Below are 115,047 nucleotides of genomic sequence, written 5' to 3' on the forward strand. Positions count from 1 at the left end.
AGCCACCGTACTTCCGAAGCGAAATTCAAGAGCCGGAATCCGAAGCCTATTTTCAAGAATCAAGTTTGATCTTGAGAGCCTGGAACAACTGGAAGATATCCTGATTCAAGCCGACTTTGGAGTTGACTCCGCAGAATCGATTGTTTTGGAAGTGAAAAAGATTGCTAAGTCCCAAGGCGCTCAGTCTGAGGCAGAGCTAAAAACGATTCTTGCTGGAGTGATTCGCGAGAAGTTAGCTACTGGGAACAGGGAGCTGAATCTAACCAGCGGGAAACTTCCTTATGTAATTTTGGTTGTTGGAGTAAACGGAGTGGGTAAGACCACCACGATTGGAAAACTTGCCACGTGGCTAACCCAAGGAAACTGGAAAGTCGTCCTTGGTGCGGCAGATACATTTCGTGCCGCAGCGGTTGATCAACTCGCAACCTGGGCAGATCGTGCGGGTGTGAAACTTGTTGGACCAAGTTCCGAAGGTCAAGACCCTGCATCTGTAGCATTTGAGGCTGTTGAGTACGCAGTGCAATCTGAAGCAGATGTTGTGATTATTGATACCGCGGGGAGATTGCAGAACAAGACAGACTTGATGGACGAGCTTTCCAAAATCAGGAGGGTGATTGAAAAGCAAGCCGAGATTGCAGAAGTGCTTTTGGTTCTTGACGCCACAACCGGACAAAACGGTCTCGTTCAAGCAAGAGCCTTTGCCGAGGCAATTTCGGTGACTGGAATTGCGCTGACAAAGCTTGATGGCTCAGCGAAGGGCGGAATTGTCGTTGCCATTCAAAACGAACTCGCTATTCCAATCAAGTTAGTTGGGGTTGGCGAAGGGGTAGAGCACTTTGCCTTCTTTGACCCCGAAGAGTTCGCCAACGGTTTAGTGGCTTAGCCTAGAAATAGGAAGTGAGATAACAAGTGTTTGGAAATCTATCGGATCGCTTAGCCGAGACCTTCAAGGCTCTTCGCGGTAAGGGAAGACTAAGCGCTGCCGATATCGACGGAACCCTGAGGGAAATCCGCAAGGCGCTATTGGAAGCTGACGTTGCCCTAGAGGTAGTCAAGAACTTCATTAGTGCTATTCGTGAGCGAGCTATGGGAGATGAGGTCTCGGCTTCACTAAACCCTGCCCAGCAGGTAGTTCAGATCGTCAATGAAGAACTAATCCAAATTCTTGGCGGTGAAGCAAGAAAGCTTCGCTACGGCAAGGTTTCACCAACCGTGATCATGCTTGCCGGTTTACAGGGTTCTGGAAAGACAACGCTCGCAGGAAAACTGGCGAAGTGGCTAAAAAGCGAAGGGGAGAACCCCTTGCTGGTCGCTGCTGACTTGCAAAGACCCAACGCTGTTGACCAGCTAAAGGTTTTGGGCCAGAAGGTGTCTGTCGAGGTTTACTCACCCGAGGTTGGATCAGGTGTTGGAGATCCCGTAAAGGTTGCCAAGGACTCGATCGCTCACGCCAGATCCAAGGGCAACACGGTTGTGATTGTCGATACCGCGGGCCGCCTCGGCGTTGATCAAGAAATGATGAATCAGGCCAAAAAGATTCGTGATGCTATCAAGCCAGACGAAACTCTGTTTGTCATTGACGCAATGCTCGGTCAGGATGCAGTAAATGTTGCCAAAGCTTTCGAAGATGGCGTTGGGATATCTGCAGTTGTTTTGACCAAGCTTGATGGTGACGCCCGAGGTGGTGCGGCACTATCCGTAACCTCGGTTACTGGAAAGCCAATCATCTTCTCCTCAACAGGAGAGTCCCTTGATGCATTCGAGCCGTTCTATCCAGATCGAATGGCCTCCCGAATCCTGGATATGGGAGACATTCTCACCCTTATCGAACAAGCCCAGAAACAGTTCGACGAGCAATCCGCATTAGAGATGGCCGAGAAGCTTGCCAACGAGAATTTCACACTTGAAGACTTTTTGGAACAGATGCAGCAACTTCGAAAGATGGGCTCTTTGAAATCGATGCTTGCAATGATGCCAGGCGCAGGTCAGATGAGGCAACAGCTGGACAACATAGACGAAAAAGAAATTGATCGAACCGAAGCCATAATTCGATCCATGACCCCGGTTGAAAGGACCAACCCAAAGGTTCTAAATGGCTCAAGAAGAACTCGCATCGCGAGAGGTTCTGGAATGAGCGTCACGGACGTAAATTCACTCGTGAATAGATTCGAGCAGGCCGCCAAAATGATGAAGACCGTCGCCAAAGGTGGCACACCTCAGATCCCAGGCATGCCAGCTGGTATGGGAGGCGTGGTTCCGCGCAAGAAGGCCAAGGACTCCAAGAAAAAGTCCGGTTCTAAATCGGGTAATCCAGCTAAGCGTGCTGAACAAGAGCAAGCCAGGGCAAATGGCCAAGGCTCAGCCCCATCTGGTGCTGGATCAGCCTTTGGAATCAGCAACTAGCTATCTTTGGGCATTTCTGGCAGACTAGAGAAGTTGCCTAGGCACCTGACCCTCTAACCAGGAGCCAAAAAGGCAAAACCATAGAGCTTGACTACCGAGTGTGCCCCCACGCTCACGGTTGATTGTTCGCCCCAATTCAAATAACAGGAGCATTGTGGCTGTAAAAATCCGCCTAAAGCGTCTCGGAAAACTCCGTACGCCTCACTACCGCATCGTCGTTGCCGACTCTAGAAAAAAGCGCGACGGTCGTGTTATCGAAGAAATTGGTCGTTACATTCCGACCGAGAACCCATCTTTCATTGAAGTAGATTCTGAGCGAGCTCAGTATTGGCTTGGCGTTGGTGCACAACCAACCGAGCAGGTAGAGGTACTTCTTAAGCTCACCGGAGACTTCCAGAAGTCAAAGGGTGACAAGGATGCGAAGAACACCGTTCAGGTAAAAGCTGCGAAGCCAGTGTTTGAAAAAGACACGAAGAAGAAAGCTGTTCTAGTTCCTAAAGAAGAACTTGCTGCCAAGAAGGCAAAAGCCGAAGCTCCTGCTGAACAACCAGCTCCTGCTGCCGAAGCAACTGCCGAAGAGGCAGTTGTTGAAGCCGTGGTAGAGGCGCCAGCTGCTGAAGAAGTTGTAGAGACTCCTGCAGCGGAAGTTACCGAAGCTCCTGCCGAGGAAGCCGCAGCAGAAGCTCCAGCTGAAGAAGCAAAGCCAGAGGCCTAATCAATAATGTTGGCCGCTGCACTCGAGCACTTAGTTAAGGGCATTGTCGACAATCCTGACGATGCCTCAGTGACTGAACGCTCCAGCTCTAAAGGAGATCTCCTAGAGATTCACGTTCACCCAGATGATCTGGGCAGAGTAATCGGGCGCAACGGCAGAACAGCAAAAGCACTTCGCACTTTGGTCAACGCACTTGCAGATGGCAAGAAAATTCGCGTTGATGTGGTGGACGGTGACTTCTAGTAAGACCAAGCTACGAGTCGGAAGGCTCGTTAAAGCCCATGGTCTAAAAGGAGCTCTCAAGCTAGAGCTATATACCGACAGCCCAGATCAACGATTTCGTGCTGGCCAGGAACTAGAACTACAAGTTCCAGAAACCTCCGAATGGTTTGGAAAAACAGTGAAGGTAGCTGAGCTTCGGTTTTATAACCAGTCCCCAGTTTTGTTTCTCGAGGGCATTCAAGACCGCAGTCAAGCCGAGACCCTAGTCAAGGCAATCTTGCTAATCGAAACCGACCTTGAGCAGCTTCCGGAAGATCCTGAAGCTTGGTACGACCATCAGCTTGTTGGCCTGACAGCGCTAGTTGGGGAAGGGGTGGTTGGAAAAGTGATTCGAGTAGATCATCTACCAGCTCAAGATCTTTTGGCCATCGAAACTTCCAACGGTGAGGTGCTGGTGCCTTTTGTGAAGCAAATTGTTCCATCAGTTGACATACAAAGAGGCCAAATTGTTCTAACCCCTCCGGCCGGTCTTTTTGAGATCAATCTTCCAGGTGGTGACTCCGATGAGAATTGATGCCATCACTATTTTTCCCGACTTCTTTAGGGTGCTAGACATTTCATTGCTGGGTAAAGCTCAAGAACAGTCACTTATTCAGTTCAAGGCGCACGATCTAAGAGCGTTCACAGAGGATAAGCACCGAACAGTAGATGACACCCCATTTGGCGGCGGAGCCGGGATGCTCATGAAGCCAGAGCCTTGGGGCTTGGCGCTGGATTCGGTGCTTACCGAAAACAGCGTTGTGGTTTTTCCTTCACCAGCCGGGGTGCCGTTCAAGCAAGCTACCGCGAGGGAGCTTTCGGGTAAGGAGCATCTAGTTTTTGCCTGCGGTCGCTACGAAGGTATTGATCAAAGAGTTTTGGAATATGCCCAAAGCCGCGCAGAAGTCCGCGAAATTAGCCTGGGTGATTATGTACTTAACGGCGGCGAGGTTGCCGCGATTGCCATGATCGAGGCGATTGCAAGACTCATACCTGGAGTTATCGGCAATGCGCTTTCGTTGGATGAGGAATCACACAGCGAAGGGCTATTGGAATATCCGAGTTACACCAAGCCAGCTAGCTGGCGAGGTATGGATGTTCCTGAGGTGCTACTAAGTGGGAATCACGCCGAGATTGCTAAGTGGCGCAAGGAGCAAGCTATGGAAAAGACCCGAAGAATCAGGCCAGATCTAATCGATTAGTTACCAATTGCCTAGGGATCGAAACTGTGGCAATATGGAGGTTAGCCTCCAGTGATGGGCTCTGCCGCAGGGGAGATAGGGCGAAGCAAAAAACCAACATAACCGTTTTTGACCTGCGTGCTAAAAACAGGAAGCGACACAAAATGCACATCTTAGATTCAGTAGACAAAGCATTACTAAAAACTGATGTTCCAGACTTTCGGGTCGGTGACACCGTAAAGGTTCACGTAAACATCATTGAAGGTTCCAGGTCTCGTATTCAGGTTTTCCAGGGAATCGTAATTCGCCGTTCTGGTGAAGGTGTTCGCGAAACTTTTACTGTTAGAAAAGTTAGCTTCCAAGTTGGTGTTGAAAGAACTTTCCCAATCCACTCTCCAATCATCGACAAGATTGAGCTCGTTTCAAAGGGTGCTGTTCGCCGTGCGAAACTTTACTTCTTGCGTGATCTAAGAGGCAAGAAGGCAAAGATTCGCGAAAAGCGCGAAAACGTCTAAAGGCCTTAAGGGGACACGCTTAGCGTGAGTGAAGAGCTATCGCTTGGTAATCCAATGCGACCAAGGAAGAAAAAGCTCAGTCGAGGAAATAACCGACGTCGCAAAAGTAAGAATGTATTCGTTGCATTCTTTATCGACTTGGTCGTTGTTATCGGCGCTGCCTTAGTTCTTTCTCTGCTAATTAAGTCCTTCCTTATTCGTTCTTTCTTTATCCCCTCCGGATCCATGCTGGAAACCCTTCAGATTGATGACCGCATAATCGTGAATCAATTAACTCCGGCTTTGTACCCAATAGAGCGCGGTGACGTCGTAGTTTTCAAAGACCCAGGTGGCTGGCTAGGACCAGACGTATCTGAGCCAACTGACCCACTGGTTGTTTCGGTTGATTGGTTTCTTTCAGCTTTTGGCATCACTGCGCCAGATAGCAAGCAGCACTTAGTCAAAAGAGTCATTGGCGTAGCGGGGGACAAAGTTATCTGCTGTGATGCCGATGGAAAAATCACAATCAACGGTGTGCCAATAACTGAGCCATATATAAGCGCCGGACAGGCCCCATCGGCCATTGAGTTTGAAATTGAAGTGCCTCCTGGGTCGCTTTGGGTAATGGGAGATAACCGCGGAAACAGCGAGGACTCTCGCTATCACGGTGATCTTCCAAGCAAAGGCTTCGTCTCAACAGAGTGGGTCGTCGGCAGAGCTATGGTGATTAGCTGGCCATTTGAGAACTGGACCTGGTTGGATAACTACCCCGATGTCTTCAAAAACATTCCCAAGCCTTGATTCTGAGCGTCGAATCTTTGAACGAGGTAACCGCTTCGTAATTGGAATCGATGAAGTCGGAAGAGGAGCAATCGCAGGACCGGTAGCTGTCGGTGTGAGCCTGATCGACAAAACCAATCCTGCTTTGGAAGCTTGGCCGCAGAAGCTACAGGACTCGAAGCTAATGACTCCAAAATCTCGAAGCGAGATCGCTTCGCCTCTTATGGACTGGGTCAGTTCTTACGCGGTTGGATTTAGTACCAACAAAGAAATTGACGAACTTGGCATTTCGGAAGCTTTGCGGCTGGCAGCTGGGAGCGCTCTTGATGAGCTATTCAAGGATGCTAAAACCCGAAAGACCATCGCCGAAGATGGCGCAGTGATCTTGCTAGATGGATCACAGAATTGGCTAGGAAAAGTGTCTTACGGACTCGATGTTCAGGTTCAAGTGAAAGCAGACACCAACTGCGTGAGTGTTGCGGCTGCGGCGGTCTTGGCCAAAGTCACCCGAGACTCACTGATGCAGGAGCTAGATCTGCAAAACCCGGGATACGGGCTAGCTGGGCACAAGGGTTACGCCTCGGCTGCGCACATCGCTGCCTTGAGAGCCCTTGGTCCAACAGCTATCCACCGAGTGACTTGGCTGACTAGGATTCTGGCCTAGTGCTGGAATAGAATAAAGGCCAGATGGAAGAAAACGAATACGAAGACTACGACAGACAAGCTGAAGTCGCGCTTTACCGCGAATATCGGGATGTTGTTGGAACCTTCAAATATGTAATTGAGACTGAGCGTAGGTTTTACCTCGCCAATGATGTCGAACTCAAAAGAGTAGACACCCCAAATGATTTCTACTTCGAGCTGACCATGAGTGACGTCTGGGTTTGGGACATTTACCGAACCGACAGATTCATCAAGTCCGTAAGAGTTCTTACCTTCAAAGACGTCAACGTCGAAGAGCTATCAGGCAAAGCGTACGAACTACCTAAAGAACTGGCCGTCGGCGAGTAGTTTCTCCACAGCTCTAGTTTTTTCAAACATCCCAATCTAGCTTCTTGGAATAGTTCTTCCATGCCAATCCTCAGTGATCTAGAACTACACGAACTCACCCACAGCTTTCAACAAGGCACCTATTCAAGAAAGCGAGCCTTAGACCTAGTCGCGGCAGCTGCTATCAGCATCGTTACTGAGCCAGGCGATCGAATGGCAGGAGCGCTAGCTAAAGCGTTTGGAACTCAAGGATTACTTGCGCTTCTGATTGATGGCTTTGAGCCTGCGAGGGTTCTTGAAGCTGTGCATCAGGTAAGAGCGGCAGATTACTTGACAGAAATCTTTGGTGATTTACCAGGAACAATAAGTGACTCTAGGCAACGCTGGCTTCCAAGATTTTCTAAACAGGCGGTAGTGAATGTGTTTCAGAGATCAAAGCAGCTAGATCTTTCCTTGTTGCTGCCATGTGATGATGACTGGCCGATCGGATTGAATGATCTAGAAGAAGGCGCGCCTGCGCTCATTTTTGCCCAAGGAAATTACAAGTTGCTTGGCCGCCTAGCTAAGGCAGTATCAATTGTTGGCTCAAGAGCTTGCACCGAATACGGTGCAAAAGTTACAACAAAATTGGTTTCCGAACTTGCATTTCATAAGCGCCTGACCGTCTCCGGGGGAGCTACCGGAATAGATAGTCACGTTCATAGCCACAGTCTAAGAAACTCACTACCAACGGTTGCAGTTATGGCAGGAGGGCTAGATCGAAAGTACCCAAGTTCAAACTCAAAATTATTTCAAGCCATTGCCAGAAACGGCGTTTTGATTGCAGAGCTAGCTCCAGGGGTCGCGCCAACTCGTTGGCGCTTTCTACAACGAAACAGATTGATTGCTGCTCTCACTCCAACAACCGTTGTTGTTGAAGCTGGAATTCGATCCGGCTCGATACGTACAGCAAACAACGCTATCGAGCTAGATAGGGAACTGTTTGCAGTTCCAGGCCCACTGACTTCAGCTTCCTCGGCTGGAACAAACTCTCTAATTGCCGAAGGAAAAGCAAAAGCTTTGATTGACACAAAATTGATTACCTCCGAAGTTATCGAGCCAGCAAGATTTCAAGACGAGTCCGCATTGATGGTGCGAGCTCAAGATGCACTTCGAGACCTCAGGCAAGCAACCGGTGAGCAGATTGCCAAAGCTGCCGGGCTCACGCTGTTTGAGCTAAACCTGGCTCTAGAAGAACTGAAAGCTCGGAATCAACTGAGGGTGGTTCAAGATTCTTTAGGGTCGCTCCATTACGCTTTGAAATATGCCAACAGAGCTTGAATACCTTCGCGATCAGTTCAGCCTTGAACTAGAAAACGGCAAAGGCTTCTCTCCAAATACGGTCAAGGCCTACATCTCTGACGTAACGGATCTGTTCGAATTCATGGAGTCAAAGAAGCAATCAGAAATTCAGGACATCGATCTTGAGCTTGTTAGAGATTGGCTCTGGAGAGTTAGCGAAAAGGGTTTAGCGAAGACGACTCTGGCTCGAAAGAGTGCCGCGGTTAGGGCCTTCACTGCCTGGTTATTCAAGAATGAGAAACTTGAAATCGACCCCGGCCTCAAACTTAGATCACCCAAAGCTTCCAGGACGCTACCCAAGGTTCTATCCCGCGAGGCGATGTCTGGAATATTTGATGTCCTTGAGCCGCTTGCCAGCAAGGACAATCCAACCGGGATGAGTGATTTGTTGATGGTAGAAATTCTCTACGGTAGCGGAATTCGGGTCAGCGAGCTGGTTGGTCTAAACCTTGATGACATTGACTACGGCAGAAAGATTCTTCGAGTCACCGGTAAAGGTAACAAACAGCGGATGGTTCCCTACAGTGATCCTGCCGGTGACGCACTAGCCAAATGGATTCGTGAGGGAAGAAATCAGTTTGTCAATGAGACCAGCGGCAATGCGCTCTTGATCAGCTCAAGAGGAAAACGAATTGGCGTTAGACAGGTTTACGCGCTGGTAGCTGGTCTCTTGGCGGACACAGCGGTAGGCGCTGCCGGACCGCACGCTCTTAGGCACAGCGCGGCAACACATTTACTTGATGGCGGCGCAGATCTTCGAGCAGTTCAAGAGCTTCTTGGGCACTCTTCGCTAGCGACCACGCAGATTTACACTCATGTATCTGTCGATCGCTTGAAGCAGGGTTACCTAAAGGCTCACCCGCGGGCTTAGCTTGGCTCGATCCAGGGCAGTAGCTTTGATGGAGCAATCTCTCCCGTGAACCAAAGAGGTGAAAGGTATTCACCGTCTCTTCTCGTTGAAAAGTGAAGACAGAAAGTATCTGCGCAGTGCTGCAGATAGTCCTGGTCCGCTTCACAAACTTCTGCAACTAATTCCCCAGCTGCTACTTCTTGACCAATAACTAATGAACTACAAACTGGCTCATACGAGCTAACAAGATTTCCTTCGTGCGACAAACTAAGTACTGGTCTGTTGACCACCTTTCCTACAAAACTCACTGTGGCATCAGAGGGGGCAAAAACTCCTTGCCCCAATGTGACTTGGTAGTCGACGCCGCGATGACCTGATTCATAGGCTGTGTCCGCAGCTTTGTAGCTATTGACTAGCTGGGACCCTACAACCGGCGGGACCCACACTGGTTGGCTTCCAAGACTCGGGGAGGGCAGCAGCCAGGTCACGCTAATTGTCAAAAAGCCTGCAAGCTGCAGAACAGCAATCTTTTGGGGTTCAATCACCTTCCTAATGTGCTTGATTCGCGCGCGTATTGGCTCAGGTCGCAGCAATCTGGGGAAAACTCGGGCTGGCAGGGGACGTTTTTGGGCTGGTATGCTTGGGGTTAGCGGCATTCTCGCTAAAAATCTTTGATTTTGAGATGTCGACTTCGCGTGCCGACCAAGATGGTTCTCACTCAGTGGCCCTAACGGGCTTGTGAGAAAAATCCGGCACCAGGGGTAATTGGCAACCGCCAATAACCATTAACTGAGTGGGCGCGTAATCGCGCCGAAAGGAAGTTCGACTCATGTCAGTCGTAACCACCCGTCAGCTGCTAGACAGCGGCGTACACTTTGGGCACCAGACCAGACGCTGGAACCCGAAGATGAAAAGATACATTCTCACCGATCGTTCTGGAATCTATATCATCGATCTGCAGCAGTCGCTTGCAATGATCGACAAGGCCTACGAATTCGTAAAGAACACCGTTGCAAACGGTGGCTCAGTTCTTTTCGTGGGAACCAAAAAGCAGGCTCAGGAAGCAATCATGTCCGAGTCATTGCGCGTTGGCCAGTCATACATTAACCAGAGATGGTTGGGTGGACTACTAACTAACTTCCAGACCGTTGGCAAGAGACTTGCTCGCATGAAGGAACTAGAGACCATGGACTTCAATGACGCATCGAAGTCTGGACTAACCAAGAAAGAACTTCTAATTCTTCGCCGCGAGAAGGACAAGCTAGAAAAGTCCCTCGGTGGTATCAGAAACGTAACCAAGACTCCTTCAGCTATTTGGGTAGTTGACACCAACAAGGAGCACCTTGCAATCACAGAAGCTAGAAAGCTTGGAATTCCAGTTATTGGAATCCTTGACACTAACTGTGACCCAGACGATGTAACCTACGGAATTCCTGGAAACGATGACGCTATTCGTTCAATTCAGCTACTAACTCGCATCATTGCGGACGCAGTTGCTGAGGGACTAATTGCTCGTCACTCAAAGCCAGAAGCCGAAGCTGAGCCACTTGCTGAATGGGAGCGCGAGCTACTAGAGCAGGGCAACAAGGCAGAGGCGGCACCACAAGAAGAAGCGAAGGCTTAATCATGGCTAACTACACTGCTGCCGATGTAAAGGCGCTTCGCGAAAAATCCGGAGCCGGAATGATGGACTGCAAGGGCGCGTTAGACGAGGCCGATGGCAATCCAGAAAAGGCTTTTGAGCTTCTTCGCCTAAAGGGCCTGAAGGGTGTTACCAAGCGCGAAGGAAGAGCAACCAGCAACGGGTTAGTTGTTGCCAGGGTTTCTGGTGGAACCGGTTACTTGCTTGAGCTAGCTTGCGAAACTGACTTCGTGGCAAAAGCAGAGCGCTTTGTTGCCCTTGGCGAAAAGATTGCTGACGCAATCGTTGCAGCCGGAGCCAAAGATATTGAAACTGCTTTAGCTGCTCCACTAGATGGCAAGACTGTTGCCGAGGGAATCAACGACGAAGCTGCCATCTTGGGTGAAAAAGCGGAACTTCGCAGAGTCGCTGTGATTTCAGATGTGTCAGTCGACGCCTACCTGCACCGCACCTCAAAGGACCTTCCACCTCAGGTGGGAGTGCTAGTTGCGTTCGATGGAAATGCTGAAACGGCACACGATGTTGCAGTTCACATTGCAGCGTTTAGCCCATCAGTTCTTTCACGCGATCAGATTTCCGAAGAAACCGTTGCTACCGAAAGACGCATCGCTGATGAGACTGCCCGCAACGAAGGTAAGCCAGAAGCTGCACTTGCAAAGATTGTTGAAGGAAGAGTGAACGGCTTCTTCAAGGAAAACGTTTTGCTAGAGCAGGACTTTGCAAAAGACAACAAGCTAAGCGTCCAGAAGGTCCTAGACCAGTCTGGAACCAAGGTTTCTGCCTTTGTACGCTTCAGAGTTGGAGCCTAAGTAACTTGAAACGGATAAAGACTCGGCCCAATAGGGCTGAGTCTTTTTCTTTGCTCGCCTAGACTATAACTGAACCTTGGAGGATTGCCTTGCCACATAAAAAACGCAGAGTTTTACTAAAACTATCTGGAGAAGCATTCGGTGGCGGCACAGTTGGAGTAAACCCGGATGTGGTTGCCTCCCTTGCAAAAGAAATTGCAGAAGGTGCAAAAACTACTGAGGTTGCAATCGTGGTTGGAGGAGGAAACTTCTTCCGCGGTGCAGAGCTTTCCCAAAGAGGCATGGATAGATCCAGAGCCGACTATATGGGAATGCTTGGAACCGTGATGAATGCACTAGCGCTTCAAGACTTCTTGGAGCAGGCCGGGGTTGACGTTCGGGTGCAGTCAGCAATTAGCATGGCGCAAGTTACCGAGCCCTACATCCCACTAAGGGCGATGCGGCACCTTGAAAAAGGAAGAGTCGTAATCTTTGGTGCCGGTGCCGGTTTGCCTTACTTCTCAACCGACACCGTTGCTGCCCAGCGAGCACTGGAAATAAAGGCCGATGAGGTGCTGGTCGCCAAAAACGGTGTCGATGGCGTCTACTCCGCAGACCCAAAGAAAGATTCTGGCGCCAAGAAAATCGAAAACATCACCTATCAGGACGCACTAGTGCAGGGCCTGAAAGTAGTTGATGCAACCGCCTTTTCCCTCTGCATGGACAACAAGATGCCGATGAGGGTGTTTGGAATGCAGGGTAAGTCAAACGTGACCGATGCCATCAAGGGCAAGAAAATCGGCACTAGCGTAACTGCCTAGTTTTGAAAGAAAGATGAACAGAAAATGATTGATCAAATCCTGAAAACTAGCGCTGAAAAGATGGATAAAGCCCTCGAATCAGCGAAGGACGACTTTGCTACGGTGCGAACCGGAAGAGCCAACCCACAGCTGTTTCAGAAGATCATGGTCGACTATTACGGAACCATGACTCCGTTGGCTCAGCTTGCATCGCTTCAGAACCCTGAGGCCAGAACGATTGTGATAACCCCCTACGACAAGAGCGCCCTTGGAGCTATTGAAAAAGCCCTTCGCGACGTTCCAAACCTGGGCGCTAACCCAACTAACGATGGCAACCTGATAAGAGTTAGCCTTCCAGAGCTCACCGAAGAGCGCCGCAAAGAATTCGTGAAGCTCGTGAAGACCAAGGCTGAGGACCACAGGGTTTCGGTTCGAAACATCCGCCGCAAGGGCAACGATGATCTAGAGGCTCTAAAAAAAGATGGTCAGGCGGGCGATGACGACATCGCTAGAGCCGAGAAAGAACTGGACACTATCACCAAAGCACACGTCGATGCCATCGACGACGCACTAAAGCGTAAAGAAGCCGAACTGCTAGAGGTGTGAAGATTGACAAAAGTTAGTGAACCACAGGGGAGGTCACTTTCCAAATCTGTTGCAGTTGGTTTATTGCTAGCTGCAATATTCTTGTCTTCACTTTTGCTCTATAAAGAGTTATTCATAGTATTTCTGTCTATCTCTACCGCTATCGGCGCTTGGGAGCTTTCCACTGCACTGAGGGAAAAAAAGTGGTACGTACCTAGGGTCCCAGCTGTTGTTGGTTCGGTACTGATCATGCCAGCCACCTACTTTGGTGGCCCGGCAATTCAGTGGCTAGCAAGTATTGCCATTGTTGCCGCGTTGATTCTCTGGCGAACAGTGCACCTACTTTTTGAAAGACGTAAAGCTAACTTCCAAACTTTGAAGCGCACGGTCCGAGATTTTGGCGCGGCGGCTTTCCTGGTTATTTACCTTCCACTCACTCTGAGCTTTGGAATGCTCCTTCTTCGCCGCGATGATGGACAGTGGTGGGTCTTGGCCTTTGTCACAACGGTTGCCCTAATCGACTCCGCTGGATATCTATTTGGTCGAATTTTTGGCAAGAATAAGCTGGCTCCTGGAGTAAGCCCGAAGAAAACTTGGGAAGGTTTAGCAGCCTCGATAGTGATTGGCACGATATCTGCAGTTTCGTTTACCGTCTTTGTGCTGGGCGGGGCATGGTGGGTTGGAATAATCCTTGCAGCGGCACTTATCCTTGCTGCAGTATTTGGGGACCTGGCCGAGTCCTTGATTAAGCGTGACTTGGGAATTAAGGACATGTCCACCTGGCTGCCAGGACACGGGGGAATGATGGATCGATTAGATTCAATGCTTCCTTCCTCTCTCATGACTTACTTGGTGATGGTGGTGTTCTTTGGCTGAGTCAGCGAAGTTTGCGGTTGTCTCCGGTAGGGGTTATAGCCCTAAGCAAGTCGACGCACTCTTAGATCTTGCTAAGCAACAATACGAAAACCCAAATTTGGTTCTAGTAAGAGCATCGGATCTTCGTGGTTTGAGACTTGATTTAGTGCGCGGAGGTTACGCAACAAACCAGGTTGACGCCGCCTTGGATAATCTAGAAGATCATTTCATAGCGGCTGAAGTGGCGGCGTTTCGAGAGCGTTTTGGGGATCAAGAGTTAGCCAAGCGCCACTCAGAGCTTAGGGATGCTCTGATTCCAAGGCTCAACCGGGAAAAGACCAAGCGCTTCGCCAAAGTGTCAATTCTTGCAAGAGGGTATGACAAAAAGAAGGTGGATGAACTTTGTGATCAACTTCTTGCCCACTTTGACGGAGGTAGCAAGCTAAGAGTTTCCGATCTAAGAAGGGTTCAATTCCACTCCAAGCGTCTTGGATACTCCATGCCGCAAGTAGACAGCTTTTTAGACCGTGCCATTGAGGCAATTCAACTTGAAATCACTGAGTAGCACCAATCTAATTGTCGGTGTCTTAGGCACCGCCTTTATCCTCGCAAGCTTCTTTGGCTGCACAGATACTTCTGAGCCAGAGCGAAGTGTTCCTACACCTTCGGTAACGGAAACCTTGGAACCATCAGTTAGTGAATCCGCGACGCCAGAGCCAACCCCATCTGCAACCGCCTCTGAACCCACTACCAACGCCTCGTCACCTGCCTTGACTGCACTTGCGACCATTCCAATCAAGGGACGGGCGCCAAAGACTGGTTATGACCGGGACCTATTTGCCAGTGACTGGGACTACAGTTTTGGCTGCGATATGCGAAACAAGATCCTGAGACGAGATTTCATAGAGTTTCAGTTTCGTTCCGATTCGTCATGCGTTATCGCAACCGGGGTTTTACTAGATCCATACACTGGGCAAACAATTAACTTTGTTCGCGGCGTTGGAACCTCCAATGAGGTCCAGATTGACCACGTTGTCGCAGTTAGTGACGCATGGCAAAAAGGGGCTCAGCAGCTTTCAAGTGCTCAGCGCTATGCCTTCTATAACGACCCGCTCAATCTTTTGGCAGTTTCTGGTTCTGCTAACGCTCAAAAAAGTGATTCGGACGCCGCCAGCTGGCTGCCTTCAAATAAGGCTTATCGCTGTGCGTTTGTTGCCAGGCAGGTAGCGGTGAAAATCAGCTACAGCCTTTGGGTCACGCAAGCCGAATACGATGCCATCGATCGCGTGCTGAGGGAGTGCCCAGAACAGGCCCTACCCACTGGCTAAGCGGGTTAAAAGAGCGCTCTAGCCCCAATTCAACACTAAAGATAGACTTGAAGGTCGTTGGTGTAATTGGACGCTGGAAGGATCGCTATGGGAAAGTACGAAGCTGTGCGCGCACCCCTTGCCAAGCGACTCATTCTTTCTCTTGACGAACGGCTAGCCCAAAAGGGACTTACTCGTCCAAACCTTCCCAGGCTTACTAAAGCAAGATCATTTCCAGTGCTTGGATTCTTCTTTGTGCTGTCTTTCACTATGGTTTACACGTTTGACCCTTACGCCGGCAACTTAGCTAGCGCGTCAACAATGCAGGTTTTTGATCCAAACAAGCAGACAGCGGAAGCGTTTGGATTTGACGATGAGTACTCTGTCACATTCGAGCGCGGGGGCTTCACGTTGGTTTCTGGTAAAGAAGCGACGAGTTATTTTGTTTTGGCAGCACCAACTCCTGAACCAGGAACAGCAAAGGCCTACGCCTATAACTACATCAAGGCTTACGACTGGGGCCTAGACCAGTACTCCTGCCTGGTGAATTTATGGACCAGAGAATCTCAGTGGAGAACATTGGCAAAGAATCCAGAAAGTGGCGCTTACGGAATTCCGCAGTCCTGGCCGGCTTCGAAGATGGCAACCGAGGGCGCTGACTGGATGACCAACCACGAGACTCAGATTCGTTGGGGAGTAAAGTATATTGCCTCAAGGTACAACGGCCCTTGTGGAGCTTGGGCGCACTCGGAAGCTCATAACTGGTACTAATGAAAAGTCGACGTAACCGTGAGTCTAAGTGGGGGGCAGAGTTTCAGCCACTGGATCTGGATAGGGTTCGAATCGGAGTCAAGCGCACTGAAATCAAGCGCGGCGTTGAATACTCTGTTCAAACAACATCTGGCCAAAACGCCGAGCAAGACAAGAGCTGGGTTTGCCCACACTGCAACATCGAAATCTCAAAAGGTCAAAACCATACCGTTGCTTGGGATTCAATCAGAGGCGTGGAGACCAGAAGGCATTTTCACAATTCTTGCTGGAAGGCATTCCAGGGACCACTTCTGTGATTGAAATCACCTCATCTACTGAGCTTCCCTCCAAGCGCGAGGCAATCACGCTGTGTACCTCCGACAACCTAACTCTGATTGGCGAGTTGGCGCTACCTGTCGACACCGCACCTTCAGCAGTTTTGCTGACACTGCACCCTCTTCCGACCCACGGTGGCTTCATGGACTCACACATTCTGCGAAAGGCGGCAAACCGACTTCCGGCGCTAGCGAACCTAGCAGTTTTGAGATTCAATACGCGAGGTACGAAAAGCCCACATGGCACCAGCGAGGGCGTCTTTGGTGAGGGAATAACTGAGCAGCTAGACCTGGACGCAGCACTCAATTTTCTGTCATCGAGAAACTTAGGTCCGGTCTGGCTAGTTGGTTGGTCCTTTGGAACCGAGCTGGCAATCAAGTACGGTTTTGATAAAGACATCGCTGGGGCCATTTTGCTTTCCCCGCCACTGCACCGAGCCAAAGACTCCGACCTGGTCAAATGGATTGGCTCGAACAGAAAACTCGTTGCGATTATTCCCGAGCATGACGAGTATCTAGCCCCAAAAGAAGCAGTCGTCAGATTCTCTGTAGTTCCTGAAGCGGAAGTAATTGCAGTTGATGGAGCAAAGCATTTGTGGGTTGGCGAGTTAGCGACAAGGACAGTTTTGAACGAGATTGTCAAAATAGTAGCTCCCGGAAGCTACCCGCTACCAGAGCAGTTCTAGAGAGAGTTTTGACGAGGGATGAATATCTCTCGGACGATAAATATCACCGAAGCTGCAAAAGGAATAGCAACTAGGGCTCCTAGGATTCCAAGTAATGCTCCACCTGACAAGGCCGCGATAACAACTATCGGCGCCGGTACTGAGACAGCCACTTTCATAACCCTTGGGCTAACTACGTAGGCTTCGATTTGTAGGTATATCAAGAAATAGATTCCCAGAACAATAGCTGAAGTTGGATCTACGGCAGCCGCCACCATAACCACTAGCGCAGCTCCAGATACTGATCCAACTAGTGGAATGATTGCCAGCAAGAAAACGATGAAAGCCAGAACCAGTGCAAAAGGAAGGCCAACAATACTCATCGCTATAAAAGCCAGGGTCGCATTCAGTGCTGCAACCGAAACTTGGCCGATGACATATCTACCAACAGAAATTGAAACCTGCTGGGAGATCTTGGTGTAGCGCTCGCGCTTACTAGCTGGCACCAACTTAGTGAGCGATGCCTTGAGGCTTTCGAGGGAAGCTAGGAAAAACACCGTTAGCACCAAAATAATTAAGAATCCAAAAGCCCCATTGAACAAGCTGATTCCCACTTGGACAACGCCACCTACCAGGCTTGGCCAGTTAGCTGAGTCAGTAAGGAAACCCCCGGCATCAGCAAGAGCCGAACCCACAGCACCATCTAGCTGGTCATCAAGACTTACAACAAGGGGAAACTTGGTGATGTCTCGAAGAATGTCGGGAGCACTATCTAGGAATTTGGTGCTTTCGGAAATAAGCGTTGGTGCCAGCGACCAGATCAAGACAGCTAAAAAGCCAACTAATCCAACTATCACCGTTAGAACCGCTAAGGGCCTGGGAAACTTGAATTTTTCCAATTTTGAGACCAGCGGGTCAAGTCCAAGAGCTAGAAAGACCGCAGCAAATACGTAGGTAATTACATTGGCCAAGGTTGTTATAGCCCCACCAATTACTAAAGCGGTCAATACCCCGAGTCCACCAAATAGCCCGAGCTGAAAAGCACTGGCTATTTTCATGTTTTGGACTGTCATCTGTTTCTTATTTCAACGAATTCTTGGATGCCGCAATAACCTTCTCAAGCTGCTCGAGGTAAGAACCAACGGTTCTTCTCTCAACCTCAAGCTGCTGAAGCTTGGCGGTTGATTCATCAAGATCCTTCGCAACTTTTGCCTTAGCCTCGGCAATTAGATTCCTTGCTTCGGCCTCAGCGCTTGCGATGAGGGTCTCGGCTTTGAGCCTCGCCTCATCGGTAGTTTTCTTGTTTATTGAACGAGCCGCTGATTCAAGAGTTTCGGCCTCGAGCTGAGCCGCACTGGTTCTAGCGATTGCGTTTTGCAGCTGCAGCTTGGCATCATCGAGATACTTCTGAGTCTGGTGCACAGCCTCCTGGTGTCTTGCAAGATAATCCTTCTCAGCTTCTGCTCGTCGCCCGGTGAGCTCTAGCTCAAGATCGATGCGCGCTTGTTCGCTTATGATCAGGGCTGCTTTTTCCGCATCAATTTCTCGAACGGATTGCTTTTGCAACAGCAAACGTTTTTCGGTAATGTCTTTTTCGACTTCCGCTTTTAGTAATTCTGTTTGGCGCTTGGTGTCGGCTCGAAGCTTAGCTACCTCTGTTGCTATATCTCCACGGATCGCCGATGCTTCGCGACTAGCCTCTTCAACGAGCCGTTTGGCCTCGAGTTCGGCTTTGGCCAGTGCCTCATTGGCTTCTTCGCGGGCCAGGTTAATTGCCCTTTGTCCCTTGCGATCTGCCTCAGCAACTAAAGATTCGTAGTAACTGTCTGCCTCTGATTTTTTGGTCTCTACTTCTTCATTGATGCTTCCAAAGATTCGAATCTTTTCAGCTTCAGCATGGGCAATAAGCCTTGTGGCCTGATCCTCGGCAGAAGCCAAGATGATTGCGGCTTGGTTTCCAAGACCGGCATAGGTGGGGGAATTAGTCTCTTCGAGCTTGGAGCTGAGAGCTTCAATTTCTTGCTTGGCCTGCTTTATTTCCTCTACCAGCTGAGAGTTTTGGGAGGAAAGTCTAAGAATGTCCCTATTTAGGTCAAGAATCGCCTCATCAACCGCAGCCCTGGCGTAGCCGCGCAGGGCGCTAGGGAACAAAAGGTCTTCACCTGACATTTTCGTCCTCCAGCTGGGTTGGTTAGAATAGGGAGGGCTCATCGGCCCAAGTCAATAGTTTAGCTGGAATGGATAATCATGCGCTTTTTGATTGCGGCTACCCTGTTTGTTCTCTCCATTTCCTTCCTTTTGCTGGGCTTGGCTCAGCGGACAATCTGGGCACCGCCAGCAGTATTCGCAGTTAATCTAGTTGGCCAAGAATCTCAGCCATTTTTGATTATCCCCGCCGAGGCACTGGCCATGATGCCAGGAAACGCCACAATCAGCGCCACTGGCTCAAACCAGGTGTTTTTGGCAGTTGGTAAAGACGTGGATGTAGCTGCCTGGGTTGATACCACCAGCCACTCCGTCGCTGAAGGCTCAGCAGGTTCTCAATCCCTTAGGGTCGTCGCTAGCCCTGGAACTGACGATTTCATCAGCCCAGCGGGCTCGGATCTTTGGCTCAGCGAGTTTTCGGGAGAGTCAACCGGGGAAATCGTCGTCCCAGAGGGTCAAAATCTTTCTGTCCTGGTGGCCAGTGATGGTCTTGGCGCCGCTCCGGAAAGAGTTCGAGTTTCGTGGCCAACGGATAACTCAACCACCGTCTCTGACATCTTCTTAGGCGTTGGGCTGGGGTTACTAGTGATAGCAATCTTCTTTAACGTGTTGGCACTTGGCAAGATGATTCGAAACCGTGGGCCTCGAAGAAAAGTCCCTAAGGCACCTCAAGGTCCTAGGTACAAGCCAAAGAACAGAGGCTACGATCTTCCAAAACGCGGTAGAAGATCCGCCAGCAACAAAATTGCCATCGCCCCAATCTCAATTGGACTGGTGCTGGCACTGAGCGGATGCCAAATGGCTGAAGTTCCGCAGAACACGCCTACCCCTACTGAATCGTCTACAGCTTCGATTGTTGATCAAATTCAGCCAGCGCTGAACGAGCAACAGGTTGCAAGAATTTTGGCAGATATTCAAAGTGTGGTTGCTGAAGCAGATGCCTCTGGAGAAACTGCAGTGCTCGAAACTCGAGTTGATGGTCCAGCGCTATTGTTCCGAGAGGTAAATTACCTACTGCGTTCTAAATCTCCTGAGATTTTACCTTTGCCCCCAATTTCCACTTCGGTGGTTTCGATCACCATCATTTCCAAGACTGAGTACTGGCCAAGATCATTTATGGTGGTGACTCAAGACGGCGATGACCTGCCACAAACTTTAGTTATTGAGCAGCTCTCACCGAGAGATCCATACAAGCTGATCTATAACATGGCACTTCTTCCCGGAGTTGAGTTTCCAGATGTCGCAGCTGCTGCCGAAGGCGCAATTCCAGTTGACGTTGATTCCCAGTTCCTGAAAGTATCTCCCATCGTTCTCGCACCCACCTATGGTGACCTAATCGACAGCGGTCCTTCGAGCGAATTTTTCAGTCTTTTCGACTTATCGACAGACGAGTTCTATGAGCAAATATCGCAAACCCAGCAAGATCAAACTGACAGCTTAGAAAACGCGACTACACAGTTTTCTCACGCTCTTGGTGAGTTCAATGTTGTTTCGCTAACCACCTCGGATTCGGGGGCTATTGTGGCGCTGATGATGGTCGACACTTGGGAGATCAAACCCACAGATCGAAACTCCGCAGTTACCGTTTCGGGTGATGAGCTGCTTCTTCTAGGAATCGAGGGAAGCACAAGGGGAGTAAGCACTCGTTATGGAAACATGCTGCTTTTCTATGTACCACTTGCTAGCTCTGATCAAAAAGTTCGGCTTCTTGGTGCCACTCAGTCACTACTTAGCATCGAGGTTTTGTAGGTGACCATCGAATTCGGTAAGTCCACTGACAAAGCGCAGAACGTCCCAGCTCTTGTCATTCAAGTAGACGCCAACTCGATTAGGGACTACCTGGCAATTTCTGACAGCCTTCCAGTATTAGTCTTATTTGTTCAAGAAAATGACCCCGCGAGCCAATCCATTCTTAGCACTGTGAAGCTGCTCTCGGAAAAAACCGCAGGCAAGATCTTAACTTTGGTAGTAGACGCCATTAAGTCTCCCGAGTTAGCCCAAGCTTTCGATCTAAAGCAAATTCCGACTCTGCTAGGAATGCTTAAGGGACAGCCAGCACCTCTATTTGCTGGTGATCAACCAGCGGAGCAAGTGCAGCAAATCATCGACCGAGTTCTTGAAGTTGGAAAAGAAAACGGACTAACCGGAACCGTAAAAGTAGCAGAACCAGAGCCCGAGCTATCAATTACCCACCAGCAAGCATTTGCCGCCATTGAAGAAAACAATTACCCGTTGGCTAGATCTCTCTACGAAAAAGCCTTGGTTGAAAACCCCAATGATCAACTAGCTGAAGCAGGGCTAGCCCAGATCAAGCTCTTAATCCGCCTGGAAGGCAAAGACCTGCCAACCCTTGTTAGCTCCGTAGGCCAAGACACGGACTCAGTTTTGGACCGCGTGGACGCACTTGTTGCCACAGGAGCAGCTTCGGAAGGATTCGAGCAACTGCTTGTCTTATTTGAAAGTACCGCCAAGGATCAAAGAGAACCTATTCGCCTTAGATTTGTTGAGCTGTTCCTGGTTGTGGGAAATGAAGACCCTGCTGTTATCAAGGCCCGCAAAAATCTAAGCCTGCTTCTTTTCTGAGATTGACTATGCCGGTATATCTAGATCACGCAGCCACCTCGCCAATTCGCGCAAGCGTTCTCGAGCTCTATGTTTCCACCCTTTCCGAAATAGGTAACCCGGCATCGGTTCATAGCTTTGGGCAACACTCGAGACAGATTCTCGAGCAGGCCCGAGAAGACATAGCCCGGGCAATCAACTGTGATCGCAACGAGGTGATCTTCACATCTGGTGGAACCGAGAGCGACAACCTAGCAATCAAGGGCATTTTTTGGGACGTAAACTCCAAGGACCCAAGCAAGAACGTGATCATAAGTGCCGCAGCAGAACATCACGCGGTGCTGGATGCAATCAACTGGCTAGTTGACTCACAAAACGCGGAGCTTTATCTGATTCCAAGTGATGATCAGGGTGTTCTAGATATTGCGGCACTGGAGCGCTACCTGGAGCAAAACGCTTCCCGAGTAGCGCTTATGAGCGTGATGTGGGCCAACAATGAAATTGGTGTTATTCATCCAGTTATGGAATTAACAAAAATTGCGAAAAGTTATCAGATTCCAGTTCACTCTGATGCGATTGCAGCCCTTGGGCATATTCCGGTGGACTTTGCTGAATCTGGATTAGCTGCCATGACAATCACCGGTCACAAACTTGGTGGGCCGGTTGGTTCAGGAGCACTAATACTGAGACGGAATCAGAAACTAACTCCGGTGAACCACGGCGGTGGCCAGGAGCGAAACTTACGCTCTGGCACCCCTGACGCCTCTTCGGCTGCGGCGTTGGCGTTGACCATAACCGAAGCGGTTTCCGAACAAGAAGATTTAGCCCAAAACCACCAAATCATGAGCCAGCGAATAATTGCTGGGGTGAAACAAGTTGCCTCAAATGTGATTGTTTCTGCCGAGCATGCCCCAAGGCTTCCAAATAATGTCCACTTTAGATTCCCGGGCTGCCTGGGAGATAGCTTGTTGTTTCTGTTGGATAGCGACGGGGTTTCAATCTCTACCGGATCTGCCTGTACGGCTGGTGTCAGTGGCCCATCCCACGTAGTTTTGTCTTTGGGGGCTAGTAATGATGAGGCTATGGGAACACTACGAATTACCCTTGGTCACAGCACCAAAGATCAAGATATAGACGCATTTTTGGAGGCCTTCCCCAAGGCGTACGAGGGTGCGAAAAAAGCTGGACTAACCAGGAGATAGATGAAGGTACTTGCGGCAATGAGCGGCGGAGTTGACTCTGCCGTAGCTGCCGCACGCGCTGTTGAAGCCGGCCACGAAGTGGTCGGTGTGCACCTGGCACTTTCTAGGATGCCTGGAACTCTAAGAACCGGATCAAGAGGCTGCTGCACCGTAGAAGACTCCATGGATGCCCAACGCGCGGCTAACAAGATTGGCATCCCGTTTTATGTTTGGGATTTCTCCGAAAGATTCAAGCAAGAAGTCGTTGATGACTTCATTAGCGAATACCAAGCCGGTAGAACTCCGAATCCTTGCATGAGATGTAACGAGCGAATCAAGTTCGCAGCGCTTTTGGAAAAAGCGCTAGCGCTAGGTTTTGATGCGCTTTGCACCGGTCACTATGCATCCATAGAAACTGACTCCAAGGGAAATCTAGAACTGCATCGTTCTCTTGCGATGGCCAAGGATCAGTCTTACGTTCTTGGAGTTCTAAACAAGCAGCAGCTCCAACACTCACTATTTCCACTCGGCAAAGCAGCCAACAAAGAAGAGATCCGCGCCGAGGCAAAAGCACGTGAGCTATCGGTGGCACAAAAACCAGATAGCTACGACATCTGCTTTATTCCAGAAGGTGACACTAGGGATTGGCTCTCGGACAAGATTGAAAGAGCTGAGGGCGCAATTGTTGATCTCGAGGGAAACCAGCTGGCAACCCACGATGGAGCTATTGGCTTCACGGTTGGTCAGCGCAAGGGACTCAACATTGGTAAGCCTTCCGCAGATGGAAAGCCTCGGTATGTGCTTTCGATCAGACCCAAAGACAACGTGGTTGTTGTGGGTCCTGACGAGGCGCTACTTATTTCAGAGCTCAGTGGATCAAAGTACTCCTGGTGCGGCGAGGCACCTTCGAACACTTCCGATTGGTTCGATGCCGAGGTTCAAGTTAGAGCTCATGGACTTTCGCACCCATGCCGGGTCAAGGTATTGCAGGATCAAATGGTGATTGCCCTCTCGGAGCCAATCCGGGGAGTCTCACCTGGCCAAACGGCGGTTGTCTACCTGGGTTCAAGGGTCCTGGGTCAAGCAACAATTGATAAAACCATCTCCGCAGTGATGGAGCAGGTTTGAACTCAAAGGAACAAGCTCGAGCTAATGAGCTAGTTGATCTAATCAACAAGCACCGAGCCGCTTACTACCAATCCAACACATCGCTTATTTCTGATGCCGAGTATGACGCACTTATGCGTGAACTCGAAAAACTTGAAGCCAAGTATCCGCAGCTGATAACCGGGGATTCTCCAACGCAGAGCGTCGGAGGAGAAGCTAGCCAGACCTTCCAGCCATCAGTGCATCTTGAGAAGATGATGAGCCTAGATAACGTCTTTTCTATGGAAGAACTTGATACCTGGTTGGACAAAGCAGGCGGCGGACCGTTTCTTTGTGAGCTAAAGATCGATGGACTTGCAATTAACCTGCGCTACGAAAAAGGCAAGCTAGTTTCAGCTGCCACTAGAGGCGATGGAACAGTTGGCGAGGATGTCACCCGTAACGTTATGACCGTCAAGGGAATCCCACATCAGCTTTCCGGCAAAGCCATTCCAGAGGTTGTTGAAATTAGAGGCGAGGTCTTCTACGCCCTGGAGGATTTTGCCAAGCTCAACAAGTCTTTGATTGATCAGGGTAAGGCACCCTTTGCTAACCCCAGAAACTCAGCTTCTGGCTCGTTGCGTCAAAAAGATTCGAGCGTCACTGCTTCTAGGCCGCTTCAGATGATTGTGCATGGCGTCGGAGCGCTAAAGGACGACTCAGTGAAGGCCCAGTCGGATCTTTACCAGCAGCTCAAAACCTGGGGACTGCCAACATCTTCTCGTTACAAGGTCTACAAAACGACCAAAGAAGTAAAGCAGTACATTCAAGACTTCGAAGCCAAACGTCACACCCTTGAGCACGAGATTGACGGTGTTGTGATCAAAGTCGACGAGTTCTCGAAGCAGCAAAGCCTGGGCTTTACATCCAGAGCCCCCAGGTGGGCCATTGCCTATAAGTACCCGCCTGAGCAGGTCAACACGAAGTTATTGGACATCAAGGTCTCCATAGGAAGAACAGGGCGCGCCACCCCATACGCGGTTTTGGACCCAATTCGGGTGGCAGGCAGCGAGGTTGAGTTCGCAACCCTTCACAACCAAGAGGTAGTGGCAGCCAAAGGCATCCTGATAGGCGACACCGTCGTGCTTCGAAAAGCAGGAGACGTTATCCCTGAAATTTTGGGTCCGGTTGTGGCCCTTCGCGATGGCTCGGAGAAAAAGTTTGCCATGCCAAAAAAGTGTCCAGAGTGTCAAAGCTTGCTTGCCCCAGCCCAAGACGGTGACGTTGACCTTCGTTGCCCAAACACCAAGAGCTGTCCTGCCCAGCTTCGCGAAAGAATCGCTTACATCGGTTCCCGCTCAGCTTTGGATATCGAAGCGCTAGGTTTTGTTACCGCTGTTGCGCTCACCCAGCCAATTGAACCAAAAGACCCGCCGGTGAAATCTGAGGCTGACCTGTTTACCTTGACGCTAGAAAAACTACTGCCGATCAAATCCCGCGTGGTTGATGCTGACACCGGTGCTGCCAAGCTGGATGCCAAAGGAAAGGAAAAGGTAGTCGAGTACTTCCGAAAAGCAGACGGGTCGCCCGCTGCCGTTGCTACCAAACTCTTGGAAGAGCTCGAAAAAGCAAAGTCGCAACCTGCTTGGCGGGTGTTGGTTTCACTTTCCATCAGGCACGTTGGCCCGGTTGCTGCGAGGTCACTGATGAACACCTTTGGCTCAATAGAAAAAATCTTTGGCGCCAGCGAAGAACAACTTGCTGGAGTGGACGGAGTTGGTCAGGTGGTTGCCAAGACAATCAAAGAGTGGATTGCGGTTGATTGGCACAAAGAAATAGTTTCGGCTTGGAAGAAAGCTGGTGTGAATTTCACCCAGGAAATATCTGTTGGCGGATCCGGTGTGTTTTCTGGAATGAGCATCGTAGTTACTGGAACTCTTGAGTCGCTAACCCGTGATCAGGCAGAAGAGGCGATTATCTCCGCTGGGGGTAAGGCTGCTTCATCAGTTTCTAAAAACACAGCTTTTGTATTGGCTGGTGCTAGCGCTGGTTCAAAATTGGCCAAGGCAGAATCACTTGGTGTTGAGGTAATTAGTGAAGCAGAGTTTCTAAAGCGCCTAAAGGCGAATTAGTCTCTCTTGTTGTCCTCGTAGGATTCAACTTCGATTGGCTCATAGCTAGCTCTGGTGCCTTCGCTGTAGTCAACCGCTGGCTGATCTGCTCCGTCAGTAATCGAAGCTGAAGTACCCTCTAATTCGCTTTGAACTATGGTCTCATCGGCTGCCACCATAGACTCGGTGGACATCAAAGATTTCATGGTGTTTAGGAAGTCTTCGATTTCATTCGACTCAGACTCCCAGCGAGCTAGGCGCTCCTGGCCGTCAACAATTACAGCGTTAGCGTAAGCCTCAGACTTGCGAGCAAGTAGCTCGGCACGACGACGTGACTGGTTGATAAGGTTTCCAGCGTTTCGCTGTGCATCTTCGGTAACGTTGTTGGCCTGCAACTTAGCCTCGCGAAGAATTCTCTCAGCTTCTGCGTTCAGCTCAGCTGAAAGCCTGGACGCTTCGGCAACGGCCTTGTTTGCTTCCTCGGTTGCCTGCTGAGCCTGCTTTACAGCTGATTCATACATGCGAAGAGCTTCTTGCTCGCTCTCATCACGCTTGGTCTTTAGTTCTGCCTCTAGCTCAACGCGAAGCTGAGCGGTTCTCTGAGAAAGTTCAGTAGCAACTGCTCTTGCCTCTTCAGTTTCGCGGTGAACCTGCGCGCGCAGTTCAGCGGCAAATCTTTCACCCTCTGAGCGAATGGCTGCGGCTTCACGCTGGGCGTGAACAGTTTTTTCGGAAGCCTCTGAAGCCTGGGTCTTGGCAGCGGAAAGAACTTCAGCACTCTTTCTTTCAGCTTCTAGGCGGATTTCTTTAACTTTGCTTTCGGTTTCAGAAAGAAGTTTCTGCGCAGCAGCTTCTGCTTTGCGACCTAGTTGCTCGGCTTCGGCCTTAGCGGTTTCGCGAACACGAAGTGCATCTTGACCTGCATCGGTCATAAGCTTTCTGGCTTGCTCTTCGGCAACGCGAAGAGTCTGCTCGAACTGGGCACCAAGCTCTGCGTATCCGGTTCCGGAATCGCGCTTTAGGCGCTGCTTTAGGCTAGCGATCTCGCTTTTGAGAAACTCAACTTCGCTGGCAGCTTTGTAGTTGTACTCGCGTACGTGCTCAAGCTCTTCGCGCATGGACGCAAGAGTGGTGTCTACCTCATCTTTGTCGTAGCCTCTAAATGCGACCGTGAATTCTGAGTTTTCCAATTGGACTGCCTTTTCTTGTTGGATGGGTTTTGGGCCTAAGTCTCTACTTTAGCGCCCAAATCAACCCCAATATCAAGTAATTTCTATCTTGCTAGACTGGCCAACGGGTCCAAAAGCCAGGACTTAATCGTATTAATCAACCGAGAGCTTTCATGACTGAAATCACCCCCGAACTGGTCAGACACCTTGCTGGATTAGCCCGCATCGAGGTTACCGAAGCCGAGGTTGCCCAATTCGCCAGCCAGCTAGCCCTAATTGTCGACTCGGTTGCCACGGTCAAGGCGGTTGCCAGTCAGGACATCGTGGCCACCAGCCACCCAATTCCAATGTCCAACGTCTTCCGCGAGGATGTTGTAACCGCCTCGCTAACCCAAGAGCAGGCTCTGTCCGGAGCCGCTGACAGCGACTCCGGCCGGTTCAAAGTCTCTGCAATTTTGGATGAGGACTAAATGGAACTTCTGTCCAAATCCGCGAGCGAGCTTGCCAGCATGCTGGTCAAAAAAGAGATTTCCTCGGTTGAGCTCACTAAAGCCCAGCTAGACAATATCGACAAACTAAACCCAAAGATCAACAGCTACCTCACTGTTACCCACGAGCTTGCTCTTTCCCAGGCGAAGCAGGTAGACGACCAAAGAGCTAAGGGGGAGTCTCTTCCGGCGCTCGCGGGAGTTCCAATTGCCGTAAAGGACAACCTGGCAACTATCGGAATTGCAACAACTGCTGGATCAAAGATCTTGCAGGGCTGGGTGCCGCCATATGATGCCACCGTGGTTAAGAAGATTCTTGCAAACAAGATGCCGATACTTGGCAAAACTAACCTTGATGAATTCGCCATGGGTTCGTCAACTGAAAACTCCGCTTATGGACCTTCTCTAAACCCTTGGGATCTAACCAGAACCCCAGGTGGCTCTGGTGGTGGATCATCTTCAGCTGTTGCTTCCATGCAAGCTCCGCTTGCGATCGGTTCTGATACTGGTGGCTCAATTAGATTCCCTGCCGCAGTAACAGGAACAGTAGGAGTTAAGCCAACTTATGGAGCTGTGTCAAGATACGGATTGATCGCCCTTGGTTCCTCTCTAGACCAGGTTGGACCAGTAACTAGAAATGTTATGGATGCAGCGATGCTGCAAGATGCGATTGCCGGTCACGACCCGATGGACGCTACCTCCTTGCCTGAGAGTCTGGGTTCCATGGCCGAAGCGGCCAAGAACGATTCAGTCAAGGGCTTAAGAATCGGAATCATAAAAGAACTCACCGGTGAGGGTTTCCAACAAGGAGTTTCTGAAAAATTCAATGAGGCGCTAGAGGTGTTGGTCGCAGCTGGAGCTGAAATAGTCGAGGTCAGCTGCCCAAGCTTTCAATATGCAATCGCTGCTTACTACCTGATTCAACCAGCAGAGGCTTCTTCCAACCTCGCTCGCTTTGACTCGGTTCGATTTGGCCTAAGGGTTATGCCAGAAGGTGCTGCAACGGTTGAAAAGGTAATGTCTGCTACCCGTGAAGCCGGTTTTGGTCCAGAGGTAAAGCGTCGAATCATTCTCGGGACCTATGCACTTTCTTCTGGTTACTACGACGCTTACTATGGCAGTGCACAAAAGGTTAGAACATTAATCCAAGCTGACCTTGCTAAGGCATTTGAAAAAGCCGATGTGCTAGTTTCCCCAACCGCTCCAACCACTGCTTTCAAGCTGGGAGAAAAGCAAGAAGACCCACTTGCGATGTATCTAAACGACATCGCAACTATTCCTGCCAACCTGGCAGGAATTCCTGGCATGAGCCTTCCGGTAGGCCTTGCCAAAGAAGATAACTTGCCAGTCGGTGCTCAATTTTTAGCACCAGCTCGTGAGGACGCAAGGCTATACAAAGTCGGAGCAGTACTAGAAAAACTCCTTGAAGCCAAATGGTCTAAAAAGATGATGGACTTTGCTCCAGAGCTGAAGGTGAACTAATGGCCAAAGATCAGCTCATGGATTACCAGAAAGCACTTGAAGCATACGAGGTCGTAATCGGACTCGAGGTTCACGTAGAGCTAAACACCAATACCAAGATGTTTTGTGGTTGTGCAAACGTGTTTGGCGATGAGCCAAACACCAACGTTTGCCCAAACTGCCTTGGCTTTCCTGGTGCAATGCCAGCCGTTAACGGCAAGGCCATTGAAAACTCAATCAAGATTGGTTTAGCTCTGGACTGCCAGATCGCAGCAACCGGAAGATTTGCCAGAAAGAATTACTTCTACCCAGACCTAGCCAAGAACTTCCAGACCTCACAGTACGACGAGCCGATTGCCTTCGAAGGAAAGATAGACATCGAAGTCCCCTCTGGCAAAGTCTTCACCGTTGAAATAGAGCGCGCTCACATGGAAGAAGACGCCGGAAAGCTAACTCACGTTGGAGGCAGTACCGGAAGAATCCAGGGGGCTGAGTACTCGCTGGTTGATTTCAACCGGGCCGGCGTTCCACTAGTTGAAATCGTCACCAAGCCAATTTACGGTGCAGGCGATGAAGCCCCTGAACTAGCAGCAGCTTATGTTCGCTCGATTCGTGAGATAGTAAAAAACCTTGGGGTATCCGATGCTCGCATGGAAAGAGGAAATGTTCGCTGTGACGCAAACGTTTCCATTAGACCTAAGGGCGAAGCCAAACTTGGCACCAGAACCGAAACCAAGAATGTGAACTCTCTTCGAAGTATCGAAAAAGCAGTGAAGTACGAAATCCAAAGACAGGCTCACCTGCTTTCACAAGGCGTTGCCATAATTCAAGAAACCCGACACTGGCACGAGGACCGCGGAGCAACTTCTTCTGGTCGACCAAAATCAGATGCTGACGACTACCGCTACTTCCCAGAGCCAGATCTAGTTCCAATCCAGCCTTCCAAAGAATGGATCGAACAGATCCGCGCAACTCTTCCTGAGAAGCCAGCTGTTCGTCGTAAGAGACTGATGGAATTGTGGGGCTTTAGCGAACTAGAGTTCCGCGATGTTGTGAACTCGGCTTTGCTTGATGAGATTGATGAAACCGTAAAAGCCGGAGCTAAACCACAAGCAGCCAGGAAGTGGTGGACTGGTGAGATTGCAAGAATTGCGAACAGCGAAGACAAGGAAATCACTGAGCTTTCCATCACACCGGTGCAGGTTGCTCAAATCGCAGAGCTAGTGGAGTCCGGAAAACTTACCGACCGGCTAGCTCGAGAAGTTCTGACCGGAGTCTTGGCAGGGGAGGGAGACCCGGCAGTGATTATTGCAGCCCGAGGTCTTGAGGTCGTCTCCGATGATGGAGCCCTGCTTGCTGCAATAGATAAGGCTCTATCCGAGCAACCAGACGTTCTAGAAAAGATTCGTGAAGGAAAGCTTCAGGCTGCAGGTGCCGTCATTGGTGCCGTTATGAAGGCAATGTCCGGCTCAGCTGATGCCGCCAGGGTGAGAGAACTTGTAATTCAAAGGGCTACCGAGAGCTAAGTCTGTCTTTTTGGGCGGTGTATAAACCTGTGGATAAGTTCAAGTTTTCCCTGAAGGTTAGGGGCTATTTGCTGGGGAGAACTTCTGGCCTAGCTCCCATAATCGCTACGGCCTTGGATCCAGCCTCAGCGCCTGCCCGAAGGGCGCTAGCTACCGCTTCCGAAGCAAGATGCTGAAAACCTGGCTCTTGGACCAGCTGAGCTAAGAAGCCGCCGCAAAACGCATCTCCCGCTCCCGTTGGGTCCACAAGGCTTGAACCAATAGGGGCAACCTCAATCAATTTGCCATCGCTTGTGTGGGCCATAGCTCCAAGGTGTCCAGAGGTCACCACATTGAGCCTTACTTTTCCCGAAAGCTCTAGAAGATCTTGTTCTTCTTGGTTAGGAAAGGAAATGTCAGCAAGACTAATCAGTTCACGAAAACTATCCACGCCGTGATCGTTTATGAATCCGTAAGAACCAGGATCAATTGCTAATAGTGCGCCAGCGGCTTTCACTTTGCTGGCAAAAGCAGAAACTTGTTCGAGAGACCTTCCAAGAAGGCTGTATCCAGAAATGTAGACAACTGCAAAACCGGTTGGATCAATCTTTGCTAGATCCAAATCTTGGTTTGCGCCACGGTCAGTCAACATGGATCTACTTTGCCCGTCAACTAACACTACAAGAGAGCCAGTTGGTTTGCTGCTGGATTGCAAACTACTCTCTATGCACTGAGCTGTTAGTTCCTGCTCGAGCTTGACTAAATCTGCTTTTCCAACGCAGCTGACAAAGCTAACAGCTGCGCCTTTGTGTGCAACCCAAGCTGCCACGTTGGCAGCTTGGCCGCCCATGGATTTTTGAATCTGGGCCTTGGTATCTGTGTTTGGTCTTATAGTTTCTTCGGGGATGACAATTAGGTCTTCGATTACGTCTCCGATGACCAAGATCTTATTCACGAAATTGCCGCCCAAGCTTTAGCAATCTCGCCAGCGACTCGAACATTATTTCTTGCCAAATCAAGATTTACTTCCAAGGACTTGCCAGTGGATTCTTCGACAATGAAACCGAGTAAGAAAGGCGTTACCGCTTTGCCGGTAACCCCAGCTTTCTTGGCAGCTTCAAATGCAATAGCAAGCACACGGTCGTGCTCTTTTGGATCCCACTGTTGCTGAATAGGAATCGGGTTGGCAACAACGATTCCCTGCCCGTGGCCTAGTTCATCCTGAGCCTTCATGGCGGCAGCGATTTCTGCGGCTGAGTCCAGCTGCCAATCAAGTGTGTATCCAGAATCGGTTAGCCAAAAGGCTGGAAACTTGTTTGTCTTGTAGCCAATAACTGGCACCGACAAAGTCTCTAGACGCTCGAGGGTTGCTGGGATATCCAATACGGACTTCACCCCTGCGGAAACAACGGTAATTGGGGTAACTGCGAGAGTTGAAAGATCCGCCGACTCATCGAAGGTCTCAATTGCTCCTCGGTGGACTCCACCCAAGCCCCCAGTTGCAAAAACTCTAATTCCGGTCAAAGAAGCTAAGTGTGCGGTAGCGGCAACGGTTGTTGCGCCAGAAGCTTTTTTGGCCGCAAGAATCGGAATGTCTCGAACGCTGGCTTTAGCTAAATCCTCGTTGGCGATCCGGTCTACGCCTCTGGCATCCAGACCTATTTGAGGGATGCCATCGAGGATTGCAATGGTTGCTGGAACCACACCAGAAGAACGCAGGATTTCTTCAAATTCTTTTGCTGCTGCTAGGTTTCTAGGCCTTGGAAGACCGTGCGAAATGATTGTTGACTCAAGTGCCACAACTGGCTTACCTGTTGCAAGCGCTTCGGAAACTTCGGGGGAGAGAACAAATGAGGTCATGAGATAAAGCTAGCTCTCTTTGAGTGATGAGAATCATCTATTGGGGTGAGTAACGGGACTTGAACCCGCGACATCCTGGACCACAACCAGGCGCTCTACCAGCTGAGCTATACCCACCATGTCTTTGAGCTAGGCCCAAAGCTTCTATATTCTATTGCGTTTAGAGCTGGTCGGCTATTTGCTTTGCCGCTTCAGATTCTGGCCCGGGCTGGGAAACAAACACAGTCTGTCGATAGTAGCGAAGCTCAGCTATTGACTCTCTGATATCAGCCAGGGCCCTATGGCCACCAGATTTTTTAGGTAGCTGGAAATAGACCTTTGGAAACCATCGCTTGGTTAGTTCCTTTACAGAAGACACGTCGATGTTTCGATAGTGCAGGTGCGCATCAAGTGTTGGCATGTATCGATTTAGAAACATCCGGTCGGTACCGATTGAGTTTCCAGCTAGCGGAGCAGTTCTAACCTCTGGTGCGAAACCTTTGACGTAATCCAGAATCTTTTGTTCTGCATCAGCAATTTCTAGACCGTCGTCTAGAAGTGGCAGCAAGCCAGACTCCTTATGCATTTGGGTTACATAATCTCCCATTTGCGAAAGTGACTCTGGCCTTGGCTTGATTACAACGCTTAGCCCAGCCTCATCGAGAATGTTGAGGTCGGAGTCAGTTATCAAAACTGCAATCTCCACCAGCGAGTCTTTTTCGACCTCGAGACCGGTCATCTCGCAGTCGATCCAGACTAAATTCTCCAAGGACTTCATAACCTAGAAAGCTTAGCGTTTGAGCGCTAGGCGCTTTCTTGGCTTTGCCTTTGGCTTGCGCTTTCCTTTAGCTTTGAGCAACTTACGCTCAGCTCTTCCTTCGATGAGCCAGTATAGAACCGGAACAATAACCAAGGTCAATACTGTCGAGGAAACCAAACCACCAATAACAACGATTGCCAACGGCTGACTAATGAATCCTCCACCGGTGATGCCAAGAGCTAGCGGCGACAGCGCAAAGATTGTTGCCAGTGCTGTCATCACAATAGGACGAAGACGCTGCCTTGAGCCATCCATGATCGATTGCTGAATCGACTTGCCTTGCTTTCGGTATTGGTTTATTAGGTCAATAAGCACAATGGCGTTTGTGACCACCACACCGACCAGAAGCAGCATTCCAATAAGTGCCGGAACGCCCAACGGAGTATCGGTTAGTAGTAGTAGACCCAGCGCACCGGTTGCAGCAAATGGAATCGATATCAACAAGATCAATGGCTGCACCAAGCTGCTGAAGGTTGCAACCATAACTAGGTACACAATTGCTACCGCGGCTAGCAAAGCTAGCCCTAGCTGACCAAAGGACTCAGCCTGATCAGCAGAGACTCCACCGATGTTGGCCGTTGCTCCAATTGGCAGCTCGACATCATCCAGCGCCTCGGTTACTGCTCTGGTAACTGCTCCCAGGTCATCGGAGTCAGGGGTTAGAGAAACTGTGGCTACCCGGTCACCCTTTTCGCTGGTGATAGCTACTGGGGCCTGAACCTCCTGGATGTCAGCGATGCTGTCAAGGGAGATAACTCCTGACCTGGTTGGGATTCGAATGTCGCGAATCTCATCCAAGGTAGCTGGCGAGTTCTCTTGAACGATAAAGATAGGAGTCGCCTCGTTATCGATGTTCACATCGCCAATTGAGCCTGGTCTTAGAGTGGCTGCAACAATACCCGAAACCTGAATTTCGGTCAGTCCTGCCTCGGCAGCTGCCACCCGATCAACAGTTATTTTCAGGGTTCGCTGTTGCTCCGAAAGTGAAGAGGAAATATCAGAGATACCTTCAACTTCGAGCATCCCTAGACGAACCTTCTCAACAGCTGCAAACAACGCTTCGTCGCTGGTAGCTGCAAGCTTGATGTCGATTGTGCCGGAGCCAGTAAAGCCACCGCCACCTTGAGGCAGGGTTGTCTCACCGATGTCATCACGAGAATCAATCTCTGCTTGAACAGCAGCTTGGATTGCAACGTTGTCGGCGTCCTTACTTACGGATACCTGAATAGTAGTTGCGTTGGTGTTACCACCAAAGTTCACGCGACCATCGGCTCTGCCACCAAAGGTTGCAAGAACAGTTTCAACGCCTTCTTGCGAGAGAATCAGATCCTCAAGAATCTTGGAAGCCTCGTCGCGCTGCTCGAAGGTGCTTCCAGCAGGCATTTCTTGACGAACCACAAATGTGTCTCCACCAAAATCACCAATGAAGTCGGTCTTGAGCTGCGGAACAAGTGAGAAAGTGAACATCAAAATAGCTCCCGCTGCAACCAGAGTCAATCCGGGCTTGGCTTGGGTTTTAGTCAGTACGGGGATGTAACCGCGCTGTAACCAGCTGCGTTTTTCCTTTTCTTCCTCAACCTTGCGAGCTTTCTCCATACGAGTGGCTGCAGTCTTGGCAGATTCTTTCGCGCTCTGCTCTTCGCTAACTGGAGCCTTCAGGAACCAGTAGGCAAGAACCGGAACGATAGTCAAGGAGACCACTAGGGAAGCAAGCAGGGCGATTGTGAAGCTGAAGCTAAAGGGTCTAAAGAGCTCTCCGACGATTCCTCCCACCAGGGCAACCGGTAGGAATACCGCAACGGTGGTTATGGTCGCCGAGGTAATTGCTCCAGCAACTTCCTTTACGGCGTCAATAATGGCGCGCTTTTTCGGCTCGCCATAGGAGAGGTGCCGGTTGATGTTTTCGATAACCACAATCGAGTCGTCCACGACTCGACCAACTGCAATGGTCAGCGCGCTCAGGGTGAATAGGTTCAGGCTGTAGCCAGAGACCCATAGACCGATAAAGGTAACCAGCAAGGATGTTGGAATCGAAATTGCAGTCACCAGAGTGGATCGAATGGAAGTCAAGAAGATCAAGATGATCAAAATGGCAAAGGTAAGCCCCAGTGAACCTTCAATACTTAGGTTCTCAAGCTGCTTTTCAACAAAAGGACCCTGATCAAACACGGTGGTGATCTCAACATCGCCACCTAGTTTTTCCACCAGTTCGTCAATTTTTGCTTCAACACCGTTTGAAATTGCAACCGTGTTGCCTTCTTGAGTCTTGGTGACCTGGATTCCAAGGGAATCAAGGCCATTGGTTCTAGATATAGAGGTAACCGGCTCGTAGTCGTAAGTTACTTCTGCAACTTCGCCGATGGTAAGAATTCTTGGTGTGGTGGTAGCTCCAGTTAGGCCACCAGGCAGTTGTGCAAATGAGGTAGCTGATGCAACCAGGGGAAGATTCTCAAAGTCTTCAAGGGAGTTGACGTTGGTTCCAATTTCAATCTGGAGCTCACCCTCGCTGTCGGTGATTGAACCGGCTGGAAGTATAAAGCCATTGGCCCTAAGAGCATCGGTAATTGAAGTCTGCGATAAACCATTGGCCAAAAGTACGCTGGTTCGTAGATCCAAAGTGATCTGCTTCTTTTTTCCTCCGGCGACCGTGATTTCCTGAATGCCAGGAACTTGGGACAAAATCGGAACAGCGATGTCTTCCAGAACTTCAGAAATAGCTTCGTTGTCGCCAGTTGTTGAGGCAACTGACAAGACGATAATCGGCACGCTATCAAAAGATCCCGAGATAACTCTTGGCTCAACATCTGCAGGAAGTGAATCTTGAACATTAGCCACCACGCGGTTTAGTTCTTCTTCAACCTGAGCGGTTGTGACGCCAAAATCAAACTCCACGCGAACAACCGAGACGTTAGCTCGAGACGTTGATGTGACATTCACCAGGTTTTTTAGAATCCTGGCCTCGTCTTCGATGATCGAAGAAACTTGGGCATCGACTACCTCAGGAGAGGCACCTGGGTAAGTCGTGACGATAGAAGCCTGTGGCACTTCAAAAGAGGGAAGCAGTTCTTGTTTTAGCGAACCGAGGGAGATTAGGCCAGCCACGGTGAGGATTATGGTCAAAAGCCCCACAACAGAGCGGTTGGCAAGTGAAACGGTCGAGAGTCTAAACAAGGATGTCCCCTAAATAAGTGGTGGGTTTTTGTACCTACTAAGCAAACCACCTATCGGCCCAGCTAGCAAAAGCATTACCCAAGCTCTCAGCCAGTTGCCAGCAACTAGAGCCACTTCAGGCTGCGGGCGTAGGCTGAAGGCATGAAAAAAGCCCTCAAGGTCCTTTCCAGAGTGTTGCTAGGACTATTGGTAGCCGCCCTAATCGTTCCTTTCTTGATTCCCGTTGAAACCAGCGGAACCAAGACCTATCAAGAAGCCGCTGGGTCGGGGGCGAGCTTTACTAAGGCTCAGGGGATTGATGTTTACACGGACGTAACCGAGTTTGATTGTAGCCAAGATAGTGACTGCGAGAACCCACCGGTGTTTTTCTTGCTGCACGGCTTTGGGGCTAATACCTTTTCTTACCGCTTCGTCACCGAGCCACTCAGTGCTTACGGAGATGTCATCGCTTATGACCGCCCAGGTTTTGGCTTTACGCAAAGACCAAGTAGCTGGGAAGGTGAGAATACATACGGATCAGCAGGTAACGACCTAATTCTTGATGAGCTAATCGCAGAGTATGCAAGCAATAGAGAGGTGTTCCTTGTTGGTCACTCCGCGGGCGGAACCCAAGCAGCGCAGTATGTGGTGGATAACCCAGGAGCGGTTACCGGTCTTATTTTGATTTCGCCTGCGATACTCACCACCGGTGGATCTCCTTCTGGGTTCAACTGGATCTTCAGCATCCCGCAATTAGATCACCTAGGTCCACTCCTTGTTTCCTCAATTGCCTCGAGTGGCATGGATCTACTGGATAGGTCTTGGTTCGATAAGTCGAAGATCACCGATGAAATCACAGCAGGTTATCGAGCCCCGCTAGAAATCATCGGCTGGGAAGAAGGCTTCTGGGAATTCAACCGAGCCCCGCGAAGCTTTGATGTCAAAGACCGGTTATCCGAGATCAAGATTCCAACACTTCTTATTACTGGCGATACCGACGTTGTGGTGGCAACCGCTGACACCGAGGCGCTCGCGACATTGATTGAGGGCTCAAGTCTGGTCGTTATCCCCAAATCAGGCCACTTAGCCCAAGAAGAGACTCCTGTAGAGACCATGCAGGCTATCGATGATTACTGGATCAGCCTTTCTAAGTAGTTTGGGAACAAATCGGTCAGTTGTCGGTTTACCTCTAAGCAGTAGACGAGAAAAGGGACATTGAGCAGTGAACATTAGGTTTGGGCTAGACACCTTCGGGGACATGACCCTAAAAGACGACGGCACGCCTGAAACTGCAGGTCAGGTCCTTCGAAACGTTGTCGAAGAAGCCGTTCTAGCTGAACAAGTTGGCCTTGATAACTTCAATATCGGCGAGCACCACCGCGATGATTTCGCAGTTACTGCACCAGACACTGTTCTTGCCGGAATCGCTACCAAAACTGACAGAATTACTCTCGGATCTGGTGTGACAGTTTTGTCCTCTGAAGACCCAATCAGGGTTTACCAAAGATTTGCAACTTTGGATGGTCTATCAAATGGACGTGCAGAGATAACCGCTGGACGAGGATCTTTTACCGAATCTTTCCCACTGTTTGGATATCAGCTTTCAGACTACGCACAACTGTTCGAACAGAAACTAGAGATGCTGGTTGAGCTTCTAAAGGAACAGCCAGTGAACTGGTCCGGATCGATCAGGCCGCCACTTGTGAACCAAGAGGTGTATCCAAAAACTGAGCGCGGCCATATCCCTCTTCGAGTCGGTGTTGGAGGATCTCCAGAAAGCGTGATTCGCGCTGCCAGGCTAAATGCCAATCTGGCATTAGCAATTATTGGGGGAGATCCTGCAAGGTTCTATCCCTACGCGAAGTTGTATCACGAGCAGATGGAGCACTTTGGTAACGAGGTTCGTCAGATTTCTATTCACTCACCAGGTCACATTGCAAAAACTGATGAGCAGGCGATAGAAGAGCTCTGGCCAAGTTACGAATCAAGTTTTGGTCGCATAGGCAAAGAACGAGGCTGGGGTCCGATGACCAAGGATCACTACTTGAATGAGGTCTACAACGGAAGCTTGTATGTTGGTTCACCTGAAACCGTTGCCAAGAAAATCGCTTACGCACTTAAGTCAGTCGGGGCTAACCGCTTTGACCTCAAGTACTCAACTGGACCTATGCCCCACTCCAAGCTGATGACCTCTATTGAACTATTAGGAACCGAAGTTGTTCCTATAGTCAAGCAAATCCTGGCTGAGTCACTAGCCATCAAATAAGTCAAGCTTGTCGCTGGCAAGACATTTATGTCTGCTGAGCTAGCCTAAATACTGACCAGTTAGACACTTAGTTAGGCCCCGCATGAATTTCAAGGCATTATTCGCAGAGTTCCTAGGAACAACCCTTCTTGTTACAGCCATAGTTGGCTCCGGAATCATGGGTAGTAATCTCTCGGGCGATCTACTAGTTGCCCTCATGGCCAACGCGCTATCTACCGCTTTGGCTCTCGGTTTGCTAATCCTCACTCTTGGCCCAGTAAGCGGAGGCCATTTCAATCCAGTTGTTTCGATGGCTTTGGCTATCAACCAGAGATTTAAAGCTCAAAGAGTCGCCCCATATCTTGCCGCGCAATTCGCTGGCGCTATTTCAGGAGCAATCCTGGCAAACGTTATGTTCGGTTCTGTAGCAATTCAGGTTTCGAGTAAGGGGATGGCTAGCGAGGGCACAGCTATTGGTGAGGTTGTCGCTACCGCAGGACTAGTTTTTATCATTCTTAATTTGATTCAATCCAAGCGTGCCGATCTAATTCCAATTGCAGTTCCAGCTTGGATTGGCTCAGCATATTTCTTTACTTCGTCCACATCATTTGCCAACCCTGCCGTGACGGTTGGAAGAATCTTTACTGATAGCTTTGCTGGAATCGGGGCCCAGTCAGTTCCAAGTTTTGTAATTGCACAGCTGCTTGGTGCAGCACTAGGAATAGTTCTAGCAAAAGTATTTGCTAAGTCCAAAAAATAGTTTTAGGCGAAAGCTTCCGGTGGTGGGCAAGAGCACACCAAGTTACGATCTCCATAGACCGAGTCCACTCGTCTAACCTTTGGCCAGTACTTCCAAAGGTGCTGTGACTTCACAGGAAACACTGCCAACTCTCTCGAGTAAGGGTGGTTCCATTCCCCGGTCAAAATCTTGGCGGTGTGAGGGGCTTGGCGCAGTGGGTTATCTTCAGGACTCCAGGTTCCAGCGCCAAGCTGGTTGATCTCGTTCTTGATGGCAATCATGGCTTCGATGAAGCGATCCACTTCTTGCTTCGGCTCTGACTCGGTTGGCTCGATCATGAGTGTTCCAGAAACTGGGAAGCTCATTGTTGGAGCGTGGAAACCGTAGTCAATCAATCTCTTTGCCACGTCGTCTACGCTCACGCCGGTATCTTTTGTGATTCCACGAATGTCGATGATGCACTCGTGAGCAATCAAACCAGCGTTACCGGTATACAAAAGCGGGAAGTGATCCTTTAGCTTCATGGCTACGTAGTTAGCAGACAACACCGCAACAGAGGTTGCATCGCGCAAGCTCTGGTTACCCATCATGCGAATGTATGCCCATGAGATAGGCAAGATCGATGCTGAACCAAAAGGAGCTCCAGAAATTGGCCCAAAGTTAGGAAGTTCAATCTGAGCCAGCGAGTGTCCTGGCAAGAATGGAGCTAGGTGAGCTCTAGCTGCTACTGGACCAACACCTGGGCCACCGCCACCGTGAGGGATACAGAAAGTCTTGTGTAGGTTCAGGTGCGATACGTCTCCACCCAGAAGTCCAAACTTGGCGTAGCCAACTACAGCGTTGGTGTTAGCACCATCGATGTATACCTGGCCACCTGCGGCATGAACCATGTCGCAAATGTCAGCAATAGCTTCTTCGTAAACACCGTGGGTAGAAGGGTAGGTAACCATCAGAGCAGATAGCTTGTCGCCAGCTTCGGCGATCTTTTGCTTGATGTCTTCTAGGTCCACGTTTCCTAGCTCGTCGCAAGCAACAACAACTACCTTCATACCCGCCAAGATCGCAGAAGCTGCGTTAGTGCCGTGGGCAGAAGATGGAATCAAACAAACTTCGCGCTGGCTGTCACCACGTGAGAGGTGGTAACCGCGAATAGCCATAAGACCAGCAAGCTCTCCCTGGCTTCCAGCATTTGGCTGCAGTGAAACTGCGTCATAGCCAGTTACATCACAGAGCCAACCGGTTAGCTCTTCGATTAGGGTCAGGTAACCTGCAACGTCTTCCTTGGGAGCAAATGGGTGCATGTTGCCAAACTCGGGCCAGGTGACGGCTTCCATTTCAGTAGTTGAGTTCAGCTTCATGGTGCAAGAGCCAAGAGGGATCATTCCGCGGTCTAGTGCGTAGTCGTAGTCAGCAAGGCGCTTAAGGTAACGAAGCATTGCAGTTTCGGAGTGATGAGAGTTGAACACCTGGTGGGTTAGATACTCATCCTTGCGAGAGAGTGTTCCTAGCTTTGTGGTAGCTGAAGCGTTAAAGACATAGTCGACCTTGCCGGCACCGAATGCGGCTGAAATCTTGTTGAGCATTTCAACATCGATGGTTTCATCGATGGAAATTCCAACAGTTTTGTCATCTAGAACCAACATTGTGATGTCTTGTTTTCTAGCGGCTTCATAAACAGTTTTAGCGCTTGGAACCGTTACCTGGAAGGTGTCGAAGAATTCGTTAGGCGAAACTGCAAGTCCGGCTTTCTTGAGTGCATCGGCAAGGGCAAGAGTCTTCTGGTGGACATCGAGTGCAATGGAGCGAAGGCCCTTTGGACCGTGGTACACCGCATACATTCCAGCCATGACAGCTAGAAGCACCTGAGCAGTACAGATGTTTGAGGTAGCTCGCTCCCGTCGAATGTGCTGTTCGCGAGTTTGCAAAGTTAGGCGGTAGGCAGGTGCTCCATCGGCATCCACGGATACGCCAACAAGTCTTCCTGGCATTGATCGCTCAAGATCTTCACGAACAGCCAGGTAACCAGCGTGTGGGCCGCCAAAGCCCATTGGAACCCCAAAGCGCTGGGTGGTTCCAACCGAGATGTCAGCACCAGCACTTCCTGGAGATTCAATCAAACAAAGCGCAAGTAGGTCTGCAACTGCAACCGAAAGTGCCGAGACTTTTTTGGCTGCAGCAAAAATGGGCTTTAGGTCGGTCAGGTTTCCAGAAGAGCCTGGGTACTGAACCAAGACACCAAAGTATTCGCCAGCTAGACCAGCTGCACCCTTGGCTGCGTCAAAGTATGTAATTTCAATTCCAACCGGGGTTGCCCTGTGCTCCAAAAGAGCTTTGGTTTGTGGGAAGCAGTCGTTGTCTACATAGAAGACTTTGCTTTCACTTGTTGATCCTCGTCTAGCAAGCAGCATGGCCTCGGCAGCAGCGGTAGATTCATCCAGCATGGATGCGTTAGCGGTCTTCATTCCCGTTAGGTCATTGACCATGGTCTGGAAGTTGATGATCGCTTCTAGGCGTCCTTGGGAAATTTCTGGCTGGTAGGGAGTGTAAGCGGTGTACCAAGAGGGGTTTTCCAAAACGTTGCGCTTGATAACAGAAGGAGTCAGGGTTCCGTAGTAACCCTGACCAATCAAGCTTGTTGTCACTCTGTTGTTGTTGGCGTGAGCACGAAGGGCTTTTAGGGTGTCAGCTTCTGTGAGCGGATCAGGAAGTTTTCCATCGCCTTTGAATTGGATCGCCTTGGGCAAAGCGGTGGCCATGAGCTCGTCTAGGGATGAGTACCCCAACTCCTTGAGCATGTCAGATTGTTCTTGAGGGGTAGGACCGATGTGACGGTACTTAAAATCTTTGTGCTCAGGAAGCATTTGTTGGTAGTTACCCCTCGTTGGTTAGTTGAGCGTATTCTTCATGGGTTAGCAAAGCAGGTAGTTCTGTGAATTTGATCTTGATCAACCATCCGGCACCCATAGGGTCCTGGTTTACTAGTTCTGGTGTTGCGGTGACGCTGTCATTTACTGCCACAATTTCACCATCTACCGGGGCGTAAAGCTCTCCGACACTCTTGGTGGATTCAATTTCGCCACAAATTTTCATGTAAGTTGTGGAGCTACCAAGCTTGGGTAGGTCAACGAAGACTATGTCACCTAGCTTCTCGGCTGCATATTCGGTGATTCCAACGGTGGCCACATCGCCCTCGATGGATAGCCACTCGTGCTCTTTGGTGTAGTGAAGGCTCTCGGGATTAGTCATGACTTTTGTCCTAGCTTTTCTAACTGTTTGGGTATCTCAAAGCTAATCTAGGCGACACCAGAGTCAAAATTGGCCGAACAGCCGCCAAGGGCTAGCCAAGGCCTGGATGGATAGGGGACCGGTCAACAAGCAAGGCAGACCCTAATTCAATTGTCTCGCTTTGGCGGAACGTACCAGTAGGGATACAAGGGCCTTGGCTGACCACCCTTATTCGAACTACTCAATGAAGTGGGGGCGGCAGGAGGGGGAGGAGTCTGTTTGGTTGAGTATGTGGGCTTTATTGCGGGTTGGGGTTCTGATGATTGAGCTGCGGAAGATTGAACATCATCAAACATCTGTAATTCAGGTGACTGAGATTTAGGGTTGGCTAGCCCTTTAGCCCGCTTCTCCCACTTAAAATTCTGCACCAGCGAGCTAACACGCCAAGAGAACTTAGGCAACACGAAACGGTCTCTCAAAGATGAAAACATTCCAGCAAATTGCCACCACCGACGCCAAAGTGTTTTGTTAGGTGCTTGCTCAACCGAAACTGGATTATCGCTTGATGAAGATACAGCCGGGGCCAAAGTGTATGGCCTATATAGAAGTTCGGGCTTTGGCTCGTTTTCCACCCGAGTTTTTCTACTTGAGCGAAATTCCTTGAATGCTTGAATATAACTCCAGAGTTCAGTTAGTGCCTTAGCTATCTTTTTTCGCAGAGCGAGAAGAAGTATTAGACCCAGCAGGGTTTGCTTCCAGGGAAAAATAATCAAGGTTTGCTGATTAGAAACACTTGTTTTGATTTGGTCCCCGATTTGCCCTTGGGCACTCTTGGTGAATTGGTAGATACCCATACTTAGATTCTTTTTTTCTGAATCAATTGACTGAATTTCCACTGTATTTTGGGTCATTTGGCCAGGAACTAGGAAGGCTGCAGTTGAATTCGAGAACCTAAGCACTTCTGGCTGGCCAAAAATATTTAGTTGCTGAACAATTAGTTCCGATTCAGTCTCTAGAAAAATGTTTCCGCTATTGGATAGCTCATAGTCCACTTGCAGATCACCGTGATTCCTAAAAAATGGAAGGTCGGGAATCATGTTCAACGGGAAAAAGTCTGGGGATACCCTCTCAATTCTTGGCATTGAGAGGGATAGCTCTGGTGCGTATTCATTCATGTTCAGGCTACCCGCCGGCATGTAAGCGAAAGTTGCAACAATTGAAGATCCGACAGTCACTTGTTGGTCAGACTTCTCTTCCGGCACGATTGAAATCGATAAGCCGCCGAGGACTGCCCTGTCAAGAACTTCGTCTTCTTTAAAGCTAAAGTCAATGTCAAAAAACTGGAACTCGCCATTTGGTTGATATCTAGGGTATTCATCGGCAAACTCAATCAGACCGCTTGGAGTAAATGGGCTCGAGTTTAGGGGAAGAGATTTTTTTGATCCAGAAGCTACGGAAACAATGTCGACTAGCTCAACAACAATTCTTGCTTCCTGACCACCCTTCACGGCTAATCGGAAAGAGCCACCTTGGATAGCTTGGTCCTGGCTAGTAAAGACTATGCTGTTGCCTTCTAGGCCATATCGGAAATCTTCATTCTCCTCACCGAAAGATGGAGCATTTCCAGCAAGAACCAAACTGGCAACCGCCAATCCAATCCAGGTGCTGCCTGAACGAATGATTATTTCCCTTAGGGTGTCCACACAACGATTAACGCACCTGTAAATTCACCCGTCGTTGTAGCGTCTGAGGCGTCCAAGGTTCCATAAATGTCGCTATTTCCCATCATGAACATGTCATCCGCAATACAGTCCTCTGTGGAGCCTCCACAATGACTGTCTGACATTACCAAGGGAGAATCTTCATTCGGGGTGAAAGTAATAGCTACTGTTCCTGGAATTTCAATAAACTCACCGCTGCAGTTATCCAACCCTTGTTGGAAGCCCAGGTTAACGCTAAAAGCACGCGTCGAATTCCATTCGATTTCCTCTAGGTCGACTGGGTTGCCATCATCCCACTCGACGTTGTCACTAGGGCTCCATGATGGCGGCGTTATGTCATCATTGCATCCCGTGTCAACTATTTCGACCGTGAGTTCCCAGTTGGCTTCCTCGGCAGTTGCTGGCATTGAGCTGATACCAATTAAAGAAGCTATTGAAAGAAAGAACGCCAAAGACTTAAGAGGCGATTTCCGAGAAGCTATATTTTTCATACCTTTACGATAAGCGTTGGCGAACCTAGCGCAATAGTGAAAGTGGGTTAATATTTAGGATTGAGGGGTTAGCCCGACAGAATCAAGCTGTCGCAGACCGCCAAGTCCAATTAGTGAAGGATTCCCTAGATACTGGAGTGGTGAGCATTCGAGCAGTTGTCGTTGAAGATGACGATTTTACGCGCATGATGATTGTCAATTCATTAGAGGGCCAGGGCGTCCAGGTCCTGGCGAGTTGCTCAGATGCTGTGGATGCCCTGGTGCAGATAAATCATTTGAAACCCGAACTAATTGTTGTTGACCTGCATCTTGGTAATGGACCAACTGGCCTAGACGTTGCAACAGAGGTCCGAAGAAGTGCGCCAAAAGCGGGGGTTGTGTTTCTAACAAGTTACGAAGATCCTCGAATTCTAAATCCAAATTTGCCTCCACTTCCATTTGGATCGGTCTACCTAAACAAAAGAAATGTAAATGACATCAACGTGCTCAAGGAGGCTATGAATAGAGCTCTCGACCACAGGTCCTGGAAAGCCCCAAAAAGAGAATCGCCAAAATCTTCAAACTCTATATCGAGCCTTTCAAACTCGCAATTGGAAACCCTCAGACTAATGGCCCAAGGCTTATCAAATTCCGAGATTGCCAAGCGAAGGTTTGTGACAGAGAAATCGGTTGAAACCTCAATTTCCAGGCTTGCAAAGGCTATGGGGCTCAAGTCTGATCCGTCGATAAACCAAAGAGTCCATCTCGCTAAAGTCTATTTCAGGGCCCTAGGGGTCGACTCGGGAGATAAAGATTAACTGGAAGGCACTTTCCCAAGACATTGGCGGCAAACATTTAGTAAACCGTCAAAGTCTTTTGTTTTTCACGCCCTACATAGTTGTTGTCTCTGTTCTTTCAAATGGCACATCAATTTCAGACGCTTCTCTGCCATTTTCTGTCGTTCTTCTGAGGTACGCAGGCCTTGTGCTTGCCAACATCGCCTCGATTTTGGCTTGTTGGCTATACATCGAAACTGTTGATCGGACGCTTTTAAGAAACAAGGAACGTAAGCCAATAAGGCTCCCCTGGGTGCTTCTTTTCGGAGCTAGCTTGGGTTTTCTGAAAGGGTACACAACTGGATTATTCAGCTGGCTGTTGGGTTCGGAGTTGGACTTAGGTTTAGCGGTTTCTAACCGCGTACTTCAAACAACGCTACTTGGGACATGGACCATTCCTTTGCTTGCAATTGCCACGGCAACATTTCTTCGTTATAAGAAAGAGCGTGAAGTACTTCTTGCGGAATCCCTCGAGCAACGTTTGAATTCAGGAGATTCTATTCAAACCTCAGGAGGGTCCTCGGAAGAGCTCGACCGATATCTTTTTCGCGCAAAGGCAGAAGTTTCTGCAATGCGATATATGGCTGAGAATGCGACTCAAAGTCAAATCATATCTAGAAAGCTTCGGGAATTAGTCGAGACAGGCTTGAGGCCAATTAGCCACAGAATTTGGAAAGAAAACTCACAAACCGGTAGAGAGCTGAAGATTTCTGAGCTTGTGATACTTGCGGTTGAGAAGAACCCCTTTCCAATCCGTTTTATAATCGGTGGTCTTGCAGTAGGCATTCTCCCTATATCCCTTTCCTCTTTCCCTTATGTAGAGGCGTTTATCAGAACACTGATGATGCTGTCTGTGACCACGCTAATTCTGATTTTGGGAGAGGCTTTTTCCCGGAAGTCAAGAATTAATATCTGGATTAGGATCATCACCGCAAATTTGATGGCAACATCTGCAAGCCTTGTCGTAGGGGACGCTTTCTTTGACTCTACCTTTGCGACTGTTAACCCAACAAGCTGGTTAGCTCTTTTTATATGGCAATTGCATTTGAGCGTTTTTTCTTCAGTTGTTTATGAGGTTGTTAACACTAGAGCTCAAATGCGCCAACGCTTGATTGAGTCCTTGGGCAAAAATATGCTGGATTCTGAAGTTAGCGCTGCATTAGGTCGTATAAAAAATAGAGATTTGGCTCAGTACATACACGGAAGCATTCAAAACAAATTGCTTTCATTTGCCCTGAAATTTGACCAGGAGAACCTATCAACCGATGACGTGTCAAGGCTTCTTAACGAGGTTGAGAATCTCTTTTCGACAGCAGAAGGTGACTATCAGAAGGTTGATGCAACTGACCTAGATAAGGAGCTTTCGCAACTTGTACAACGTTGGTCAGGCTTTGTTGGAATTGATTTGAAGAACCAAATTTTTAGTTCAGTTCTGTCGAGTGGAGAGATTAATTCGATTGCTGAGGTAGTTTCGGAAGCTGTCTCAAACGCAGTTCGACATGGATTAGCAAAAAACTTGAAGATCACCCTTGGGAAAATTGAATCCAATAACAGCCAGATAGAAATTGTTGTTGAAGATGACGGGTTGGGACCAAGATCTGGGAAAGCTGGGCTTGGAACTGAACTTTTCAATGTGACCTCAGGCGTCAATTGGTCCCTGACGCCTGCGAATATGGGTGGAAGTGTGCTCCGAGTTCGAATCACGACTCAGTCAAAAATTTAGACTTTTTAGTTTGATCTTTTGTAGAAAGGCAATTTCACAACTTCAAATTCAAGTCTTGTGCCTCTTACATCTACCGAAACTTTAGAACCAGCTTCAGCGAGATCCAAATTCAAGTACCCCATAGCCACTGGGAAACCAAGCGTTGGTGAAAGTGCACCAGAGGTGATAACTCCAACGGATGAACCCGACTCATCTGAAAAGATTTCGTAGTCAGCGCGAGCAGCTCTCTTTCCTTCTCCAGTCAAGCCGACAAGTACCTTCGATGGCTTGGATTCTGAAAGTTTTGTCAGGGCTGCCTTTCCCACGAAATCCCCGGGCTTGTCAAGGCGAACCACTTTTCCAAAGCCAGCTTGGTAGGGGTTCACGTTTTCGTTCATCTCATGTCCATAAAGAGGCATGCCAGCTTCGAGCCTCAATGTGTCTCGGCAGGCAAGGCCTGTTGGCATGAGCTCAAACTTAGAACCAGCAGCCATAAGGGCATCGAAGACTATTTCCGCCGAGGCTACGGGGATGTAGATCTCGAACCCGTCTTCGCCGGTGTATCCGGTTCGAGCCAGCAAGCAGTCAACGGTTGCGATCTTTGCTTCCGAGATTGCGTAATACTTCAAATCTGAAAGCGGGGCTGAAGTGATTGCTCCTAGAATCTCAACAGACTTGGGTCCTTGGATAGCAAGTAGCACCCAGGCGTCGGATTCGTCTCTTACTTCTGCGTCAAAACCAGCAACTCGCTTTTGAAAGGCTCCAAACACGACATCTTTATTAGACGCATTTGCTACCACCAGGTAGCTAGCATCTCCGAGGCGATAAACAATCAAGTCATCAAGGATTCCGCCTGCTTCGTTGCAGATTAGAGAGTACTTTGCTCTACCAACTGCAATTTCTGAAGCTGCTCCAACTAGTGCGTAGTCAAGGAAGCTAGCGGAATCCTTACCTTCTATAAAAATCTCTCCCATGTGTGAGATATCGAATAGCCCAGCTTTGGTTCTGACCGCTTCGTGCTCCGCTAAATCAGAGCTATATCTAACTGGCATTTCCCAACCACCGAAGTCGGTGAAGCTAGCGCCAAGATTGGCGTGTTTTTGCCTTAGCGGGATGGATTTCATGACACTAATCTAAAGCATTACTGGGGCATTCTTTACCCGAGGTCAAGCGTTGCCTTAGTGGGCTAGCGTTGATACGAGATCGGCCGAGAAAACAGGAGTTTCAAATGTCCCAATGGAGTAACCACCCGGCAACCGCCAAGTATGGAAAGAGCCAACTGAGTTTTGGCCAGCGATCAGCGGATGTTCTTCGAAACGCGATGGGGTCATGGCCATTTGTGTTTGGAGCGCTTGGATTTCTAGCTCTCTGGATGTATTTCAACAACGATGGTTCGTTTGACCCATTCCCATTTATCTTGCTAAATCTCATCCTGTCCTGCATTGCTGCCTTGCAGGGGGCGATATTGCTTATCGCTGCCAAAAGAGAAGATCAGATCAATTCAGATCTTGCTATACACACCTACCAAATAGACCAGGAAAACCTTGAGCTAACAAAGCAGGTTCATGAGCTAAGCAAACGGATCGAAAAGCTGACAATAGAGGTCCACGAGGCTGTAAAAGCCAAGGAATAATAAGGCACGACCCGCCCCCATAAATGTCAGAGGCTCCAGCTAGCTTGTCTGATAAGAATTAACTACTGCTTTTGGGGGAGCATAAATGGGGATATTTACTTGGCTAAAGAAAATATTGACTTTTGATCCGACGGTTTACAAACCACCGGTTGAAACCAAGAACGACTCTGGACCTTCGATGACAGAAGGCGACTTTCGTTCTGGACCGGAAGGTTACTCACCTAATACTTCTTATCCAGATACTTTTTATGGCTCTAGTGGAGAAAGCGACCAGGACGAGGGCGATTTCAACAGGTAGCAGCTCCTTCGTTCCAAGCATTGCCAAGTTTCAGCAATAGGCTTGAAGGATGAACGGAACTCCTAAATCCATATTTGGAACATTTGCACTTATTGAAATGATGACCTGGGGCTTGCTTATTGCAGCCATCATCTCCAGGGAAACAATTGGTCTGGCGCCAAACATGTTCTTTATCGCTGGCGCTACCCACGGTTTTGCCTTCATTGGTTACTCCGCAACAGCAGTCTTGGTCGCCGTGAATCAGCGCTGGCCTCTTGTTCGTGGGGCAGTAGCTGTGCTGCTCGCAATAGTTCCTTTTGCGACCGTGCCATTTGAAAAGTATCTCGAGAAGCGCAAGCAACTAGATGGTGAATGGCGCACCGAGAAGTCAAATAACCCTCTGGATAAGACCAAATTCGATCAGCTGTTTAGGTGGTTTATCAACCATCCGGTGATTTTGGTGCTGACCCTTTTTGTCTCAGTGATTGGTCTCTTTACGTTCTTACTATGGCTAGGCCCTCCTAGCGAGTGGGGAAACTAGAGCTACTCAGAGACCTTTTTCACGATACTTCGGCATTTTGGGCTGAAAAGATTCGTGGGCAACATACACTTGGCTAATGAGCGTAATGACCAGCATTCAGGCGCCGACTCAGTTTGCCGAGATTATGCACCGCGTGCGAAACGCAGGGTTACTTGAGAAAAAGCCAAGTTTTTACATCATTCGCCTAATTGCGATCACCATCATTTCGGCGGGCCTTTGGGTCCTAGGTGGTTACATCTCCACGTTGGTGGATCAAAGCACAATCTTTATTCTTTTGGCCTTCTTGGTTGTGGGCCTACTCGGCATTGTCTCGGCTCAGTACGGCTTTATTGCTCACGAGGCAGCACACAGACAGATCTTCCGCAGCAATAAAGCCAACGACTGGTTTGGTTTGGTGTTGGCCAATCTTTTCGCGGGTCTAAGTTATGGATTCTGGCTGCGAAAGCACAACAAGCACCACCAAAAGCCAAACCAAATCGGCGAAGACCCAGACATTGCCATCAGAGTCTTAAGCTTCACTCCCGAGTCAAGAAATGCCAAAAAAGGCATAGAGCGCTGGCTCACCGAGCGTCAGGGCTATTTGTTCCCGCTGCTTCTTTTGTTTACCGGATTTGACTTATTGGTCGACAGCTTTGCTGGCTTGAAATACAAAGAGCGCAAGATTGGAACTAGGTTCTTAGAATTCGGTCTCATGATGATTCGACAGGTTGCTCCGTATGTGGTCTTTGCAATTTTGTTTGGCTGGGCCTGGGCTATAGCGCTTTGGTTTTTCATGATGATGATCTTTGGATTCTTTATGGGAGCAGCCTTTGCTCCAAATCACAAAGGAATGCCACTGGTTGAAAAAGACGCCAAGATCGACTTCTTCACAAGACAAGTTCTAACCAGCAGAAACATCAGAGGCAGTTGGCTAACAGATAATCTAATGGGTGGCCTGAACTACCAAGTTGAGCATCACTTGTTTCCTTCGATGGCGAGACCTTATCTGAAGCGAGCTCACAAGATTGTGCTCGATTACTGCAAAGAGAACTCCGTGCCACTTGTTGAGATGAACTTACTTTCAAGCTACGTGGCCATTATGAAGTATCTAAACAATGTTGGTCTCAGTAACAACTCAGACCCTTTTGTTTGCCCGATGGTTGCAACTCTGAGGCCAAGAAACTAGAAGTTGCCTTTTACTGCTAGAGGTGATCTATAGATGGCAAATACACAACAGCTGAGAATGGCCATTATTGGCGCTGGGATCATTTCCCAGTCCATTCACATTCCATCCATGTTCAGGGCTGGAATAACTCTTTCCGCCGTTTGCGACCTCTCGCCATCTAGGGCCAAAGAGGTTTCTACAAAATACGCCGTCAAAGGCTCTAGTGACCCCAGAGAAATACTTGACGACCCGGAAATTGATGCCGTTTTGATTGCCACTTCCGGTTCCCATGCGGAATTGACCATTGCGGCACTGAAAGCCGGGAAGCACGTTCTGGCTGAGAAACCGCTGGCGCTTAACTCCAAGGAGCTAGACGCAATCGAAGCAGCGCAAAAGCAAAGCGGAAAGATTCTGCAAGTCGGCTACATGAAAATGTACGACCCACTTGCTCAGCGAGCAGCCAAAGAAATTGCACTACTAAAGGACATACGCCTGGTTCGCGTTACCGTGTCTCACCCCGCGGATGCGCCACAGATTGCCCACCTGAGACTAAAGCCACCACTGGACGACGCTGACACTAAAGAAATTGAACGAGCCAGGCAGTACGAGATGGAACAGACCGAAATCGCCTTTCCGGGAGCTCCAGAGATTTTGCGGGCTTTCTATAAGAACATCATTCAGGGTTCTTTGATCCACGAAACCAGCATGCTGCGCGGCTTAGGCTTTGAGCTCCCAACAATCTGGCAGGCAGAAGTGTTTCCTGAACTTTCCGGAACTACTCCGTCTTCGATACTCGCGGTTGGGAAAGTGAAGGACACCCGGTTTATCTTGAGCTGGAACTGGCTACCGGAATACCCAGAGTATGACGAGGAGCTTAAAGTACTAGCTTCCAACGGACGATTGGAATATCACTTAGCCAAGCCTTACGTGCTTGAAGAGCGCAGCAGGCTTACTGTTTTCAAACATGACTTGGACGAAAGACAGGACACCACTTATACGCAAATAAATGAAACTGGATTTCTGCGCCAGCTTCTAGCTTTTAAGGATTCGGTAATTAACGGCACCGAGGTTATTTCGAATTTAGCTGGAGCAAGAAAAGACCTTGCAGTGCTTGAAGCAATCACCCGTTCCATCATTGATTCCCAGCGGACCTGATCCTCGACCGCAACTAGGTGGCCTGTGTAGACTGGAAAAGCCTCCAACCCAGGCACACTCGCCTTCGTAGCTCAGTGGATAGAGCAAGAGCCTTCTAATCTCTTGGTCGCAGGTTCGATTCCTGCCGAGGGCACCGCGTAAGCTGAACTAATGCTTGCTTCAATACCTGGTTTCTTCACCGGACTTTCGCTTATTATCGCAATCGGTGCCCAAAACGCATTTGTTATCCGGCAAGGACTAACGAGAAGACACGTTCTACTCGTGGTTGCGATATGTGCCGTTTCGGATGCAGCTCTGATTGTTTTGGGTGTTGCAGGCCTTGGGGCCCTTATCTCTGGTCTTCCATGGCTACTGGAGATTATTCGCTGGTTTGGCGTTTTGTATTTGACCTGGTTCGGTATCAAATCCCTAAGGTCCGCTTTCAAGGTGCAGGTGCTAGATGCTTCAGGGGTTCAAAGTGGCAGCGCCAAGACCGTTGTCTTGTCAGTTCTTGGCTTTACTTTCTTGAATCCTCATGTTTACTTGGACACCGTGATTTTGCTTGGCTCGATTGGCAATCAATTTGGACCAGATAAGTGGTGGTTTGCCCTTGGAGCGGTAGTTTCGAGTTTTGTCTGGTTTAGCTCGATCGGCTTCGGGGCCAAGGCGGCTGCCAGGTTCATGTCCAAACCTGTTTTCTGGAAAGTTCTGGATATTCTCATAGCGGTTGTGATGTTCAGCATCGCAATAATGCTGGCCTTCTATAGCTTTTAGGACGGTTTTGGCTGGTGGCTAGTACCATGGGTAAATGCGCAAAGTTCTAGGCCTTACGAGATACGCAGTAATTGTTCCTTCGATTGCTTCAATCATTGGTGCTTTGCTATTGATGGCCCAGGGTTCTATTTCAATCATGATGGTAATAGCCGATGCGGTTCTAAACGATGCATATCTCAAGGACACCATCGTAGATGTTCTTACCGCGGTCGATGCCATCTTGCTTGGCACTGTGCTTCTTGTTATCGGCTATGGTCTTTACGAATTATTTGTAGACACCAGGCTTGAAGTGCCTGCTTGGCTACAGGTTCGAGACTTGGACGATCTAAAGTCAAAACTTATTGGAGTCGTTGTAGCGATTATTGCCGTGGTCTTCGTTGGTGTATTTGTTGATGCAAATCGCGCTTCTGACGTTGTTTCTTACGGACTAGGCGCTGGAGCTTTGGTTGCTGGTTTGGCGCTCTTTGCCTACGCAACTCGTAAAGACGGGGTAGTAAAGAAGCCAACCAAGCGCTAGTTGGCCAGTAATTTGGCTAGCAATCTAGAATTTTTGTCTTTTGGTGTTTTATCTGGCAAATTTATGGAAACATAGTATTTCAACATCTAAACAGCAATTGGGGTGAATCGAAACAGGTCCTTGGAAATAATCCTGCTGTTTTCTCTCATACTCATTAATGGCCTTCTTGCCATGTCAGAGGTTGCTCTACTTACCTCAAAACGCGCCAAGCTTTCGGCGATGGCCGCACGTGGCAAGAAATCTGCCGAAGTGGCCATTCGCATCAGCGAAGACCCAACCCAGTTTCTTTCCACAATTCAAATCGGTATCACCTCGATTGGTCTACTGAGCGGAATCGTAGGAGAGTCCATCTTCGCTAAGCCACTGGCTATTTGGCTTCAAAGTGTTGGAGTCCTTGACGGAGTAGCAGATGTATCAGCCACTGTCTTCGTTGTTCTTATTGTTACCTTTATTGCCATCACGGTCGGCGAGCTAGTTCCAAAGCGAATCGGCCAATCCAACCCGGAGCAGATCGCAGCAGTAATTGCTACACCGATGCTTATTCTTTCTAAGGTCACCAAGCCATTTGTGGTGATTTTGACCGTCACCACAAACACTCTTCTTCGACTCTTTGGTGTTGGTAAGCACAAAGAAGCCACCGTAACCGAAGACGAGATCGAGGCGATCTTGGACGAGGGTTCGGTTGCTGGCTTGATTGAAGACCAAGAGCGCGAATTGGTGAAAAACGTCTTCCGCTTGGACGATAGAAAACTTGGCTCCTTGATGGTTCCTAGATCTGAAATTGTCTTTGTTGATATCAATGATCCTGAAGCCGAGAGTTTCAATCTGATTGCACAGTCGGTTAGGTCAAGGATTCCAGTGTGTGATGGCGGCTTGGACTCAATTATTGGAGTGCTAAGTGCCAAGACTGCTCTTTCAACCGTTGCCAGAGGAGAAAAGCTCAGCCTGCAAGACAACCTGGAGCCACCTCTCTATGTTCCTGAGACCCTTACCGGAATGGACCTACTGGATCAGTTCAAAGAATCTCGCACCCACATCGCGTTCGTGGTGGATGAGTATGGTGGCCTCGAGGGACTTGTGACCATTCAAGACATCTTCGACACCTTGATTGGTGAAATCGTCACCGAAGGTGAAGAAGCTACCGATCCGGTTCAACGAGACGATGGCTCGTGGCTATTCGAGGGGGACACTTCTATACCTGAGATCAAAGACTGCCTGGTTATTGATGAGCTACCTGAACAAGACAAGGGTCGTTATCACACCGTCAGTGGACTTATCTTGTTACTGCTTGGAAAGATGCCAGTAGCTGGCGACAGTGTAATTCTTCAGGACTGGAAGCTAGAAGTTGTTGACATGGATGGCCGTCGAATAGACAAGATTCTCGCTACGCGAATTAGCTAGCAGCTGACTACTTAGTTAGTGCCCGATCAAAAAACCCCGATAGCAAATCTGCATATCGCTCGGTCTCAGAGAGCATTCCCTCAGTGTGATCAGAGCCCTTAAAGGTTTCAAGTGTGACATCGGACCCCTGCTGTTTGGCATAGTTATAGAAGTCCACCGATGACTGATAATCCAGTCTCTGGTCGATGTCCCCATGAAGAATAAGCATCGGTCGATCGCCCGCAGCTTCGATTCCTTGCATTACTGAAGTTTCAGTCAGGTTCACGCCGTGAAACAACTGCGCCGAGATTAAAGCCAGTTGCCATAAGAAGCCAGGAAAGCCTTGGAACTCAACTTCTCTTGTGGCGGCAGCATTGAAATCAAAGATTGTTCCCTCCATTGCAAAGGCTGAAACATTCTCTGTCTTTGCTGGAAGCAGAGATGTGGCGACCGCTCCACCGGAGACTCCATACATGCCAAGCGATTCTGGCTTGACACCCTTGGTTTCTATTAGCCAGTCGGCAACCGCTGCAAAGTCGGTGGATTCCTCTTGACCCGCCGAGTGACGACCGTCGGTGCAGGTGGACTCTCCGGTGTCACGAGAGTCGACTAGTAGAACTTGGAAACCATTTTTCACCAGCATTGCCGATGGAAGCAGAGTGTTGAAATCTCTTCTAGAAGTGCCGATACCGTGGGTGACAATAACTGTTTTTCCATTGGAAACCTCTGGCTCAATCCACCAGGCTGAAAGAGTTACTTCTTCGCTGACCGGTATCTCAACCGCGTCGTAGTTGTTATCGGTTAGCCACCAAGCGCTTAGATCGTAATCAACCCACTTATCCCACCCAGATCCCGGGAAAGGACCGTTTCCAGAAGCTGGGGTATAAAAAGCCTCCGGGGAGTTTGCTAAGTCGTCCTCGTTTATTGCACAGGGAACTACAGTTCCTGAGGTGTAAACATAGTTACCGGCGGCGAGTGCGCCACCGGAAACGATGACTACTAAAACTCCGGAAGTTATTGCTATCCACTTTGATGAGCGCATGAGAAAAGGTTAGCACCAGTATCTTTGGCCTAGGCCCTAGACATCGCTTCTTTGAGAGCGTCCAACCCTAAGCCACCGAGGTTTAGTGCCGTTGAGTGGAACTTCTTCATGTCGAACTCGGAACCCTTGCGAGCCTGGTAGTCATCTCGGATTTGTTCCCAAATACGCTGACCAATTTTGTAGCTTGGGGCTTGGCCTGGCCAACCAAAGTATCTGGTCACCTCAAAGCGAACAAACTCTGGACTCATGTTCACGTTTTTGGACATGAACTCCAGTGCGTAGTCAAAGTCCCAAACGCCAGTGCCATCTAGTTTTGGCTTACCTAGGTGCACTCCAATATCCAGCACGACTCGAGCAGCTCGCATTCGCTGGCCATCGAGCATCCCAAGGCGATCTGCAGGAGTTACTAGGTAACCAAGTTCATCCATGAGTCGTTCGGCATAAAGTGCCCAACCCTCCCCGTGACCGGAGGTCCATGAAGCCAAGCGACGCCAGTCGTTAAGAGTTTCGCGTATGTACGTAGCTTGGGCTACCTGTAGGTGGTGACCAGGAACACCCTCGTGGTAGACAGTTGTGGTTTCACGCCAAGTGTCAAATGATTCGACACCCTCAGGAACAGACCACCACATTCTTCCAGGTCTTGAAAAATCATCGCTTGGGCCGGTGTAATAGATTCCACCGTGCTTGGTCGGTGCAATCATGCACTCAAGCTTTCTAATTGGCTCCGCGATATCAAAGTGAGTCTTCCCCAGATCTTCAATAGCCTTGTCGCTCAGGCGCTGCATCCATTTCTGCAATTCATCGGTGCCATGTAGCTTGGTTTTTGAATCGTTCTCCAAATGAGCAATTGCTTCTGTAACGCTTGCCCCGGGAAGAATCTCGTTAGCAACCGCTTCTTGCTCAGCCACCACACGGGCTAGTTCTTCGATACCCCACTGGTAAGTCTCATCGAGATCAATTTCTGCGCCTAGGAAACTCTTGCTAAGTAATCGGTATCTTTCGCGACCGATAGCGTCTTGCTCGCTAGCTCTTGGCAGCCAGCTTTTCAGAAATTCACCAAAGGCTGCGTAGGCCTTAGTTGCTTCGGAAGCGGCAGCAACTAATTCTTCACGAAGAGTTGCAGGTAGTTCGGTATCGGCCTTAGCGTCCCTGGCGAATTCATGGAAGAAGCCCTCCGGCTTGTTTATCTGATCAACCTGAGTAATTACCTCTTCGAGCTGACGCTTGGCGGGCCCGTCAGCTTTCTCGAAGCCAATAGCTAGTGTCGCTTGGTAGCCAGATAGTGAGTCCTTAACTTTTCGCATACGGGAAGCAAGGTTCTCCCAATCAGCTATGGTCGCGGTGGGAGATAGATCGAAAACGTCTCTAACGCCTTGCGCTGGCGAGGCGATGTTGTTTAGGTCTCGGTAAGGTAAACCTGCGGCATGAAATTCAACATCGAGTTCCAGTTGCTGAGTCATTGCATCTTTAGTGACCCTATCCACCTCATCTATTGGTTCTAGTGCGGCAAGAGCGGCAAGGGTCTCCTGATTAAGCTTTAGGTCACGCTCGATGGCGGCGGGAGAGTAATCATCCATATCAGCGGCACCGGAGGAAAGACCGATACTGGTTGCAAAGCTTGGGTAATTTGCTGCCAACTGGGATAAGTACTTATTGGCAACAGCGTCTATTGCGGATGGCTTTCTCATCTTTAGCTCCCTTTTTTATCTCTAGCAATTAGGACATGGCAGCCAGAGACCCCAATTCTAAGGCACAAATAAAAAGCTGTTATTTCACCGAAGATTTCTTTCGGGATCTAAGCAGGTCTCTAAGGACACCCATTCCCGAAGTAGACCACAGTGCCCAGACAACCAATAGCGGCTGGAAAAACAACCGGGTGAGTCTGGCTTGGTCGGTATCTAAACCAAAAGCGTCAATACCTTCGACGTATTGATTGATGTTGCCAGGAAAAATTGCAATAAAAAACAGCGCAGTTAGAACGCCGAAGTAGGCAGCAATGCGTCCAGTGCTCAGCAGCCCAAGGCCAAGAGTTATCTCAACAGCACCAGAGGCCAAAACTACAAAGTCTGGATCCAGTGGTAGCCATACTGGCACTTGGGCCTGGAACTCTTGTCTTGAAAAAGTGAGATGACCGATGCCCGCATAAACGAGGGCGGCACCAAGTGCCGCCCTCGCTAGCAGTCGAGCTATTTTCAATCTGTTTTTCTAAGCGGTAAGGGCCGGAATGATTGCTCCGGAGAATACCTGCCAAGCAAGAATGCTCTTGGCTACCAAAGAAAGAGTGATGTAAGTTCTTTCTCCCTTTAGGTAGTTTGCCCATGATCCCCACTGCTTGTATTGCAACGCCTGGTTGATAGCGAAGGTGTTGAAAAACACAAACAGCGAAATGATGATTCCAATAACAAATCCTGGAACCTCTGCCGCGCTAGTGGAGCCTGGCTGCAAGGTGTAGACACCGATAAGGATCCAAGGAACAATGCCGGTGATCGAACCCATGATGAATGGCAAGCCTTGGCCGTTGCCAGGAGTTTCGTACTTCTCCTGTAGGGCTCCAAAGAAAATCATCGATGCGTTTACCGCGAAGATGCCTACCAGTGCTGAGAAATCAGATATTCCAGTTAGCTGAGCAATAAGCCAAATCATGACCGACGAGCTAAGGGAGTACTCGACCCAACGGAAGTAGTTCCGGTTTTGCTTCAGACCCTTCGAGTATCTTCCAAAGAACTGGGGGGAAGAGATCAAGAAGTGGAAGAAAGCCGACAATCCCAAGAAAGCGACGACTCCAATTCCAAGGTTGACCTCGAAAAGGACTACGCGCTCAGTTGGAAGTGGTGAGCCTGGAGGACCTGTCATGTAATCAACGGTGGTGCCAAACAGGACCTGGTTATCCAGTAGCGATAGTGCGTAGCCGAAAGCTACCGCCTGGAACAGGTGTAGCAGGCCCGCAACAATGTTGTACGCTCTTAGTCTTTTGATTTGCTCAGTAACTGAGCGCTTTTTCTGTGCCATCAGTAATACCCCTTCGTAATGGTTATTGCTTTAGTCTAGGCTCGCGCCTGAGTTTCACGGATAAGTGAGCTAGCTCTTCTTGGCTGACTTGCGCTTGGTTTTGGTCTTTTGTGAACCGAGATAGAAAGTAGAGGCAAAACCTATTAGCAAGAACCCAGCTGCCGACCAGGCTGCCAACTTGGCCCCATCTGTGAAAGCCTCACCTGCCGCTTCTGTTATGTCCTCTGCTAGTTCTTGTGAAACTTGTTGGGCAACTAATCCATCGGTGAGTTCTGGAATAACCGAACCAGCTGAATCAACGACCGCATCAACTAAAACAACGCTTTGAGCGGTTGGCACCTCAAGATCGCTAAGGCGTTGCTCGAAAGACGATTGTGTTCCGGTAAACAAAAGTGTTCCAAGAACAGCTACTCCGAGAGCTGAGCCAACTTGTCTAACAGTCGACTGTGATCCAGAGGCTTGACCAGTACTAGTCATAGGAACATCGACCATGATCACACCGGTTAGCTGAGCGGTAGCCAAACCAATTCCTACTCCATAAATGAACAAGAGGGGGGCAAGAGTAATCCAGCCGGCTTCAGTTGATGAAAATAGGGCTACACCCAGCACTCCAATAAGTTCAAGCCCGACACCTATTTGCACTGCCCGTGCAGGTGGCAACTTGCCACTTAGGGCTCCGCCAATCCCAGAGGCCATAAAAGCTCCAGCAGCAAGCCACAGAATAACTAGGCCGGATGAAATAGGACTTAGACCAACAACGTTTTGAAGCCAAAGTGGAATTGCAAACAAGATTCCAAACTCACCCATGGAGATAATCAGGGCCGCTATAGAACCATTTCTAAAGGAATTAATCTTGAATAATCCCAAATCCAAAAGCACATTTCTCTTCTGGGCTTCGCGCCTTCTTTCCCAAAGCACAAACACCACAGCAGAAATCACAAAGATCAGCAGAGAAACTGGAATTACGGAAATTCCTGTAGTTGGCCAAGCGAAGTCACCAACCATGAATTGGTTGTTGGGGTTGATTTCCCACCAGCCATAAATTCGGCCTTCAATTAGACCAAAAACCAAAGTGGAGAACATCACAACCGAAATGGCTGCTCCGATGAAGTCAACTCCTCCAGCTCGTTGTGGTGCCTTGGATTCAGAAACGTAATAGGCAAGACCGGCCAGGATCAAAATTCCAAGAGGCAAGTTAATTCCAAAAGCCCAACGCCAGCTGAAGTCTGTTGCTAACCAGCCACCAAGCACAGGCCCAACTGCGACCATGCCACCGATGGTCGCACCCCAAACAGCAAAAGCTATTCCTCTTTCTTTACCCTGGAAAGTGGCATTTAGAAGCGACAGGGTTGTTGGCAAAACCATAGCCCCACCGATACCTTGTATTACTCGAGCGAGGATCAACACGTCCGGTGATTCCGCAACTCCTGCCCAGACAGAGGCCAAAATAAAAATGACAATTCCAATACTTAGTAGTCGCTTTCGACCAAACCTGTCCGCGAGGGAACCCCAGACCAGAAGAAGTGATGCAAAGACTAGGACATAGCTTTCCTGAACCCACTGCACTTCCGTGGAGGTAAGACTGAGGTCGTTGATTATTGATGGAAAAATGGTGTTTACGATTGTGCCATCGATGATCACGAGGGATATGGCCATTGAGATAAAAACTAGCCCGACCCAGCGATTGCGAACTTTTGTCAATTGATTCCTGATTTCTGGTCTTTTCTAGCTGATGCCTACTAGATTGCTTGGGCTATGAACTAGCCGTCTCACAGTCTATGCGGGGGAAGGTGTTTTGAGGGTGATAATTGGTTATGACTGAAATTACCGAGGGCCTCCCGCTACCTTTTAAAACCAATGGCCTGGCACCTCTTTGCTTGGTCACCGGAGCAAATGGTTACATCGGTGGCAGGCTCATTAGAGAACTTCTAACATTTGGCTACCGCGTCAGAGTGCTCGCAAGAAACGCTTCGCGTTTGACACAGTATCCCTGGATTAGTCAGGTTGAAGTTGTTGAGGGAGACGCTCACGACGAGAAAGCTTTAGAACAAGCACTTTCCGGCATAGACGTCGCTTACTATCTACTTCATTCACTTCTTGTCAAAGATGACTTTGAAGCATCAGAACTAAAGATGGCAAAGATGTTTGCTGACGCGGCATCAGAGGCAAAAGTATCTCGAATCATTTATCTTGGTGGAATCATCAACGGCACCGATGAACTCTCTGATCACATGAGTGCTCGGATGAACACCGGAGCAATACTTGCCCAATCGGGTGTTCCAACAATCGAATTCCGGGCTGGGGTAGTTATCGGCTCAGGCTCTGCGTCCTTTGAGATGCTTCGCTATCTAACTGAGCGTTTGCCGATTATGACTACACCGAAATGGGTTAACAACAGAATTCAACCCATTGCGGTGCGCGATGTTCTTCGCTACCTAGTTGGAGCTGCGGCTTTGCCACCAACAGCAACGGGTGTCTTTGACATTGCAGGCCCTGACATCTTTACCTATGCAGACATGATGCAGCACTACGCAGCCGCTGCAGGACTCAAGCGAAGAATCATTATTCCGATTCCAGTTTTGACCCCGAGACTTTCTAGCGGTTGGGTTGGACTCGTTACTCCGGTTCCTTACCGACTTGCCCGAAGACTCGTTGAGAGCCTCAAGCACGAAGTGGTGGCTGCGCCATCAAATATCAATGAACTAATTCCTCCTTCGGCGGCCGGTCTGACATCTTTCGATGTCGCCGTGAAGCTGGCCCTGGTTCGAATCAAAGAGGCCAATGTCGAAACCCGTTGGACCAACGCTTCGGTTCCAGGAACCCCTAGCGAACCGCTTCCAACTGATCCGGACTGGGCTGGAGGTTCTTTGTATAAGGACGTTCGGGTGGTTCGAGGCACTGACTCAATGGAAAAGGTTTGGTCCAGGATTGAATCAATTGGTGGCAAGAATGGTTACTCCATGGCCAGCTGGGCTTGGGAGCTTCGAGGGCTAATGGATCGAATGGTTGGGGGAGTTGGGCTAAGGCGTGGAAGGCGTGATCCAGATCACCTAAGAATTGGTGACGCCGTGGATTTCTGGAGAGTCGAAGAACTTATTCCCCAAAAGCTTTTGAGGCTCCGTGCCGAAATGAAACTGCCAGGGCTGGCCTGGCTTGAATTCAGTATCGAAAAAGATCCTGATACACAGGAAACGGTTTTGACTCAAACGGCAACATTCGCACCTAAGGGTTTATTTGGTCAGCTCTATTGGTGGGCAGTGTTGCCGATGCACGGTTTCGTGTTCCCTTCGATGGCTAAAGGTGCCATCTCAGGGTCCTAGAACTAACTATCTGCGCGAGGTAACTTTCTGAATCAACTTCTTGAGTCCAAGAACTAGGAACCCAAGAATCAAAAAGAAGGAAGTTATTGCGCCGATGTAGGTAAGCATTCCAGGAACGCCGCCTTCTTCGTTCGGGTTGATAAACCAGTAAGGCCACCAGTTAGTAACAAGTCCTCTAATTACAGAAAACACCAACCAAGTTAAGGGAAACACTGCAACCCATAGAGCTGCGCGGAGCTTGATCTGAAATGCTTTGTGGGAAAGCAAGTAGTCAATGACAATCAAGATTGGACCGTAGGTGTGAATTACCTCATTTGGTAATACCGGCCAAACATAATCTCCGTCTCGAACATCTCCAGGAGCATCTGCAAGTAGCAAGTGGTAGACCACGCCAACGACAATCATTGCAACCGTAAAGCTGAGTCTGGCAATCTCAGTCTTCTTGGAGCCTTCTTTGTTTTGAACTAAGCCAACACCAGTGGCAAGTAAAAACGCGCCAGCAACGATCGCTGTGACGATAGAGAAGTATGCAAAATACTCGCCAGGTCTAAAGTTGTTGTTTGCGAGTCGGTCGGTTACCTGCCAGGCGACAGAGCCCAGGAGGGCAGAGCCGGTCAGAATACGAAGTAGTCCTAGAGAAGTGTTATAAATCATGCTCGCAACACTAGCAGCCGGTAATCAAAAAAGACTCAAGCTAAGCGGGCTGTTGCTGGGTGATGCAGTGAATTCCGCCACCATTAGCAAAGATTTGCTTGGCATCAACTAACACAATCTTTCGACCCGGATAAACCTTCTCAAGAATTGACTTAGCTATTTGGTCGTTCGGGTCATCAAATGAACAAAGAATCACAGCACCATTGACTATGTAGTGGTTGATGTAGCTGTAGTCGACAAAACCTTCTTCATCGCGCAAAATCTTAGGAGCAGGAACTGCGATCAACTCAAACTCACACGCGGCTTCAAGGGTTGCCTTTACTTCTTTAGAAACCTGAAAGTCAGGATGAGTTGGGTCTTGCTGGTCGTGATACAAGATGACATTCTCGCTAGCAAAGCAGGCAACGATGTCGATGTGACCTCTTGTTCCAAATCCGTCGTAGTCGCGAGTGAGGCCACGCTTTACCCAGATAGCCTTGGAGGTTCCAAGCTTGGCGTGAATCTCAGCCTCAACTTCTTGCTTGCTCCAGCTGGAGTTTCTGCCATCTCCCAGCTGCACGGTTTCCGTAAGCAACACTGCGCCTGCACCATTTACATGGATGCCGCCACCTTCATTAATTAGCTCGGAATCCAACACTTTGGATCCCGTTAGCTTTCCAATCAAGCCTGCCGTTAGTTGATCTTTGTCAAAGCTCGCCCACGGCTGATTGCCCCAGCCATTGAAGACCCAATTGATGGCAACGAGCTCACCATTTTCTGATTTGGCAAACGTTGGACCGTTATCTCTTAGCCAAGCATCGTTCAGTTCGGCTTCAACAATTTCAATGCTGGGGTGCAAATAATTTCGCGCTAGCTCGATCTGATCAGAGGTTACAAGCACTGTGACCGGTTCGTACTTTACAATCGCGTTTGCGACATTTGCCCAAGTGGTTCGCGTTAGCTCAGCTTCTTGATCGCTTTCACCAAGTAAATAGTTATTTGGTGGCCAGGACATCCAGGTGCGCTCGTGCTTTTCCCACTCCGCTGGCATTCTCAGTTTCATGAGGGTGTAACTCCCGCAATGCCGCCCTGCTCGCCATCGCCAGAATCTGTTCTTTTGTTCACAACCGGCTTGGTGAGCGCATCATAGGTATCTGGCCTGCGAGTAGCCAAGAAAGGAAACAAATCAAGCCAGTCACGTCTTTGGTCCAAGTCAAGATCTGCAACTAAAACTTCATCGGTGTCTCGGCCAGCCCGAGCTAGAACCCTTCCAAACGGGTCAGAGATAAAGCTGCTTCCGTAGAAGTTCAGAGAGCCTTCGTTACCGTACCGGTTTGGCACAACCATAAAAGTCCCATTGGCAATACCGTGCGAAACAATCACCTGACGCCATAGTGGTTCGGTATCAAAATCTGGGTGGTCGGGCTCAGAGCCAATCGCGGTTGGGTAGGCAAGTATCTGAGCACCACGCAAGGAGTAATTTCTAGCAACTTCCGGGAACCACTCGTCCCAGCAAGTTGGTAAACCAAAGCTTGCTTTTACTCCTTCGAGATCAAGGCTGTAAACGGGGTAGGGGTCTGGGTCTAAAGGGCCTGGCTGGAAGTATTTATCTTCGTAGTAGCCGGCAGTTACTGGAATGTGAAGCTTTGGGGTTCTGGCGATGATCTTGCCAGAACTGTCAACCAAGATTGCGGTGTTTAGCCCTCTGCCATCAGCCAAGTCAGCTTTTTCATAAAGCGATGCGTGAACTATTACGCCGAATTCTTTTGCGGTTCTAGCTGCGAACAGATGTGTCTTACCGCCTTCAAGAGGCTCTGCAATCTTTGAAGGAATACCCTCAGGCTTAACATCTGCTGGGTAACGAGACAAAGTTAGCTCTTGAAGAAAAACAATCTTCGCTCCAGCCTCAGCAGCGAGCTTGACGCCTTCAAATAACTTGGCTTCGTGTTCATTAGGATCACTGTGCCATTTTGTCTGCACTAAACCAACACGAAGCGGCTTTTGGGTAACAGCTTTGACTCTTGATAGTGACTTGGGAGCGGTAGCTAAAGTTAACTTCATACTTGTTGTCTCTTACTTCATACTTTCAAGAATGTTAACTAGCAATTCAATAGAGGTTTGCGGATTAACAATTGCAAAACGAGTGTTTGGCTTGCCTTGATGACTAGAGGAAACAACAAATCCGACTTCGTCTTTAAGAAGTTTCGCCGACCATTCGTCATAGTCAGCTAATGACCAGCCCTTGCGTTCAAATACCACAACAGATAACTCTGGCTCTCGAACTAGATTCAGGTAATCGAATCCCCTAATCAGTTCGGCTACCTCATGTGCTAGGTCGATGTTCGCTTCGATGGCTTCACGGTACTTTTCGACGCCATGAGTTGCTAGCGAGAACCAAAGCGGGAGGCCTCTTGTTCGCCTGGTTAGTCCGAATGAATAATCTGATGGGTTCCAGAGTCCAGATTCATTTAGCGTGGCGAGGTACTCTCCGCGCTGGGTGTGTGAAGCCTTTGCATACGCAGGCTCTCTGTAGACCAGAGCGCAAGCGTCATAGGGGGCAAAGAGCCACTTATGCGGGTCAACAATAAAAGAGTCGGCAAGTTCTGAGCCATCAAATAAGTGACGGTATTTTGGACTCAGAATGCCAGCAAGACCGTAGGCTCCATCGATGTGATACCAGATGTTATTTGTTTTGGCTATTTCACCGATTCCGCGAAGATCGTCAACAATACCAAAGTTGGTAGTGCCTCCGGTTGCAACAATTGCAAATACGCTGTGTGGCTCTGATGCTGAGAGCGCATCTTTAACAGAACTAGCAACTAGCTTTCCGTTCTCTTCTGGCTTTGCCAGAATGATGTTGACATCCATAACCTTAGCTGCTGATTTCAGTGAGGAATGGGCTTCTTTAGAAGCAATAAACGCTAATCTTCCTTCGTAATTGATTCCAGCTTTGGAAAGTCTTTCACGATGAGCATCTCTTGCAGCTGCCAGTGCTGAGAGGTTTCCAACAGTGCCACCCTGAGCAAAAACTCCTCCGGCGTTTTCCGGCAACCCCACCTCTTTTGCAAGCCAGGACAGCACCTGGTTCTCGGCAAAAATTGCGCCAGCGCCTTCTATCCATGACCCCCCGTATATCGAACTCGCAGAGACTATTAGGTCAAAAAGACTTGATACTTCAGTCGGCGCATTTGGAATGAAAGACAAGAACCCCGGGTGGTCAGTTGAAATTGTTGCTGGGGCTAGCACATCTTCAAAAAGCTTGAGGGCTGTTTGCCCTCCGATGCCTCGTTCGGTGATGGTTTGCCCAGCTTGTTTGAATATCTCTTCTTCAGACTTAGCTGAATCCAACGGAGCCGGACTGTAATCCATTCGGACCCTGACGTATTCGAAAATGGCTTCTCTCAGAGCCTTAGTTTCCTTGTTTATCTCATGCACGTTTAGCGTTTCTTTCTTCGGACAATTGAAACTGAGAAACCAATCACCACAACAGCTCCAAGGATCAAAGCCGCCCAAGTTCTTTGGTCAGCTATATCTTGGCAGGTAGTGAACCCTTCGGCATCCGGGACAACGCAGGTGCCGGTGTCAAAAAAAGCCAACAGCAGTGCTGCAAGTCCAACCAGCGCCACTGTTGCCAGCATTGCGGCGGAATCATTTCGCATCGGTTGTCCTTATGGCAGCTAGTTAGGAAGTTTCCTGTTTTTTTACTCTGGAAGTTTGTGCCAGAACGATTCCGGCGATAACCAATAACCCTCCAAGAGCCTGAAGCCCGTCAATTCTCTCATTTAGCCAAGCCCAACCAAAAACGAATGCCATCACGGTCTCAGCAGTGGAGAGAACCCCCACAGCGGTCGCCCTCAGGTGAGTTAGGGCCAGAAACGAGAACAGCATGGGAAGAAAGGACCCGAAGAACCCAATCCATATCAGAAGCACCCAAATCGGAAGCTCGTACTGTGCCAAGTTACCGGTTAGTGAGACAGTCTTCACAAACAAAGAAGTATCGAAGTTCCACCACGGGGTCACGATCAGCCAAAACAGAGCAGACACGGACATGCTGTAAAAAAGCGTGGAAAGCGCGTCTCTGTTTCTGAGGGTGTGCTCACCCATAAGAAAGTAAAAACTCAAAAATAGGGCGGCAGCCACAGCAAACATCACACCAACTGGGTTCAAACCACCATCCCAGATTCTAGAAACTACCACCAGGCCACCTAGCACCATGACAATTGCAAACCAAAGCCTAGGAAGCACTTTTTCTTTGAAGAGCCACAAAGAAACCAGCGGCACGATAACAATCGCGGTGTATTCAATTAGAAGCGCAATGCCAACTGGCAAGTTGGCAACTGCATTCGAATAAGACCATTGCATGAGCGCAACACCGAAGATCCCGAAGATTACAAGGTTCTTCCATTCCTTTGGCTTGACCTTGAAAGCCCTTGGATTTACTAGAGCAAGCGCGATACCGGCACCTAGGGCTGTAGCAAGCGAGCGAAAGATAACAAGTTCCGAGGGAGAAATTCCTGCTGCCATAGTGACTTTTGAGGTTGAGGCATTTAGCCCAAACAGCACAACGCCAGCTAGGGCAAAGATGACTCCTAGAACAGGATGCTTAGTTCTCAATTAGTTACTAACCCAACCCGTTCTTGGTTGCGTCATCGATTAACCGAAGTTCTTCCATGGTGAACGGGTTTGCAAAGATAGCTGCGTAGTTTTGTTCGAGCTGCTGAACACTTGAGGCTCCAATTAGAGCACTGGTCACAGCGGGCTGTCTTAGCACCCAAGAAATCGCCATTTGTGCAAGGGACTGATTTCTTGAAGTGGCAACAGCATTTAGAGCCTTCGCAGCTGTTAGGTACTGCTCGGTTATTTGGGCCGAAGGTAAGAACTTTCCTTTTGAGGCTCTCGAAGATTTGGGAACTTTTCCGTCCAAGTATCTATCGGTTAGCAATCCTTGGGCCAGAGGCGAAAAGACAATCGAACCTATTCCAAGGTCCTCTATCGTTTCCAATAATCCCCATTCAGGAGTTTTTTCCAGGATGGAATACTTTGGCTGGTGAATAAGTAGTGGTATCCCCATCGAATCCAAAATCTGTTTGGCCTTAATGGTTTGCTGCGGGTCATAGTTGGAGATTCCAACGTATAAAGCCTTTCCGCTTCTTACCGCAGAGGCGAGTGCACCCATAGTTTCTTCCAGGGGAGTTTCTGGATCGAATCGGTGTGAATAAAAGATGTCAACATACTCAAGGCCCATGCGATCAAGAGATTGATCTAGTGAGGCAAGCAGATACTTTCTTGATCCCCACTCACCGTATGGCCCATCCCACATGTCGTATCCAGCCTTGGTGGAGATAATCATTTCGTCTCGGTAAGGAGTGAAGTCTTTGCGCAGGTGCTCACCAAAGTTAATTTCGGCTTGACCGGGCGGCGGACCGTAGTTATTTGCTAAGTCAAAATGCGTTATTCCCAAATCGAAGGCACGACGAAGCACCGCGCGCTGGTTGGCAAAAGAATGATCCGAGCCGAAGTTGTGCCAAAGACCTAGGGATACTTCCGGAAGCAATAATCCGGACTTTCCTGTTCGGCGGTACTTGATTTGGGAGTATCTGTCTTGGCTGGCTCGAAATTTCATAAGCACAAGCCTAAGCTAGCTAGATGATCAGTTTTGTCCTCGGCGGTGGCTGCTTTTGGTGCCTAGATTCGAGCTTTATGCAGTTTCGTGGCGTAAGCGACGTCGAGGTCGGCTATAGCGGTGGCCATGTTGAAAACCCGAGCTACGAAGCCGTTTGCGGTGAGGGAACCGGTCACGCGGAAGTTGCCAGGGTTGTCTTTGATGAATCAATAATTCCCGCCGATGTGATTTTGGACATCTTCTTTACCTTGCATGATCCCACCCAGCTAAACCGCCAGGGTAACGACATTGGAACTAGTTATCGAAGCTGCATGTTCTATGACGGGCAAGACCAAAAAGCGCTATTTGAGCACGCTATTGAAAGAGCCAAGCAAGTCTGGGGAGACTCCATTGTTACCCAGCTATTGCCTCTCGAAAAGTTCTGGATTGGGGAGACCTACCACCAGGACTTCTTCGCCAAGAACCCTGACCAGGGATACTGCAACATGGTGGTCAAACCCAAGATGGCAAAGACCGCAAAGGCCTTTACTTCTTATCTGAAATAAGTTCTCCACAGATTCTTTCTGAACCCCCAAAGGCCATTTACCTTTTGAGAGTCTTTTTCTCTGTTTAGTTCAATCAGAGAAAAAGAAGGTAGCGATGTCAGATGTATTCTCAGTTCAAGGTTTAGTAGCAACAACCCCTAGGCACCTAGTCACTCAAGATGGCTTGCCGATAACCTCATTTCGCTTGGCATCCTCCAAGCGCCGCTTCGATAGATCCAAGAACACTTGGATTGACGGGGAAACTAACTGGTTCACCGTGACCTGTTTTCGCCAGCTTGCCATCAACACCGCAAGTTCGGTATCCAAGGGAGATCGTGTTTGCACTTCGGGGAGACTCAAGGTTCGTGACTGGGATAACGGAGAAAGAACTGGAACCTCTGTTGAGATTGAGGCCGATGTGATCGGCCACGACTTGTCTTGGGGCAATTCAGTGTTTACACGCACCGTTCTGGTGCGCGAAGAGCCAGCAGATAGTGAAATTGAAGATGAAGAGTTTGAGCCCAAGGAGACAACGCTGCTTAGCTCCGCGAGCAAGTAACAGACCCGGTCAGGCTACTTCCCCCTAAGCGCCTGGTCGCGTGACACCCTTTTTACCTAGGTGTATGTGATTGTCGGCTCACAATGAGCCACAACATTGTCGGATAAACTTATCCACAGCACTCTTGGTGAAAAGGGTGTCATTTTTTTGACACCACAATTTGAGGGAAACATGGCTGAATTTATCTATCAGATGATCAAAGCGCGAAAAGCGCACGGCGACAAACTTATCTTGGATGACGTAACGCTCTCATTTATTCCGGGCGCCAAAATTGGTGTTGTTGGACCTAACGGTTCTGGTAAATCGTCTGTTCTAAAGATCATGGCTGGTCTGGACACTCCCTCCAACGGAGAAGCTCGCCTAAGTGAGGGCTACACCGTTGGCATCTTGATGCAGGAGCCCAAGCTAGACGAAACAAAAACCGTGCTTGGCAACGTGGAAGAGGCAGTAAAAGAAGTAAAGGCCAAGCTCGACAGGTTCAACGAGATCTCAGCAGAACTCGCTAATCCAGACGCCGACTATGACCGCTTGCTCGAAGAGATGGGAACTCTTCAAGAGGCAATTGATCACCTGGACGCTTGGGATTTGGATTCGCAACTAGAGCAGGCAATGGATGCACTTCGCTGCCCACCTAGCGACACACCCGTGGCACATCTTTCAGGTGGAGAAAAGCGCCGTGTTGCACTTTGTAAATTGCTGCTTGAAAAGCCAGACCTACTACTTCTTGACGAGCCAACAAACCATTTGGATGCCGAGAGTGTTTTGTGGCTCGAGCAGCACCTTGCAAAGTATCCAGGTGCGGTATTAGCTGTTACACACGATAGGTACTTCCTAGATAACGTTGCGCAGTGGATTTTGGAACTCGATCGCGGACGCGCTTATCCATACGAAGGTAACTACTCCACTTACTTGGAGAAAAAGCAAGAGCGTCTAGAAGTTGCAGGAAAGAAAGACGTCAAGTTAGCTAAGCGCCTAAAGGATGAACTTGAGTGGGTCCGCTCGTCTTCTAAAGCTAGACAGACAAAATCTAAGGCCAGGCTTTCAAGATACGAAGAGATGGCAAGCGAAGCTGACAAGGCAAGAAAACTAGATTTTGAAGAGATTCAGATTCCGCCGGGCCCAAGACTTGGAAACATTGTTTTGGAAGCCAAGAATCTGCAGAAGAATTTTGGGGACAGAAAGCTGATCTCCGATTTGTCATTCTCGCTTCCTCGAAACGGAATTGTTGGAATCATTGGTCCAAACGGTGTTGGTAAATCAACCCTTTTCAAGATGATTGTTGGTGAAGAAACCCTTGATGGTGGCGAGCTCCAAATCGGTGAGACGGTAAAGATTTCCTACGTTGACCAGTCTCGTGGAGGCATAGACCCTGATAAGAGCCTTTGGGAAGTTGTGTCTGGCGGACTTGATTACATTCAAGTCGGACAAGTTGAGATGCCATCACGTGCTTATGTCGCAGCTTTTGGTTTCAAGGGTCCAGATCAGCAAAAACCTGCCGGAGTGCTTTCCGGTGGTGAGCGCAACAGGCTAAATCTTGCTTTGACTTTGAAAGAGGGTGGGAACCTACTACTACTTGATGAGCCAACAAACGATCTTGATGTTGAAACCTTAGGTTCTTTGGAAAACGCTTTACTTGAGTTTCCAGGTTGTGCCGTGGTCATCACACACGATAGGTGGTTCCTGGACCGAGTTGCTACTCACATCTTGGCCTACGAGGGAACTGATGAGAAGCCAGATAATTGGTACTGGTTTGAAGGAAACTTCGAAGCCTACGAAGCAAACAAGATTGAAAGATTAGGTCCAGACGCTGCCAAGCCGCACCGCTCTACTTACCGAAGATTGACAAGAGACTAGCTACTTTTCCTTCGGGTACTCGAACCATACCCTCCTGAGCAACTGTTGCTAGCAAGGCACCTTCGCGACTAAATATCTTTCCAATAGCCAACCCTCTGCTGTTTTGAGCAGCTGGTGATTCTTGAACATAAAGCATCCACTCATCCACCTTGGCAGGCGCGTGAAACCACATAGCGTGATCGAGGCTCGCAGTTTTTAGTCCCGGTTTAGCCCAAGAGATTTTGTGCCTACGATAGATGCTTTCAAGAAGCGTGAAATCGGAAGCGTACGCAAGGGCGGCTTGATGCAGGGTTGGAGAAGCAGGTAATTCTCCGATGGCCTTGAGCCAAACTGCCTGGTGAGCCACCGGCTCACCCTTTACTTCGAAGTAGATCGGGGATTGCACGTGACGCAAATCAAACGGTCTGGCCTTGGCCCAGTACTGAGCAACCGGGTGAGGAATACCGCCAAGCACTTCAGCTGCTGAGGGAAGATCTTCTGGCTGTTTCAAACCTTCTGGCATCTGCTCGTGGTGGGTAAGTCCTGGACTCTCAGTTTGAAATGAGGAGATCATGGAAAAGATGGGTTCACCTTTTTGGTAGGCCTGGACTCTTCTGGTTGAAAACGACTTACCGTCTCTTAGTCTGTCAACCGAAAAAGTAATTGGGAAATCAATGTCCCCCGGTCTCAAGAAATATCCGTGGAGCGAATGCAAGATTCTGTCCGGGTCTACTGTTCTGGTTGCTGCAACAGTGCACTGCGCGAGTACTTGACCACCAAATACTCTTCCGTGCGGCATCCATTGCGACGGGCCAATAAAAATGTCTTCTTTGGTTCTTGCCCCACCGGCATCTTTGATATCAAGCGCAACCAATAGATCAGCAAGTGGGTCTTTAGGAGGGGGAACCTTGCTCATCTTGGGTGTCCTTACTATGCGTGGCAGCTATCAGGGTAAGTTTAGTAATGAAATGAAAAATGAATTCCAGCTTTTGGACCAGCAAACTGCGCTCGATCTAAAAACCTTTTTGACTCGGGCCAAGAAAATGGACCCCAAGGGAGTTGTAAGGCTTAGAGCCTTTGGAGCCCTCCTGACTGCTTACGTAGCACCTTTGTTTACGGCAAATATTTTGGATGATGGCCCAACTGTCCTAGGTCTTCGCACAATGGATCTAAAGCAAGAAGCTGAAATCAACGTGCTGGTTCCAATCCAGGCAATTCTTGACCGAATTGCATTTGAGCTAGAAAAGCCAGAAGCAGACCAGAGTTTTGTATTTCATCTCGAGTCTTCAGAGCGGGTGCCCTGGGCTGGAGTATCTCCACCACGAACCGGTTGGGTGGAAGCTACGAGCCTGCCCGAATACATGCTTACCGGCGTTGCCAGAAAAGGAATTATCGAAGTCGCGGAGACAATCCCAGAATCAGTTGGTGGACCAATAGCGGCTCGTATTCGTTCCGAGGTTTGGGGTAGAGCCATTGACCTCGATTCGAAAGTTCCAGCTGGCGCAGCCTTTGCTGCTTCCGGACTTGGCTTTTTAACTGAAGGCGAAATGGTTCCCGTTTTTCACTCTCAAGGCTGGGTCAGACTCTCGTCACAATTTGGCCATGTGTTATCTAAAGAGGCCAAGCACTTCTAGTCTTCAAATGTGTTCAGCATTGAAGTTGCTGCACGATCTAGATATCCCCAAAGCTGCGCTTGATGCAGGGGAGCTAACTCCAGTGAATCACACGCCACCTTCATGTGATGCAACCATCTCTCACGAGCCAGCGGGTTTATCTTGAAGGGCTGGTGGCGCTGCTTGAGTCTGGGGTGACCTCTGGTTTCTTGATAGGTTTGCGGACCACCCCAGTACTGCTCCAGAAACATTCTTAGTCGCTCGGCTGCTGGACCCAAATCATCTTCTGGATACATTGGCTTTAGTACATCGTCAGTGGCAACACCCTCATAAAACTTAGTAACAAGTTTCTTGAAAGTATCGGTACCACCAACCAGCTCAAAGAAGTTACCCTCAACAGCTTCTCCAGAAAGCCCCTTGATTCGAACTACTTCAACGCGGTTGGCGTCCTCAAACTCATCAGGCATTTAGCTTCTTAGATCCCGTTGCTGAGCATTAAGCGCTCTTTCAACATTGGCCAGGTTCTCGATGATGATTCTGCGAAGCGCCGGCTTGCTTTGAACCTCAGCTTTAGACAGGAAAGCCTCGGTCTCAGAAACTAGCTCATTGTTGGCAAGTGCCAGAGGGTAGAGATTTACAAGAAGATACTCGGCCATTTGATACGTCTTCTCTTCCCAGACCTTGAGCACGTTCGCAAAATACTGAGCGACAAAAGGCTGTAGTGACTTTGGATCCAACACTCGCCCAAAAGCCAAGCTCGCAGAATTTACCAACGCATTCGAGAGCTCATCGGTGGCAACCAACTTAGTGAACATGGCTTGCTTTGAAACGATGTCCGGCAACGCGGCAACGGCGGCAACGTGATACTTCTGTCCGTTGGCGGTGTTGTCGTTAGCAAGCTCTTGATCTAATTCCTGGCTAGAGATATTTCCACCGACAGCCAAAGAGGTAACAAGCTCCCATCGCAGGTCAGTATCAATTGCAAGCGAGGCAAGCTTGATCTCGCCACTTAGAAGGGCCGAAACATTTGCTAGCTGCTGGTCGCTTCTAGCAAATTGCGCGAAGAATTTCACAAACTGCAACTGCGCGTCCGAGCCAGCTTCAGCACTTTGAGCCAAGCTCCACAAGCCATCAGCCAGTGACAGCTGCTCAGTCGAGCGGTTTTGCTCAGCTACATATAGGTTCGCAACTGTCAGTAACTGCCTCAAGATCGTCAACATAGTTGTTGACTCAGTTTCGAATTCAAGGTGACTAAGAGCGAGCTTTATGAAATCGCGAGGTGAAGTTTCTCCATCACGGGTTGCATCCCAAGCAGATCCCCAAACTAAGGCTCTAGCAAGCGGGTCTTCGATTAGTGAAAGCTTGTCCAAGGCAAAGCTCCAAGAAGACTCGTCCAAACGAATCTTTGCGTAGGTGAGATCTTCATCGTTTAGCAAAATCAAATCGGGACGTTTCTTTCCGGCAAGTTCTGGAACCTCGGTCTTGGCTCCTTCAACATCCAACTCGATTCGATCAGTTCGAACGATTTTGCCGTTTTGCTCTTCGTAGAGACCAATAGCAATGCGGTGTGGTCTTAGGTACGGATAGGCATCGATCGCTGATTGCAGGATTGCAAATGACTCGATTACTCCATCTTTTTCGACAATCTCTGGTCGCAAAGTGTTTACTCCTGCGGTTTCAAGCCAAAGCTTGGACCACTGGCTAAGGTCTCTTCCACTTTGGTTCTCGAGCTCTTTCAAAAGATCCTTCAGCTCAGTGTTTTTGAAGGCGTGCTTTTTGAAGTAGTCGGAGACTCCACGCATAAATGGTTCCTGGCCAACCCAAGCAACAAGCTGCTTGAGAACAGACGCTCCCTTGGCATAGGTAATGCCATCAAAGTTCACCTGCACATCTTCCAGGTCGTTTATTTCAGCAACGATTGGATGCGTCGATGGGAGTTGGTCTTGGCGGTAAGCCCAGGACTTTTCTAGAGAGGCAAACGTCGCCCATGCTCCGTGCCACTCGGTTGCTTCTTGGGTAGCCAAAGTAGACATGTATTCGGCAAAGGATTCATTTAGCCACAGATCGCTCCACCAGCGCATGGTTACTAGATCGCCAAACCACATGTGAGCGAGCTCGTGCAAGATAGTTACAACGCGACGTTCTTTTACGGCATCAGTTACTTTGGAGCGGAAAACGTAGGTTTCGGTGAACGTTACAGCTCCAGCGTTTTCCATAGCTCCGGCATTGAACTCGGGAACAAAGAGCTGGTCATACTTTTCAAATGGGTATGGGTAGTCGAACTGCTTCTCAAAGAACTTAAAGCCCTGCTTGGTTTTTTCAAACACGTATTCGGCGTCCAAGAACTCAAATAATGACTTGCGGCAGAAAACACCTAGCGGAATTGTCTTGCCAGAAGATGAAACCAGTTCATCTCTAACCTCAACATAGGGTCCTGCTACCAGAGCGGTTATGTAGCTTGAGATGCGAGGTGTGGGCTCAAAGTTCCAAACCGAAACACCTTCTCTTAGATCATTTGGAGTTGGGGTGGGGGAGTTTGATACAACCTTCCAGTAGCTAGAAGCGGTGATGTTGAACTGGAAGTTCGCCTTTAGGTCGGGCTGCTCGAAAACCGCAAACATGCGGCGAGAATCAGGCACCTCGAACTGGGTATAAAGGTATACCTCTTGATCTACTGGATCCACAAAACGGTGTAGCCCTTCGCCGGTGTTGGTGTACTTACCCTGAGCCACAACAACCAGCTCATTTTCGGCTGCAATAGAAGGTAGCTGGATACGAATGCCATCTGACACCACGGCCGGATCTAACACCTCGCCGTTTAGCACAACCGAATGCACAGAGTTTGTGATGGCGTCAATAAAGGTTGCAACACCTGGGGTCTTCGAGGTGAAGCGCACTCTGGTGGTGGAACCGAAGAACTCTGGGCCTTGGGTGAGGTCGATCTCAACTTGGTAGCTCTGAACCTCCAAGGCTGCTGCTCGCTCTTGAGCTTCGGTTCTTGTTAGGTTTTCGCCAGGCATCGCTTCTTCTCTCTAGTGACTGTTCATCCCAAAGCCTAACTGGGGGACAGGAGGGTGTGAAACAATAACAGTGTGATCAATCCAGTTATGGCCTTGGGGGGCTCGGCAGAGGCATCGCAGACCCTCGCTGAAATTGGCGCGCTGTTAGTTGGGCTTGGAGTAATTGCCTTCATCGCTGCCCGACTGAAATTCTCTGTTGTCCCTTTGTATCTGATTGTCGGACTTGCGGTTGGCCAGGGCGGTTTTGGTTTAGTTAATCTAAGTTCAGATTTTCTGGCAATCGGAGCACAAATCGGTGCAATCTTGTTGCTGCTGTTACTGGGGTTGGAGTATTCCGCACCTGATCTAGCTAAAGCTTTCAAAAACAGAAAATCCGCGGGAATTTTTGACATTGCTACGAACTTTATCCCTGGAGCATTGCTCGCACTGGCTTTTGGTTGGGGCCCACTTGCCGCATTTGTGGTGGGCGGTATTGCATACGTTTCCTCTTCGGGAATTGCCTCAGAGTTACTGCGTGAAACCGGTTGGCGTAAATCGGAACTTTCCAAACGAGTGGTTGCAATCTTGGTGTTCGAAGATCTTGCCTTAGCTCCGTACTTGCCACTATTGACTTCGCTAGTGCTTGGCCTGTCGGCAGCCGCGGGCCTCGTGTCAGTTTCGGTTGCATTAATTATTACTGGACTTGTTTTGATAATTTCTTATCGCGGGAGTGCCAAGTGGTCCAGAATCTTGAATCCCGATGTTCCCTCTGGCTTGCTATTGACAGTGTTTGGATCAGCGTTGTTGGCGGCTGGAGTTGCGGACCTTGCAGGATTCTCAGGAGCGGTCGCTGCGTTCCTTGTTGGACTTTTATTGACTGGTGAGGTCGCCAACACGGTGCGTGGAAGACTTGGCTCACTGAGAGATCTATTCGCCGCGATTTTCTTTCTATTTTTTGGACTGGCAACCAATTTTGCAGAGCTTCTGCAAGTGCTTCCGGCCGTGATGCTATTTGTGATCATTGGTGTCGCAGGGAAATTCGCTGTTGGCTGGTGGATTGCCAAGGATATGGTTGACAAGTTCAGCTGGATTCGAGCTGGTGCCTTCTTGACCCCAAGGGGTGAATTCTCAATGGTTATCGCAGCTCTCGCAGCCCCAGCGGTGCTAACTGTGAATCTGCAAGCACTTACTCTTACCTACGTGACTCTCACTGCAGTAATTGGCTCAATTGTGTTGCGGCTTCTTCGCAGTGGTTTCGATAAGTAGATTAGGTAAATATGAGAATTCACATCGCCACCGATCATGCCGGGCTAGAAACAAGCCACTACCTAATCCAGGAACTAACTAATCTCGGTCACGAAGTATTTGATCATGGACCACAGTCTTTTGATCCTCTCGATGACTACCCAGCGTTTTGTATTAATGCTGCTCTTGCCGTACAACGCGATTTACAGGCTGAGGTAACTGCTCTTGGAATTGTTCTTGGCGGATCTGGAAACGGTGAGCAAATTGCAGCCAACAAAGTAAGGGGAATTCGAGCCGCTTTGGTGTGGAATAAAGAGATTGCTGAACTTGCCAGGCAGCACAACGACGCCAACGTTATTGCCATCGGTGCTAGGCAGCACAGTAAAGAAGAAGTTCTCGAGCTAATTAAGGTGTTCATTGCTGAGCCATTTAGCAAAGATGAAAGACATGAGCGCAGAATCGGAAAGATCGGCCTCTTTGAGCAAACGGGAGAGATTAGCTAGTCAATGAAACTGGATAACTCAAGACTCAACGTTTGGTTTCTTCAACCTGCAGCAATTGCAATTCTTCAGGTTCTTTTATTTCAGCTCGCTTCTGCTGATTTGCTACCAGACCCAATTGCAATTCACTGGGGAATCACTCTGCAGCCAGATCGCTTGGTGTCAATTAATGAATTTGCTATTACTGCTTTAGTCATCCAGTTGCTAATCTGGATACCTTCTGTTGCGGTATCCATAAGGACCAAAGCTAAATTTCGAATTAAAAAACTGATAAATCTTGTCATTGGAATTGTTTTTTGGTTGATAACCGGAATAGTTGCTACCTCTGCCCTTATTCAAATTGGCGCCTCCAACGCGGCCGAGATCAGCTTTTCTTTACCCTTGTTTATATTCTTAATTCTTTCTGTCCCGGTGTTGTTGATTTTCCTATTGGCCATGCCAGAAATAGTTGTCGGCGAAAATGTTGAAGTGAAGCTTCGTGGCTTTAGTGTTATGAACTTTCCTCCAGAAGAAATTGTTAGCGCTGATGTGGGTACGGTATCGGCTAGAGAGTTTGGCGGATGGGGAGTAAGGCTGACCGCTCGCAAAATTGGATTTGTTCCTTCAAAGGGCCCAGCTGTCAAGCTAAATCTGCAAGACGGAACTGAAGTGTCTATCCGAAGTAAAGACCCGCAGGCAATAGTCAGGCAAATCGAAGAGATCATTTCCTAGCCTCATGCCAGAAGGCCACTCCGTTCATAGAACAGCCAACAAACTTGCCGATCTATTTGTTGATTCCAAAGTAAAAGTCTCTTCTCCGCAAGGAAGATTTTCCGAGCAGGCGTCTTTAGTTTCAGGAAGGAAGCTTGTTGAGTCAACTGCTATTGGCAAGCAACTTTTTCTTGGGTTTGATAACAAGCTAACTATTCGCGTTCACTTAGGAATCTACGGCAAGTGGAACTTCTACGATGTGCCACTATCAAAAGCACCAGAGGTCTGGGGTCAGGTCCGTGCCCGGTTCGGATCAAACTCAGCTTCAGCAGATCTTCGTGGTCCAACAGTTTGTGAAGTAGTCGACGCCGAAGATGTCTTGACAGTTCTTAGACGTCTTGGCCCAGATCCGCTAATACCGGATCCTTCGGGTAAAGAGGGACTTCGATTTGTTTCGAAAGTGAGAAGCTCGGCGGTTCCTATTGGAGCATTACTAATGAACCAAGCCGTGATTAGCGGCATCGGAAACGTCTATCGAGCAGAGTTGTTGTTTCGAGCCGGAATAAGCCCACATAAACCGGGAAACAAAGTTTCCGAGCAAGATCTGCTAGCTATTTGGGATGACGCTGTGGCACTGATGAAAATTGGAGTGAAGACCGGCATGATGCTCACTCGCGAGGGCTTCTTAAAGGGTCGAGTCTTGGTGGCAGACCGATACAACGTTTACAAGCGTGAGGGCTTGCCTTGTCGAAGTTGCGGAAAGAAAGTAAAGCTGGAGCTTTTCTATGGCCGCAAGCTTTATTGGTGTAATACCTGCCAGAGGTAATTGGAGGGAGTGACGGGAATCGAACCCGCGCCATCAGTTTGGAAAACTGAGGCTCTACCATTGAGCTACACTCCCGAAAAAGCCGTTCGCTACCTCACTATTGTATGGGATAGACTGACCGAGGTTGTTTATGGAATTATTTCCAAAAACCACCGGGGTGTAGCGTAGTGGCTAGCGCGCCTGCTTTGGGAGCAGGATATCGCAGGTTCGAGTCCTGTCACCCCGACAAACAAAGAGCCGTATTTGTTTACCCCTTTATGGGGGCAAATTTCCAGGAGAACAACTTGAAAACTAGCGTTGAACGAATTAACCCAACCCGCGTCAAGCTCAACATCGAAGTCACCCCAGAAGAGTTCAAGCCCTCGCTTGATCACGCCTACGAGCACATCGCGCAGCAGGTCAACGTGCCTGGCTTCCGCAAGGGGAAAATCCCTGCAGCGCTCTTGGATCAAAGAGTTGGACGCCCAGCAATCATGGCTCACGCCATCAACGACGGGCTAGATGGCATCTACAAAAAAGCTCTCGAGGAAAGCAAACTTCGCCCACTGGGCCAGCCAAAAGCTGACGTCAAGTCAAGCCCTGACGAGAACACATTCTTGGGAAACCTGGTTGTTGAAATCGAAGTCGAGGTAAGACCAGAGATCAAGCTGCCTGGCTACCGCGGGCTCAAGGTTGTTGTCGACAACATCAAAGTGGGAGGCAAGGAAATTGACGACGAGCTAGATTCTCTTCGTGCTCGCTTTGGAACCCTAAACACCGTTGAGCGCGCAGCCAAGAAGGGCGACTTTGTCTCAATTGATTTGGCTGCCAGCATTAATGGCAAAGAAATCGACTCTGCCGAGAACATTTCTTACGAAGTTGGATCTGGAAACTTACTGGATGGCATCGACGAGGCCCTAGACACTCTTACTGCAGGAGAAACTACCGTGTTCCGCTCCAAGCTTGTTGGTGGAGACATGGCGGGCGAAGAAGCCGAAGTTACCGTGACGGTAAACGCAGTGAAGGAGCGCGAGCTTCCAGAAGCAAACGATGACTTTGCCAAGTTGGCAAGCCAGTTTGACACGCTAAAAGAGCTAAAGGACGACATCGAAGTTCAAATTGCTAAGTCCAAGAGTTACTCACAAGGAATCCAGGCAAGGGATCTTCTTACTGAGGAACTACTAAAGATTGTTGACGTTCCAGTTTCAAAAGAAATGATTGAGTCAGACGTGAACCGCCACCTCGAGGGTGAGGGCAGATTGCAAGATGACAAGCATCGCGCCGAAGTGACACTGGAGTCCGAGAAGTCCTTCAAGGTTCAGATGTTGCTTGACGCGATTGTTGACGCCGAAGGCATCAAGGTTGGCGAGCAGGAATTGATGCAGTACCTGATACTGAGCAGCCAAAACTATGGCATGGACCCAAACCAGTTTGTGGAGACCATTAGCAAAAACGGTCAGGTCCCAGCTTTTGTTGGAGAGGTCGCAAGGCGTAAGGCGCTTTCCATTGTTCTGTCTGAGGCGGTCGTGACTGACAAGGCAAATAAACCTGTTGATTTGGGGGAGTTTCTAAAGGGCGATAACTCAAGCCAGGACTCACACGCCGGTCACGACCACGACTAGACAGCTGCTTTATTGCCCTAGGCGAACAAGCCCTAATCTTGGCGTGTTTCGAAGTATCTTGGTCTAGCAAGCAAGTAATCAAGAATTGGATAAGGGACTCAAATGGCAGATAAGGCAATGGAAAAGTATTCCACCGTTGACCGTCTATTAAAAGACAGAATCGTTTGGCTTGGAAGCGAAGTTCGCGATGACATGGCCAATGACATCTGCGCAAAGATTCTGCTGCTTGCAGCCGAAGACTCCACCAAGGACATTTACCTTTACATCAACTCACCGGGTGGTTCTATCACTGCAGGTATGGCCATCTACGACACCATGCAGTATGTTCCTAACGACATCGTGACTGTTGGAATTGGAATGGCTGCTTCGATGGGTCAGTTCTTACTTTCATCTGGCACCAAGGGCAAAAGATATGCCACGCCAAATACCAGAGTGCTACTGCACCAGCCAGCTGGAGGTTTCGGTGGAACTGCTGCCGACATTCAAACTCAGGCGGAGCTGATTATGTCCATGAAGCGTCAGCTTGCACAGATCACCGCAGACCAAACTGGAAAGACCGTTGAGCAAGTTATGGAAGATGGCGATCGCGATCGCTGGTTCACAGCTCAAGAAGCTTTGGAATACGGATTCATCGACCACATTCAAGCATCCGCTGGCGCAGCCACCGGTGTTGGAAACAAGTAGGGAGAAACTGAAAATTGCCTAAAGACCTTTCAAACCTGTCCCCAGAAGCTAGGTACATTCTTCCTAGCTTTGAGGAGAGAACCTCCTACGGTTTCAAGCGCCAGGACCCTTACAACAAACTCTTTGAAGACCGCATCGTGTTTCTAGGTGTTCAGGTTGACGACGCTTCGGCAGACGATGTCATGGCGCAACTTTTGGTTCTTGAAAGCCAAGACCCTGACCGTGACATCACTATGTATATCAACTCACCGGGTGGATCATTCACCGCAATGACTGCGATCTACGACACCATGCAATACATCAGACCGCACATTCAAACTGTTTGTTTGGGTCAGGCTGCCTCTGCTGCTGCCGTGTTGCTTGCAGCGGGATCTCCAGGAAAGCGTCTAGCTTTGCCGAACGCAAGAATCTTGATTCACCAACCTGCAACCGGTGACTCCGGTCGAGGACAGGCTTCTGATATCGAGATTCAGGCAAAAGAGATTATGCGTTTGCGTGAGTGGCTCGAAGAGACTCTCTCCAAGCACTCCAACAAGACCGTGGCCGAAGTTAACAAGGACATCGACCGCGACAAGATCTTGACTGCTGATGAGGCTCTGACCTACGGATTGATTGACCAGGTGCTTACTTCTCGTAAGAACGCACTGCCTGCCAAGTAAAACCTTGGGAGAACCTAACCGCCATTGTCGGGGATGGGTAATAGGGTTTTAGGTATGACAAAACTCAGCGAATCAGGCGACCTGCTGAAGTGCTCATTCTGTGGAAAGAGCCAGAAGCAAGTTAGAAAGCTAATCGCAGGCCCAGGTGTTTACATTTGCGATGAGTGCATTGAGCTTTGCAACGAAATTATTGAAGAAGAACTTGGCGCTGCGGCTTCCAAGGAAATTGAAGACATAACCCTTCCAAAGCCAAAAGAAATCTACGGCTACTTGGACGAGTACGTAATTGGTCAAGACAAAGCCAAAAAAGTTCTTTCAGTTGCTGTCTATAACCACTACAAGAGAATTCGTTCCGTTGGCACCCTAACCGCCGCCGGTAAAGAGCACGACGCAATCGAAATTGCCAAGTCAAACATTTTGATGATTGGTCCAACCGGTTGTGGAAAGACCTACCTGGCCCAAACACTTGCCAAAAGACTTAACGTTCCTTTCGCGGTAGCTGACGCTACGGCTTTGACCGAAGCTGGTTACGTGGGTGAGGATGTTGAGAACATCCTGCTAAAGCTTTTGCAAGCTGCTGATTTTGATGTCAAGCGAGCCGAGCAGGGCATTATCTACATCGACGAGATTGACAAGATTTCCCGAAAAGCCGAGAACCCATCGATTACCCGAGATGTTTCAGGTGAGGGTGTTCAGCAGGCATTGCTAAAGATTTTAGAAGGTACTGTAGCTTCGGTGCCGCCGCAGGGTGGCAGAAAGCACCCGCAGCAAGATTTCATTCAGATCGATACCACTAATGTGCTTTTCATCGTGGCAGGTGCTTTCGCAGGCCTAGAAGAAATCATCTCTAACCGATCCGGTAAGAGAGGTATTGGCTTTGGCAACGAAGTTCAGTCTCACGGGGTGGATCCTGACATCTTCAACGATGTTCAATCAGAAGATTTGAGAAAATTTGGCCTGATTCCTGAATTCATTGGCCGACTACCAGTTATTGCAACCGTTGAACCGCTTGACCGTTCGGCCTTGATGGATATTCTGACAGTTCCTAAAAATGCCCTTACCAAGCAGTATCAAAGAATGTTCGAGCTGGATGGCTTCGAGCTGGAGTTTGATAAAGCAGCACTTGAGTTAATGGCTGACATGGCAATCGAGCGCGAAACTGGGGCTCGAGGCTTGCGCTCAATTTTGGAAACAGTGCTTGGCTCAATAATGTTTGAGATTCCAACCATGGAAACCCAAGGACTCGTGAAGATTACCAAGGATGTTGTCTTGGGTAAAAAAGAGGCTTCCATCACTCCATTCAAAAAACAAGCCCAAGAAAAATCTGCCTAATAAATGAGCCCCGTTCAGTCTTCCAAGCCTGAACTAAAAGCACCCATAATCGCAGGCTTCGTAGCTTCTATTTCTGGCTCGGCTGCAACTTTTGGAATTGCAATTGCCGGTTTAGTTGCGATGGGAGCTAACAGAGATCAAACCTTTACAGCACTGTTTGTTTTACTGATTGGCTACGGTTTGCTCTCAACGGTATTGAGCTATCGCTACAAGATGCCAATTTCGATTGTGTGGTCCACTCCAGGCGCAGCGTTTCTAGCAGCTTCGGCAGGGCTGGGTTTGGAATTCGATCAGGCGGTCGGGGGATTCTTGCTTTCCGGAGTCCTACTTACCGTCACCGGACTTTGGCCAGCTCTATCTAGATTGGTACAGAAAATTCCGGCGAGTATTGCAAGTGCGATGCTGGCGGGAATTCTTTTTTTGTTTGTAATTAACACCGTCCGAGCTGCTGTTGATTACCCACTTCTTGTGATTCCATTTGTTCTGGTGTGGTTCGTATTGAATCGGATCGCAACCGTTTGGGCAACGCCGGTAGCCATTGTTTTGGCCTTTGGATTAGTAAATGCGGACCTGGGATGGGATTGGCTGGATAGCGCGAGACTGTTACCAAACTTCGATATCGTAATTCCCGCACTTGATTTGATTCCGATTCTTTCAATTGGTATTCCGTTGTATCTGATAACCATGGCGAGCCAGAACCTTCCAGGGATCGCAATCATGAAGGGTTTTGGATACAAGGTTCCGGTACGACCGGTCATAACCTCAACTGGGGTTGCGACGATGCTCGCATCGTTCTTTGGTGGGTTTGGAATGAATCTTGCGGCCATTACCGCTGCGATTAATGCAAACGAGCAAGCGGCCAAAGACCCATCACGTCGCTGGCTAGCGTCTTTTGTTGGCGGGTTGGTTTATTGGTTGTTTGCAATTGGGGCCGGATTGTTTGCAGCCTTTGTTCTTGCAGTCCCATCCGAGCTACTACTTGCAGTAGTTGGGTTAGCGCTTCTTCCGAGCTTCATCACCTCTATTGGAGCATCCTTGGAGGACCGAAGCACTCGATTGCCTGCGGCTATAACTTTCATCGTGGGAGCTGCCGGCATCTCGATATTTGGTATCGGCGGAGCCTTCTGGGCACTAGTTGCTGGAATGCTGGTGCTTTTTTGGGATAAAGTGCCGCTAGCTAGATCAGACCGCGGCGCGTAAGAAGCGGCTCAATTGCAGGCTCTTGGCCACGGAAGTTTCTAAACATGTCCATCGAATCAATCGAGCCTCCGCGAGACAGCAACTCTTTTCTGAAGCGTTCGCCGTTTTGTCTTGAAAGGCCACCATTTTGCTTGAACCAATTCACGGTATCTGCGTCAAGTACCTCAGACCAGATGTAGCCGTAGTAACCGGCAGAGTAGCCGCCAGAAAACACATGCGAGAAGTATCCGCTCTTGTAACGAACAGGAACCGGATCAAAATCTAATCCGTAATCCTTGATCGCATCCGCTTCAAACTTAGAAACATCCGAAATGCTTTGGTCGGCAACCTCGTGCCAGGCCAGATCCAGAATTGCCGCTGCAAGGTAAGAAGTAGTCTCAAATCCTTCATTGAAAGTCTCTGAAGCTTGCAAGCTTGCTATCCACTCAGCTGGAAGAACCTCACCAGTTTCATAGTGTTTGGCATAGTTAGCAACAACTTCCGGCCAAAGCATCCACATCTCATTTACCTGTGATGGGAACTCAACAAAGTCACGTTCTACGTTGGTGCCCGAAAACCTTGGGTAAGTGACGTCAGATAACAGACCATGCAAGGCGTGCCCGAACTCATGAAACAGTGTGCTGGTTTCATCAAAAGTTAGAAGAGAAGGTTCACCCGCGCGAGGCTTTGGAATGTTCAGGTTGTTTACAACAACAGGCTTCTGACTTAGCAGCTTGGATTGATCAACTAGGTTGTTCATCCATGCGCCACCGTGCTTAGAGTCTCTAGTAAAGAAATCCCCTACAAACAATCCAAGTTTGGACCCGTCTTCGTTGAAGACCTCAAACACCCTGGCTTCCTCATGGTAAGCCCGAAGGTCATTTCTTTCCTTGAAAGTAATTCCAAACAGCTTCTCAGCAGCGAAAAAGACACCGTCAAATAGCACTCGTTCCAGTTCGAAGTAGGGCTTCATCAAAGAGGTATCTAGGTTGTACTTTTCTTTTCGGACCTTCTCTGTGTAGTAAGCCCAGTCCCAGCTTTCAAGCTTTGAACCAGCGTGGTCTTTTTGTAGTTGGGCCTCAAGATCCTTTGCTTCTGAGCGCGCGTTGGAAACGGCAGCTGGGGCAATACGGCGAAGCATTTTGTGCGCATTTGCTGGATTACCAGCTGTTTGATCCGAGAGCACATAGGCTGCGTGACTCTCGAAGCCAAGAAGCTTGGCACGCTCGGCCCGAAGTTTGATGATTTGCTTGATGAGCTCTTGATTGTCAAAGTCCCCACCAGAGGTGGATTTTGACATGCTGGCACGCATGATCTTTTCACGCATTTCCCGGTTTTCTAAAGAGGCCAACCAAGGGTGACCGGTGTAATTCACCATGTTCACTAGATACTTACCTTCGAGGCCGCGTTCTTTGGCTGCCTGAGCGGCGATGTCAATTTCTGATTCAGATAATCCAGCAAGCATCACAACATCATCCACCACAACACCCAAACGATTAGCTTCTGCTAGGGCGTTCTGATCGAACTTGGTTTGTAGCTCGGAGAGTTTCTCGTTGTATTGCTTTAGGGTCTCGCGGTTTTCAGGGCTTAGTTGTGCTCCCGCGTGCACAAAGTCCCGATGATATCTTTCAATGAGCCAATCCGACTCGGTATCCAGGCCAAGCTGAGCGCGGGTTTCGTAAAGTCTTTCGATTCGAGAAAACAAAGCAGGATTTAGCTTTATGGCATCCTCGTGGCCTGCAAGCTTTGGTGCAATCTCAGATTCAATTTTGTCGATAGTCGGGTTGGTGTCGGCTGATGACTTGTTATAGAAAACCAGAAGCATTCGCTCGAGCATTTTCCCAGATCGCTCCAAAGCGACAACGGTGTTGTCAAAAGTTACTTCAGGTCGTGAGGTTATTGCTTCAATTTCTGCTAGCTGCTGCTCGCAACCAGCATAGAAAGCCGGCAGGTAGTGCTCGTCTGTGATTTTGGAAAAATCAGGTAGTTCGTATTCAAGTGTTGATCGATCTTGAAATGGATTTGAATTAGTCATCTCGGACCCTTCTTATTGCGCAGGCTTGAAAGAAACTCCGCTTATTGCTAGCGACTGAGATGCTTTGTAGTTGATCTCATCGATTTTTCCTACCGATTTCAAGTCGGATTCGATGAGCTTTAGCGATTCAACATCTTGTTCACTAGCTTCAATGGTCAGGCTGGTTATTTCAGCCTTCATCGATAGCTTTTCGTCAGACTTGGCTTTCCGAATCCCAATTAGTGCCTGCGAGGCAAGAGATAGCAGGCCTGCGTTCTGGCTTCCGGTGAAGCCAGATAGGTCCTCAGCTACTGGCCAATTACTGCGGTGGACACTACCTTCTTGCCACCAGCTCCAGGCTTCTTCGGTGGCGAAAGGAATAAATGGTGCCAATAGCTTGGTGATGGCAAGTAGGGCAATTCTTAGCGCGCTCACCGCAGATGCTTGGGCTGCAGGGTCTGTGTTTTGACCATAGGCGCGTTCTTTGACAAGCTCTAGGTAGTCGTCAGTGAAGTTCCAAAAGAACGATTCGGTTAGCTCAAGAGCTTTCGTGTGATCGTAGCTTTCAAAGGCCTTTGTTGCTCCCGTAACAACTTCGGCAAGAGCTGCAAGCATCGCCTTATCAATATCTTCAGTTACTTCTACCTTGTCGCTAGCAAGCTCAAAGGAGAGAACGAACTTCGCAGCGTTTAGAACCTTAATTGCTAGTCGTCTTCCAACTTTCATCTGACCCACATCAAAGGCCGCGTCGGTTCCAAGCCTTGCCGCAGAAGCCCAGTATCTGACGGCATCGGAGCCGTGCTCATCTAGAAGATCATTGGGCACTACAACATTGCCTTTGGATTTGGACATCTTCTTGCGGTCTGGATCAAGAATCCAACCAGATAGCGCAGCGTCACTCCACGGCAGTTGCTTCTCTTGCTGGAAAGAACGAAGGACGGTTGAAAACAGCCAGGTGCGAATAATGTCTTGACCCTGAGGACGCAAAGTGAACGGGAATACCTTGGCATACTTCTCAGGATCGGAAATCCAACCACCGGCAAGCTGTGGTGTTAGGGAAGATGTTGCCCAGGTATCAAGAATGTCCACCTCTCCCATAAAACCCTTTGGTTTGCCACGCTGATCTTCGGTGAAACCATCCGGGCATTGGCTGGAAGGATCAACCGGCAGAGCTGATTCAGCGGGAGTGATTACTCTGTCGTAATCAGGATTACCTTCAGCATCGAGTGCGTACCAAACTGGAATCGGAACACCAAAGAATCGTTGCCTGGATACTAGCCAGTCACCAGTTAGGCCATTGACCCAGTTCTCAAAACGCACTCGCATAAAGTCAGGGTGAAACAATAGGTCCTTACCCAGTGCAATTAGCTTGTCGCGAAGTTCCTCGTCGCGGCCGCCATTTCTGAGGTACCACTGTCTCGTTGAGACAATCTCAAGAGGCTTGTCGCCTTTTTCAAAGAACTTAACCGGGTGGGTGATTGGCTTAGGCTCACCGACCATGTCTCCTGACTCGAGCAAGAGCTCAACAATTCGCTGCCTTGCCGAGAAAACTGTCTTACCGGCTAGTTCAGCAAATACCTCAAGCGCTTTAGAGTCCTTGATTACCTCGGGAGCATCGCTCAGGATTCTGCCATCCCAGCCCAAGATGGCGCGGTTTGGAAGATCTAGCTCTCTCCACCAGATAACGTCGGTGACATCACCAAAGGTACAAATCATTGCAATTCCAGAACCTTTGTCTTTTTGCGCAAGACGGTGGGCAACTACTGGAACCTCAACTCCAAAAAGTGGCGTGGTTACGCTCTTGCCAAAAAACTTCTGATAGCGCTCGTCATCAGGGTGGGCTACGAGTGCTACACAGGCTGGAATAAGTTCTGGTCTTGTGGTCTCGATGAAGATTTTGCCTTCTGGTCCATCAAAGCCGATGCGGTGGTAAGCACCTGGTTGATCACGGTCTTCCAGCTCAGCTTGGGCAACCGCTGTTCTAAAAGTTACGTCCCAAAGCGTTGGAGCCATCGCCTGGTATGCCTCGCCACGAGCGAGGTTATTTAGAAAGGCTTTTTGGGAAACGGCCTGAGCGTCCGGGGATATAGTTTGGTAAGTCTGTGACCAATCAATTGATAGACCGAGCTGACGCCAAAGAGCTTCGAACTGCTTCTCGTCTTCTAGGGTTAGTCGTTCGCATAATTCGATGAAGTTTCGCCTCGAGATTGGAACCTGGTCGGCGGCTTTGCTTGACTTGCCATCGCCACCTTCAAATGGCGGCTTGAAGTTTGCTACGTAAGCCAGGCTTGGATCGCAGCGAACGCCATAGAAGTTTTGAACGCGCCTTTCGGTTGGTAAACCGTTGTCATCCCAACCCATTGGGTAGTAAACCTCTTTACCGATCATGCGCTGGTACCTGGCGATTAGATCGGTATGGGTGTAACTAAATACGTGGCCCACGTGCAACGATCCAGAAACCGTGGGAGGGGGAGTATCGATTGAGAAGATTTTTGATTTTGGAGCTGAGACATCAAAGCTGTAAGTCTTGGAGCTATCCCAGCTAGGACCCCACTTTTGCTCTAGACCTTCAACGCCAACCTTGTCCGGGGTGGCGGCAGCGCGGGCGTAGCTAGCTGCACTGCCTCGGGCATTATTCATGGCTAAAGTCTCCAAAAAACGGGTTAGATACAGGTTAACATTGATAGAGATTACCGAAGACAACGCCAAGAAAGCCCAAAATGTATCCCCTTAACTCGGAAGATGAGGCATCTGGCGTAACCCCTAGCCCTAGCTTCCCTGAAATCGAACAGCGGATTCTTGATTACTGGGACAAAGACGGCACCTTCCAGGCTTCGATAGATCAGCGAAAAGCAGAATCTGCTGAAGAGTTTGTGTTTTATGACGGACCTCCTTTTGCCAACGGATTGCCTCACTACGGCCATTTACTTACCGGCTACACCAAAGACCTAGTTCCTAGGTTCAAGACCATGCAGGGTTACCGAGTAGAGCGCCGCTTTGGCTGGGATACTCATGGATTGCCAGCAGAAGTAGAGGCAGAGCGTCAGCTGGGTATCTCCGGAAGGCCTGAGATTGAGAAGTACGGCGTAGATAAGTTCAACGCCTACTGCAAGACCTCGGTTTTGAAGTACACCCAGGACTGGAAAAGCTATGTCACAAGACAGGCCCGCTGGGTTGATTTTGAGAATGACTACAAGACCCTAGACACCAACTACACCGAGTCCGTGATCTGGGCATTCAAGGAGCTATACAAAAAAGGCCTCATTTACGAAGGCTTCAAAGTTTTGGCGTACTGCTGGAGATGTGAGACCCCGCTATCGAATCATGAACTTCGAATGGACGATGAGGTTTACAAAACTCGCCAGGACCAGAGCGTAACCGTAACTTTCCCAATCGTTGGGGGTTCCTATGACAAGACTCGCATCTTGGCGTGGACGACAACTCCATGGACGCTACCTACGAACTTCGCGCTCGCGGTAGGTCCAGAAATTGAGTACGCGATTGTTCCAGCTGGAACAAACGGCGCAGCCGACGGCGGAGATTCATCAACTAAGTATTTGATCGCGGCTTCTTTGTTAGGTAACTACTCCAAGGACCTAGGTTACGATTCCGCCGAAGAAGCAATAGCGGCAATCGAGACCAAGGTAATGGGTAAGGACCTAGCGGGAATCCGTTACGAACGAATCTTTGATTACTACGCGGATGAGTCGAAGTTCGATACCGCAAACTCCTGGCAGGTATTAGTTGGTGACTATGTTGCTGACAACGAGGGAACTGGAATAGTTCACCAAGCGCCCGCATATGGTGAAGATGACCAAAGGCTTTGCGAACTGGCTGGAATTCCTGTTTACGTTTCGGTGAACGAGCGCGGTCAGTTCAATTCTGTTGTTACTGACTTTGAAGGTCAGCATGTATTCGATGCGAATAAGCCCATTACTCAAAAGCTAAAAGCTGAAGGCAGACTGCTAAGGCAAGCAAGCTACGACCACCCTTATCCACACTGCTACCGCTGTAAGAACCCGCTAATCTACAAAGCCGTTTCATCTTGGTTTGTTGAAACCACCAAGGTGAAAGATCGCATGCTCGAGCTAAACCAGCAAATTGACTGGACCCCTTCACACACCAAAGATGGCTCATTCGGTAAGTGGCTTGAAAACGTTCGCGACTGGGCCATTAGCCGAAACCGTTTCTGGGGAGCTCCGATTCCTGTTTGGAAATCAGATGATCCGAACTACCCGCGGATTGATGTTTATGGCTCTTTGGAAGAGCTAGCTAAAGACTTTGGAAAAGAACCAACTGATTTTCACAGGCCATACATCGACGAACTAGTAAGACCAAACCCGGACGATCCAACCGGCAAGTCAGTGATGCGACGGGTTCCAGAAGTGCTGGACTGCTGGTTCGAATCGGGCTCAATGCCGTTTGCTCAAGTGCACTATCCATTCGAAAACCGGGACTGGTTTGATACTCACAACCCAGGAGATTTCATTGTCGAATACGTCGGTCAAACCAGAGGTTGGTTCTACACACTTCACGTGCTCGCCACCGCTTTGTTTGACAGACCGGCTTTCAAATCGGCCATCTCGCACGGAATCGTTTTAGGTAACGACGGACAGAAGATGTCTAAGTCGCTAAGAAACTATCCAGACGTGTCCGAGGTATTTGACCGCGATGGTTCAGATGCCATGAGATGGTTTCTGATGTCCAGCACAATTCTTCGCGGTGGCAACTTGGTTGTGACCGAGCAAGGAATTCGCGAAGGTGTCCGACAGGTGCTACTGCCGCTGTGGAACACCTGGTACTTCTTTAGCCTCTACGCAAACGCTTCTAACTACCAGGCTAAGTACTCTGTGGATAGCAAGGACGTCTTGGATCGATACTTGTTATCCAAAACTAAAGACCTAATTGAAGGCGTTGAAGCGGATTTGAATCTTTATGATTCCTATTCAGCGTCAGCGAAGCTAAGAGATTTCAGCGATGTACTAACCAACTGGTACGTTCGTCGTTCTCGCGACCGGTTCTGGGAAGGTAACGAAGAAGCCTTCGACACTCTTTACACCGTTTTGGAAATCGTCACTCGCGTAGCTGCTCCTCTGCTTCCAATGATCTCCGAGCAGATTTGGCGCGGACTAACTGGTGGCCGCAGCATTCACCTGCAGAGCTGGCCGGAAGCCTCGGACTTGAAATACGACGCGGATTTGGTTTCGTCTATGGACCAGGTGCGAATTGTTAGCTCTGTGGCGCTAAGCCTTAGAAAGACCAACTCACTTAGAGTCCGGCTACCGCTTTCCAAGCTGACTGTGGTTACTCCAGGAGCCAAGGCTCTAAAAGATTTCGCAGAGATTATCGCTGAAGAGCTAAACGTCAAAGAAGTAGAACTTGTTGAGCTTGCGGTTGAATCAACCAAGGACTTTGGGGTTGAACAGCAGCTGACCGTAAACTCCAGGGCGTTGGGCCCAAGACTTGGTAAGCAGGTGCAGGAGATCATCGGCGCTGCAAAGTCAGGGAACTGGCAACAGGTTAAGGGCCAGGTTGTAGTTAACGGCGTTGAGCTATTTGAGGGCGAATACGAACTAAACCTGGTTGCCAAAGACGAATCGAGCGCCGAAAAACTCATTGGTATTTTGCCAGCAGGTGGCTTTGTGATTTTGAACCGCGTGGTAACCCCAGAACTTGAAGCTGAAGGACTAGCCCGCGACGTGGTTCGCGCGGTGCAGCAGGCAAGAAAAGATGCTGACCTAGATGTCTCAGATCGGATCGCCACATCTTTGACTGCATCCAAAGATGTCTTGGATGCGGTCAAGGCCCACGAAGAACTTGTCAAAAACGAAACTCTAACTTTAGAAATAAGTTATAGCGAATCGGCTTCACTTTCTGGCGCGGTTGCAGTTGGTGACAATCAGCAGGTTCAGATTTCGGTAGTAAAGCTTTGAGCGCAGAAGTTCACGACGAAAAGTACTGGGAGTCCAAAGCAGCCTTCGTTCTAGAAGAGCTTATGAAACGGGTTCCCGAGAACAAGATCAGACCAAGACTTGAGCCAACCAAAAAAGCGGTGGAACTACTAGGCGACCCGCAACGCTCTTACCGTGTGATTCACATCACTGGAACCAACGGTAAGACCTCGACTACCCGTTTTATCGAGCGGATCTTGCGCGAGCACGGACTAAGAACCGGAAGGTTCACCTCGCCGCACCTTCTGAAGTTCACCGAACGAATGGCAATAGATGGTGAGCCAGTTAGCGATGAAGTGCTTTATGGCGTTTATGTGGATATTGAGCCGGTTCTGGAAATGGTGGATCAGGAACTTGCTGCCAAATCAGAAGCCCCGCTTACCTTCTTTGAGGCGCTATCAGTTCTTGGTTTTGCAGTCTTTGCTGATGCGCCGGTAGATGTTCTGGTGTTGGAAGTTGGCATGGGTGGAGCGTGGGACTCGACCAATGTGGCAGATGGCGACGTTGCCGTTTTCACACCCGTTGGACTTGATCACATGGACAGACTAGGTAACACTATTTCGGAAATTGCCGAAACCAAATCGGGAATCATCAAGCCAGGCGCCCTTGTGATCACATCGGATCAAACCGCTGAGGCAATGCATGTAATAAAACGTGTCTCGAACGAGAAAGCCGAAGGACTTTTCGAGCTCGGTAAAGACTTTTCTGTTGAGTCTCACCAAGCAACTTCCACTGGACAGCGCGTTACAGTTTCTGGTTTGGCGGGAAAATATGGACCATACGAGGCTCCGGTGTTTGGAATTCATCAAAGCGCCAATCTTGCTGTTGCAATTGCAGCGGTGGAGGCTTTCCTAGGCGGCGGTGAAGTTTCAATTGCCGATGATGTTCTTCGATCAGCTGTAGCTGATCTCTCTTCCCCTGGAAGATTGCAACTTGTTCGAACTGAACCTGAATTGTTACTAGATGGAGCACACAATCCAGCAGGAGCTAAGACCTTGGCAGTTTCTCTCAAGTCGGAATTTTCTGCCAAACCGTTGGTTGGTTTGATGGCAGTGCTATCGGATAAAGATGTAGCGGGAGTATTCAGCGAGCTCGCCGGTTGTTTTGAGCGTCTAGTGGTAACTGAGTCATCCTCGAATAGATCACTTGAAATTTCTAAACTTGAGCCTATAGCCAGTGAACATTCAGGAGCCAAGGCCGAAGCTGTTCTAGGCGTTAGGGAAGCCTTAGATCGTGCCCGGACAATTGCACGTGAAATTGATGGCATGGTTGTCGTTACAGGATCAATTTCCCTAGTGGGAGATGTCCTACAGATTCTTCAGGAGGAAAGCGATGCGGAATAGAACCACAAGGGCCACCCTTGGTTCGCTGGTTATGGTTTTTGAATCCGTGGTCGTGTTTTTTGCAACCCTGGTCGGATTTGGTCTTCGAGTTCACCCTGACCCGGCAGTCATTTGGGGCGTTGGAGTAGGGCTCTCGGTAATCTTGATGCTGTTTCCCGCGGTGCTTGGAAAGCGCGGAACCTACGCAGTTGGCTGGGTATTGCAGGTAATTGTGGTGCTGCTAGGAATCTGGGTTCCTTTGATGTTCTTACTAGGAACGATATTCTTAGGAATGTGGGGCTGGGCCATGATTGCAGGTGCCACAATTGACAGAGCGAGAGCTGCGAAGGCAAAACTTGATGGTCAAGATTTAGGAAGTGAGTAGTAAATGTCTAAGGAACAGACCTTGGTTCTTATCAAGCCTGATGGCGTCGCCCGCTCGTTGACCGGAGAAATAATTAGCCGAATTGAAGCTAAAGGTTACGTTGTGACAGGACTAAAGATGTTGCAGCCAACTGCCAAGCAGCTAGCTGACCACTATGCAGAGCACGAGGGAAAGCCTTTCTATGCTCCACTGATTGAGTTCATGTCTTCTGGCCCTATCGTTGCCATCCGCCTAGAAGGCGATCGAGTTATCGAAGGTTTTAGGGCGCTGGCAGGAGCTACCGATCCAACCACCGCAGCTCCTGGAACCATTAGAGGCGATCTAGGTCGTGACTGGGGCGAGAAGGTTCAAAAGAACTTGGTTCACGGTTCAGATTCAGTGGAATCGGCAACTAGAGAACTTGGAATCTGGTTTAGCTAAAACAGGCTGGGCCACAAGTCCCAGAATTTCCACACCACAGTGGCGCTCAATCCAAAGAACGTCAAGATCGTAAATAGCCAGTGCCAGTCATAGGCATTGACAAAAAATCCAACGGTTTTCACAGGAACAGGAACGATTCCCTCACTGGCCGCAAACAAGAAGTGTTTCCAGAACATTGGAATCATTCCCGCCCAGGCAACCATGCAGTAAGGGCAAAGAGCCCCAATTTCGAAAAGGCTTTGACTAAAGAGCCAAAACACGAATACAAATCCACCAGTCATGCCAAGTGTGAATAGCTGCCAGAACCACTTAGCAAATTTAGCTCCAGCCAAAATTGCAAATCCAATAAGAACTGGTGCGAAAAATGCCGCAAGCCCAATTAGGGGATTAGGAAAACCTAATAGTGAAGCCTGCCAGGTAAGCATCACAGACTTGCAAGAAATAAATGGACTCACATCGCAGCTAAGAACTGCATCGGGATTACTGGCGACTCTAAGCCTCTCGATCGTGAGGGCGAGAGCCGCAATCCAACCGGTAATACCACCAGCAATTAGCATCCACGCAAGTGATACTGGAGCCCCAATAAGGCTTTGTTCAGCTGGTTTTTGAGTCATAAATTCAAGTATTCCACGACAATTCTGGGCTTTTGCCATATTGGTGTCATACTTATACATAGGTGAGCTAGAGCCACATCTTCTAGACGCCACAGGTTTATCGAGCATTTGGCTCCAAGGTATAAGACCCATCTGGGCAGCTGGCAGGGCGTCGTGACAGCAATGACTCGCAACTACAAAGGTTTAGTCGGCTACAAAAGTCGCCGATACAGATTTGATAGCCGAATATCGGCAAAGTGTGTGGGCTTTTGCCAATCGGCAGCTTGGAGTACACCGAAATGGTGAAAGAAAAAGACGATTCAGCTAAAGCTGAGAAGCTTCCAAAGAAAACAGACAAGAAGCCTGCGGCTGCAAAGTCAGAAGAGCCGAAGAGCTCAAAAAAAGCTGACCCAAAGGGTGTCAAAAAGGCCGAACCCAAAGCGGCGGCCAAAGACTCCGACAAAGCTAACGCTAAAGCAGGATCTAAGCCTGCTGCGCTAAGTGCAACATCGCTAATCTTTCAGGCGCCAGATCTTCCGCCGGTTGAGCCTCGCAAAAAGTCAAATAACAAGAAAAGCTCCGATGCCGAATCTGAATCTCACCTGAGAAGAAGATCTCGCCGCAGAGCTGGCGAGCCAATCGATGAATCTTCAGACCTTCCAAACGTTGTAGTAAAGGTCCGCACCCCGCGCGCTCCAAAAGAACCTAGTAACGAACCACAAAGAGTTAAGGGTTCAACCAGGCTTGAGGCCAAAAAGCAGCGTAGGCGTGATGGCAGAGACTCCGGGAGACGGCGTCAGACAATTACTGAAACCGAATTCTTAGCTCGTCGCGAGTCGGTAGATCGCATGATGCTGGTTCGATCCAAGGACGCCAAGATTCAACTTTGTGTTGTTGAAGACAAGGTTTTGGTTGAACACTACGTTGCACAGAGCCAAGACGGTTCGCTTATTGGAAATGTGTACCTCGGTAAAGTCCAGAACGTTCTTCCTTCCATGGAGGCAGCTTTCGTTGACATCGGCAAGGGCAGAAATGCCGTGCTCTATTCCGGCGAAGTCAACTGGGACGCCGATGGACTAGAAGGTAGACCTAGAAAGATTGAGCTTGCTCTCAAATCAGGCGACACCATCTTGGTTCAAGTAACCAAGGACTCAGTTGGCCAAAAGGGTGCTCGACTAACCTCTCAGGTTTCCTTGCCTGGTAGGTACGTGGTCTACGTTCCAAACGGCAACATGAATGGAATCTCCAAGAAGCTTCCAGATTCGGAACGAGTAAGGCTCAAGAAGATTCTGAAGGACATCGTCCCTGAAGAAGCCAGCGTGATTGTAAGAACAGCTGCCGAGGGAGCAACCGAGGAGCAGCTAACTCTTGATGTTCAAAGACTGCAGGCGCAGTGGACCGGGATTCAAAACAAGCTCAAAAAAGCCACCCCGCCGACCCTGCTGCACTCCGAGCCAGACCTTCTGGTCAAGATTGTTCGAGACGTTTTCAACGAGGACTTCCAGAAGATGATTATTGCTGGCTCTGACGCCCAGTCGGTTATCACCGAGTACTTGGAGTCTGTGGCGCCGGATCTGATGGACCGGGTTGAAAGCTACACCGGTAAGGATGACCTTTTTGATCACTACCGAGTGGGTGAGCAGATTGACAAGGCATTGGAGCGCAAGGTTTATCTTCCATCTGGTGGATCTCTCGTTATCGACCGTACCGAGGCCATGACCGTAGTTGATGTGAACACCGGAAAGTTCATCGGAAGTGGTGGAAACCTCGAAGAAACAGTAACCAAGAACAACTTGGAAGCTGCTGAGGAAATCGTTCGTCAACTTAGACTGCGCGACATCGGTGGAATCATCGTTGTGGACTTTATCGACATGGTGCTTGAATCCAACAGAGATCTAGTTTCCAGGCGACTTATTGAATGCCTAGGCCGTGACCGCACCAAGCATCAGGTTGCTGAAGTGACCTCTCTAGGTCTTGTTCAAATGACCAGAAAGAAGCTTGGAATTGGGCTTTTGGAATCTTTCAGCGAGCCATGTGCGGTTTGTGATTCCAGGGGAGTAATTGTTCACCACGAGCCAATTGTTCGCTCCCGCTCGAACAATGAAGGAAAGAGCGAGAAAAAGCGCAAGGGTCACATGGATGTTGCAAACGTCGTGACCCCTGAAAAGGCTGTCGAGATCAACAACGTAATGGCCAAGATCGCAGCTTCCACTCTGGGCAAAACAGCCGAGGCAGAGCCTGTTGCCGACCCTAAGGCCGCAGGCCTGGAATCCATTCTTGAGGCCCTTCCAGAGGCAAAGCAGGACGCAAAACGCAAGCCGAGGCGGGCATCCAGCGATGGACCGGTTGACCCCAAGGCTTAGGCCCCATTAGACTAGGGATTTGTTGCCCAGGTGGTAACAATCCAAACTTAGAAAAAGGTAAAACAAGTGGTTTACGCAGTAGTTCGCGCAGGCGGTCGTCAAGAGAAGGTTTCGGTTGGAACCATCGTGACTTTAGACCGAGTAAAAGCTGACAAAAGTGGAAAAATTCAACTTCCAGCTTTGTTGTTGGTAGATGGCGACAAGGTTACAACCGATGCCACAACCCTTGCTTCCGTTAAGGTAACCGCAGAGGTCATGAACGACCTTCGTGGACCAAAGATCATTATTCAGAAGTACAAGAACAAGACTGGGTACAAAAGAAAGCAGGGCTTCCGCTCTGAACTTACCCGCGTCAAAGTACTAGAGATCAAGTAAAGGACTAGAACAAATGGCATCCAAAAAAGGCGTTAGCTCCACCAGAAACGGTAGAGACTCCAATGCTCAGCGTCTTGGCGTAAAGCGTTACGCAGGCCAGGAAGTCAACGCAGGAGAAATCCTTGTTCGTCAGCGTGGAACACACTTTCACCCGGGAAAGAACGTAGGCAAGGGCAAGGATGACACTTTGTTCGCTCTAGCCACAGGTGCCGTGCAATACGGAACCAAGGGTGGTCGCCGAGTAGTAAACATCGTTGAGGCTGCATAAGTCTAGAACGACAAGAAGTTTCTACTAAAGGCGAGCCAAAGGCTCGCCTTTAGTTATTTACAGGAAGGGACGAAATTGATTTCATTTGTTGATCAAGTCACCCTTCATTTGCGCGCTGGAGATGGCGGAAAAGGTTGCGTCTCGGTTAAGCGCGAGAAGTTCAAACCACTTGGCGGCCCTGACGGAGCTAACGGTGGTGACGGTGGTTCTATCACCCTGGTAGCCGATGCCAACACCACCACTTTGCTTGATTACCATTTCCACCCACATCGCGCCGGAGGAGACGGTGCAGCCGGTGCAGGAGATTTTAGAAATGGTGCTCAGGGCGTTGACCTAAGGTTGCCTGTTCCAGTTGGCACGATTGTGAAAAAGCCAACCGGAGAATTCATCGCCGATCTAGACGAAGCCGGTATGGAACTTGTCGTCGCTGAAGGCGGAGTCGGTGGACTTGGAAACGCAGCACTTTCTTCAACCAAGCGCAAAGCTCCAGGTTTTGCACTGCTTGGAGTTCCGGGTTGGGCAGGGGATGTAGTACTCGAGCTCAAAACCGTTGCCGACATCGCACTAGTTGGTTACCCAAGCGCCGGAAAATCTTCACTGATTGCTGCAGTTTCGGCGGCACGGCCGAAGATTGCCGACTATCCGTTCACCACCCTTCATCCAAATCTCGGTGTCGTGCAGGCTGGAGAAACCAGGTTTACCATCGCCGATGTTCCAGGACTTATTGAAGGAGCAAGCGAAGGAAAAGGGCTAGGGCTAGAGTTTTTGCGTCACGTCGAAAGATGTGCTGCACTGCTGCACGTAATTGACTGCGCAACTCTTGAACCAAACAGGGATCCGATATCCGATCTTGACAAGGTTCTAAAGGAACTCGATGCCTACCAAGTTCCAGAAGGTCAAGTCCCGCTAACTAAGAGGCCTGCGCTAATTGCCCTAAACAAGATTGACATCCCTGACGCCAAGGAGTTGGCATCGTTTATCCGGCCAGAACTTGAGGCCAGGGGATTCGAAGTATTCGAGGTGTCCGCCGCTTCACATGCAGGGCTAAAAGAACTTAAGTACGCGATGGCCAAGCTTGTCGAATCGGAGCGAAAGTCAAAAGCTGATGTTCCGGCCAGAGCACGTATTACTTTGATGCAGGCCAGAAAAGAAGACAGCAAGTTCACCATCGTTCGCGAAGAATCTGGAATGGAAGAGTTCTTCCGTATCCTTGGCGCCAAGCCAGAACGCTGGGTTGCCCAAACTGAGTTTGGAAATGAAGAAGCAGTTGGTTACCTTGCTGACCGCTTGGCAAAGATTGGCATTGAAGATGCTCTCTTCAAGGCCGGAGCGTCCTCCGGTTCAACCGTGGTGATTGGCCCGGGAGATGGAATCATCTTTGATTGGGAACCAACCATTGCCTCCACCGCCGAGCTTCTTGTCAGTCCTCGTGGAACAGATCCTAGGTTCGGGCCGCTAAACGATCGCCGCACAACAGCTGAGCGTCGAAAGCGCTACCAAGAAATGATGGATGCAAGATCTGCTTTCCGTGACCAGATGGAAAAAGACCGCAAGTCCGGAGCTTGGAGCACGCCTTTGCCAGAGGAGGAAAAGTAAATGTCTGAAAAAGCTAACTGGCTTGAAGGCGCAAAAAGAGTTGTAGTCAAGATTGGTTCAAATTCGGTAACCGGTGTAAACGAAGACAAGATAGACAACCTCGTTGATGCACTCGCTAAGGCAATGGAGCGCGGCACTGAAATAGTCCTTGTGTCATCGGGAGCCATTGCCACCGGTATGCCACTTTTTGACTTCGAGAAAAAACCCACAGACCTAGAAACTTTTCAGGCTCTAGCAGCGGTTGGTCAGTTCCGTTTGGTCTCCAAGTACCAGAAGTCTCTCGAAAGATTCGGGATTATCGCCGGTCAGGTCTTACTGACTGTTCCGGACATTGAGAATCACGAAAGCCGGGACAATGCAAGAAAGGCTTTAGAGAGACTCTTCGAACTCAAGGCGCTTCCCATTGTGAACGAGAACGACACCGTGGCTACTACAGAAATTCGCTTTGGAGATAATGATCATCTGGCTGCCATGGTTTCAAACCTGATTGGTGCAGATGCATTAGTTTTACTAAGTGATGTTGATGGTATTTATGACATCCCGCCCACTAACCCTGCGGCAAAGCTGATTTCCCACGTTCCATTTGATATGGACATGAGTGCCTTAGAAATTGGTGGAACGAATACGGGTGTTGGAACCGGTGGGGCAATCACAAAAGTTGCAGCGGCCAGGGAGTGCACAGAAGCCGGAATAGCGGTTATCGTCACCAATGCAGACAATGTTGGCTTGGTTCTTTCTGGAACTAACTCTGGAACCTTCTTTGAACCTAAACCACAAACCAGTAAGGCTCGGGGCTAGGCTCGAATCATGACCGCGTTACAAAGAATTCAGGCAGCTAAAGACGCTAGCTACACAATGGCCAGTGCCTCAACTGCGTCCAAGAACGCAGCACTGAAGTCAATTGCCGAGTTACTTGTTGCTCGCAGTGCTGAGATTCTCGCAGCAAACTCAATTGACTTAGAGCAGGCCGTCAAATCAAATCTTGCGACCGGATTACAAGATCGCCTGCGGCTTAGTGATGTGAGAATAAAATCCTTGGCTGATTCAATTAATGAGGTAATTGCGCTACCGGACCCAATAGGGGAGATAGTCCAGTCCAAGACTCTTGAGAATGGACTAGACCTAACTCAGATACGTGTTCCTTTTGGAGTAATCGGTGTTATCTACGAAGCTAGACCGAATGTGACTATCGACATCAGCGCCTTGGCAATTAAGTCTGGAAATGCTGTTGTCCTTCGCGGTGGAACTGCTGCCGAAAACACCAACATCGCCCTGGCGAAAATACTCAAGGAAGCCTTGGCAAGTTCAAGCCTTAGCCCAGAGCTGGTTCAAACAGTTGATGACTTTGGCAGAGAAGGCGCGAACGAGATGATGGCAGCTCGTGGCCTAATTGACGTACTAATTCCAAGGGGAAGCGCAAGTTTGATTAATGCCGTAGTCGAAGGATCAAAAGTTCCGGTTATTCAAACCGGTGACGGTGTGACCCACGTGTTTATCGACGAATCCGCTAACTCAGACTGGGCTGTTGAGATTGTGTTCAACTCAAAGGTGCAACGCCCAGCTACTTGCAATGCGTTGGAAACATTACTGGTTCACGAAGCAGTTGCCTCAACTATTCTTCCCAAGGTTCTCGATCGCTTGGTAGCTGCTGGAGTAACACTTCACGCCGACCAGCAAGTAAACAGCATCTATCCAGATTCCGTTTTGGCAACCGAGGCAGACTGGCATGCCGAGTACTACACGCTGGATTTGGCAGTCAAAGTGGTCGCTTCTTTGGATGAGGCAATGGATCACATAAAGAAGTACTCAACCCACCACACTGAATCGATAATCACAAGCGATCAAGCTCACGCGGAACGTTTCCTAAACGAAATCGATTCAGCGGTAGTTATGGTCAATGCCTCAACGAGATTTACCGATGGTGGGCAGTTTGGCTTCGGAACTGAGGTTGGGATTTCAACTCAAAAGCTGCATGCCCGCGGTCCGATGGGGCTAAGAGAGTTAACAAGCACGAAATGGCTGGCTAGAGGTGCCGGCCAAACGCGGGCCTAGGTTATTCTAGGTATAACACTTCTAAGGAGACCATTTTGCTAGCTGTACTTCTATCTGAGACCGATGGTGTGTTCATACAACACAGCGAACTTCCAATTCCTGCTCTAGCTTTTGGGGCCATTGCGATGAGCGTGTTTATCCTTCTTGCTTTTGTTGTTTACTCGTATCGCGATGTAGCCAACCGCCACGATCACAAGAATTCGAGCTCGCAAGGTCACTAGGCCTCCAAATTCTCTATGGCTAAAATTCGACTGGGAGTTATGGGTGGAACCTTTGACCCAATTCACAACGGCCACTTAGTAGCCGCCAGCGAAGTCGCAGCCGCACTAAAGCTCGATCAAGTGGTATTCGTTCCAACGGGTGAGCCAGAGAAGAAACCAGAAGTTACCGGTGGTGAGCATCGCTACCTCATGACAGTTATTGCAACAGCGGCCAATCCAAGATTCTTAGTTTCTAGAGTTGACATCGATAGAGACAAGCCCACTTATACAGTTGATACCCTTACGGATCTCAAGAACAGCTATCCAGATGCGGAACTTTTCTTCATAACCGGAAGCGATGCTATTGCCCAAATTTTGGCATGGAAAGAAGTGCAGCGACTTTGGGATTTGGCACACTTTGTTGCCGTTAGTAGGCCAGGCCATGCTCTTCAGATTCCAGACGTTCCTAAAGGAACCGTGACTGTTGTTGAAGTTCCAGCGCTTTCCATCAGCTCAACTGACTGTAGGAACAGAGTTTCTAATGGTGAACCTATTTGGTATCTAGTTCCTGATGGTGTGGTTCAGTACATTGGTAAGCATGGCTTATACAAGGGACTCTCATGAGCGATAGCCCCACATTTCAGTCGAGAAGAGAACGTAGGGCAGCCGAGTCAACTGCTGTCGATAAGCAACCTTTAGAGAAAACCACAACAGCTCCGTCCTTTGAGCCATACATTCCTTCATTTTCTGAACCGGCACCCGAAAACACCGGTTACATACCGTACGTTCCAGAGGCAGCACCTCCGTTGCCTCAAACTCCCAGCTACGAACCATACGTAATTCCTCCAAGCCAGCCGCAGGTGGCAAAATCTCGTCGCGAACTTCGGGGCCTAAATGACCTAAAGGAGTCCGCTGCAACTGACAGGTCACCGCTTTTTGACGATCACACCCTCACTGGATCAGTTCCTGTTATCGCGACACCAGATATCTTTTTGGAACCAGTAACCGGTTCTAATTTTGGCTCAACTGCAAATTTGGGTATTGAGCCAGTAACTGCATCGATCATTTTGGACAAAGTTCCGGACATGCTCTCTGGATCTATTGTTCTTTCAGGCTCTGGACCGGCAGTAACAACTGGTTCAATTCAGATTCCAACCGTTGATCCAACTACGGGTAGCATCACCGTAATCTTGGAAAGCGAACAAGCAGACGAAGCTGTTGCTGAAGATAGCCTCAATTCATTCGTTTCCTCAGTGGCCCCAATCCGCGCTGCTGGAATTGCTAAAACTAGGGCCAAGGTAGTTGAGCTGACCCTGATCAACCGAAAAGGCCAAGGGCAGGTCTATGCGGTTATGTCCACTGTTGTTCTCATGATTTCCGTAGGAGCACTTACGGTGGCTGCGTTCATGCTTGGAATCTTATAAAGATGGGTGTTTGTGAGCGCTACTAAAAAAGCAATTGAAGTTGCAGAACTAGCTGCAGCGGCCGCTTCTGACAAAGTAGCTGAAAACATCGTCGCTCTTGATGTTTCGTCTCACATGCCACTAACGGATATATTCCTTATTGCCTCTGGGAGAAATGAGCGCCAAGTCGTTGGAATCTCTGATGGCATCGAAGAAAAGCTTTTAGAGCAAGGCATCAAACTACTTCGTCGCGAAGGAAAAGCCGGGGGACGATGGGTACTTCTAGACTTTGGAGAAATAATCTGCCACGTCATGCACGAGGAAGATCGCGTCTACTACTCGCTCGAAAGAATCTGGAGCGACTGCCCGGAGCTAAAGCTAACTGCTTTGTCAGCTAGCCCCAGTTTGAGCTAAGCTAACAAAGTTATACATCAGGGCCTGTGGCGCAGCTGGTAGCGCACCTGCATGGCATGCAGGGGGTCAGGGGTTCAAATCCCCTCAGGTCCACAACTAAGTAGCCCCTAGGGGGCTACTTTTTTGTTTAACTCCTAAAAATTCTGAATTGAAATCTAGACTGAGATGATGTCCGAAGAAAAACTTTCCAGACCACACGTCTGGCTGCCATCTGCGCAATCTGCGAACACCCTTTTGCTATTGCACGGATCTGGTGCGGATGAGTTTGATCTATTGTCTTTGGGCAAGGCCCTGGATCCTTCAGCTAACATCTTGTCTCCACGGGGCCTAGCTAGCCAGGATGGCATGGTGAGATTCTTCGAGTATTTTGAGGACTTTAGCGCCAAGGAAGACACCCTGCTTGAAGCCGTTCAGTCATTGGCTGAGTTTCTCAAGCTAGCGAGTAAGCATTACGGGTTTGACCCGGCACGGGTAACTGCTGTCGGGTTCTCTAACGGAGCTCACATGGCTGGAGCCTTGCTAACGGTGCACCCTGAGCTACTTAGAGGAATTGTTGCCTTTGGCACTACTAGGGCTTTTGTGGAGACCGAATTCAAGCCAAACCTCGAGGGTAAGTTCGTATTCATCGCCAACGGAGAGAAGGATCCTTACTCACCTAGGCAAAAAACTGAGGAAATGATTCAGGAGTTTGGGGCTTGGGGAGCCAGAGTTGAGGTCCTGATGCACCCTGGAGGGCACCAGATTAGCCCTGAGCACGTCGCAATACTTGCCCGGGAGCTAGCGCTCAGCTAACTTTCAGGAAATCGGCTTAGAATTTAGGTGTTACACCAACAGACAAAAGGAGAACATCTTGTCCCACAACCCAGTGTTTAACCGCTCAATGCAAACCGGATTGCAGGCTGCTCGTGAGGTTCCTCAGGACCTTGTGGATGCAGAATTTTCTAAGATTGCTTCCAAAAATGAGCCAATGACCGTTGAGGGAACAGCTGGCAAGGTAGCAGCAATCTTCGTTGTGTTGCTGATTACAGCCGCTGCCACTTGGTTCTTCCAGCCGCTTCAGGCTCTTTGGTTCCCAGCAATGTTTGTTGGTCTTGGTCTTGCTTTGTGGATCACCTTTTCTAAGAAGGTCATGCCAGCTGTAATTGTTGCCTACGCAGCAGTTGAAGGTGTTTTCTTGGGTGGAATTTCGGCGATGTTCGAGTCCATGTACCCAGGCATTGTTCAGTCCGCAGTTTTGGCAACCTTGACTACCGCTGGTGCGATGTTTGCCGCTTACCGCTTTGGTTGGATCAAGGTTGATGCCAGGTTCACCAGAATCATGACCTTTGCAATCGTTGGTTACCTAATCTTTGCTGTTATCAACCTAGGTTTTGTTTTGATCACCGGAGGGGCTGGCGTTTACGGCTCTGCTTTTGGATGGCTTGCTGGATTGGTAGGTGCAGGTCTTGCAGCCTTCACACTGAATCTTGATTTTGAGACCATCATGGTTGGAGCTAGAGACAAGTGGCCAGTAGATATGGAATGGCGCGCAGCTTTTGGTCTTGCCGTTACCCTTATCTGGCTTTACGTGGAAATTCTTCGCTTGTTGTCAATTTTCAACCGCGACTAAATTCTTCTTAAGGTATTGCTGCCACAGTTTATTTAGGTCCCAGGCGTTTTCAGCCATTACCGATACGCCTTTGACGCCGGTTCTTCTGGTTTTACCTGATACCAGCATGAGCTTGGTGTTGAAAAGTACGTGACTTGATCGCTCCTGGGCTTGATCAAAAAATGTGGCATCTGAACACCCTGTGCCATCATCGAGGGTTATAAAGACAACTCTCTTTCCTGAACGCATTGGGGGAGACTGGGTTGCAACCCTTACGCCAGCAACCAAAACATCAGTTTTGGATCTAAGCCCAACAAGTTCGCTGGCTCGAACAACGCCCATTTGATCCAGCATCGGCTGATACTTTGCCAGCTGATGGTCTGTGACATCCATGCCAAGTAGGTCCATTTCACTTTCCAACTGAAGCTCTTTAGTGAATTCGGGGTTTCCCTTAGGCATCAAATCAATCAAGTCAAAATCAAGCATTGGCTGATCTTTGGTGAGCTTCGGTCTTGATTTCAAGGCGCTTAGCTGCCTAACTCTTTCGAGCACATCTCCTCGAGTGTGATCTTGGCTGTTAGCCCCAAGTTGATCCAAGGCACCGATTAGCGCAAGGTTCTTAGCGGTAGCCCTTCCCGGGTTAGCTCGCAAGTAGAAATCGGCAAGGTCTTTATAGGGGGCATTATCGATAATGCGACCAATTTCTGCCCCAGAAATGCCATAAAGATCAGTGAGCGCCATACGAATAGCTAGTCCATTAGGGGTTTTCTCCACCAGATACTCATCTTTGGACTCATTCACATCAACCCCAAGAATCTTCACCCCGAGTCTTCTGGCTTCTGCAAGCAGCAAGCGCTTTGGATACATTCCAGGGTCGTGGGTGAATAGGCCAGCTAAAAACTCAGTTGGGTAGTGAGTTTTTAGCCAGGCGCTTTGGTAGGTAGGTAGCGCAAAGGCAGCCCCGTGAGCCTTGCAGAAACCAAAGCTTCCAAAGCCATCAAGTACGCTCCAGATGCGATCAACAACAACTCTCGAGTAGCCGCGCTTAGTGGCGTTTTCTTTGAAGAACTTCTCAACAAACTTGCGGTCTTTTTCAAGAGATCTTCTAAGCTCATCAGCTTTAGCCAGCGAGCAACCAGTCATAACGTTCAGAATCTTTAGCAATTGCTCGTGAAAGATAACAACACCGTGGGTGGATTTTAGAATCGGCTCCAGATCAGGATGTATGAAATCTGGCTTGATAAACCCATGTCTGCCATCTAGGTATGGGGAGATCATGTTGCCCTTCATCGGACCTGGCCTAAACAGCGAAATCTGTATCGTTAGGTCATTAAACTCCGTGGGCTGGTGCTTACCGGTTAGCTCTCTTTGGCCTGGGCTTTCAATTTGGAACACCCCAAGGGTGTTTGTGGTCCTTATTTGCTTGAAAGTTTCCGCGTCATCTCTCGCAATGGAATCTAGATCAATGCTTTTTTTGGAGACCCGCTCTATTTCCCTAATCGCGTAGGCCATGCTCGATTGCATCCTGACCCCAAGAATGTCTAGTTTGAGCATTCCCATTGGGTCCATATCATCCTTATCGAATTGACTCATCGGAAGCCCCAGACCGCTTGGCTCAACCGGGGTGTGAGCAAGAAGTTGTTCGTTACCGAGTATCACTCCGCAGGGGTGCATTGAGATGTGCCTTGGGAGTCGATCTAATCGTTCAGTGACATCAACCAAAAGGTTTAACCTGCGGTCAGTTTCTAGCTGGGCAGCAAGTTGCTTCAGCTCTGGTTTTTTTCCTAACATTCCACGAAAATCTCTCGCGCTAAAGCGCCAGATGCTTTTTGCTATCTCATCAATTTGTTCTGGCTCGAATCCAAGAGCTAGGCCACCATCTCTTACGGCACCTCGACCGCGATAGGTGGACTGCATCGAAAGTAGCGTGACCCTGTTGCCGCCGTAGCGCTTGAATATTGCCCGGTAAATTTCATGTCTTCTGGCTGATTCAACATCGATATCGATATCTGGCAAGCTAGAGCGCTCGGTGCTTAGGAATCTTTCGAACAGTAACTCATGCTCTATCGGGTCAACACTTGAGATACCAAGTAGGTAATTGACCATTGAGCCAGCTCCAGAGCCTCGAGCTGCCGTTCTGATTCTCATGTCTCTGATCATCTGGGCAACATCGGCAACGGTTAGAAAGTAGGTAGCAAAACCTAGCTTGTTGATGGTTATTAGTTCTTGATGCAGGCGGTGCCTAATGGGCAATAGCTTGTCTTCACTTTTATCAGGATATCGCCAGTTGATTCCGGTGTGAGCTTTTTGCCACAGCACCTCAAAGGGGTTTCCCTCAATGCCGAGCGCTGACTTCTCAGGGGTTTTGGGCTTGGACCAACCACAATCCGATACCGGATCTAGCCTTAGCTGTTTTGCTAGCGCTTCGGTATTAGAAAGTAGCTCTAGGGCCAGAGTTTTACTCTCGGTAATTTCTAGAGCTAGCTTTTCCATCAAGCTCGCGGGCTTTAGCCAAGCCTGGGCGTTTGGTTGTGGGTCAAATAAGCCAAGCGCCTCTAGATGCCTTGCGGCATCTAGGACATCGCCGGTTAGCGCATCATCTGGTTCAAGGTATCTAACGGCGTTGGTTAGTACCGGTGTAATGCCGATAGTTTTGGCAAGCTGCAGCATTCTTTTAGCCTGCATGGTGGAGTAGTTGGTTCCTGGTTCAGTTAGGTGTGAAACTATTTCAACCGCAAGCGCTGATTTGTAAGGAAGCAACTCTTGCCACTCCAAAAGTTTCTTGGCAGCATCAGTGGCATTGGAAAGTATTGTTGCTTGACCAAAATCAGAATCGGGCCCAAGCAGTATGGTGCAGTTGGCTTTACTGTCTGTTGCCATCAATGCAGCTAGATCTTTTTGAGAAGTAACTACTTCTTTTTTGCTTTTTTTCTGAGCTGCAGAAATGATTCTGCAAAGAGCGGCCCAACCGGTGCCGTTGTTATGACCCCTGGCAAGTATTGTTACGGTTCCTTTGTGCTGCACGTTTAGTCGAACTCCAACTATCGGTGCAATGCTTTGGCTTAGGCAAGCACCGATGTGCTTTACGGCACCATAGAGACCATTTAGATCTGTTATCGCGAGCGCGTCAAAACCTAAAGCACTTGCAGCTTTAGCAAGCTCGTCTGGCTTAGCGGTTCCAAAATGAAACGAGTAAGCAGAGGAAACGTTCAGGTGGGTAAATGACATTGCTATCCAAATATTCGAATTAGCTGCCAGCTGTTGGTTGCTTCGGTGTGAATTAGCTCAAACTGAGCGGGGGAGGAGTTTTCTTTACTGGCACTTAGTCGCCACATCTCAAGCTCTAGAACCCCAGCTCCGATACCACGCTGGGCTCTGGCGGACTCATCCCACCAGTTCTTTCTGGAAAACCAGCGAACCGGCTTAGTGATCACCTGATAGCTACCATTTCGCCAGCTAAAGCCCACCGGCTCACCCGCTTGGTTAGTTGCTACCTGGATTGACTCGTCTACCCTGATCATTTGCTTGCCCCATAGTGCTCTAATTATTCGAACAAGTGTTCGAATAATTAGTGTATGGGTATCAGCCGACAATCAAAAATCGGCCTATCCAGGGCCCTAACTAGGCCTTTGGGGAGTCCTCGGCAATCATCTTGTCGGCAGCCTTGGAGATCTTCTTCTTGGCAAAGTGGATCAAAACAATGAATAGGGCGATGATGCCCACAAAGATAAAGGCACCAAATTTGAAGTTTGAGGCCACCTCCTCGTAGCTAGCCCTGGCGATGTAGCCAATTGCGACATAGACGACAGACCACACCAGGCAGGCAGCAAAGGTCCATGAAATAAAGGTCTTGTATCTCATCTTGGTGGCTCCCGCCACAACCGGAACTAGCGAGTGCAACACGGGTAGGAACCTGGAGATTGCTACGGCTGGGCCACCTCTTTTTTCAACGAAGATGTCAGCTCGTCGCCAATTCTCTTCACCAAAGCGCTGGCCTAGCTTGGAGGCCCTGATCCGATCGCCAAAGAGTCTTCCGATAAAAAAGCCGATGGTTTCACCGATTAGCGAACCTAGTAAAACTGCACCTATGAGCCAAAAAAAGTCTGAAAGGTCAACAACGCCAGTCGAGGCCACAAGCACAACCGTGTCTCCTGGCATGATCAAGCCAATAAACAAAGAAGTCTCGAGCATGATCGCGACCCCAGCGGCAACATTTCGCCAAACAGGATCAACACCCTGGACTAAAGCCAGTAGCCAGTCGAGAGCTTCATTCACGCTGTTAATCCTGCCACAGAAAGGTTGGAATCTACTGTGTGACTGCTTTAGCCAACCTGAGTGCTCAGTAGCTTTAATCGCTTGGTAAATGGTTCCAGCTGGGAAGAACTAGGTAGCTCATCTGACAATCCCACCCAGGAAGTAACTGGAACTATGCCATTTAGAGAGCTAAGAGCCCAGATCGGCAGCTTCACAAGATCTTCGGGCTTGATGTTTTCAACCCTGGTTTCAATGCCCATTTGACTGGCTATCTCAAAAAGCTCTTGTCTGGTAATAGAAGGTAACCAATTGGTTTGATCATCCGAGGAGCAAAGCACATTGCCCCGCCACCAAACCAAGGCACTTAGCGCACCCTCAGCGACAAAGCCTTTGGAATCAGTGATGACCGCTTCGGTGGCTCCGTTCATGTTGGCATGGCGCCGAAGCTGCTGGCATAAAGATAGGTCAGGACCTTTGACCAACGGAGACAGCCTTGGGTCAGCATCTGGGTATTGCCATAAAACTATTGATTCCACCGGCGCTGGCGCTTCACGAAGTCTGAGGTGTAGTCGATCCGCTGGCTCTTGCTCGCCGTGATACTCGATTCTTGGAAACCACCGACCTTCTCTCGGAGTCAGGCGTCTAACCTCGGCGAAGAAACCTTTCAACAGAGACTCTTGATTAGGGTCCTCAGCGATAACCCAGTTGGCGAATCTATCGAAGTGAGCCTGCAAGGATCTAACGGCACCGTTTTCAACCAGCCAGGAGTCAGCTACCTTTAGTTGAACTTCGGGGCCGGAAACAATAAGCGGCTTAAGCTCTGCGTTTTCTAGGCGGTAAAAATCCCCCAGAATGCTCATCGATTACTCCTATAGGCCTTGGTCTAATCTATAGAGTACGAGCTTTTCTTTCAGCCCAAATCAATCTCACACAAGGTGGCCATTTTGCGTCTAGAGCTAGCCAAGCTCCGTGGCTTTGTGAACCCAGCTGACATCTTTATATCCATCCACAAAGATGATCCAAACACCTTCTGGCTGGATAGATCAACCCACCCCGACGAACCAGTTTCCGTTATTGGCTCCGCAGGCTCAACACTTGATCTTGGCAACAACCCGCTTGAAGCTATCAACAGCCATCTGGCCAAAATCAAGGAATCTATCGATAGCTTCCCCGAAGATCAGATTCCATTTAGCTTTAGGCCAGGGCTGGTTGGCTATCTAGGCTACGAGATGCTCAAAGGCGCTCGCGAGATAGCCTCTGGCGAAAAAGCTGAGCTAATGATTATTGATCGAGCGATGGTATTTGACCACCGCGATCGTCACATGTATTTCGTTGGTCTATTTGAAACCGAGGCCGAATTTCAAAACTGGCACCGTGCAGCCCTACTTCGATTGACCTTGGTGGGAGGGGAGTTCGGTTCTTACATGCAACGAACCAAAGAGCCAAAAATTATTTCCAGCAAGCTTCGTCATTCACCGGATAAGTATCTGGAGCTAATAGAAAAGTGCAAGCAGCACATCGCCTCGGGGGATGTGTATCAGCTTTGTTTGACGAATCAGATTCTTATTGAGCACGACGCAGACCCGCTAAAGACATTCCTGACTCTCAGGCAGCAAAACCCAGCACCTTACGGAAGCTACATCAAGACAGGAAACCGTGAAATAGTCAGCTCCTCACCTGAGCAATTTCTAAGAGTTACCGCTGAAGGCAAAATATCTAGCAAGCCAATCAAGGGAACTCGTCCAAGGTCGCAAGTTCCTGTTGAAGATGAGCTGCTAGCCAAAGAGCTGAAAGAAAACGAAAAAGAGCAAGCCGAGAACCTAATGATTGTTGACCTAATGCGAAATGATCTAGGAAGAATTTGCGAACCAGGGTCAGTCACCGTTGAAAAGCTCTTTGACGTTGAATCATATGCAACAGTTCATCAGCTAGTCAGCACTGTTACTGGAGAGCTTCTTGCAAATCAAAATGCCGTCACAGCATTGGAAGCCTGCTTTCCGGCTGGATCAATGACTGGAGCGCCAAAGATTCGAGCCATAGAGATTCTGGAAGATTTAGAAGCGGGCCCTCGCGGGGTTTACTCGGGAGCGATTGGATATCTAGGTTTTGATGGTTCGGCTGATCTAGGGATGACCATCAGGACGTTGGTGTTTGAGGGAAATTCTGCGAGCCTTGGGGTTGGTGGGGGAATCACAATTGATTCCAATCCAGAGCAGGAACTTCAAGAAACTATGCTCAAAGCAGAGGCACTTCTTAGAACCCTGGGAGGCACAACTTGGAATCACTAGCCCTGGTTGTCACCATCATTTTCTTTGGCCTTATATTTCTTGGCCTAGTTGGACCAGTTCTTTCAATCCTGTTTCGAAAGAACAAAATTGGAAAGTATTGGGTAATTTCCTATCTGGTGCTACTTGGAGGGTTAACTTTATTAGCCTGGGCTGGAAGCCCAGCGCTTGGTGCAATACCTCTTTTCGCTTTAGCAATCACGGGGGCCATTGCTTTTTGGCCTAAATCAAACAAGTAATTCTTTGCTTGGCTCTTGGTAGCCTTTACTAGCAAGTTCGTAAATCAGCAGGAGAATTCAAGTGTCCACCGAGTCAGAGCAGTATGACGCTAAGTCTTTAGCGGATAAGTGGCTGCCTGTTTGGGATGAGCTAAAACCTTTTGACTCCGGCAAAGCTGATGACAAAAGACCAAGGAAATACGTTTTGGACATGTTCCCCTATCCATCTGGCGATCTTCACATGGGTCATGCCGAGGCCTATGCACTAGGCGATGTCATCGCCAGGTACTGGATCCAGCAGGGCTATAACGTCATGCACCCAATCGGTTGGGACTCGTTCGGACTTCCAGCAGAAAACGCGGCTATTAAACGAGGCCTAGACCCAAGGGGCTGGACCTACGACAATATTGCTCAACAAAAAACTTCGATGCGCAGATACGCCTGCAGTTTTGACTGGGACCGGGTTCTAATTACTTCAGATCCTGAGTATTACAAATGGAATCAGTGGCTGTTTCTAGAGTTTTACAAAAAAGGCTTGGCATATCGCAAGAACTCCAACGTTAACTGGTGCCCATCTTGCCAAACAGTTCTTGCTAACGAGCAAGTAGTCCAGGGTCTCTGTGAGAGGTGTGACACTGCCGTAACTAAGAAAGCTCTGACTCAGTGGTATTTCAAAGTCACTGACTATGCCGACCGGTTGCTTGACGATCTAGACACGCTTGAGGGTGCCTGGCCACAAAAAGTTCTTTCGATGCAACGCAACTGGATCGGAAGGTCCTATGGAGCGGTAGTCAAGTTTGAAATAGAGGGCAGGTCAGCACCTATCGAGGTTTACACCACAAGACCAGACACTCTATTTGGTGCAACCTTTATGGTTGTGGCCGCTGATTCTGATTTGGCAGCAGAACTTGCAGCAGGCTCGAGCCCAGAGGTTCGCATGAAGTACCAAGACTTTTTGGAAGCCACCAAGAAAAGTAATGACATCGAAAGATTGGCAACCGACCGACCAAAAAACGGTGTTGATCTTGGAAGGTTTGCAATTAATCCAGTCAATGGTGAGCGCATTCCAATTTGGTTGGCGGATTATGTATTAGCTGACTATGGAACAGGAGCCATCATGGCTGTTCCAGCTCACGATCAGCGAGATTTAGATTTTGCCAAGACCAATGGTTTACCTGTGCAAGTGGTAGTAGAAACTGGCGAGCCAGATCCTTCCGAATCTGGGGTAGCAACTACCGGCGATGGCGTCTTGGTGAACTCTGGAGAGCTCAACGGATTGAACAAGGCTGAGGCCATCAAGAAGATCACGGCAACACTTGAAGCCGCAGAAAAAGGAAAAACCGCAAAGAATTTCCGCCTACGTGACTGGTTGATTTCTAGGCAGCGTTACTGGGGAACTCCGTTTCCTATTGTTTACTGCGACACTTGTGGCGAAGTTCCAGTTCCTGAATCTGAGCTTCCGATTAAGCTTCCAGATTCCAAGGGCTTGGATCTGTCTCCTAAGGGCACCTCACCGCTTGGAGCAGCAACCGACTGGGTAAATGTGCCGTGCCCGAAATGTGCCGGTCCCGCCAAGCGCGATACAGACACCATGGATACCTTTGTTGACTCCTCTTGGTACTTCCTAAGATTCTTATCGCCAGATTCCGATACTGAAGCTTTTTCTAAATCAGAGGCTAAGCAGTGGGCGCCGGTTGATCAGTATGTGGGTGGCGTAACGCACGCTATCTTGCACCTGTTGTATGCACGTTTTTTCACCAAGGCACTGCATGACCTAGGCTATCTAGATTTTGAGGAACCATTTACCAGATTGCTAAATCAGGGCATGGTTCAAATGAATGGTTCTGCGATGAGTAAATCTCGTGGAAACCTTGTTCGTCTTTCTGAGCAGCTCGACGAACACGGCGTAGATGCAGTTCGTCTCACCATGGCATTTGCAGGGCCTCCAGAAGATGATATTGACTGGGCTGATGTTTCACCTGCTGCGAGCTCAAAGTTCCTAGCTCGTGCCTGGAGATGTGCCAATGAAGTTCAGTCTGAGCCTGGAGTGGACTACGGCACCGGAGATATCGAACTTCGAAGAGCCACGCATCTTTTCTTGCAACAGTTCCCGGAGCAGATCGAATCGTTCAAGTTCAACGTTGGTGTTGCCAAGGTTATGGAATTGGTAAACGCATTGCGTAAGGCAATCGATGGAAAGCCTGGACCTAAAGATCCTGCTGTTCGAGAAGCAGCAGAGACGGTAGCCAAGGCGCTTAGCTTGTTTTCCCCATATACTGCAGAGGATATGTGGCAAGCGCTGGGGCACCAGCCAGCTGTTGCCCTAGCAGGATTTGCTAAGCCAATTCCGGAGCTGCTTGTTCAAACCAGCTTGACCGCGGTGGTACAAATCGATGGCAAGCTTCGTGACAAGTTTGAAGTTTCGCCTGAGATTTCAGCTGAGGAACTTGAAGCCCTAGCGATGAGTTCTGATGTTGTGAAAAAGGCGCTTGAAGGCAAGAGCGTAAAAAATGTAATTGTTCGAGCTCCAAAGCTTGTCAATATAGCAACCTCGTAGGTTTTACACAGATTCCATCCGGCCAGTTAAAGCGGTAGCTTCGCTATCTAGCCTTGAGCTACATGGAATGGCTAAAAAATCAAGTTATAGCCGCCCTCTCTGGCGATCAAAAGGTTTCTAAGCAGCTGCTTATTGCCCTCGCTGGGGTGGTTGCCGTGGCTTCGTTGGTTTTAGTTGCAGTGAATAGACCAGAGCCACTGACTGGTGAGTTTTCCGTTAGTGCCGATGAAACAGTGAACGAAGTAAGCCAGCAGTATTTAT

Annotated in this window: 111 protein-coding genes and 5 tRNA genes (1 of these 116 only partly in view); 79 read left to right on the forward strand and 37 right to left on the reverse strand. The window is 49.1% G+C overall.

The features are described 5' to 3' along the window. The first annotated feature begins 58 nt into the window (after positions 1-58). The 12 genes from ftsY to AC9UCN_RS03335 all read left to right on the forward strand — a co-directional run bounded on the left by ftsY (position 59) and on the right by AC9UCN_RS03335 (position 9,036). The gene (ftsY, locus tag AC9UCN_RS03280) at positions 59-883 is read left to right on the forward strand and encodes a signal recognition particle-docking protein FtsY (protein ID WP_509524541.1); all 825 of its coding nucleotides are present in this window, start codon (positions 59-61) and stop codon (positions 881-883) included. Between the two features lie 26 nt (positions 884-909). Then, on the forward strand, positions 910-2,403 hold the full coding sequence (gene ffh / locus AC9UCN_RS03285) for a signal recognition particle protein (protein WP_509523676.1): 1,494 nt from the start codon (positions 910-912) through the stop codon (positions 2,401-2,403). Between the two features lie 154 nt (positions 2,404-2,557). Then, positions 2,558-3,118: a 30S ribosomal protein S16 gene (gene rpsP, locus AC9UCN_RS03290; protein WP_509523677.1), complete on the forward strand. Its 561-nt coding sequence runs from the start codon at positions 2,558-2,560 to the stop codon at positions 3,116-3,118. 6 nt (positions 3,119-3,124) lie between these two features. After that, positions 3,125-3,361: an RNA-binding protein gene (locus tag AC9UCN_RS03295; RefSeq protein WP_509523678.1), complete on the forward strand. Its 237-nt coding sequence runs from the start codon at positions 3,125-3,127 to the stop codon at positions 3,359-3,361. After that, positions 3,318-3,914 (forward strand): ribosome maturation factor RimM, encoded by a 597-nt coding sequence (gene rimM, locus AC9UCN_RS03300; RefSeq protein ID WP_509523679.1) that lies wholly within the window; start codon positions 3,318-3,320, stop codon positions 3,912-3,914. The genes AC9UCN_RS03295 and rimM overlap by 44 nt, the downstream gene beginning before the upstream one ends. Further along, the gene (gene trmD, locus AC9UCN_RS03305) at positions 3,904-4,581 is read left to right on the forward strand and encodes a tRNA (guanosine(37)-N1)-methyltransferase TrmD (protein ID WP_509523681.1); all 678 of its coding nucleotides are present in this window, start codon (positions 3,904-3,906) and stop codon (positions 4,579-4,581) included. The genes rimM and trmD overlap by 11 nt, the downstream gene beginning before the upstream one ends. Before the next feature lie 143 nt (positions 4,582-4,724). Continuing rightward, complete coding sequence (gene rplS / locus AC9UCN_RS03310) at positions 4,725-5,075, forward strand: 50S ribosomal protein L19 (protein WP_509523682.1); 351 nt, start codon at positions 4,725-4,727, stop codon at positions 5,073-5,075. 24 nt (positions 5,076-5,099) lie between these two features. Then, entirely contained in the window at positions 5,100-5,855 is a 756-nt protein-coding gene (lepB, locus tag AC9UCN_RS03315; RefSeq protein ID WP_509523684.1) for a signal peptidase I, read from the forward strand. Then, entirely contained in the window at positions 5,827-6,498 is a 672-nt protein-coding gene (gene rnhB, locus AC9UCN_RS03320) for a ribonuclease HII (protein WP_509523686.1), read from the forward strand. The genes lepB and rnhB overlap by 29 nt, the downstream gene beginning before the upstream one ends. Positions 6,499-6,521: 23 nt before the next feature. Continuing rightward, a complete protein-coding gene (locus AC9UCN_RS03325; protein ID WP_509523688.1) occupies positions 6,522-6,845 on the forward strand; it encodes a DUF2469 family protein in 324 nt (107 codons plus the stop codon). Positions 6,846-6,905: 60 nt separating this feature from the next. After that, positions 6,906-8,144 carry a DNA-processing protein DprA gene (gene dprA, locus AC9UCN_RS03330; RefSeq protein ID WP_509523690.1) on the forward strand — a complete coding sequence of 413 codons (1,239 nt, stop codon included), beginning with the start codon at positions 6,906-6,908 and terminating at the stop codon, positions 8,142-8,144. After that, on the forward strand, positions 8,128-9,036 hold the full coding sequence (locus tag AC9UCN_RS03335; RefSeq protein WP_509523692.1) for a tyrosine recombinase XerC: 909 nt from the start codon (positions 8,128-8,130) through the stop codon (positions 9,034-9,036). The genes dprA and AC9UCN_RS03335 overlap by 17 nt, the downstream gene beginning before the upstream one ends. Here AC9UCN_RS03335 and AC9UCN_RS03340 read toward each other — a convergent pair. Continuing rightward, positions 9,033-9,560, reverse strand: coding sequence for a M23 family metallopeptidase (locus tag AC9UCN_RS03340; protein WP_509523693.1), 528 nt, complete (start codon positions 9,558-9,560; stop codon positions 9,033-9,035). The two genes, AC9UCN_RS03335 and AC9UCN_RS03340, sit on opposite strands and share 4 nt — an antisense overlap. A 284-nt stretch (positions 9,561-9,844) precedes the next feature. Here AC9UCN_RS03340 and rpsB point away from each other — a divergent pair, with 284 nt between their 5' ends. From rpsB to AC9UCN_RS03390, 10 genes are all read left to right on the forward strand, one after another. Further along, a complete protein-coding gene (gene rpsB, locus AC9UCN_RS03345; RefSeq protein ID WP_509523694.1) occupies positions 9,845-10,639 on the forward strand; it encodes a 30S ribosomal protein S2 in 795 nt (264 codons plus the stop codon). A gap of 2 nt (positions 10,640-10,641) precedes the next feature. Then, positions 10,642-11,466: a translation elongation factor Ts gene (gene tsf, locus AC9UCN_RS03350; RefSeq protein WP_509523696.1), complete on the forward strand. Its 825-nt coding sequence runs from the start codon at positions 10,642-10,644 to the stop codon at positions 11,464-11,466. 89 nt (positions 11,467-11,555) lie between these two features. Beyond that, positions 11,556-12,266, forward strand: a complete 711-nt coding sequence (gene pyrH, locus AC9UCN_RS03355; protein ID WP_509523697.1) for a UMP kinase — start codon at positions 11,556-11,558, stop codon at positions 12,264-12,266. A gap of 24 nt (positions 12,267-12,290) precedes the next feature. Continuing rightward, positions 12,291-12,851 (forward strand): ribosome recycling factor, encoded by a 561-nt coding sequence (gene frr / locus AC9UCN_RS03360; RefSeq protein WP_509523699.1) that lies wholly within the window; start codon positions 12,291-12,293, stop codon positions 12,849-12,851. Between the two features lie 3 nt (positions 12,852-12,854). Beyond that, the gene (locus tag AC9UCN_RS03365) at positions 12,855-13,706 is read left to right on the forward strand and encodes a phosphatidate cytidylyltransferase (RefSeq protein WP_509523700.1); all 852 of its coding nucleotides are present in this window, start codon (positions 12,855-12,857) and stop codon (positions 13,704-13,706) included. After that, positions 13,699-14,250 (forward strand): DivIVA domain-containing protein, encoded by a 552-nt coding sequence (locus AC9UCN_RS03370; RefSeq protein ID WP_509523702.1) that lies wholly within the window; start codon positions 13,699-13,701, stop codon positions 14,248-14,250. The genes AC9UCN_RS03365 and AC9UCN_RS03370 overlap by 8 nt, the downstream gene beginning before the upstream one ends. Further along, positions 14,234-15,013 carry an HNH endonuclease family protein gene (locus tag AC9UCN_RS03375; protein ID WP_509523703.1) on the forward strand — a complete coding sequence of 260 codons (780 nt, stop codon included), beginning with the start codon at positions 14,234-14,236 and terminating at the stop codon, positions 15,011-15,013. The genes AC9UCN_RS03370 and AC9UCN_RS03375 overlap by 17 nt, the downstream gene beginning before the upstream one ends. Positions 15,014-15,100: 87 nt before the next feature. Continuing rightward, the gene (locus AC9UCN_RS03380; protein ID WP_509523704.1) at positions 15,101-15,763 is read left to right on the forward strand and encodes an aggregation-promoting factor C-terminal-like domain-containing protein; all 663 of its coding nucleotides are present in this window, start codon (positions 15,101-15,103) and stop codon (positions 15,761-15,763) included. Further along, on the forward strand, positions 15,763-16,059 hold the full coding sequence (locus AC9UCN_RS03385; protein ID WP_509523706.1) for an Rv1322 family protein: 297 nt from the start codon (positions 15,763-15,765) through the stop codon (positions 16,057-16,059). Before AC9UCN_RS03380 ends, AC9UCN_RS03385 begins: the two co-directional genes overlap by 1 nt. Then, the gene (locus AC9UCN_RS03390; RefSeq protein WP_509524544.1) at positions 16,059-16,763 is read left to right on the forward strand and encodes an alpha/beta hydrolase; all 705 of its coding nucleotides are present in this window, start codon (positions 16,059-16,061) and stop codon (positions 16,761-16,763) included. The genes AC9UCN_RS03385 and AC9UCN_RS03390 overlap by 1 nt, the downstream gene beginning before the upstream one ends. Here AC9UCN_RS03390 and AC9UCN_RS03395 read toward each other — a convergent pair. Both AC9UCN_RS03395 and AC9UCN_RS03400 read right to left on the reverse strand, forming a co-directional pair. Then, complete coding sequence (locus tag AC9UCN_RS03395) at positions 16,760-17,815, reverse strand: AI-2E family transporter (RefSeq protein ID WP_509523708.1); 1,056 nt, start codon at positions 17,813-17,815, stop codon at positions 16,760-16,762. The genes AC9UCN_RS03390 and AC9UCN_RS03395 overlap by 4 nt on opposite strands. 7 nt (positions 17,816-17,822) lie before the next feature. Continuing rightward, complete coding sequence (locus AC9UCN_RS03400) at positions 17,823-18,911, reverse strand: DivIVA domain-containing protein (protein WP_509523709.1); 1,089 nt, start codon at positions 18,909-18,911, stop codon at positions 17,823-17,825. Between the two features lie 78 nt (positions 18,912-18,989). On the opposite strand from AC9UCN_RS03400, the gene AC9UCN_RS03405 reads away from it, so the two are divergent. From AC9UCN_RS03405 to ligA, 5 genes are read left to right on the forward strand one after another with little or no spacing between them, the layout of a single operon-like run. Next, a complete protein-coding gene (locus AC9UCN_RS03405; RefSeq protein WP_509523711.1) occupies positions 18,990-20,696 on the forward strand; it encodes a DUF8094 domain-containing protein in 1,707 nt (568 codons plus the stop codon). Further along, entirely contained in the window at positions 20,697-21,530 is an 834-nt protein-coding gene (locus tag AC9UCN_RS03410) for a tetratricopeptide repeat protein (RefSeq protein WP_509523712.1), read from the forward strand. It begins immediately after the preceding gene. An 8-nt stretch (positions 21,531-21,538) separates the two neighbouring features. Beyond that, positions 21,539-22,711: a cysteine desulfurase family protein gene (locus tag AC9UCN_RS03415; RefSeq protein ID WP_509523714.1), complete on the forward strand. Its 1,173-nt coding sequence runs from the start codon at positions 21,539-21,541 to the stop codon at positions 22,709-22,711. Then, complete coding sequence (gene mnmA / locus AC9UCN_RS03420) at positions 22,712-23,818, forward strand: tRNA 2-thiouridine(34) synthase MnmA (protein WP_509523715.1); 1,107 nt, start codon at positions 22,712-22,714, stop codon at positions 23,816-23,818. It abuts the gene before it with no gap. Beyond that, on the forward strand, positions 23,815-25,908 hold the full coding sequence (ligA, locus tag AC9UCN_RS03425; RefSeq protein WP_509523717.1) for an NAD-dependent DNA ligase LigA: 2,094 nt from the start codon (positions 23,815-23,817) through the stop codon (positions 25,906-25,908). The genes mnmA and ligA overlap by 4 nt, the downstream gene beginning before the upstream one ends. Here the strand turns inward: ligA and AC9UCN_RS03430 are convergent. Continuing rightward, positions 25,905-27,077 carry a DivIVA domain-containing protein gene (locus AC9UCN_RS03430; RefSeq protein ID WP_509523718.1) on the reverse strand — a complete coding sequence of 391 codons (1,173 nt, stop codon included), beginning with the start codon at positions 27,075-27,077 and terminating at the stop codon, positions 25,905-25,907. The genes ligA and AC9UCN_RS03430 overlap by 4 nt on opposite strands. A 152-nt stretch (positions 27,078-27,229) precedes the next feature. Here AC9UCN_RS03430 and gatC point away from each other — a divergent pair, with 152 nt between their 5' ends. From gatC to gatB, 3 genes are read left to right on the forward strand one after another with little or no spacing between them, the layout of a single operon-like run. Next, positions 27,230-27,526, forward strand: coding sequence for an Asp-tRNA(Asn)/Glu-tRNA(Gln) amidotransferase subunit GatC (gatC, locus tag AC9UCN_RS03435; RefSeq protein WP_509523720.1), 297 nt, complete (start codon positions 27,230-27,232; stop codon positions 27,524-27,526). Beyond that, positions 27,527-29,026 carry an Asp-tRNA(Asn)/Glu-tRNA(Gln) amidotransferase subunit GatA gene (gatA, locus tag AC9UCN_RS03440; RefSeq protein ID WP_509523721.1) on the forward strand — a complete coding sequence of 500 codons (1,500 nt, stop codon included), beginning with the start codon at positions 27,527-27,529 and terminating at the stop codon, positions 29,024-29,026. After that, positions 29,026-30,531: an Asp-tRNA(Asn)/Glu-tRNA(Gln) amidotransferase subunit GatB gene (gatB, locus tag AC9UCN_RS03445; protein WP_509523722.1), complete on the forward strand. Its 1,506-nt coding sequence runs from the start codon at positions 29,026-29,028 to the stop codon at positions 30,529-30,531. Before gatA ends, gatB begins: the two co-directional genes overlap by 1 nt. A 64-nt stretch (positions 30,532-30,595) precedes the next feature. Here gatB and AC9UCN_RS03450 read toward each other — a convergent pair whose 3' ends face one another. The 5 genes from AC9UCN_RS03450 to AC9UCN_RS03470 form a co-directional block, all read right to left on the reverse strand. Further along, on the reverse strand, positions 30,596-31,465 hold the full coding sequence (locus AC9UCN_RS03450) for a carbohydrate kinase family protein (RefSeq protein ID WP_509523723.1): 870 nt from the start codon (positions 31,463-31,465) through the stop codon (positions 30,596-30,598). Further along, positions 31,462-32,370 (reverse strand): pseudouridine-5'-phosphate glycosidase, encoded by a 909-nt coding sequence (locus tag AC9UCN_RS03455; RefSeq protein WP_509523725.1) that lies wholly within the window; start codon positions 32,368-32,370, stop codon positions 31,462-31,464. The genes AC9UCN_RS03450 and AC9UCN_RS03455 overlap by 4 nt, the downstream gene beginning before the upstream one ends. Positions 32,371-32,411: 41 nt before the next feature. After that, a tRNA-His gene (locus AC9UCN_RS03460) sits at positions 32,412-32,487 on the reverse strand. Positions 32,488-32,530: 43 nt separating this feature from the next. Further along, a complete protein-coding gene (orn, locus tag AC9UCN_RS03465) occupies positions 32,531-33,127 on the reverse strand; it encodes an oligoribonuclease (protein ID WP_509523726.1) in 597 nt (198 codons plus the stop codon). A 12-nt stretch (positions 33,128-33,139) separates the two neighbouring features. After that, positions 33,140-36,340 carry an efflux RND transporter permease subunit gene (locus AC9UCN_RS03470; protein ID WP_509523728.1) on the reverse strand — a complete coding sequence of 1,067 codons (3,201 nt, stop codon included), beginning with the start codon at positions 36,338-36,340 and terminating at the stop codon, positions 33,140-33,142. Positions 36,341-36,481: 141 nt separating this feature from the next. Here AC9UCN_RS03470 and AC9UCN_RS03475 point away from each other — a divergent pair, with 141 nt between their 5' ends. The 3 genes from AC9UCN_RS03475 to AC9UCN_RS03485 all read left to right on the forward strand — a co-directional run bounded on the left by AC9UCN_RS03475 (position 36,482) and on the right by AC9UCN_RS03485 (position 39,324). Continuing rightward, positions 36,482-37,474: an alpha/beta fold hydrolase gene (locus AC9UCN_RS03475; RefSeq protein ID WP_509523730.1), complete on the forward strand. Its 993-nt coding sequence runs from the start codon at positions 36,482-36,484 to the stop codon at positions 37,472-37,474. A 67-nt stretch (positions 37,475-37,541) separates the two neighbouring features. Beyond that, a complete protein-coding gene (locus AC9UCN_RS03480) occupies positions 37,542-38,585 on the forward strand; it encodes an LLM class flavin-dependent oxidoreductase (protein WP_509523732.1) in 1,044 nt (347 codons plus the stop codon). 82 nt (positions 38,586-38,667) lie between these two features. Beyond that, positions 38,668-39,324 (forward strand): aquaporin, encoded by a 657-nt coding sequence (locus AC9UCN_RS03485; protein ID WP_509523733.1) that lies wholly within the window; start codon positions 38,668-38,670, stop codon positions 39,322-39,324. A gap of 2 nt (positions 39,325-39,326) precedes the next feature. Here AC9UCN_RS03485 and gcvP read toward each other — a convergent pair whose 3' ends face one another. The 4 genes from gcvP to AC9UCN_RS03505 form a co-directional block, all read right to left on the reverse strand. After that, complete coding sequence (gene gcvP, locus AC9UCN_RS03490) at positions 39,327-42,164, reverse strand: aminomethyl-transferring glycine dehydrogenase (RefSeq protein WP_509523734.1); 2,838 nt, start codon at positions 42,162-42,164, stop codon at positions 39,327-39,329. A 10-nt stretch (positions 42,165-42,174) separates the two neighbouring features. After that, on the reverse strand, positions 42,175-42,549 hold the full coding sequence (gene gcvH, locus AC9UCN_RS03495) for a glycine cleavage system protein GcvH (RefSeq protein ID WP_509523735.1): 375 nt from the start codon (positions 42,547-42,549) through the stop codon (positions 42,175-42,177). Between the two features lie 146 nt (positions 42,550-42,695). Beyond that, positions 42,696-44,231: a hypothetical protein gene (locus AC9UCN_RS03500; RefSeq protein ID WP_509523737.1), complete on the reverse strand. Its 1,536-nt coding sequence runs from the start codon at positions 44,229-44,231 to the stop codon at positions 42,696-42,698. Next, positions 44,219-44,740: a hypothetical protein gene (locus AC9UCN_RS03505; protein ID WP_509523738.1), complete on the reverse strand. Its 522-nt coding sequence runs from the start codon at positions 44,738-44,740 to the stop codon at positions 44,219-44,221. Before AC9UCN_RS03505 ends, AC9UCN_RS03500 begins: the two co-directional genes overlap by 13 nt. Before the next feature lie 113 nt (positions 44,741-44,853). Between AC9UCN_RS03505 and AC9UCN_RS03510 the strand changes: the two genes are divergently transcribed. Together AC9UCN_RS03510 and AC9UCN_RS03515 are read left to right on the forward strand one after the other, a co-directional pair. Then, positions 44,854-45,537: a response regulator gene (locus tag AC9UCN_RS03510; protein WP_509523739.1), complete on the forward strand. Its 684-nt coding sequence runs from the start codon at positions 44,854-44,856 to the stop codon at positions 45,535-45,537. 58 nt (positions 45,538-45,595) lie between these two features. Beyond that, on the forward strand, positions 45,596-47,278 hold the full coding sequence (locus AC9UCN_RS03515) for a sensor histidine kinase (RefSeq protein ID WP_509523741.1): 1,683 nt from the start codon (positions 45,596-45,598) through the stop codon (positions 47,276-47,278). Positions 47,279-47,283: 5 nt separating this feature from the next. Here AC9UCN_RS03515 and gcvT read toward each other — a convergent pair whose 3' ends face one another. After that, positions 47,284-48,381, reverse strand: coding sequence for a glycine cleavage system aminomethyltransferase GcvT (gcvT, locus tag AC9UCN_RS03520; RefSeq protein ID WP_509523744.1), 1,098 nt, complete (start codon positions 48,379-48,381; stop codon positions 47,284-47,286). Positions 48,382-48,485: 104 nt separating this feature from the next. Between gcvT and AC9UCN_RS03525 the strand changes: the two genes are divergently transcribed. From AC9UCN_RS03525 to AC9UCN_RS03565, 9 genes are all read left to right on the forward strand, one after another. Next, positions 48,486-48,890: a DUF1003 domain-containing protein gene (locus AC9UCN_RS03525; RefSeq protein WP_509523747.1), complete on the forward strand. Its 405-nt coding sequence runs from the start codon at positions 48,486-48,488 to the stop codon at positions 48,888-48,890. An 85-nt stretch (positions 48,891-48,975) separates the two neighbouring features. Continuing rightward, positions 48,976-49,188: a hypothetical protein gene (locus tag AC9UCN_RS03530; RefSeq protein WP_509523749.1), complete on the forward strand. Its 213-nt coding sequence runs from the start codon at positions 48,976-48,978 to the stop codon at positions 49,186-49,188. Between the two features lie 49 nt (positions 49,189-49,237). Then, on the forward strand, positions 49,238-49,708 hold the full coding sequence (locus tag AC9UCN_RS03535; RefSeq protein ID WP_509523751.1) for a DUF3817 domain-containing protein: 471 nt from the start codon (positions 49,238-49,240) through the stop codon (positions 49,706-49,708). Between the two features lie 76 nt (positions 49,709-49,784). After that, positions 49,785-50,873, forward strand: a complete 1,089-nt coding sequence (locus AC9UCN_RS03540; RefSeq protein WP_509523753.1) for a fatty acid desaturase family protein — start codon at positions 49,785-49,787, stop codon at positions 50,871-50,873. 33 nt (positions 50,874-50,906) lie between these two features. Next, entirely contained in the window at positions 50,907-52,007 is a 1,101-nt protein-coding gene (locus AC9UCN_RS03545) for a Gfo/Idh/MocA family protein (protein WP_509523755.1), read from the forward strand. A gap of 60 nt (positions 52,008-52,067) precedes the next feature. Next, a tRNA-Arg gene (locus tag AC9UCN_RS03550) sits at positions 52,068-52,140 on the forward strand. 17 nt (positions 52,141-52,157) lie between these two features. Then, positions 52,158-52,760 (forward strand): LysE/ArgO family amino acid transporter, encoded by a 603-nt coding sequence (locus AC9UCN_RS03555; protein ID WP_509523758.1) that lies wholly within the window; start codon positions 52,158-52,160, stop codon positions 52,758-52,760. A gap of 34 nt (positions 52,761-52,794) precedes the next feature. Continuing rightward, complete coding sequence (locus tag AC9UCN_RS03560) at positions 52,795-53,277, forward strand: YqhA family protein (protein WP_509523760.1); 483 nt, start codon at positions 52,795-52,797, stop codon at positions 53,275-53,277. A 102-nt stretch (positions 53,278-53,379) separates the two neighbouring features. Beyond that, positions 53,380-54,678, forward strand: a complete 1,299-nt coding sequence (locus AC9UCN_RS03565) for a hemolysin family protein (RefSeq protein WP_509523763.1) — start codon at positions 53,380-53,382, stop codon at positions 54,676-54,678. A gap of 7 nt (positions 54,679-54,685) precedes the next feature. Here the strand turns inward: AC9UCN_RS03565 and AC9UCN_RS03570 are convergent, their stop codons facing one another. From AC9UCN_RS03570 to AC9UCN_RS03590, 5 genes are all read right to left on the reverse strand, one after another. Next, positions 54,686-55,699, reverse strand: a complete 1,014-nt coding sequence (locus tag AC9UCN_RS03570) for an alpha/beta hydrolase (RefSeq protein WP_509523765.1) — start codon at positions 55,697-55,699, stop codon at positions 54,686-54,688. A gap of 29 nt (positions 55,700-55,728) precedes the next feature. Further along, complete coding sequence (locus AC9UCN_RS03575) at positions 55,729-57,387, reverse strand: DUF885 domain-containing protein (protein WP_509523767.1); 1,659 nt, start codon at positions 57,385-57,387, stop codon at positions 55,729-55,731. Positions 57,388-57,466: 79 nt separating this feature from the next. Continuing rightward, positions 57,467-57,895 carry a DoxX family protein gene (locus AC9UCN_RS03580; protein ID WP_509523769.1) on the reverse strand — a complete coding sequence of 143 codons (429 nt, stop codon included), beginning with the start codon at positions 57,893-57,895 and terminating at the stop codon, positions 57,467-57,469. Positions 57,896-57,904: 9 nt separating this feature from the next. Next, positions 57,905-58,708 carry a heliorhodopsin HeR gene (heR, locus tag AC9UCN_RS03585; RefSeq protein ID WP_509523772.1) on the reverse strand — a complete coding sequence of 268 codons (804 nt, stop codon included), beginning with the start codon at positions 58,706-58,708 and terminating at the stop codon, positions 57,905-57,907. 69 nt (positions 58,709-58,777) lie between these two features. Continuing rightward, a complete protein-coding gene (locus AC9UCN_RS03590; protein ID WP_509523775.1) occupies positions 58,778-60,409 on the reverse strand; it encodes a DHA2 family efflux MFS transporter permease subunit in 1,632 nt (543 codons plus the stop codon). Positions 60,410-60,522: 113 nt separating this feature from the next. Here AC9UCN_RS03590 and AC9UCN_RS03595 point away from each other — a divergent pair, with 113 nt between their 5' ends. Beyond that, a complete protein-coding gene (locus AC9UCN_RS03595) occupies positions 60,523-62,028 on the forward strand; it encodes an SDR family oxidoreductase (protein ID WP_509523778.1) in 1,506 nt (501 codons plus the stop codon). A gap of 6 nt (positions 62,029-62,034) precedes the next feature. Here AC9UCN_RS03595 and AC9UCN_RS03600 read toward each other — a convergent pair whose 3' ends face one another. From AC9UCN_RS03600 to AC9UCN_RS03630, 7 genes are all read right to left on the reverse strand, one after another. Next, positions 62,035-62,682 (reverse strand): Pr6Pr family membrane protein, encoded by a 648-nt coding sequence (locus AC9UCN_RS03600; protein WP_509523780.1) that lies wholly within the window; start codon positions 62,680-62,682, stop codon positions 62,035-62,037. A gap of 40 nt (positions 62,683-62,722) precedes the next feature. Beyond that, positions 62,723-63,712 carry an agmatine deiminase family protein gene (locus AC9UCN_RS03605; protein ID WP_509523782.1) on the reverse strand — a complete coding sequence of 330 codons (990 nt, stop codon included), beginning with the start codon at positions 63,710-63,712 and terminating at the stop codon, positions 62,723-62,725. 8 nt (positions 63,713-63,720) lie between these two features. Further along, positions 63,721-64,722 carry a nitrilase-related carbon-nitrogen hydrolase gene (locus AC9UCN_RS03610; RefSeq protein ID WP_509523784.1) on the reverse strand — a complete coding sequence of 334 codons (1,002 nt, stop codon included), beginning with the start codon at positions 64,720-64,722 and terminating at the stop codon, positions 63,721-63,723. A gap of 12 nt (positions 64,723-64,734) precedes the next feature. Continuing rightward, positions 64,735-66,030: a pyridoxal phosphate-dependent decarboxylase family protein gene (locus tag AC9UCN_RS03615; protein ID WP_509523787.1), complete on the reverse strand. Its 1,296-nt coding sequence runs from the start codon at positions 66,028-66,030 to the stop codon at positions 64,735-64,737. Positions 66,031-66,098: 68 nt separating this feature from the next. After that, positions 66,099-66,320 carry a hypothetical protein gene (locus AC9UCN_RS03620; RefSeq protein WP_509523789.1) on the reverse strand — a complete coding sequence of 74 codons (222 nt, stop codon included), beginning with the start codon at positions 66,318-66,320 and terminating at the stop codon, positions 66,099-66,101. Between the two features lie 22 nt (positions 66,321-66,342). Further along, entirely contained in the window at positions 66,343-67,275 is a 933-nt protein-coding gene (locus AC9UCN_RS03625; protein ID WP_509523791.1) for an EamA family transporter, read from the reverse strand. A 7-nt stretch (positions 67,276-67,282) separates the two neighbouring features. After that, entirely contained in the window at positions 67,283-68,284 is a 1,002-nt protein-coding gene (locus AC9UCN_RS03630; protein WP_509523794.1) for an aldo/keto reductase, read from the reverse strand. A 23-nt stretch (positions 68,285-68,307) separates the two neighbouring features. Here AC9UCN_RS03630 and msrA point away from each other — a divergent pair, with 23 nt between their 5' ends. The 3 genes from msrA (at position 68,308) to ettA (ending at position 71,221) form a co-directional block, all read left to right on the forward strand. Continuing rightward, entirely contained in the window at positions 68,308-68,829 is a 522-nt protein-coding gene (gene msrA, locus AC9UCN_RS03635; RefSeq protein WP_509523796.1) for a peptide-methionine (S)-S-oxide reductase MsrA, read from the forward strand. Positions 68,830-68,923: 94 nt separating this feature from the next. Next, positions 68,924-69,367 (forward strand): single-stranded DNA-binding protein, encoded by a 444-nt coding sequence (locus AC9UCN_RS03640; RefSeq protein ID WP_509523798.1) that lies wholly within the window; start codon positions 68,924-68,926, stop codon positions 69,365-69,367. Between the two features lie 171 nt (positions 69,368-69,538). Continuing rightward, positions 69,539-71,221, forward strand: a complete 1,683-nt coding sequence (gene ettA, locus AC9UCN_RS03645; protein ID WP_509524546.1) for an energy-dependent translational throttle protein EttA — start codon at positions 69,539-69,541, stop codon at positions 71,219-71,221. On the opposite strand, the gene AC9UCN_RS03650 is transcribed toward ettA, so the two are convergent. Beyond that, positions 71,193-72,116, reverse strand: coding sequence for an acyl-CoA thioesterase (locus AC9UCN_RS03650; protein WP_509523801.1), 924 nt, complete (start codon positions 72,114-72,116; stop codon positions 71,193-71,195). The two genes, ettA and AC9UCN_RS03650, sit on opposite strands and share 29 nt — an antisense overlap. 52 nt (positions 72,117-72,168) lie before the next feature. Here AC9UCN_RS03650 and AC9UCN_RS03655 point away from each other — a divergent pair, with 52 nt between their 5' ends. Then, the gene (locus tag AC9UCN_RS03655) at positions 72,169-72,834 is read left to right on the forward strand and encodes a DUF8185 domain-containing protein (protein ID WP_509523804.1); all 666 of its coding nucleotides are present in this window, start codon (positions 72,169-72,171) and stop codon (positions 72,832-72,834) included. Here AC9UCN_RS03655 and AC9UCN_RS03660 read toward each other — a convergent pair. Then, the gene (locus AC9UCN_RS03660) at positions 72,831-73,280 is read right to left on the reverse strand and encodes a globin (protein WP_509523807.1); all 450 of its coding nucleotides are present in this window, start codon (positions 73,278-73,280) and stop codon (positions 72,831-72,833) included. The two genes, AC9UCN_RS03655 and AC9UCN_RS03660, sit on opposite strands and share 4 nt — an antisense overlap. Then, positions 73,281-75,833, reverse strand: a complete 2,553-nt coding sequence (gene pepN / locus AC9UCN_RS03665; protein WP_509523809.1) for an aminopeptidase N — start codon at positions 75,831-75,833, stop codon at positions 73,281-73,283. Positions 75,834-75,905: 72 nt separating this feature from the next. Here pepN and AC9UCN_RS03670 point away from each other — a divergent pair, with 72 nt between their 5' ends. The 4 genes from AC9UCN_RS03670 to AC9UCN_RS03685 are packed head-to-tail and all read left to right on the forward strand — an operon-like array spanning position 75,906 to position 79,073. After that, complete coding sequence (locus tag AC9UCN_RS03670; protein ID WP_509523812.1) at positions 75,906-77,078, forward strand: cation:proton antiporter; 1,173 nt, start codon at positions 75,906-75,908, stop codon at positions 77,076-77,078. A gap of 11 nt (positions 77,079-77,089) precedes the next feature. Continuing rightward, a complete protein-coding gene (locus tag AC9UCN_RS03675) occupies positions 77,090-77,560 on the forward strand; it encodes a ribose-5-phosphate isomerase (protein WP_509523814.1) in 471 nt (156 codons plus the stop codon). A 3-nt stretch (positions 77,561-77,563) separates the two neighbouring features. Then, the gene (locus AC9UCN_RS03680) at positions 77,564-78,268 is read left to right on the forward strand and encodes a hypothetical protein (protein WP_509523816.1); all 705 of its coding nucleotides are present in this window, start codon (positions 77,564-77,566) and stop codon (positions 78,266-78,268) included. A gap of 4 nt (positions 78,269-78,272) precedes the next feature. Next, a complete protein-coding gene (locus AC9UCN_RS03685; RefSeq protein WP_509523818.1) occupies positions 78,273-79,073 on the forward strand; it encodes an Fpg/Nei family DNA glycosylase in 801 nt (266 codons plus the stop codon). Between the two features lies 1 nt (position 79,074). On the opposite strand, the gene AC9UCN_RS03690 is transcribed toward AC9UCN_RS03685, so the two are convergent. Further along, positions 79,075-79,148: transfer RNA gene (locus tag AC9UCN_RS03690), tRNA-Gly, on the reverse strand. Between the two features lie 78 nt (positions 79,149-79,226). On the opposite strand from AC9UCN_RS03690, the gene AC9UCN_RS03695 reads away from it, so the two are divergent. The 6 genes from AC9UCN_RS03695 to AC9UCN_RS03720 all read left to right on the forward strand — a co-directional run bounded on the left by AC9UCN_RS03695 (position 79,227) and on the right by AC9UCN_RS03720 (position 84,549). Continuing rightward, positions 79,227-79,299 (forward strand) — tRNA-Pro (locus AC9UCN_RS03695). Between the two features lie 58 nt (positions 79,300-79,357). After that, entirely contained in the window at positions 79,358-80,674 is a 1,317-nt protein-coding gene (gene tig / locus AC9UCN_RS03700; protein WP_509523821.1) for a trigger factor, read from the forward strand. A gap of 102 nt (positions 80,675-80,776) precedes the next feature. Then, positions 80,777-81,358 carry an ATP-dependent Clp protease proteolytic subunit gene (locus tag AC9UCN_RS03705; protein ID WP_509523823.1) on the forward strand — a complete coding sequence of 194 codons (582 nt, stop codon included), beginning with the start codon at positions 80,777-80,779 and terminating at the stop codon, positions 81,356-81,358. Between the two features lie 14 nt (positions 81,359-81,372). Further along, the gene (locus tag AC9UCN_RS03710) at positions 81,373-82,017 is read left to right on the forward strand and encodes an ATP-dependent Clp protease proteolytic subunit (RefSeq protein ID WP_509523826.1); all 645 of its coding nucleotides are present in this window, start codon (positions 81,373-81,375) and stop codon (positions 82,015-82,017) included. A 54-nt stretch (positions 82,018-82,071) separates the two neighbouring features. Then, entirely contained in the window at positions 82,072-83,349 is a 1,278-nt protein-coding gene (gene clpX, locus AC9UCN_RS03715) for an ATP-dependent Clp protease ATP-binding subunit ClpX (protein WP_509523829.1), read from the forward strand. Between the two features lie 3 nt (positions 83,350-83,352). Then, entirely contained in the window at positions 83,353-84,549 is a 1,197-nt protein-coding gene (locus tag AC9UCN_RS03720) for a benzoate/H(+) symporter BenE family transporter (protein WP_509523832.1), read from the forward strand. Here AC9UCN_RS03720 and AC9UCN_RS03725 read toward each other — a convergent pair. Both AC9UCN_RS03725 and valS read right to left on the reverse strand, forming a co-directional pair. Further along, complete coding sequence (locus AC9UCN_RS03725) at positions 84,527-86,563, reverse strand: M3 family metallopeptidase (RefSeq protein ID WP_509523834.1); 2,037 nt, start codon at positions 86,561-86,563, stop codon at positions 84,527-84,529. The genes AC9UCN_RS03720 and AC9UCN_RS03725 overlap by 23 nt on opposite strands. Before the next feature lie 12 nt (positions 86,564-86,575). Next, positions 86,576-89,182 carry a valine--tRNA ligase gene (valS, locus tag AC9UCN_RS03730; RefSeq protein ID WP_509523836.1) on the reverse strand — a complete coding sequence of 869 codons (2,607 nt, stop codon included), beginning with the start codon at positions 89,180-89,182 and terminating at the stop codon, positions 86,576-86,578. 80 nt (positions 89,183-89,262) lie between these two features. Between valS and ileS the strand changes: the two genes are divergently transcribed. From ileS to ndk, 4 genes are read left to right on the forward strand one after another with little or no spacing between them, the layout of a single operon-like run. Then, on the forward strand, positions 89,263-92,475 hold the full coding sequence (ileS, locus tag AC9UCN_RS03735; RefSeq protein WP_509523838.1) for an isoleucine--tRNA ligase: 3,213 nt from the start codon (positions 89,263-89,265) through the stop codon (positions 92,473-92,475). Continuing rightward, positions 92,472-93,836 (forward strand): bifunctional folylpolyglutamate synthase/dihydrofolate synthase, encoded by a 1,365-nt coding sequence (locus tag AC9UCN_RS03740; RefSeq protein ID WP_509523840.1) that lies wholly within the window; start codon positions 92,472-92,474, stop codon positions 93,834-93,836. The genes ileS and AC9UCN_RS03740 overlap by 4 nt, the downstream gene beginning before the upstream one ends. Then, positions 93,826-94,200, forward strand: a complete 375-nt coding sequence (locus AC9UCN_RS03745; RefSeq protein ID WP_509523843.1) for a DUF4233 domain-containing protein — start codon at positions 93,826-93,828, stop codon at positions 94,198-94,200. The genes AC9UCN_RS03740 and AC9UCN_RS03745 overlap by 11 nt, the downstream gene beginning before the upstream one ends. Before the next feature lie 3 nt (positions 94,201-94,203). After that, positions 94,204-94,620: a nucleoside-diphosphate kinase gene (gene ndk / locus AC9UCN_RS03750; RefSeq protein ID WP_509523845.1), complete on the forward strand. Its 417-nt coding sequence runs from the start codon at positions 94,204-94,206 to the stop codon at positions 94,618-94,620. On the opposite strand, the gene AC9UCN_RS03755 is transcribed toward ndk, so the two are convergent. Beyond that, positions 94,617-95,342 carry a vitamin K epoxide reductase family protein gene (locus tag AC9UCN_RS03755; protein ID WP_509523848.1) on the reverse strand — a complete coding sequence of 242 codons (726 nt, stop codon included), beginning with the start codon at positions 95,340-95,342 and terminating at the stop codon, positions 94,617-94,619. The two genes, ndk and AC9UCN_RS03755, sit on opposite strands and share 4 nt — an antisense overlap. 170 nt (positions 95,343-95,512) lie before the next feature. On the opposite strand from AC9UCN_RS03755, the gene AC9UCN_RS03760 reads away from it, so the two are divergent. The 13 genes from AC9UCN_RS03760 to AC9UCN_RS03820 all read left to right on the forward strand — a co-directional run bounded on the left by AC9UCN_RS03760 (position 95,513) and on the right by AC9UCN_RS03820 (position 105,493). Further along, entirely contained in the window at positions 95,513-97,576 is a 2,064-nt protein-coding gene (locus AC9UCN_RS03760; RefSeq protein WP_509523850.1) for an Rne/Rng family ribonuclease, read from the forward strand. A gap of 66 nt (positions 97,577-97,642) precedes the next feature. After that, positions 97,643-97,951, forward strand: a complete 309-nt coding sequence (gene rplU / locus AC9UCN_RS03765; protein WP_509523852.1) for a 50S ribosomal protein L21 — start codon at positions 97,643-97,645, stop codon at positions 97,949-97,951. Between the two features lie 13 nt (positions 97,952-97,964). Continuing rightward, positions 97,965-98,219, forward strand: coding sequence for a 50S ribosomal protein L27 (rpmA, locus tag AC9UCN_RS03770; protein ID WP_509523854.1), 255 nt, complete (start codon positions 97,965-97,967; stop codon positions 98,217-98,219). Between the two features lie 75 nt (positions 98,220-98,294). Beyond that, positions 98,295-99,815 carry a GTPase ObgE gene (gene obgE, locus AC9UCN_RS03775; protein ID WP_509523857.1) on the forward strand — a complete coding sequence of 507 codons (1,521 nt, stop codon included), beginning with the start codon at positions 98,295-98,297 and terminating at the stop codon, positions 99,813-99,815. Then, complete coding sequence (proB, locus tag AC9UCN_RS03780) at positions 99,816-100,613, forward strand: glutamate 5-kinase (protein WP_509523860.1); 798 nt, start codon at positions 99,816-99,818, stop codon at positions 100,611-100,613. A 9-nt stretch (positions 100,614-100,622) separates the two neighbouring features. Further along, positions 100,623-101,867 carry a glutamate-5-semialdehyde dehydrogenase gene (locus AC9UCN_RS03785; RefSeq protein WP_509523862.1) on the forward strand — a complete coding sequence of 415 codons (1,245 nt, stop codon included), beginning with the start codon at positions 100,623-100,625 and terminating at the stop codon, positions 101,865-101,867. Between the two features lie 35 nt (positions 101,868-101,902). Continuing rightward, complete coding sequence (locus AC9UCN_RS03790; RefSeq protein WP_509523865.1) at positions 101,903-102,088, forward strand: hypothetical protein; 186 nt, start codon at positions 101,903-101,905, stop codon at positions 102,086-102,088. A gap of 15 nt (positions 102,089-102,103) precedes the next feature. After that, the gene (gene nadD / locus AC9UCN_RS03795) at positions 102,104-102,691 is read left to right on the forward strand and encodes a nicotinate-nucleotide adenylyltransferase (RefSeq protein WP_509523867.1); all 588 of its coding nucleotides are present in this window, start codon (positions 102,104-102,106) and stop codon (positions 102,689-102,691) included. Then, entirely contained in the window at positions 102,688-103,491 is an 804-nt protein-coding gene (locus AC9UCN_RS03800; RefSeq protein ID WP_509523870.1) for a hypothetical protein, read from the forward strand. The genes nadD and AC9UCN_RS03800 overlap by 4 nt, the downstream gene beginning before the upstream one ends. 12 nt (positions 103,492-103,503) lie before the next feature. Continuing rightward, entirely contained in the window at positions 103,504-103,884 is a 381-nt protein-coding gene (rsfS, locus tag AC9UCN_RS03805; protein WP_509523872.1) for a ribosome silencing factor, read from the forward strand. Positions 103,885-103,904: 20 nt separating this feature from the next. Further along, positions 103,905-103,977, forward strand: a tRNA-Ala gene (locus AC9UCN_RS03810). A 75-nt stretch (positions 103,978-104,052) separates the two neighbouring features. Further along, positions 104,053-104,676, forward strand: coding sequence for an alpha/beta hydrolase (locus tag AC9UCN_RS03815; RefSeq protein WP_509523875.1), 624 nt, complete (start codon positions 104,053-104,055; stop codon positions 104,674-104,676). Between the two features lie 58 nt (positions 104,677-104,734). Beyond that, a complete protein-coding gene (locus AC9UCN_RS03820; protein WP_509523877.1) occupies positions 104,735-105,493 on the forward strand; it encodes a Bax inhibitor-1/YccA family protein in 759 nt (252 codons plus the stop codon). Here AC9UCN_RS03820 and AC9UCN_RS03825 read toward each other — a convergent pair. The 4 genes from AC9UCN_RS03825 to AC9UCN_RS03840 form a co-directional block, all read right to left on the reverse strand. Continuing rightward, entirely contained in the window at positions 105,473-108,700 is a 3,228-nt protein-coding gene (locus tag AC9UCN_RS03825) for a DNA polymerase III subunit alpha (protein WP_509523879.1), read from the reverse strand. The two genes, AC9UCN_RS03820 and AC9UCN_RS03825, sit on opposite strands and share 21 nt — an antisense overlap. A 2-nt stretch (positions 108,701-108,702) precedes the next feature. Beyond that, the gene (locus AC9UCN_RS03830) at positions 108,703-108,993 is read right to left on the reverse strand and encodes a DUF6504 family protein (RefSeq protein ID WP_509523882.1); all 291 of its coding nucleotides are present in this window, start codon (positions 108,991-108,993) and stop codon (positions 108,703-108,705) included. A 100-nt stretch (positions 108,994-109,093) separates the two neighbouring features. Continuing rightward, positions 109,094-109,747, reverse strand: a complete 654-nt coding sequence (locus AC9UCN_RS03835) for a DedA family protein (RefSeq protein WP_509523885.1) — start codon at positions 109,745-109,747, stop codon at positions 109,094-109,096. A 47-nt stretch (positions 109,748-109,794) separates the two neighbouring features. After that, positions 109,795-110,586 carry an aminotransferase class IV gene (locus AC9UCN_RS03840; RefSeq protein ID WP_509523887.1) on the reverse strand — a complete coding sequence of 264 codons (792 nt, stop codon included), beginning with the start codon at positions 110,584-110,586 and terminating at the stop codon, positions 109,795-109,797. 84 nt (positions 110,587-110,670) lie between these two features. Between AC9UCN_RS03840 and pabB the strand changes: the two genes are divergently transcribed. From pabB to AC9UCN_RS03855, 3 genes are all read left to right on the forward strand, one after another. Continuing rightward, complete coding sequence (pabB, locus tag AC9UCN_RS03845) at positions 110,671-112,014, forward strand: aminodeoxychorismate synthase component I (protein ID WP_509523889.1); 1,344 nt, start codon at positions 110,671-110,673, stop codon at positions 112,012-112,014. Between the two features lie 297 nt (positions 112,015-112,311). Further along, positions 112,312-114,786: a leucine--tRNA ligase gene (gene leuS, locus AC9UCN_RS03850; RefSeq protein ID WP_509523892.1), complete on the forward strand. Its 2,475-nt coding sequence runs from the start codon at positions 112,312-112,314 to the stop codon at positions 114,784-114,786. 62 nt (positions 114,787-114,848) lie between these two features. Then, a protein-coding gene (locus tag AC9UCN_RS03855; protein WP_509523895.1) for a helix-hairpin-helix domain-containing protein crosses the window boundary here: on the forward strand, positions 114,849-115,047 show its beginning. The gene runs 401 nt beyond the window's last position; only the first 199 of its 600 coding nucleotides appear in the window; its start codon is at positions 114,849-114,851; the stop codon falls past the right edge of the window.

Origin of the sequence: Rhodoluna sp. (assembly GCF_036721215.1) — a bacterium.
GTDB lineage: Bacteria > Actinomycetota > Actinomycetes > Actinomycetales > Microbacteriaceae > Rhodoluna.

What these genes read in the sequence shown, in the direction of transcription:
- AC9UCN_RS03475 (WP_509523730.1), top strand. Translation starts at nt 36,482, where the DNA reads ATGAAAAAAGCCCTCAAGGTCCTTTCCAGAGTGTTGCTAGGACTATTG.
- AC9UCN_RS03405 (WP_509523711.1), top strand. Translation starts at nt 18,990, where the DNA reads ATGCGCTTTTTGATTGCGGCTACCCTGTTTGTTCTCTCCATTTCCTTC.
- gatC (WP_509523720.1), top strand. Translation starts at nt 27,230, where the DNA reads ATGACTGAAATCACCCCCGAACTGGTCAGACACCTTGCTGGATTAGCC.
- rimM (WP_509523679.1), top strand. Translation starts at nt 3,318, where the DNA reads ATGGCAAGAAAATTCGCGTTGATGTGGTGGACGGTGACTTCTAGTAAG.
- AC9UCN_RS03660 (WP_509523807.1), bottom strand. Translation starts at nt 73,280, where the DNA reads ATGCCTGATGAGTTTGAGGACGCCAACCGCGTTGAAGTAGTTCGAATC.
- tsf (WP_509523696.1), top strand. Translation starts at nt 10,642, where the DNA reads ATGGCTAACTACACTGCTGCCGATGTAAAGGCGCTTCGCGAAAAATCC.
- AC9UCN_RS03755 (WP_509523848.1), bottom strand. Translation starts at nt 95,342, where the DNA reads ATGCTCGATAAACCTGTGGCGTCTAGAAGATGTGGCTCTAGCTCACCT.
- AC9UCN_RS03505 (WP_509523738.1), bottom strand. Translation starts at nt 44,740, where the DNA reads ATGAAAAATATAGCTTCTCGGAAATCGCCTCTTAAGTCTTTGGCGTTC.
- AC9UCN_RS03800 (WP_509523870.1), top strand. Translation starts at nt 102,688, where the DNA reads ATGAGCGATAGCCCCACATTTCAGTCGAGAAGAGAACGTAGGGCAGCC.
- orn (WP_509523726.1), bottom strand. Translation starts at nt 33,127, where the DNA reads ATGAAGTCCTTGGAGAATTTAGTCTGGATCGACTGCGAGATGACCGGT.
- AC9UCN_RS03705 (WP_509523823.1), top strand. Translation starts at nt 80,777, where the DNA reads ATGGCAGATAAGGCAATGGAAAAGTATTCCACCGTTGACCGTCTATTA.
- AC9UCN_RS03685 (WP_509523818.1), top strand. Translation starts at nt 78,273, where the DNA reads ATGCCAGAAGGCCACTCCGTTCATAGAACAGCCAACAAACTTGCCGAT.
- AC9UCN_RS03655 (WP_509523804.1), top strand. Translation starts at nt 72,169, where the DNA reads ATGAAAAATGAATTCCAGCTTTTGGACCAGCAAACTGCGCTCGATCTA.
- AC9UCN_RS03485 (WP_509523733.1), top strand. Translation starts at nt 38,668, where the DNA reads ATGAATTTCAAGGCATTATTCGCAGAGTTCCTAGGAACAACCCTTCTT.
- AC9UCN_RS03840 (WP_509523887.1), bottom strand. Translation starts at nt 110,586, where the DNA reads ATGAGCATTCTGGGGGATTTTTACCGCCTAGAAAACGCAGAGCTTAAG.
- gatB (WP_509523722.1), top strand. Translation starts at nt 29,026, where the DNA reads ATGGCCAAAGATCAGCTCATGGATTACCAGAAAGCACTTGAAGCATAC.
- gatA (WP_509523721.1), top strand. Translation starts at nt 27,527, where the DNA reads ATGGAACTTCTGTCCAAATCCGCGAGCGAGCTTGCCAGCATGCTGGTC.
- AC9UCN_RS03395 (WP_509523708.1), bottom strand. Translation starts at nt 17,815, where the DNA reads ATGACAGTCCAAAACATGAAAATAGCCAGTGCTTTTCAGCTCGGGCTA.
- nadD (WP_509523867.1), top strand. Translation starts at nt 102,104, where the DNA reads ATGGCTAAAATTCGACTGGGAGTTATGGGTGGAACCTTTGACCCAATT.
- dprA (WP_509523690.1), top strand. Translation starts at nt 6,906, where the DNA reads ATGCCAATCCTCAGTGATCTAGAACTACACGAACTCACCCACAGCTTT.
- rplS (WP_509523682.1), top strand. Translation starts at nt 4,725, where the DNA reads ATGCACATCTTAGATTCAGTAGACAAAGCATTACTAAAAACTGATGTT.
- AC9UCN_RS03640 (WP_509523798.1), top strand. Translation starts at nt 68,924, where the DNA reads ATGTCAGATGTATTCTCAGTTCAAGGTTTAGTAGCAACAACCCCTAGG.
- AC9UCN_RS03400 (WP_509523709.1), bottom strand. Translation starts at nt 18,911, where the DNA reads ATGTCAGGTGAAGACCTTTTGTTCCCTAGCGCCCTGCGCGGCTACGCC.
- AC9UCN_RS03545 (WP_509523755.1), top strand. Translation starts at nt 50,907, where the DNA reads ATGGCAAATACACAACAGCTGAGAATGGCCATTATTGGCGCTGGGATC.
- ndk (WP_509523845.1), top strand. Translation starts at nt 94,204, where the DNA reads ATGTCTAAGGAACAGACCTTGGTTCTTATCAAGCCTGATGGCGTCGCC.
- gcvP (WP_509523734.1), bottom strand. Translation starts at nt 42,164, where the DNA reads ATGCTTCCTGAGCACAAAGATTTTAAGTACCGTCACATCGGTCCTACC.
- AC9UCN_RS03575 (WP_509523767.1), bottom strand. Translation starts at nt 57,387, where the DNA reads ATGAGAAAGCCATCCGCAATAGACGCTGTTGCCAATAAGTACTTATCC.
- msrA (WP_509523796.1), top strand. Translation starts at nt 68,308, where the DNA reads ATGATCAGTTTTGTCCTCGGCGGTGGCTGCTTTTGGTGCCTAGATTCG.
- mnmA (WP_509523715.1), top strand. Translation starts at nt 22,712, where the DNA reads ATGAAGGTACTTGCGGCAATGAGCGGCGGAGTTGACTCTGCCGTAGCT.
- AC9UCN_RS03610 (WP_509523784.1), bottom strand. Translation starts at nt 64,722, where the DNA reads ATGAAGTTAACTTTAGCTACCGCTCCCAAGTCACTATCAAGAGTCAAA.
- AC9UCN_RS03570 (WP_509523765.1), bottom strand. Translation starts at nt 55,699, where the DNA reads ATGCGCTCATCAAAGTGGATAGCAATAACTTCCGGAGTTTTAGTAGTC.
- AC9UCN_RS03720 (WP_509523832.1), top strand. Translation starts at nt 83,353, where the DNA reads ATGAGCCCCGTTCAGTCTTCCAAGCCTGAACTAAAAGCACCCATAATC.
- AC9UCN_RS03555 (WP_509523758.1), top strand. Translation starts at nt 52,158, where the DNA reads ATGCTTGCTTCAATACCTGGTTTCTTCACCGGACTTTCGCTTATTATC.
- AC9UCN_RS03815 (WP_509523875.1), top strand. Translation starts at nt 104,053, where the DNA reads ATGTCCGAAGAAAAACTTTCCAGACCACACGTCTGGCTGCCATCTGCG.
- AC9UCN_RS03825 (WP_509523879.1), bottom strand. Translation starts at nt 108,700, where the DNA reads ATGTCATTTACCCACCTGAACGTTTCCTCTGCTTACTCGTTTCATTTT.
- AC9UCN_RS03680 (WP_509523816.1), top strand. Translation starts at nt 77,564, where the DNA reads ATGAAACTGGATAACTCAAGACTCAACGTTTGGTTTCTTCAACCTGCA.
- AC9UCN_RS03535 (WP_509523751.1), top strand. Translation starts at nt 49,238, where the DNA reads ATGAACGGAACTCCTAAATCCATATTTGGAACATTTGCACTTATTGAA.
- AC9UCN_RS03830 (WP_509523882.1), bottom strand. Translation starts at nt 108,993, where the DNA reads ATGATCAGGGTAGACGAGTCAATCCAGGTAGCAACTAACCAAGCGGGT.
- AC9UCN_RS03540 (WP_509523753.1), top strand. Translation starts at nt 49,785, where the DNA reads ATGAGCGTAATGACCAGCATTCAGGCGCCGACTCAGTTTGCCGAGATT.
- AC9UCN_RS03380 (WP_509523704.1), top strand. Translation starts at nt 15,101, where the DNA reads ATGGGAAAGTACGAAGCTGTGCGCGCACCCCTTGCCAAGCGACTCATT.
- AC9UCN_RS03415 (WP_509523714.1), top strand. Translation starts at nt 21,539, where the DNA reads ATGCCGGTATATCTAGATCACGCAGCCACCTCGCCAATTCGCGCAAGC.
- frr (WP_509523699.1), top strand. Translation starts at nt 12,291, where the DNA reads ATGATTGATCAAATCCTGAAAACTAGCGCTGAAAAGATGGATAAAGCC.
- rpmA (WP_509523854.1), top strand. Translation starts at nt 97,965, where the DNA reads ATGGCATCCAAAAAAGGCGTTAGCTCCACCAGAAACGGTAGAGACTCC.
- heR (WP_509523772.1), bottom strand. Translation starts at nt 58,708, where the DNA reads ATGGCACAGAAAAAGCGCTCAGTTACTGAGCAAATCAAAAGACTAAGA.
- AC9UCN_RS03325 (WP_509523688.1), top strand. Translation starts at nt 6,522, where the DNA reads ATGGAAGAAAACGAATACGAAGACTACGACAGACAAGCTGAAGTCGCG.
- AC9UCN_RS03785 (WP_509523862.1), top strand. Translation starts at nt 100,623, where the DNA reads ATGACCGCGTTACAAAGAATTCAGGCAGCTAAAGACGCTAGCTACACA.
- AC9UCN_RS03560 (WP_509523760.1), top strand. Translation starts at nt 52,795, where the DNA reads ATGCGCAAAGTTCTAGGCCTTACGAGATACGCAGTAATTGTTCCTTCG.
- proB (WP_509523860.1), top strand. Translation starts at nt 99,816, where the DNA reads ATGTCTGAAAAAGCTAACTGGCTTGAAGGCGCAAAAAGAGTTGTAGTC.
- AC9UCN_RS03760 (WP_509523850.1), top strand. Translation starts at nt 95,513, where the DNA reads ATGGTGAAAGAAAAAGACGATTCAGCTAAAGCTGAGAAGCTTCCAAAG.
- AC9UCN_RS03620 (WP_509523789.1), bottom strand. Translation starts at nt 66,320, where the DNA reads ATGCGAAATGATTCCGCCGCAATGCTGGCAACAGTGGCGCTGGTTGGA.
- AC9UCN_RS03525 (WP_509523747.1), top strand. Translation starts at nt 48,486, where the DNA reads ATGTCCCAATGGAGTAACCACCCGGCAACCGCCAAGTATGGAAAGAGC.
- AC9UCN_RS03650 (WP_509523801.1), bottom strand. Translation starts at nt 72,116, where the DNA reads ATGAGCAAGGTTCCCCCTCCTAAAGACCCACTTGCTGATCTATTGGTT.
- AC9UCN_RS03725 (WP_509523834.1), bottom strand. Translation starts at nt 86,563, where the DNA reads ATGACTAATTCAAATCCATTTCAAGATCGATCAACACTTGAATACGAA.
- AC9UCN_RS03530 (WP_509523749.1), top strand. Translation starts at nt 48,976, where the DNA reads ATGGGGATATTTACTTGGCTAAAGAAAATATTGACTTTTGATCCGACG.
- AC9UCN_RS03385 (WP_509523706.1), top strand. Translation starts at nt 15,763, where the DNA reads ATGAAAAGTCGACGTAACCGTGAGTCTAAGTGGGGGGCAGAGTTTCAG.
- AC9UCN_RS03745 (WP_509523843.1), top strand. Translation starts at nt 93,826, where the DNA reads ATGCGGAATAGAACCACAAGGGCCACCCTTGGTTCGCTGGTTATGGTT.
- AC9UCN_RS03600 (WP_509523780.1), bottom strand. Translation starts at nt 62,682, where the DNA reads ATGATTTATAACACTTCTCTAGGACTACTTCGTATTCTGACCGGCTCT.
- AC9UCN_RS03595 (WP_509523778.1), top strand. Translation starts at nt 60,523, where the DNA reads ATGACTGAAATTACCGAGGGCCTCCCGCTACCTTTTAAAACCAATGGC.
- AC9UCN_RS03630 (WP_509523794.1), bottom strand. Translation starts at nt 68,284, where the DNA reads ATGAAATTTCGAGCCAGCCAAGACAGATACTCCCAAATCAAGTACCGC.
- ettA (WP_509524546.1), top strand. Translation starts at nt 69,539, where the DNA reads ATGGCTGAATTTATCTATCAGATGATCAAAGCGCGAAAAGCGCACGGC.
- AC9UCN_RS03335 (WP_509523692.1), top strand. Translation starts at nt 8,128, where the DNA reads ATGCCAACAGAGCTTGAATACCTTCGCGATCAGTTCAGCCTTGAACTA.
- rpsB (WP_509523694.1), top strand. Translation starts at nt 9,845, where the DNA reads ATGTCAGTCGTAACCACCCGTCAGCTGCTAGACAGCGGCGTACACTTT.
- ileS (WP_509523838.1), top strand. Translation starts at nt 89,263, where the DNA reads ATGTATCCCCTTAACTCGGAAGATGAGGCATCTGGCGTAACCCCTAGC.
- valS (WP_509523836.1), bottom strand. Translation starts at nt 89,182, where the DNA reads ATGAATAATGCCCGAGGCAGTGCAGCTAGCTACGCCCGCGCTGCCGCC.
- rnhB (WP_509523686.1), top strand. Translation starts at nt 5,827, where the DNA reads ATGTCTTCAAAAACATTCCCAAGCCTTGATTCTGAGCGTCGAATCTTT.
- AC9UCN_RS03615 (WP_509523787.1), bottom strand. Translation starts at nt 66,030, where the DNA reads ATGGATTACAGTCCGGCTCCGTTGGATTCAGCTAAGTCTGAAGAAGAG.
- gcvT (WP_509523744.1), bottom strand. Translation starts at nt 48,381, where the DNA reads ATGAAATCCATCCCGCTAAGGCAAAAACACGCCAATCTTGGCGCTAGC.
- AC9UCN_RS03455 (WP_509523725.1), bottom strand. Translation starts at nt 32,370, where the DNA reads ATGACCTCATTTGTTCTCTCCCCCGAAGTTTCCGAAGCGCTTGCAACA.
- AC9UCN_RS03605 (WP_509523782.1), bottom strand. Translation starts at nt 63,712, where the DNA reads ATGCCAGCGGAGTGGGAAAAGCACGAGCGCACCTGGATGTCCTGGCCA.
- AC9UCN_RS03675 (WP_509523814.1), top strand. Translation starts at nt 77,090, where the DNA reads ATGAGAATTCACATCGCCACCGATCATGCCGGGCTAGAAACAAGCCAC.
- gcvH (WP_509523735.1), bottom strand. Translation starts at nt 42,549, where the DNA reads ATGACTAATCCCGAGAGCCTTCACTACACCAAAGAGCACGAGTGGCTA.
- pepN (WP_509523809.1), bottom strand. Translation starts at nt 75,833, where the DNA reads ATGCCTGGCGAAAACCTAACAAGAACCGAAGCTCAAGAGCGAGCAGCA.
- clpX (WP_509523829.1), top strand. Translation starts at nt 82,072, where the DNA reads ATGACAAAACTCAGCGAATCAGGCGACCTGCTGAAGTGCTCATTCTGT.
- trmD (WP_509523681.1), top strand. Translation starts at nt 3,904, where the DNA reads ATGAGAATTGATGCCATCACTATTTTTCCCGACTTCTTTAGGGTGCTA.
- AC9UCN_RS03295 (WP_509523678.1), top strand. Translation starts at nt 3,125, where the DNA reads ATGTTGGCCGCTGCACTCGAGCACTTAGTTAAGGGCATTGTCGACAAT.